This window comes from Marinobacter sp., from assembly GCF_033722195.1.
Lineage (GTDB): Bacteria > Pseudomonadota > Gammaproteobacteria > Pseudomonadales > Oleiphilaceae > Marinobacter.
This window is the reverse complement of the sequence record NZ_JAWVZL010000001.1, coordinates 1-99678: the sequence shown is the minus strand read 5'-3', so window position 1 is coordinate 99678 and position 99678 is coordinate 1. Positions and strand designations below refer to the sequence as shown.

100 protein-coding genes, 3 tRNA genes and 1 pseudogene are annotated in these 99678 nt (G+C 63.9%); 45 read left to right on the top strand and 59 right to left on the bottom strand.

The window, feature by feature from the left end:
- From R3280_RS00520 to R3280_RS00505, 4 genes and pseudogenes are all read right to left on the bottom strand, one after another.
- A pseudogene (locus tag R3280_RS00520) lies at positions 1-205 on the bottom strand (lysylphosphatidylglycerol synthase domain-containing protein); the annotation flags it as partial.
- Positions 202-2121: a glycosyltransferase gene (locus R3280_RS00515; protein WP_318996604.1), complete on the bottom strand. Its 1920-nt coding sequence runs from the start codon at positions 2119-2121 to the stop codon at positions 202-204. The pseudogene R3280_RS00520 and the gene R3280_RS00515, both read right to left, overlap by 4 nt.
- Positions 2108-2506: a 6-carboxytetrahydropterin synthase gene (locus tag R3280_RS00510; protein ID WP_318996603.1), complete on the bottom strand. Its 399-nt coding sequence runs from the start codon at positions 2504-2506 to the stop codon at positions 2108-2110. Before R3280_RS00510 ends, R3280_RS00515 begins: the two co-directional genes overlap by 14 nt.
- 31 nt (positions 2507-2537) lie before the next feature.
- Positions 2538-3575 (bottom strand): zinc-binding alcohol dehydrogenase, encoded by a 1038-nt coding sequence (locus tag R3280_RS00505; RefSeq protein WP_318996602.1) that lies wholly within the window; start codon positions 3573-3575, stop codon positions 2538-2540.
- Positions 3576-3721: 146 nt separating this feature from the next.
- Here R3280_RS00505 and R3280_RS00500 point away from each other — a divergent pair, with 146 nt between their 5' ends.
- The 6 genes from R3280_RS00500 to R3280_RS00475 all read left to right on the top strand — a co-directional run bounded on the left by R3280_RS00500 (position 3722) and on the right by R3280_RS00475 (position 8824).
- Positions 3722-4507: a CDP-alcohol phosphatidyltransferase family protein gene (locus tag R3280_RS00500; RefSeq protein ID WP_318996601.1), complete on the top strand. Its 786-nt coding sequence runs from the start codon at positions 3722-3724 to the stop codon at positions 4505-4507.
- A gap of 20 nt (positions 4508-4527) precedes the next feature.
- A complete protein-coding gene (locus tag R3280_RS00495) occupies positions 4528-5169 on the top strand; it encodes a YceI family protein (protein ID WP_318996600.1) in 642 nt (213 codons plus the stop codon).
- A 157-nt stretch (positions 5170-5326) separates the two neighbouring features.
- Entirely contained in the window at positions 5327-6388 is a 1062-nt protein-coding gene (locus R3280_RS00490) for a hypothetical protein (protein ID WP_318996599.1), read from the top strand.
- A 75-nt stretch (positions 6389-6463) separates the two neighbouring features.
- On the top strand, positions 6464-7537 hold the full coding sequence (locus tag R3280_RS00485) for a hypothetical protein (RefSeq protein WP_318996598.1): 1074 nt from the start codon (positions 6464-6466) through the stop codon (positions 7535-7537).
- Between the two features lie 193 nt (positions 7538-7730).
- The gene (locus R3280_RS00480) at positions 7731-8675 is read left to right on the top strand and encodes a DMT family transporter (RefSeq protein ID WP_318996613.1); all 945 of its coding nucleotides are present in this window, start codon (positions 7731-7733) and stop codon (positions 8673-8675) included.
- Positions 8676-8747: 72 nt separating this feature from the next.
- A tRNA-Val gene (locus R3280_RS00475) sits at positions 8748-8824 on the top strand.
- An 83-nt stretch (positions 8825-8907) separates the two neighbouring features.
- Here the strand turns inward: R3280_RS00475 and ggt are convergent.
- Positions 8908-10527, bottom strand: coding sequence for a gamma-glutamyltransferase (ggt, locus tag R3280_RS00470; protein ID WP_318996597.1), 1620 nt, complete (start codon positions 10525-10527; stop codon positions 8908-8910).
- 308 nt (positions 10528-10835) lie between these two features.
- On the opposite strand from ggt, the gene R3280_RS00465 reads away from it, so the two are divergent.
- The 3 genes from R3280_RS00465 (at position 10836) to R3280_RS00455 (ending at position 12656) form a co-directional block, all read left to right on the top strand.
- Positions 10836-10997, top strand: coding sequence for a PEP-CTERM sorting domain-containing protein (locus R3280_RS00465; protein ID WP_318996596.1), 162 nt, complete (start codon positions 10836-10838; stop codon positions 10995-10997).
- A gap of 61 nt (positions 10998-11058) precedes the next feature.
- Positions 11059-11796, top strand: coding sequence for a sterol desaturase family protein (locus R3280_RS00460; protein ID WP_318996595.1), 738 nt, complete (start codon positions 11059-11061; stop codon positions 11794-11796).
- Positions 11797-11933: 137 nt separating this feature from the next.
- Positions 11934-12656 (top strand): FAD-dependent oxidoreductase, encoded by a 723-nt coding sequence (locus R3280_RS00455; protein ID WP_318996594.1) that lies wholly within the window; start codon positions 11934-11936, stop codon positions 12654-12656.
- A gap of 50 nt (positions 12657-12706) precedes the next feature.
- Here the strand turns inward: R3280_RS00455 and R3280_RS00450 are convergent, their stop codons facing one another.
- The 5 genes from R3280_RS00450 to dapA form a co-directional block, all read right to left on the bottom strand.
- Complete coding sequence (locus tag R3280_RS00450; RefSeq protein ID WP_318996593.1) at positions 12707-13714, bottom strand: NAD-dependent epimerase; 1008 nt, start codon at positions 13712-13714, stop codon at positions 12707-12709.
- A 176-nt stretch (positions 13715-13890) separates the two neighbouring features.
- Complete coding sequence (locus R3280_RS00445) at positions 13891-14637, bottom strand: TIGR04219 family outer membrane beta-barrel protein (RefSeq protein ID WP_413468721.1); 747 nt, start codon at positions 14635-14637, stop codon at positions 13891-13893.
- A gap of 32 nt (positions 14638-14669) precedes the next feature.
- A complete protein-coding gene (purC, locus tag R3280_RS00440; protein ID WP_318996592.1) occupies positions 14670-15383 on the bottom strand; it encodes a phosphoribosylaminoimidazolesuccinocarboxamide synthase in 714 nt (237 codons plus the stop codon).
- A gap of 13 nt (positions 15384-15396) precedes the next feature.
- On the bottom strand, positions 15397-16458 hold the full coding sequence (gene bamC, locus R3280_RS00435) for an outer membrane protein assembly factor BamC (protein ID WP_318996591.1): 1062 nt from the start codon (positions 16456-16458) through the stop codon (positions 15397-15399).
- A 41-nt stretch (positions 16459-16499) separates the two neighbouring features.
- Entirely contained in the window at positions 16500-17375 is an 876-nt protein-coding gene (gene dapA, locus R3280_RS00430) for a 4-hydroxy-tetrahydrodipicolinate synthase (RefSeq protein WP_318996590.1), read from the bottom strand.
- Between the two features lie 118 nt (positions 17376-17493).
- Between dapA and R3280_RS00425 the strand changes: the two genes are divergently transcribed.
- Positions 17494-17964: a peroxiredoxin gene (locus R3280_RS00425; RefSeq protein ID WP_318996589.1), complete on the top strand. Its 471-nt coding sequence runs from the start codon at positions 17494-17496 to the stop codon at positions 17962-17964.
- A 22-nt stretch (positions 17965-17986) separates the two neighbouring features.
- On the opposite strand, the gene R3280_RS00420 is transcribed toward R3280_RS00425, so the two are convergent.
- Both R3280_RS00420 and R3280_RS00415 read right to left on the bottom strand, forming a co-directional pair.
- Positions 17987-19063, bottom strand: a complete 1077-nt coding sequence (locus R3280_RS00420) for an AI-2E family transporter (protein WP_318996588.1) — start codon at positions 19061-19063, stop codon at positions 17987-17989.
- Positions 19064-19093: 30 nt separating this feature from the next.
- Complete coding sequence (locus tag R3280_RS00415) at positions 19094-19321, bottom strand: sulfurtransferase TusA family protein (protein ID WP_318996587.1); 228 nt, start codon at positions 19319-19321, stop codon at positions 19094-19096.
- Positions 19322-19467: 146 nt separating this feature from the next.
- Between R3280_RS00415 and R3280_RS00410 the strand changes: the two genes are divergently transcribed.
- Positions 19468-20949, top strand: a complete 1482-nt coding sequence (locus R3280_RS00410; RefSeq protein ID WP_318996586.1) for a M48 family metalloprotease — start codon at positions 19468-19470, stop codon at positions 20947-20949.
- Between the two features lie 57 nt (positions 20950-21006).
- Here the strand turns inward: R3280_RS00410 and nadA are convergent, their stop codons facing one another.
- The 16 genes from nadA to R3280_RS00330 all read right to left on the bottom strand — a co-directional run bounded on the left by nadA (position 21007) and on the right by R3280_RS00330 (position 33391).
- Positions 21007-22068: a quinolinate synthase NadA gene (gene nadA / locus R3280_RS00405; protein ID WP_318996585.1), complete on the bottom strand. Its 1062-nt coding sequence runs from the start codon at positions 22066-22068 to the stop codon at positions 21007-21009.
- A 227-nt stretch (positions 22069-22295) separates the two neighbouring features.
- Positions 22296-22371 (bottom strand) — tRNA-Lys (locus R3280_RS00400).
- Positions 22372-22441: 70 nt separating this feature from the next.
- Positions 22442-22517 (bottom strand) — tRNA-Lys (locus R3280_RS00395).
- An 83-nt stretch (positions 22518-22600) separates the two neighbouring features.
- Positions 22601-23332, bottom strand: a complete 732-nt coding sequence (gene ybgF / locus R3280_RS00390) for a tol-pal system protein YbgF (RefSeq protein WP_413468720.1) — start codon at positions 23330-23332, stop codon at positions 22601-22603.
- 45 nt (positions 23333-23377) lie between these two features.
- Positions 23378-23947, bottom strand: coding sequence for a peptidoglycan-associated lipoprotein Pal (pal, locus tag R3280_RS00385; protein WP_318996583.1), 570 nt, complete (start codon positions 23945-23947; stop codon positions 23378-23380).
- Positions 23948-24004: 57 nt separating this feature from the next.
- A complete protein-coding gene (gene tolB, locus R3280_RS00380) occupies positions 24005-25270 on the bottom strand; it encodes a Tol-Pal system beta propeller repeat protein TolB (protein WP_318996582.1) in 1266 nt (421 codons plus the stop codon).
- Positions 25271-25383: 113 nt separating this feature from the next.
- Complete coding sequence (gene tolA, locus R3280_RS00375; RefSeq protein WP_318996581.1) at positions 25384-26409, bottom strand: cell envelope integrity protein TolA; 1026 nt, start codon at positions 26407-26409, stop codon at positions 25384-25386.
- 13 nt (positions 26410-26422) lie between these two features.
- A complete protein-coding gene (tolR, locus tag R3280_RS00370) occupies positions 26423-26860 on the bottom strand; it encodes a protein TolR (protein ID WP_318996580.1) in 438 nt (145 codons plus the stop codon).
- Positions 26861-26911: 51 nt separating this feature from the next.
- Positions 26912-27607: a protein TolQ gene (gene tolQ / locus R3280_RS00365; protein WP_318996579.1), complete on the bottom strand. Its 696-nt coding sequence runs from the start codon at positions 27605-27607 to the stop codon at positions 26912-26914.
- A 34-nt stretch (positions 27608-27641) separates the two neighbouring features.
- Positions 27642-28070: a tol-pal system-associated acyl-CoA thioesterase gene (gene ybgC / locus R3280_RS00360; RefSeq protein WP_318996578.1), complete on the bottom strand. Its 429-nt coding sequence runs from the start codon at positions 28068-28070 to the stop codon at positions 27642-27644.
- Positions 28060-29091, bottom strand: a complete 1032-nt coding sequence (gene ruvB / locus R3280_RS00355) for a Holliday junction branch migration DNA helicase RuvB (RefSeq protein ID WP_318996577.1) — start codon at positions 29089-29091, stop codon at positions 28060-28062. The genes ybgC and ruvB overlap by 11 nt, the downstream gene beginning before the upstream one ends.
- A 172-nt stretch (positions 29092-29263) precedes the next feature.
- Positions 29264-29884, bottom strand: a complete 621-nt coding sequence (gene ruvA, locus R3280_RS00350) for a Holliday junction branch migration protein RuvA (protein ID WP_318996576.1) — start codon at positions 29882-29884, stop codon at positions 29264-29266.
- Positions 29885-29952: 68 nt separating this feature from the next.
- Complete coding sequence (gene ruvC / locus R3280_RS00345; protein WP_318996575.1) at positions 29953-30477, bottom strand: crossover junction endodeoxyribonuclease RuvC; 525 nt, start codon at positions 30475-30477, stop codon at positions 29953-29955.
- 30 nt (positions 30478-30507) lie between these two features.
- The gene (locus tag R3280_RS00340) at positions 30508-31242 is read right to left on the bottom strand and encodes a YebC/PmpR family DNA-binding transcriptional regulator (RefSeq protein ID WP_318996574.1); all 735 of its coding nucleotides are present in this window, start codon (positions 31240-31242) and stop codon (positions 30508-30510) included.
- A 35-nt stretch (positions 31243-31277) separates the two neighbouring features.
- Positions 31278-33107: an aspartate--tRNA ligase gene (gene aspS, locus R3280_RS00335; protein ID WP_318996573.1), complete on the bottom strand. Its 1830-nt coding sequence runs from the start codon at positions 33105-33107 to the stop codon at positions 31278-31280.
- A 38-nt stretch (positions 33108-33145) separates the two neighbouring features.
- A complete protein-coding gene (locus R3280_RS00330) occupies positions 33146-33391 on the bottom strand; it encodes a zinc ribbon domain-containing protein (protein ID WP_318996572.1) in 246 nt (81 codons plus the stop codon).
- A 205-nt stretch (positions 33392-33596) separates the two neighbouring features.
- Here R3280_RS00330 and fabR point away from each other — a divergent pair, with 205 nt between their 5' ends.
- Entirely contained in the window at positions 33597-34241 is a 645-nt protein-coding gene (fabR, locus tag R3280_RS00325) for an HTH-type transcriptional repressor FabR (protein WP_318996571.1), read from the top strand.
- Here the strand turns inward: fabR and R3280_RS00320 are convergent.
- From R3280_RS00320 to guaB, 6 genes are all read right to left on the bottom strand, one after another.
- Entirely contained in the window at positions 34225-34650 is a 426-nt protein-coding gene (locus tag R3280_RS00320) for an HIT family protein (RefSeq protein WP_318996570.1), read from the bottom strand. The two genes, fabR and R3280_RS00320, sit on opposite strands and share 17 nt — an antisense overlap.
- Positions 34647-35993, bottom strand: a complete 1347-nt coding sequence (locus R3280_RS00315; protein WP_318996569.1) for a UDP-glucose/GDP-mannose dehydrogenase family protein — start codon at positions 35991-35993, stop codon at positions 34647-34649. The genes R3280_RS00320 and R3280_RS00315 overlap by 4 nt, the downstream gene beginning before the upstream one ends.
- Before the next feature lie 48 nt (positions 35994-36041).
- Positions 36042-37037: a UDP-glucose 4-epimerase GalE gene (gene galE / locus R3280_RS00310; RefSeq protein WP_318996568.1), complete on the bottom strand. Its 996-nt coding sequence runs from the start codon at positions 37035-37037 to the stop codon at positions 36042-36044.
- A 9-nt stretch (positions 37038-37046) separates the two neighbouring features.
- Positions 37047-37544 carry a tRNA adenosine(34) deaminase TadA gene (gene tadA, locus R3280_RS00305; protein ID WP_318996567.1) on the bottom strand — a complete coding sequence of 166 codons (498 nt, stop codon included), beginning with the start codon at positions 37542-37544 and terminating at the stop codon, positions 37047-37049.
- Positions 37545-37567: 23 nt separating this feature from the next.
- A complete protein-coding gene (guaA, locus tag R3280_RS00300; RefSeq protein ID WP_318996566.1) occupies positions 37568-39145 on the bottom strand; it encodes a glutamine-hydrolyzing GMP synthase in 1578 nt (525 codons plus the stop codon).
- A 73-nt stretch (positions 39146-39218) separates the two neighbouring features.
- Positions 39219-40682 (bottom strand): IMP dehydrogenase, encoded by a 1464-nt coding sequence (guaB, locus tag R3280_RS00295; protein ID WP_318996565.1) that lies wholly within the window; start codon positions 40680-40682, stop codon positions 39219-39221.
- A gap of 180 nt (positions 40683-40862) precedes the next feature.
- Between guaB and xseA the strand changes: the two genes are divergently transcribed.
- From xseA to R3280_RS00280, 3 genes are all read left to right on the top strand, one after another.
- The gene (xseA, locus tag R3280_RS00290) at positions 40863-42248 is read left to right on the top strand and encodes an exodeoxyribonuclease VII large subunit (RefSeq protein ID WP_318996564.1); all 1386 of its coding nucleotides are present in this window, start codon (positions 40863-40865) and stop codon (positions 42246-42248) included.
- A 161-nt stretch (positions 42249-42409) separates the two neighbouring features.
- Positions 42410-44284 (top strand): propionyl-CoA synthetase, encoded by a 1875-nt coding sequence (locus R3280_RS00285; protein ID WP_318996563.1) that lies wholly within the window; start codon positions 42410-42412, stop codon positions 44282-44284.
- 301 nt (positions 44285-44585) lie between these two features.
- Positions 44586-44795 carry a cold-shock protein gene (locus tag R3280_RS00280; RefSeq protein WP_091853604.1) on the top strand — a complete coding sequence of 70 codons (210 nt, stop codon included), beginning with the start codon at positions 44586-44588 and terminating at the stop codon, positions 44793-44795.
- Between the two features lie 156 nt (positions 44796-44951).
- On the opposite strand, the gene leuA is transcribed toward R3280_RS00280, so the two are convergent.
- A complete protein-coding gene (gene leuA / locus R3280_RS00275; RefSeq protein WP_318996562.1) occupies positions 44952-46652 on the bottom strand; it encodes a 2-isopropylmalate synthase in 1701 nt (566 codons plus the stop codon).
- Positions 46653-46790: 138 nt separating this feature from the next.
- Between leuA and R3280_RS00270 the strand changes: the two genes are divergently transcribed.
- Complete coding sequence (locus R3280_RS00270) at positions 46791-47288, top strand: Lrp/AsnC family transcriptional regulator (RefSeq protein WP_318996561.1); 498 nt, start codon at positions 46791-46793, stop codon at positions 47286-47288.
- Positions 47289-47294: 6 nt separating this feature from the next.
- On the opposite strand, the gene R3280_RS00265 is transcribed toward R3280_RS00270, so the two are convergent.
- Positions 47295-47711: a PaaI family thioesterase gene (locus R3280_RS00265; protein ID WP_318996611.1), complete on the bottom strand. Its 417-nt coding sequence runs from the start codon at positions 47709-47711 to the stop codon at positions 47295-47297.
- Between the two features lie 139 nt (positions 47712-47850).
- On the opposite strand from R3280_RS00265, the gene R3280_RS00260 reads away from it, so the two are divergent.
- Positions 47851-49584 carry a proline--tRNA ligase gene (locus R3280_RS00260; RefSeq protein ID WP_318996560.1) on the top strand — a complete coding sequence of 578 codons (1734 nt, stop codon included), beginning with the start codon at positions 47851-47853 and terminating at the stop codon, positions 49582-49584.
- A gap of 58 nt (positions 49585-49642) precedes the next feature.
- Here the strand turns inward: R3280_RS00260 and murB are convergent, their stop codons facing one another.
- The 9 genes from murB to R3280_RS00215 form a co-directional block, all read right to left on the bottom strand.
- Positions 49643-50677, bottom strand: coding sequence for a UDP-N-acetylmuramate dehydrogenase (gene murB, locus R3280_RS00255; RefSeq protein ID WP_413468719.1), 1035 nt, complete (start codon positions 50675-50677; stop codon positions 49643-49645).
- The gene (locus R3280_RS00250; protein ID WP_318996559.1) at positions 50674-51162 is read right to left on the bottom strand and encodes a low molecular weight protein-tyrosine-phosphatase; all 489 of its coding nucleotides are present in this window, start codon (positions 51160-51162) and stop codon (positions 50674-50676) included. Before R3280_RS00250 ends, murB begins: the two co-directional genes overlap by 4 nt.
- A gap of 60 nt (positions 51163-51222) precedes the next feature.
- Complete coding sequence (gene kdsB / locus R3280_RS00245) at positions 51223-51990, bottom strand: 3-deoxy-manno-octulosonate cytidylyltransferase (protein WP_318996558.1); 768 nt, start codon at positions 51988-51990, stop codon at positions 51223-51225.
- 35 nt (positions 51991-52025) lie between these two features.
- Entirely contained in the window at positions 52026-52217 is a 192-nt protein-coding gene (locus R3280_RS00240) for a Trm112 family protein (protein WP_318996557.1), read from the bottom strand.
- Between the two features lie 37 nt (positions 52218-52254).
- Entirely contained in the window at positions 52255-53259 is a 1005-nt protein-coding gene (lpxK, locus tag R3280_RS00235; protein ID WP_318996556.1) for a tetraacyldisaccharide 4'-kinase, read from the bottom strand.
- Positions 53256-55031 carry a lipid A export permease/ATP-binding protein MsbA gene (msbA, locus tag R3280_RS00230; RefSeq protein WP_318996555.1) on the bottom strand — a complete coding sequence of 592 codons (1776 nt, stop codon included), beginning with the start codon at positions 55029-55031 and terminating at the stop codon, positions 53256-53258. Before msbA ends, lpxK begins: the two co-directional genes overlap by 4 nt.
- On the bottom strand, positions 55021-55443 hold the full coding sequence (locus tag R3280_RS00225) for a biopolymer transporter ExbD (protein ID WP_318996554.1): 423 nt from the start codon (positions 55441-55443) through the stop codon (positions 55021-55023). The genes msbA and R3280_RS00225 overlap by 11 nt, the downstream gene beginning before the upstream one ends.
- Before the next feature lie 5 nt (positions 55444-55448).
- Positions 55449-56075 carry a MotA/TolQ/ExbB proton channel family protein gene (locus tag R3280_RS00220; RefSeq protein ID WP_318996553.1) on the bottom strand — a complete coding sequence of 209 codons (627 nt, stop codon included), beginning with the start codon at positions 56073-56075 and terminating at the stop codon, positions 55449-55451.
- 125 nt (positions 56076-56200) lie between these two features.
- Complete coding sequence (locus R3280_RS00215; protein WP_318996609.1) at positions 56201-58495, bottom strand: DNA internalization-related competence protein ComEC/Rec2; 2295 nt, start codon at positions 58493-58495, stop codon at positions 56201-56203.
- A gap of 178 nt (positions 58496-58673) precedes the next feature.
- Here R3280_RS00215 and R3280_RS00210 point away from each other — a divergent pair, with 178 nt between their 5' ends.
- A complete protein-coding gene (locus tag R3280_RS00210; protein ID WP_318996552.1) occupies positions 58674-59192 on the top strand; it encodes a DUF2062 domain-containing protein in 519 nt (172 codons plus the stop codon).
- 3 nt (positions 59193-59195) lie between these two features.
- Here the strand turns inward: R3280_RS00210 and R3280_RS00205 are convergent, their stop codons facing one another.
- Both R3280_RS00205 and R3280_RS00200 read right to left on the bottom strand, forming a co-directional pair.
- Positions 59196-59909, bottom strand: coding sequence for an ABC transporter ATP-binding protein (locus R3280_RS00205; RefSeq protein ID WP_318996551.1), 714 nt, complete (start codon positions 59907-59909; stop codon positions 59196-59198).
- Positions 59902-61143 (bottom strand): lipoprotein-releasing ABC transporter permease subunit, encoded by a 1242-nt coding sequence (locus R3280_RS00200; RefSeq protein ID WP_318996550.1) that lies wholly within the window; start codon positions 61141-61143, stop codon positions 59902-59904. Before R3280_RS00200 ends, R3280_RS00205 begins: the two co-directional genes overlap by 8 nt.
- Positions 61144-61279: 136 nt before the next feature.
- On the opposite strand from R3280_RS00200, the gene R3280_RS00195 reads away from it, so the two are divergent.
- From R3280_RS00195 to infA, 9 genes are all read left to right on the top strand, one after another.
- Positions 61280-61858 carry a PilZ domain-containing protein gene (locus tag R3280_RS00195; RefSeq protein WP_318996549.1) on the top strand — a complete coding sequence of 193 codons (579 nt, stop codon included), beginning with the start codon at positions 61280-61282 and terminating at the stop codon, positions 61856-61858.
- A 108-nt stretch (positions 61859-61966) separates the two neighbouring features.
- Entirely contained in the window at positions 61967-62308 is a 342-nt protein-coding gene (locus tag R3280_RS00190; RefSeq protein ID WP_318996548.1) for a hypothetical protein, read from the top strand.
- A gap of 169 nt (positions 62309-62477) precedes the next feature.
- The gene (locus R3280_RS00185) at positions 62478-63512 is read left to right on the top strand and encodes an agmatine deiminase family protein (protein WP_318996608.1); all 1035 of its coding nucleotides are present in this window, start codon (positions 62478-62480) and stop codon (positions 63510-63512) included.
- Positions 63509-64435: a carbon-nitrogen hydrolase gene (locus R3280_RS00180; RefSeq protein ID WP_318996547.1), complete on the top strand. Its 927-nt coding sequence runs from the start codon at positions 63509-63511 to the stop codon at positions 64433-64435. Before R3280_RS00185 ends, R3280_RS00180 begins: the two co-directional genes overlap by 4 nt.
- A 7-nt stretch (positions 64436-64442) precedes the next feature.
- Positions 64443-65354: an AAA family ATPase gene (locus tag R3280_RS00175; protein ID WP_318996546.1), complete on the top strand. Its 912-nt coding sequence runs from the start codon at positions 64443-64445 to the stop codon at positions 65352-65354.
- A 154-nt stretch (positions 65355-65508) separates the two neighbouring features.
- The gene (gene trxB / locus R3280_RS00170) at positions 65509-66459 is read left to right on the top strand and encodes a thioredoxin-disulfide reductase (protein ID WP_318996545.1); all 951 of its coding nucleotides are present in this window, start codon (positions 65509-65511) and stop codon (positions 66457-66459) included.
- 39 nt (positions 66460-66498) lie between these two features.
- A complete protein-coding gene (gene aat, locus R3280_RS00165; RefSeq protein ID WP_318996544.1) occupies positions 66499-67227 on the top strand; it encodes a leucyl/phenylalanyl-tRNA--protein transferase in 729 nt (242 codons plus the stop codon).
- Positions 67228-67248: 21 nt separating this feature from the next.
- Positions 67249-67965: an arginyltransferase gene (locus tag R3280_RS00160; RefSeq protein WP_318996543.1), complete on the top strand. Its 717-nt coding sequence runs from the start codon at positions 67249-67251 to the stop codon at positions 67963-67965.
- Positions 67966-68155: 190 nt separating this feature from the next.
- On the top strand, positions 68156-68374 hold the full coding sequence (gene infA, locus R3280_RS00155) for a translation initiation factor IF-1 (protein WP_044386042.1): 219 nt from the start codon (positions 68156-68158) through the stop codon (positions 68372-68374).
- Positions 68375-68464: 90 nt separating this feature from the next.
- Here infA and clpA read toward each other — a convergent pair whose 3' ends face one another.
- Together clpA and clpS are read right to left on the bottom strand one after the other, a co-directional pair.
- A complete protein-coding gene (clpA, locus tag R3280_RS00150; protein ID WP_318996542.1) occupies positions 68465-70732 on the bottom strand; it encodes an ATP-dependent Clp protease ATP-binding subunit ClpA in 2268 nt (755 codons plus the stop codon).
- Positions 70733-70750: 18 nt separating this feature from the next.
- The gene (gene clpS, locus R3280_RS00145) at positions 70751-71110 is read right to left on the bottom strand and encodes an ATP-dependent Clp protease adapter ClpS (RefSeq protein ID WP_318996607.1); all 360 of its coding nucleotides are present in this window, start codon (positions 71108-71110) and stop codon (positions 70751-70753) included.
- Positions 71111-71468: 358 nt separating this feature from the next.
- Between clpS and cspD the strand changes: the two genes are divergently transcribed.
- On the top strand, positions 71469-71762 hold the full coding sequence (gene cspD / locus R3280_RS00140) for a cold shock domain-containing protein CspD (protein ID WP_318996541.1): 294 nt from the start codon (positions 71469-71471) through the stop codon (positions 71760-71762).
- A 218-nt stretch (positions 71763-71980) separates the two neighbouring features.
- Here cspD and icd read toward each other — a convergent pair whose 3' ends face one another.
- Entirely contained in the window at positions 71981-73243 is a 1263-nt protein-coding gene (gene icd, locus R3280_RS00135; protein WP_318996540.1) for an NADP-dependent isocitrate dehydrogenase, read from the bottom strand.
- Between the two features lie 160 nt (positions 73244-73403).
- Here icd and R3280_RS00130 point away from each other — a divergent pair, with 160 nt between their 5' ends.
- The 7 genes from R3280_RS00130 to R3280_RS00100 all read left to right on the top strand — a co-directional run bounded on the left by R3280_RS00130 (position 73404) and on the right by R3280_RS00100 (position 80005).
- Positions 73404-74027, top strand: a complete 624-nt coding sequence (locus R3280_RS00130; RefSeq protein WP_318996539.1) for a pseudouridine synthase — start codon at positions 73404-73406, stop codon at positions 74025-74027.
- Positions 74024-74473, top strand: a complete 450-nt coding sequence (locus R3280_RS00125) for an NUDIX hydrolase (RefSeq protein WP_318996538.1) — start codon at positions 74024-74026, stop codon at positions 74471-74473. Before R3280_RS00130 ends, R3280_RS00125 begins: the two co-directional genes overlap by 4 nt.
- 92 nt (positions 74474-74565) lie before the next feature.
- Positions 74566-75726 (top strand): tRNA 2-thiouridine(34) synthase MnmA, encoded by a 1161-nt coding sequence (gene mnmA, locus R3280_RS00120; protein ID WP_318996537.1) that lies wholly within the window; start codon positions 74566-74568, stop codon positions 75724-75726.
- Entirely contained in the window at positions 75723-76364 is a 642-nt protein-coding gene (gene hflD / locus R3280_RS00115) for a high frequency lysogenization protein HflD (RefSeq protein ID WP_318996536.1), read from the top strand. Before mnmA ends, hflD begins: the two co-directional genes overlap by 4 nt.
- Positions 76365-76520: 156 nt before the next feature.
- Entirely contained in the window at positions 76521-77888 is a 1368-nt protein-coding gene (purB, locus tag R3280_RS00110) for an adenylosuccinate lyase (RefSeq protein WP_318996535.1), read from the top strand.
- A 3-nt stretch (positions 77889-77891) separates the two neighbouring features.
- Positions 77892-79043 carry a cupin domain-containing protein gene (locus tag R3280_RS00105; RefSeq protein WP_318996534.1) on the top strand — a complete coding sequence of 384 codons (1152 nt, stop codon included), beginning with the start codon at positions 77892-77894 and terminating at the stop codon, positions 79041-79043.
- The gene (locus R3280_RS00100; protein WP_318996533.1) at positions 79040-80005 is read left to right on the top strand and encodes a GNAT family N-acetyltransferase; all 966 of its coding nucleotides are present in this window, start codon (positions 79040-79042) and stop codon (positions 80003-80005) included. The genes R3280_RS00105 and R3280_RS00100 overlap by 4 nt, the downstream gene beginning before the upstream one ends.
- 16 nt (positions 80006-80021) lie before the next feature.
- On the opposite strand, the gene R3280_RS00095 is transcribed toward R3280_RS00100, so the two are convergent.
- The gene (locus tag R3280_RS00095) at positions 80022-81035 is read right to left on the bottom strand and encodes a LysR family transcriptional regulator (protein WP_318996532.1); all 1014 of its coding nucleotides are present in this window, start codon (positions 81033-81035) and stop codon (positions 80022-80024) included.
- 243 nt (positions 81036-81278) lie between these two features.
- On the opposite strand from R3280_RS00095, the gene R3280_RS00090 reads away from it, so the two are divergent.
- Together R3280_RS00090 and R3280_RS00085 are read left to right on the top strand one after the other, a co-directional pair.
- On the top strand, positions 81279-82052 hold the full coding sequence (locus tag R3280_RS00090) for a hypothetical protein (RefSeq protein WP_318996531.1): 774 nt from the start codon (positions 81279-81281) through the stop codon (positions 82050-82052).
- A gap of 53 nt (positions 82053-82105) precedes the next feature.
- Positions 82106-84448, top strand: a complete 2343-nt coding sequence (locus R3280_RS00085; protein ID WP_318996530.1) for an ATP-binding protein — start codon at positions 82106-82108, stop codon at positions 84446-84448.
- On the opposite strand, the gene R3280_RS00080 is transcribed toward R3280_RS00085, so the two are convergent.
- Together R3280_RS00080 and R3280_RS00075 are read right to left on the bottom strand one after the other, a co-directional pair.
- Complete coding sequence (locus tag R3280_RS00080) at positions 84408-84875, bottom strand: MarR family transcriptional regulator (protein WP_318996529.1); 468 nt, start codon at positions 84873-84875, stop codon at positions 84408-84410. The two genes, R3280_RS00085 and R3280_RS00080, sit on opposite strands and share 41 nt — an antisense overlap.
- 3 nt (positions 84876-84878) lie before the next feature.
- Positions 84879-85364 (bottom strand): glutathione peroxidase, encoded by a 486-nt coding sequence (locus tag R3280_RS00075; protein ID WP_318996528.1) that lies wholly within the window; start codon positions 85362-85364, stop codon positions 84879-84881.
- A 218-nt stretch (positions 85365-85582) separates the two neighbouring features.
- Here R3280_RS00075 and R3280_RS00070 point away from each other — a divergent pair, with 218 nt between their 5' ends.
- The 4 genes from R3280_RS00070 to R3280_RS00055 all read left to right on the top strand — a co-directional run bounded on the left by R3280_RS00070 (position 85583) and on the right by R3280_RS00055 (position 88667).
- Positions 85583-86797 (top strand): pyridoxal phosphate-dependent aminotransferase, encoded by a 1215-nt coding sequence (locus R3280_RS00070; RefSeq protein WP_318996527.1) that lies wholly within the window; start codon positions 85583-85585, stop codon positions 86795-86797.
- 9 nt (positions 86798-86806) lie between these two features.
- On the top strand, positions 86807-87274 hold the full coding sequence (locus R3280_RS00065) for a hypothetical protein (protein ID WP_318996526.1): 468 nt from the start codon (positions 86807-86809) through the stop codon (positions 87272-87274).
- A 108-nt stretch (positions 87275-87382) separates the two neighbouring features.
- A complete protein-coding gene (gene htpX / locus R3280_RS00060) occupies positions 87383-88267 on the top strand; it encodes a protease HtpX (protein WP_318996525.1) in 885 nt (294 codons plus the stop codon).
- Between the two features lie 238 nt (positions 88268-88505).
- Positions 88506-88667 carry a PA1571 family protein gene (locus tag R3280_RS00055; protein WP_318996524.1) on the top strand — a complete coding sequence of 54 codons (162 nt, stop codon included), beginning with the start codon at positions 88506-88508 and terminating at the stop codon, positions 88665-88667.
- Positions 88668-88679: 12 nt separating this feature from the next.
- Here the strand turns inward: R3280_RS00055 and pdxB are convergent, their stop codons facing one another.
- From pdxB to R3280_RS00040, 3 genes are read right to left on the bottom strand one after another with little or no spacing between them, the layout of a single operon-like run.
- Complete coding sequence (gene pdxB / locus R3280_RS00050; RefSeq protein ID WP_318996523.1) at positions 88680-89831, bottom strand: 4-phosphoerythronate dehydrogenase PdxB; 1152 nt, start codon at positions 89829-89831, stop codon at positions 88680-88682.
- Positions 89832-89849: 18 nt separating this feature from the next.
- Positions 89850-91385, bottom strand: coding sequence for a DEAD/DEAH box helicase (locus tag R3280_RS00045; RefSeq protein WP_318996522.1), 1536 nt, complete (start codon positions 91383-91385; stop codon positions 89850-89852).
- Positions 91386-91396: 11 nt separating this feature from the next.
- Positions 91397-92161, bottom strand: coding sequence for an elongation factor P hydroxylase (locus R3280_RS00040; RefSeq protein WP_413468718.1), 765 nt, complete (start codon positions 92159-92161; stop codon positions 91397-91399).
- On the opposite strand from R3280_RS00040, the gene dsbD reads away from it, so the two are divergent.
- Positions 92138-94018 (top strand): protein-disulfide reductase DsbD, encoded by a 1881-nt coding sequence (gene dsbD / locus R3280_RS00035; RefSeq protein ID WP_318996521.1) that lies wholly within the window; start codon positions 92138-92140, stop codon positions 94016-94018. The two genes, R3280_RS00040 and dsbD, sit on opposite strands and share 24 nt — an antisense overlap.
- 22 nt (positions 94019-94040) lie before the next feature.
- Here dsbD and tusA read toward each other — a convergent pair whose 3' ends face one another.
- Positions 94041-94280 carry a sulfurtransferase TusA gene (gene tusA / locus R3280_RS00030; protein ID WP_318996520.1) on the bottom strand — a complete coding sequence of 80 codons (240 nt, stop codon included), beginning with the start codon at positions 94278-94280 and terminating at the stop codon, positions 94041-94043.
- Positions 94281-94424: 144 nt separating this feature from the next.
- On the opposite strand from tusA, the gene R3280_RS00025 reads away from it, so the two are divergent.
- The gene (locus R3280_RS00025) at positions 94425-94709 is read left to right on the top strand and encodes an antibiotic biosynthesis monooxygenase family protein (protein WP_318996519.1); all 285 of its coding nucleotides are present in this window, start codon (positions 94425-94427) and stop codon (positions 94707-94709) included.
- On the opposite strand, the gene rlmM is transcribed toward R3280_RS00025, so the two are convergent.
- Positions 94710-95783, bottom strand: a complete 1074-nt coding sequence (gene rlmM, locus R3280_RS00020; RefSeq protein WP_318996518.1) for a 23S rRNA (cytidine(2498)-2'-O)-methyltransferase RlmM — start codon at positions 95781-95783, stop codon at positions 94710-94712.
- A gap of 91 nt (positions 95784-95874) precedes the next feature.
- On the opposite strand from rlmM, the gene R3280_RS00015 reads away from it, so the two are divergent.
- Positions 95875-97719, top strand: a complete 1845-nt coding sequence (locus R3280_RS00015) for a diguanylate cyclase (protein ID WP_318996517.1) — start codon at positions 95875-95877, stop codon at positions 97717-97719.
- Between the two features lie 5 nt (positions 97720-97724).
- Here R3280_RS00015 and R3280_RS00010 read toward each other — a convergent pair whose 3' ends face one another.
- On the bottom strand, positions 97725-98366 hold the full coding sequence (locus tag R3280_RS00010; RefSeq protein WP_318996516.1) for an alpha/beta family hydrolase: 642 nt from the start codon (positions 98364-98366) through the stop codon (positions 97725-97727).
- 223 nt (positions 98367-98589) lie between these two features.
- Between R3280_RS00010 and ccoN the strand changes: the two genes are divergently transcribed.
- The coding region (ccoN, locus tag R3280_RS00005) for a cytochrome-c oxidase, cbb3-type subunit I (protein WP_318996515.1) at positions 98590-99678 on the top strand (1089 nt) is incomplete at its 3' end.

The window sequence follows — 99678 nt, the reverse complement described above, 5'->3', positions numbered from 1 at the left end:
GCCGTGCGCTGGTGTAGCGCCAGCGCCAGGCCGAGAGCACCACCTGCGCCACCGTGATCACCAGCGCCAGCGCCACCCAGGCCGGGCTGACCGAACGCAGCAGCGGCCACAGGGCTTCCGGGTCGATCCACCACCACACCAGGGCCAGCAGACCGGCACTCAGGCTCCAGCGCAGCATCGTCTGGCCAAGCCCTGCGGATTTCATGGGGCCCCTGCGGTGGCTGGCAGCGCCAGCAGGTCCGCGTGGCTGACGGTGATCACTGACTGGCCCCGATCAATGAGCGCCTGGCGGCGGCCGGCCCAGGCCCGGACCCGCTCACCCTGATCCGGGGCCTGCTCCAGTGCCGCCTCCCGCCAGCCGGCCAGCAGGGCCGTTTGCAGGGCTTGGTCCGTGGGCGCCAGACGCCAGGGGCTCTCCGCCAGCCGGACCCGATAGCCCCGCTCCCGCAGCAGGGCCGCCAGCTGGTCGTTGGCAGCCGGACCCAGAGCGGCACCCTCGCCCTTGTCACCCTGCTGGTGGGCGTTGATGAGATCCCGGATCCAGGCGTCGTCCGGATCGGCGGGCTCGAAACCGAACTCCCCGGCATAGGTCAGTACCATCAGCGCAGCGGCACGGGCGCCGGTGAGATAACTCGCCAGTGCCGCCAGCCAGGGTTTGGTGACCAGATCCAGCAGTGCCGAGGCGGTCACCAGGGCCGGTTCCGGCGGCAGTGCCCTGGCCAGGGTGTTGGCGGTCAGCCGGCACTGCAGGAAGTCAACGTTGGTGCCCGGCGGCAGGGATTCCCGGGCACGGGCCAGCAGTGCGGCGTCCTGATCCACCAGCAGCCAGTGGACGTCAACCGGGAGCACCTTTGCCAGATAGCGCAGGTTGGAGCCGCTACCGCAGCCCAGGTCTACCACTTGGGGCGGCCTTTCGGCGCGCTGCGCCAACCAGTGAGCCGCGTCCCGCGCCAGGCCGGGGTCGCGGGCGGCGTGATCCGCCGGCTCCCGCAGGCTCAGCCAGTCACCCTCGAACTGGCTGGAACGGCTGGGCTTTTGCGCCAGCAGTTCAGCAACCGCGCTGCGGAAAGCCGAGGCGGCCTCGGACCAGGACGTCAGCCGGGCGGCTGATTGGCGGGCGTCGCGAGCCAATTGCCGGCGCAGGCCAGGGTCGGCCATGAAATCCGCCAGCAGTCGGCGCAGCTCGCTCACCTGTCCCGCTGGGTACTGCCGGATACCGGGGCGTCGGCCAGTTTCCGCCAGGGCCCCGCCGTCCGTGGTGATGACCGGCAGGCCCCGGCTCAGGGCCTCGTCGATCACCATGCCATAGCCCTCGTACAGGGACGGCAGCACCATCAGATCGGCCCATTGCCAGTACTCGGCCAGGGCCGCTTCGCCCAGCTCGCCGGTCAGGACCACCCGACCGTTCAGGCCGGCCCGGGCGATGCGTTCCCACAGCCGCTTGCTGTATTCCGGCTGACGCTGGTCGGAACCCGCCAGCACGCATTGCCAGGAATGGTGGGCCAGCTCGGCCAGGGCAGCCACCAGGTGGTGCTGGGCCTTGCGCTCGGACAGGGTGGCCACACAGAGAATCCGTACCGGCTCGCCGGCCGGGATGTCCCGCACCGGGGTCATGTGGGCCCGGTGTACCCCCGGCGGCACCACGCGAATGGCCTGGTCAGGGACATGGTATCGGCCAAGGCCCGCGGCAGTGGTGGCGCTGGTGGTGATAACGCCCGCCACCTGTGCCAGGGCATCGGCTTCCAGACGGAACAGCCGGACCTGCTGCGCAGGCTCCAGGCCGGCCTCGTCCGCCAGCGGATGGTGCACCAGTGCCATCAGATCCAGGCGCTGGCGGTGCCTGGCCAGGGTGGCGGGCTGACCACCCATGGCCAGCCCATCCAGCACCACCAGGCTACCGAGCGGAAGCTCCGAGAGGGCCTGGTCCATGGCCGCCAGGGCGGTCTCATCGGGCTCCGGGAAACGGCCCGCCAGACCCTGCAATCGAACCGGCTGGCCAAGCTGTTCCAGCCTGCTCACGATCTCCCGGACATAGCCATAGCCGCCGGTGCGCTGGCCCGGATCGCCGGGCACCAGGAACACCCAGGGCGATCGGTCTTCGGGTCCGTCAGAGCTTGCCACGGTAACTGGCCCAGGCAATGTGGGATTCGCTCAGGGTGACCTTGATCGCACACAGGCCCTGGCCGGTCTTGCCCAGGTCGCCCTTGCCGATGGCCTCGGCCAGTCGGTCGAAGATGACCCGGGCCATGAATTCGGTGGTGGTGTTGCGGCCCTTGAACTCGGGCAGATCGTCCAGGTTCTTCATATTGAGGGGTGCCAGGGTCCGCTTGAGCACCTCGCTGGCCAGGCCGATATCGACGATCAGGTCGTCCTGATCCAGCTCCTCACGCTCGAAGCTCACATCCACCACATAGGTGGCGCCATGGAGGCCCTGGGCCGGGCCGAAGATCTCGCCACGGAAGCTGTGGGCGATCATGAAGTGGTCGCGGACGGTGAGGCTGTACATTCAGTTTCCCTTCTCTAGTTGTATGGTGGGTTCAGTTGGATTCCGGGCCAGTGGCGCCGGTGGCGGCCGGATAGATGATTCGGTGACAAAGCTCGCCGCTGCCGGCCTGGCTCAGCCGCGCCATCGCCCGGGGCAGGTCATCGAAAGGACTCTCGCCGCTGATCAGGCCGTCCAGCGCAGGGTCCGCCAGCAGTGACAACGCCAGCTGGAGGCGCCGGCCATAATCCCAGCGGGGGGCCTGGGCCGGGCTCACGGTGCCCACCTGGCTGGAGCAGAGTTTGAGCCGGCGGGCGTGAAAAGCACCGCCCAGCGGCAGGGTCACTTCCTGGTCGCCGTACCAGCTCATCTCGACGATGCGCGCTTCCCGCCCTGCCAGATCCATGGCGGTGCGCAGACCGTCAGGGTGACCGGAGACGTGGATCACCAGATCGAAATCCTTGTCGTGACACCGGGTGACAAAACGCACGCCCAGACTGTCCAGCAGCGGCAGACGGCCAGCGTCGGTGTCGATGGCGGTGACCTGCGTGCCGGGTATGCGGCTGGCCAGGTAGGCCACCAGGGTGCCAACCACCCCGCAGCCGATGACGGCAATCCGGTCACCGACCCGGGGGGAGGCATCCCAGAGGCCGTTGACGGCGGTCTCCATATTGGCGGCCAGCACAGCACGGCCGGCGGTGACACCAGCCGGTAAGGGATGCACAGCGCCGGCCGGAACCCGGAACCGGGTCTGGTGGGGAAACAGGGTAAACACCTCCCGCCCACACAGATGCTCAGGGCCGCGAATCACCCTTCCGACGTTGGCATAGCCGTAGCAGACCGGAAACGGAAACTCCCCCATCTGGAAAGGCGCCCGCATGCGCTGGTATTCACTGGCCGGAATCTTGCCCAGGTAGACCAGGCTTTCGGTGCCCCGGCTGACACCTGTGTAGAGGGTTTCCACCTCCACCCATGGCTGATCGTCGCCGGGCTCGGCCAGTTCCGCCGGACGAATCTCTCCGGTCGCTGGCGCGGTCACCCAGAAGGCCCGGGGAACCTCTGCCGAATCGCGCTGGTCAAATCGCTGGGTCAAAAGAAGCCTCCTGGTCATTCCGTTTCGGGGTGTCCTGACTCGGGGTGAAGCCATCCAGGGCCGCCGCCCCGGCGTATCATTCAGTCGATGGGCCGCACCAGAGCCTGGGGATATACTGACACAACCAAATACGTTCCGGTGCCCTTATGGATTCCAGCCATGCCGATGGCAGCTCAAGAAACAACCCCTTTGGGGCCCTGGCCGCCGCCCTGGCGGTTCTGCTTGGCCTGGTGCTGGCCACCCGGCTGGTAGCCCCACTGCCATCACTGGCGCTCTTGTTGGCACTGGCGCTCTTTGCCGGGCTGGCGGGCCTGCTGCTCTGGGGCTGGCGAATGACACCCGCGCTGTCACAGTTTGGCGCAGCCAATACCATAACCCTCATGCGCTCGGTGCTGGTGTTATGGATGGCCAGCCTGCTGCCGTTTCCCGATGCCCTGGCCGAGCTGGTCTGGCCCTTTGCCCTGGCCGCGCTGGCCGTGCTGCTGCTGGACGGCGTGGACGGCGCCGTGGCAAGGCGCACCGGCACCAGTACCGCCTTTGGCGCCCGGTTCGACATGGAGCTGGATGCCTTCTACCTGCTGGTGCTGTGTGGCGCGGTCATGGCCCTGGATAAAGCCGGCGCCTGGGTGGTGGCCCTGGGCCTGATGCGATATGGGTTTATCCTCGCCGGCCTGGCCTGGCCATTCTTGCAGGCGCCGCTGCCGGATAGCTTCCGCCGCAAAACCGTGTGTGTCTGGCAAGGTGTGACACTGCTGGTGGCGGTGCTGCCGGTGACCGGCGCCGCCTTTGCCACCTGGACGCTGGCTCTGGCCCTGGTGCTTTTGACCTGGTCCTTTGCCGTCGATACGCTCTGGTTGCTACGGCAACACCGGCCCCGGTTGCCAATGGGTGACGCCGGCGCCTCATTCGAATCCGGGCCGCCCCGGTCCTGATTGCTTACAAGGAGACCGCCATGAAAATCTTCCCGATGCCGTCCGCAAACCCCCGTCTCGGCGTGGCCCTGGCAGGCGTGGTCAGCCTGCTGCTGGCGCTGGCCCTGCCGGCGCAGGCGGAGGTACGCAAGTACACCATCGACCCTGACCACTTCAGCCTGATGTTCGAGGTCAACCACCTCGGTTACGCCAGCGTGATCGGCCTGTTTCTGGAATCGGAAGGCTCGTTCGAGTACGACGCCGAGGCAGGCACCGTGCCCTCCGGCAAAGTGACCGTGCAGAGCGACAGCGTGTTCACCAATCACGAGAAGCGTGACGAGCACCTGCGCAAATCCGACTTCCTGCACACCAGCGAGTACGAAACCGTGGTGTTCGAAGTCACCGGCTTCGAGAAAACCGGCGACAACACCGGCAAGCTGACCGGCGACCTCACCCTGCTGGGCAAGACCCGGCCGGTCACCCTGGACGTCACCCTCAACAAGGCCGCGGAGTATCCCATCACCCACGAGGAATACACCCTTGGCCTGTCTGCCGAAACCATCATCAAACGCAGCGAATGGGGCATGACCTACGCCCTGGACCCGCTGCTGGTGGGTGACGAGGTCCGGCTGCGCTTCGAGTTCGAGGCCATTCGCGAGTCCGAAGGCTTCTTTGGGTCCTGACACCGCCAGCACTGTGACCTGCATCACAGGCTGGTAACAAATCGATACAAACGGGGCAAAGCCGTTGCCCCTCCCGTTGTCGGCCATGTATGTTTTTTAGACAAGAACAATACTGAGTCATTGTCAGACAATGGCCGGACCGACAACGGGAATGACCATGGCTTTTCGAGGTGCTTTGATCGTCACCGCACTGGTCGGCAGTGCGGCTGGCCTGGGATACCTGATCGCCGCCGACAACCCGCCCTGGCAGGCCGTGAGCCTGCCACCGGGGCCGGCACCGATGGTGGCGACGGCTTCATCCTCTGCACCGGCGACACCCCAGGCTGCGACTCCCGAAAAACAGCCACCGCCGGATGACCCCGTGGTCTACCTGCTGGCCCAGGTGGCGGATCAGTATCAGCAGACCACCCGCTACCCACCCTATTCCACACCCCTCACAAAAGCCCAGGCCGAGGCCTATCGGGGCAACGTCTACCATCCGGTCAAACTGCCGCTGGCCGGCGGTGGCCAGTTCAGCGTGACCCTGGAGAAATTCCGCTTCACCCGCGGCGAGGACATCCTGGTGATGGCCAGCCTGAGTGGCCCGGAGGTGGTCGCCCGCACCATGGACGTCATCCTGGAAGCCACCTCCGACCGCACACAGGTAGCCGCAACCACCCTGGAACGGCAGGACGATGGCTTCTACCAGGGCAGTCTCGACAGCGACGTGACGCCCGGTGAATACCGCCTGGTGGTGGAAGCCTCGGTGGACAGCCAGCCGCTGCGGCATGTGTCCACCCTTACCGTAGAGCCGGACCTTGGCAAATTCGAAGGCATCGGTGATCCCCGGGTGAGCAACAACGACCTGGTGATACCGGTGGCTTTCGATGCCCGGGAATTCGGCTTCTACAGCCTCAGCGCCCAGCTCTATGCCGACGGCCAGCCGGTGGCGCAGCTCACCGGCGAACAGGCCCTGGACGGCACCGGCGACGAGATTGAATTGCGGGCCCACGGCTCTGTGCTGGCACCCAGCGCCGGCGCCGATACCCTCACCATTAAGGGCCTCCAGATCCGGCGATTGCCGGCCAGGCCCGGTGACCGCACCGACCATGCCTACGGCCCGGAGGACGGGTTCAGCTTCACCCCACCGGACCTGGACGCCCTTGAGGATGTGCCGGCCCGGGACCCCGAATCGGAACAGCGCGCCGCCCTGCTCAGGCAGATGACGGCCGGGTTCTGATGGCGACGGTTAGCGTCGCCGATGCAACGTAGCAGTACGCCATAACAACAATCCAAGTACGGAGACGAAGCAACGATGAAGCCCATAACGAAAGTCGCCCTGTCCGCCGGTCTCGCCGCCGGGCTGCTCGCGACCGGCGCCAGCGCCCAGCTGGCCGGTCACAATGTGATCCTTGTGCACGGTTTCCAGCAGGAGGACCTGTCCAACCCACCGGCCAACCTGCAGGAGGTCAAGGCCGCCGGTGCCGATTACTGGCGCACCTTCTGGCTGTCCCGGTCCGAAGCCCGCATCGACTGGCCCAGCAATGGCCGCATCGAAGGCAGCATTGCCCAGCAGGCCTACAATCAGATCCGCAGCATCAGCCAGCAGGGTCTTTGCAACAATTTCTGCGTGCTGGTGTCCCACTCTACCGGCGACCTGGTGACCCGCTACATCCTCGAGAACCAGGCCCGCTGGCTGCGCGCGGATGGCCTGCAGCCGCTGAAGATACTGACCGCCCTGGACTTCTCCGGAGCCGGCGGCGGCACCGAACTGGCCGACCTGGCGGTGAGCGTGGCCTATAACGACAGCTGGTACCTTGCGCCAGTCAAGGCCGCAGTGGAGCTGTTCACCGGCATCGACCCGGAGCCGGGCAAGCTGGGCGTGGTCAATGATTTGCAGACCAACGCCGCCCGCAACCTGGCGGTCAGCCCCAACAGCATCCCCCGCATCCGTCTGGTGGCCGGGGGCTCTTCCTACGGCGGTGTGACCAAGCCGTTTATCGCCGGCACCGATGATGGCGTTGTGCCCACCCATTCCGCCTGCGGTGCCACCACTGCCGAGGGTGTGGACTCCTGCATCTCCAATCTCAGTCTGGCGGGCAAGTACAGCAGCCAGGACGGCCCCGACGGCCTCTACTACAACCACTACCCGGTGCTGATGAACGAAGGCGTGTCCCACAGCGGCGTGCTGGGCTCGGAAACCGGCAATATTTCAGTGCCCGTGGTCAACAACACCACCCTGAATGGATTCCGGGTGGACTTTGCCAGCCGCACCTACAATCGGCGGGCCTGGTGGCAGTGGTGGGGTTCCGGTGACCGCTACATCGAAGTGCCGGGCTCCGATCAGACCGACATGTCCAGCCTGGTGTACAACACCCTCAACAACTGAGGATGACTCAAAGGGCCCATGGATGGGCCCGGCTTTGGCCTTTACGCACCCCGCGCTTCTGCGCTCTCCCTCGGTACTAGTACGCTCTTAATTCGCTTGCTACCCATGTTAGAATCCGATTCCGTTTTGCGGAATTGCCGATTTGCTTTGGTATTCCGATAGCAGCCGATTCAGGAATAGCCGCCCAATGCCCCTGTCCAATGCCCACAAATCCGACCTGTTGCTGGTGGTGGTGACGCTGCTGGCGGCCATCAGCTGGATGTTCTCCAAAGAGGCGGTGCTGCTGATGCCGCCACTGCTGTTCATGGCGCTGCGATTCCTGCTGGCGGGCGGTATCCTGGCACTTGCCGCCCATCGCTACTTGCAACGGCTGACCCGGGACCACCTCAAGCGCAGTGTGCAGGTGGGGCTGGTGTTTGGCGTGGCCATGAGCTGCTGGATCATGGGTCTGTTCCATGCCTCCCACGTGGGCGAAGGCGCCTTTCTCACCAGCCTGGGGGTAGTGATTGTGCCGGTGATTGCCCGCATCGGCTTTGGCGAGCCCCAACCCGCCAGCACCTGGCTGGCCATTCCGGTGGCCGTCGCCGGTCTGGCGCTGCTGTCACTCCAGCATGGATTTCGCATGGAGGCCGGCAAGCTGTACTTTGTGGCGGCGGCCTGTATCTTCGCGCTCTTCTTCATCCTCAACACCCGCGCCGCCAATACGCGGATTGAAACCGGCGCCGGCGGCCAGACCGTCCACCGCGAGCGTGTGCCCGCGCTGGTGCTGACCGCCATCACCCTGATCACCGTGGGCCTGTTTGCCAGCGTGCTGTCACTGCTGCTGGAGCCGGCCTGGTCGGTCACCTTCAGCGATTTCCCGGCCATCCTGGCCTGGTGGGTGCTGGCCAGTGCCCTGATCGGCACCGCCGCCCGCTTTTTCGTGCAGACCTATGCCCAGAGCCTGTCTGCCCACAGCCATGGCGTGGTGATCATGGTGCTGGAACCGGTCTGGGTCGCGCTTTTCGCTGCCGGCTGGTTCGGCGAAACCATGAGCGCCTCCCAGCTTGGTGGCTGCGCGCTGATCTTCGCAGCGCTCCTGATCAACCGCTGGGCCGCCCTCAGCCGGGCCGTCCGGGGCTGGCTGAGAAGCCGCTGAAAATGTCCTCGAAAAGCCACAAAGAGGTTGACCAACCGGACCGGTATCCGTATATTTCCTCCCCGTCGAGATAGGACCATAGCTCAGTTGGTTAGAGCGCTGCCTTGACATGGCAGAGGTCGGCGGTTCAAATCCGCCTGGTCCTACCAATAAAAAGAGCTCCCATCGGGAGCTTTTTTTATGGGTCAAAAGACAGTGATTTGAACCGCGCCGGTCCAACTCGAGCCCTTCATTAATCCCCCAATGCTATGCCATCCATCCTGGGATCAGCCCCACCCTGCCATCCCGCGCGTGTGCGCTGGATACCGTGGAGCCCGCTCTCAAGAGTGATCACGTCCACCTCGTGACCCATGGCCCTGAGCCGGCCAGCTTGTTCTGCCGCCGGGGTTCCGGCCTCCAGCTCCAGGCTATAGCCCTTACCCCGGTGCAGGAAGTTGGGCTGGCTTATGGCCTGCTGTACCGTCATGTTCCAGTCAAGCACCCCCACCAGCGCTTTCACCACGTAGCCGATAATGCGGCTGCCGCCCCGGGACCCGAGTATGAGCTGAACCTCCCCGTCGGCATCCATCACGATGAGGGGCGACATGGAACTGCGCGGTCGCTTACCCGGCGCCACCGCATTGGCCACCCGTTCGCCGTCATACCGCGGCTTAAAGGTAAAGTCGGTCAGCTGGTTGTTCAGCAGGAAGCCTCTGACCATGATTCTGCTGCCGAATGGGGATTCGATGGAGCTTGTCATAGCGACGATATTGCCCTGCTGATCGACAATATTGAAATGGGAGGTGCCGGTGGTTTCCTTTTCGACCGGCACCGGTTCGTCCTCCAGGAAAACCGGACCACCCGGCTCCCCGGGATGCACCTCTGCCATGGCGCGGGTGGGGTCTATCAGCGCGCCCCGGGCGGCCAGGTAGGGCTCCGAAACCAGGGGTTGTGAAGGCACATCCACGAATGCCGGGTCGCCGACATACTGAAAACGGTCGGCGAATGCCAGGCGGCTGGCTTCCGCTATCAGGTGAATCGCCTCGGCACTGCCCGGCGTCAGGGCGGCCAGATCGTGTTGCTCCAGCATGCCGAGAATCTGCAGGACGGCGATACCACCCGAGGAAGGCGGCGAGGCGCCGCACAGGGTCCATTCCCGATAACGGCCACACACCGGTTCCCGCCGCTGCGGGCTGTATTCCCGCAGGTCGGCCATGGTGATGTCGCTGCCCAGCAGCCAACGGCCGCGAGCGGCCTCGACAACGGATTCGCCGATGTCACCTTTGTAGAACGCATCCGGCCCCTGTTCCGCCACCTGGCCCAACACTCGTGCCAGCTCCGGATTCTGCAGGCGCGGAGGCTCCTCCCGCCACTGCCTGACAAAGTAATCGTCGGTGTCGCTGAGAAGGCGCAGCGAAAAATCATCGTCAATCTGGCGCTGGAGGCGATCGGGCATGGCGATGCCGTCCCGTGCCAACTCGATGGCGGGCTCGAACAGCTCCGCCCAGGGCCTGGTACCGTGCTCCTGGTGGGCGTCATGCAGCATGGCGACCAGGCCCGGCACACCCACGGAGAGACCGGAAGGTACGGCCAGGTACAGTGGCATCCGCCAGTGCCAGAGCATGAAGCGGTCCGGTTTTGCCGCTGCAGGTGCCACCTCCCGACCGTCGTAAAGTGTTATCCGGCCACTCGCTGCATCCCTGTAAAGCAGGAAGCCACCACCGCCGATGCCCGTTTCCGGCGGTTCGACGAAAGTCAGTGCCATCTGCACCGCCACCGCCGCATCCATGGCATTGCCGCCATTTCTGAGCACCCCAACCCCGGCCTCGACGGCGTGGGGGTTTGCGGCAGTGACCATGAAACGCTCGGCCATCTGCTCCTCCGGCCTCTGACTGGGGGCAGGAACACCTGCGGCGTCCGGGGTACCGCTACAGGCCACCAGGGTCGCCATGGCGATCAGCAAGCAGAGGTTTTTGAAAGCCTTCTGGCCTGGCACACGGATATGAAAGGTGGATCGGCGTTGCGCTCTCAGGAAATTGGAGAACAGGAACCTGCATGTGACAGCTTTTTTTACACCTTGATCCAGGCGCCTCGTCCCAGTGGCCTGATTCGGCGTCATAAAATACTCCTGGCTCGAATTATGCTGATTTCCCGGGGAATCCATCGTCTGGAGGATCCACCATGAAACATCTGATCACAGGGTTTATGGTATCAATTATCTCTACCGGTGCATTTGCCGGCACCATTGCTCAGCCGCCGGTATCCGTCCCTGAACCGGGCATGCTTGGTCTGTTCGCCGCCGGCCTGACTGCTCTGTTTCTCGCCAAAAAGTTCCGGAAGTAAGCCGATTCAGGAAGGCTGACAGCAGGGACGCTGACTTTCCGGGTTCGCTGGACCTAGCACCATGACCGCCCAGTCGCTCTATCTGATCTGTATTCCGCTGATCATTGCCGCCGAATACTGCTTTGCCAGAAACCAGCTCGGCGAAAGCCGCCAAGACCGCTGGCTGACCAATGTCAGCCTCGGTTTCATCAATGAGGCGGTGGTGCTGGCTTCTCCGGTCTGGATCGCGCTCCTTCTTCCTACCCCCGAGGCCGCCCTGCTGCCCGGCCTATGGGGGGCCCTGCTGGCCTTTGTGCTTATGGACCTATTTCTCTACTGGTTGCACCGAGGCTACCATGCCTTCGGCCTGATGTGGCGTCTCCACCGTGTTCACCACTGTGATCTGGACCTGGACTTCACCACCAGCTTTCGCCACCACCCCGGCGAAGTGGTGGCCAACCTGGTGATCATCTATGCCCTGATGGCCGGTTTCGGTTTCAGCCCCCTGCAGGTGGCACCCTATCTGGTGTTTGCCCGACTGGTGCAGCTGGTGGCCCACGCCAACATCCGGCTGGAAAGCCGCACAAGCCGCCTCCTCCAGGCGTTGCTGGTCACCCCGGATGTCCACGAGATCCACCATTCCCCACACCAGCCCCTGACCGATTCCAACTACGGCGAGGTTCTGACCATCTGGGACCGGCTGTTCGGCACCTTTACCGCGCCCCGACCTCTCACCGGCCCCGTGAATATTGGCCTGGCCGAATTTCGTGCGGTAGACGATCAGCGTCTTGGCGCCCTGCTCAGGCAACCCCTCCGCTGATTGGACCAGATCCCTGATAGCCGCTGACTTTCACCGCTATCAAAAACCCGTACGGGTTTAAGGTTTGGATCCGACCCCGGCGGCCCCACTGATTATTAAGTGACCACATTCACCCAAGAAAACAGGTGAGGTACCTAATGGCAGAACACAGAATCAAGCTGCAAAGCAAAGAGGAAGTGGCTGTAGACACCATGGCGTTCCACTTCGAGAAACCGGAGGGCTTTCAGTTCAAGGCCGGACAGACCGCGGAATGGAAACTGATCGATCCGCCGGAAACGGATTCGGAGGGCAACTCCCGCACCTTCACCATCGCCTCCGCACCCTATGAGAACACACTGATGTGTGGCACCCGCATGCGGGACAGCGCCTACAAGCGCTCGCTGGAGAAGCTGAAGCCGGGGGATGAGATTCTGCTGGACGGCCCCGGTGGCTCATTCAAACTGCACAACGACGAGAGCACCCCGGCCGTGTTTCTCACCGGCGGTATCGGAGTGACGGCGGTCCGCAGCATTCTGTTGCAGGCCCTGAAAGACAAAGTGGGTCACAAGCTGGTGGTGTTCTACTCCAACCACCGACCCGAAGATGCCGCCTTCCTGGAGGAGCTGGATCAGTCACGGGACAACAACCCGGATTACACCTTCGTTCCCACCATGACCCAGATGGACAAGTCCGACCAGTCCTGGCACGGCGAAACCGGCCATGTCGACAAGGCCATGCTGGAGAAGTATCTGGACGACCTCACCAAGCCCATCTACTACCTGGACGGACCGCCGGACATGGTGGAAGGCCTGTTCAAGGTGCTGACCGACGCAGGCGTGGATGAGGACAACATCCGGACGGAGGAATTCCCCGGCTACTGACCCGTCTCAGCGGCTCCGGTCCCCGGAGCCGCACACTTTCTCGCCTCCCCTCAGACTTTGTAGAAGTCCCGGTACCAGTCCACGAAATTGGCGATGCCCTGCTCCACCGGTGTGTTTGGCTTGTAGCCCACGTCCTCGATCAGGGCGTCCACATTGGCGTAGGTGGCGGGTACGTCACCGGGCTGCAGCGGCAACAGGTTCTTCCGGGCCTTGCGTCCCACCCGCTCCTCGATGATCTCGATGAACCGGGACAGCTCCACCGGGTTGTTGCTGCCGATGTTGTAGAGCCGGTAAGGCGCCTTGCTGGTGCCCGGGTCAGGTTGCATGCCGGACCACTGATCGTTGCCGGTGGCGACGTGATCCAGGGTGCGCACCACACCCTCCACAATGTCGTCGATGTAGGTGAAGTCCCGCCGATGGTGACCGTGGTTGAACACATCGATGGGCTCACCGGCCAGAATCTTTTTGGTGAAGATAAACAGCGCCATGTCCGGCCGGCCCCAGGGGCCGTAGACGGTGAAGAACCTCAGGCCGGTGGTGGGCAGGTTGTACAGGTGGCTGTAGGTGTGGGCCATGAGCTCGTTGGCCTTCTTGGAGGCCGCGTAGAGACTCAGGGGGTGGTCGACGTTGTCGTGCACCGAAAAGGGCATGGCCTCGTTGGCGCCGTACACCGAGCTGCTGGAGGCGTAGACCAAGTGCCTGACATCGTTGTGGCGGCACCCCTCCAGAATGTTCATGAAGCCCACCATGTTGGCGTCCACGTAGGCGTGGGGATTCTCCAGGGAATACCGCACGCCGGCCTGGGCCGCCAGGTGCACCACCCGCTCGGGCCGGTGCTCACGGAACACAGCCTCCATGGCCTCCCTGTCCGCCACGTCCTGGCGAACTTCGGTGAAACCGGCCTTGGGGGTCAGGCGGGCCAGCCGCGCTTCCTTCAGTGAAACGTCGTAGTAATCGTTGACGTTGTCGACGCCGATGACCTGGTCGCCCCGATCCAGCAGGCGATGGGCAAGGTGGGAACCGATAAAGCCGGCGGTGCCGGTGACCAGAATTTTCAAGACACTCTCCCTGAGCTGCGACAGCATGGCAAAAAAGACGCCCTAGTTTACCCAAAGCCCGGTGTCGGGCGCACCCTCTCTGACGCGGCATCGAGACAATCGGCGGCCCGGGCCACGGCACCAGGGCAAAAAAAAGAGCGCCACCAGGGCGCTCTTTTGACAGACATCGGCTTTGATCAGAAGGTCACGCCGGCACTGATGAACGGGCCGCCGATTTCCACGTCCAGCTTGTCGTTGCCGTCTTCGTAATCGATCGACATTTCCCGGTAGCCGGCACGCAGTGTGACCACGGTAACCTCGAACTGGCCATAGGCGTTAAGGTCGTAGATGGAGTCGCCGTCGTAGCTGATGGCGTTGCCTTCGGCACCCACGGAGACGCCGGTCAGGGGCAGGTCGAACCGCGCCGCCAGGTAGCCCATGGGCACGATGGCGTCGATCTCGGTGCGGCTGGCGGCGGTTCCGCCGACTTCCTGCACCAGCAGCTCGCCATCCAGGTCGCGGGCGGTGATACCGGCGTCCAGGTTGACCCAGTTATCCAGCAACTCGTAGTAGAGGGTAATATCCAGCTGGTCCAGATCCAGGTCCGACTGCACTTCCACGTTGCCGGGAATGAAATCGAAGCCGTCCAGACCCAGCTCACCCCGGCCGCTTTGCTCGATCTTGGTGTAGTTCAACCGAACGTTGGGCAGCAACGGTACCGGGTGCTCAATGTAGGCATTCAGGTTGGCATTGCTGTCGCTGTCCAGGTTCAGGTCGTTCTCCACGTCCACCGTGCTGCCGTTGGTGGCGGCGGTACCGCTGAGATCAGAATCCCAGTAGCTGACGCTGGCTCCCAGGCCCACCACATCGGCGGCGGCCTGACCGGCCAGGAAAGGGCTTACGAGGGCTGCGGTCATCGCCGTGACCAGTGTTTTTCTGTTCATGAATCACCTTCAGATGGTTGGTGGATCCGCGCTCAGTCGAACTCGATACCGAGACGCTTACCGACTTCCTCATAGGCCTCGATGACTTCGCCGAGGCCCTGCCTGAAACGGTCCTTGTCCATCTTCTTGCGGGTTGCCTTGTCCCAGATGCGGCAACCGTCCGGGCTGAACTCGTCGCCCAGTACTATGCCGCCATTGGCGCGGCCAAACTCCAGTTTATAGTCCACCAGCAGCATGCCGGCGTCCTCAAACAGTGACTTGAGCACCTCATTGACACGGTAGGTCAGGGCCTTCATCTGCGCCAGCTCGTCCTCGCTGGCCCAGCCAAAGCTGATTGCCAGGGATTCGTTGACCATCGGGTCGTGCAGGGCGTCGTTCTTGAGGAACAGCTCAAAGGTCGGCGGTGTCAGGGCTCTGCCCTCTTCCACACCCAGGCGCCGGCACAGACTGCCGGCGGCAATGTTTCGTATCACGCATTCAACCGGAATCATATCCAGCTTCTTGACCAGTGACTCCACCGGCGACAGCAGCCCCTCGAAATGCGTCGGAACGCCGGCGGCCTCCAGCTTCTCCATGATGAAAGCGTTGAAACGGTTGTTCACCATGCCCTTGCGGTTGAGCTGCTCTTTCTTCTCGCCATCGAAGGCCGAGGTGTCGTCCCGGAACAGGAGCACGAACCGCTCCGGATCATCGGTACGGTAGACAGATTTGGCTTTGCCGGCGTAAAGCTGATCGCGTTTTTCCATTCGGGGTCACCCGTCAGTAAAGGTATTCAAAGAGTTCGGAAAGCAACCGCTGAGAGCGGTCCGCGCCCTGGTAATCCGGAGCCTTGCCGGTGGTCACGAAGACACCCTCGTTGGTCTCCTCCAGCCGGACGTGGAAGCTGTAGATGGGCTCGGGGGCGTCGGTGAACCAGCTGAACCAGCCGGGCTCACGCTCGTCCTCGGTGCGGAAGTCCACATAGAAACGGCCTTCGCTGCGGTCCAGGTCCACCACCGGAATGCGGGCCTCATCCAGTGCCCGGCGCACTTCGGCCCAGGCCCGGTCGTAGGGCACGGTCATTTCGATGCCGGCGGCCTGTTCGCCACCGGACTGCAGGCGCACCTTGGGCGCATTACTCATGCGCAGGGCGGCTCTGGAGTAGGACTTGTTGTCCTCCCGCTCCTTGAGGAACACCGCCAGGGATTCCAGCAGCTTGCGCTCCAGTTCCGGCGCATCCGACTGGCTGGGCCAGGTCAGCAACTGATCCGGCGCCTGATCGAGACGGCGGACGCGAAACTGCACCTCGGTGGTCTTGCGCCGTATTCCGGGCGCCACCCGGGCCTGCACCACGGTGCTGGCCTCGGCCTCGCCGGACTCCGGCATCTCGAGCAATTGCCGGGCCCGCTGGCTGTAGTTGGCCACCTCGCTCTGGAGGATGCCCAACTGGGTACTCTCGTAAGCGACACCCAGGCCCCGCTCGTTCATGAACGCCGATACCGACGGCCAGACCCGGCCGGGCACTTCGTTCACCAGCACCCAGGTCTGGTCGCCCAGGTTTTCCACCAGGTAGTTTTCCTCCAGGATCTCGGAGGTCATGTCCGGCGGGCGCGGTATATCGGAGGGCATCAGGCCACCGGAGGTGGCGCCATCCAGGTTTCGGATCGGGTAGGCTTCACGGGCCCGCGGCAGGGGCTCGCCGTCCGGCGTCTTGAGGGGATCGCCGGCGGGGGCGTTGACGTAGTTCTCGGTGCGGTCATCAATCAGGCTGCAGCCACTGGCGGCCAGCAGCCAGACACAACTGACGACGCCCGCAAGGAGCTTCCTGTAAAGCAGATCCATCCGGTTACTCCGCGGAGACAGATTCAATGAGTTGAGATAATTCAGAGCACACCCGCGGCTTTGAGGGCGTCTTCCACTTCGCCATGGAACTTCTCATGGAGCGGCGTGAGCGGCAGGCGGATGCCCTCGGTGATCATGCCCATGCGCTGCAGGGCCCATTTCACCGGGATCGGGTTGGCCTCCAGGAACAGCTTGCGGTGCAGCGGCATCAGACGCTCGTTGATGCGCTCTACCTCGTCACGATTGCCGGCAATGGCGGCCTCGCAGAGGGCGGCCATGCCTTTGGGCGCAACATTGGCGGTGACCGAGACATTGCCCTTGCCACCGGCCAGGATCAGGTCAGCGGCGGTGGCGTCGTCACCGGAGTACACCAGCAGGCGGCCCTCGACGGCACGGATCAACTCGGTGCCACGGGGAATGTTGCCGGTGGCGTCCTTGATCCCGATAATATTCGGGATGTCCGCCAGGCGTTCGACGGTCTCGTTGAGCATGTCACAGGCGGTTCGCCCCGGCACGTTGTAGAGAATCTGGTCCACCGGCACCGCCTCGGCGATGGTCTTGAAGTGGCGGTACAGGCCTTCCTGGGTGGGCTTGTTGTAATAGGGCACCACCAGCAGGCAGGCATCGGCCCCGCGCTTGTGGGCCTCGGAGGTCAGTTCGATGGCCTCCCGGGTGGAGTTGCCGCCGGTACCGGCGATCACCGGAATGCGGCCGTTTACGCGCTTTATGATATGGCCCACCACGTCCAGGTGCTCGTCCGGGTCCAGAGTGGAAGACTCACCGGTGGTTCCCACTGCCACGATACCGTGGGTGCCGTTATCAAGATGGAAGTCCACCAGCGCGTCCAGATGTTCCCAATGGACTTCGCCATCCGGATGCATGGGCGTCACCAGTGCGACGAGGCTACCAGTAATCATAGAGACTCCGCGCAAATAAAAGGCCAATGGTAATGTTGGCTGTGAACTGACACAAGGGAGACCCCGAATAATTAACCCGGGCCTGCCCGCCTCTTTCCTCACCACCACGGAGAACACCATGGCAGTTGTTGAACTGAACCAGCCGGTCGCGGACTTCAGCGCCCAGGCCACCGGCGACCAGACCCTGTCGCTGGCCGACTTCAAGGGCCGCAAGCACCTTGTCCTCTATTTCTATCCCAAGGACAACACCCCAGGCTGCACCACCGAGGGCCAGGACTTCCGCGACCGCTACCAGGCCTTCGACGCCCTTGATACGGTCATCCTCGGCGTTTCCCGGGACGGTCTCAAGGCCCACGAGAATTTCCGCAGCAAGTACGACTTCCCGTTTCACCTGATCTCGGACAAGGACGAAGCCCTGTGCCGCCAGTTTGATGTGATCAAGCTGAAGAAACTCTACGGCAAGGAATACATGGGAGTGGACCGCAGTACCTTCCTGATCGACCGGGACGGCGTGCTGCGCCGGGAATGGCGCGGCGTCAAGGTAAAGGGCCACGCCGACGAGGTACTGGAGGCCGTGCGGGCGCTCTAGGGCCAGCGTCCGGCAGCCGGCCCTATTGCTCCTCCAGGGGCTCCATGGCCTGGCCCTTCACCGGCCAGGCCGAGAACACCGCCTTGAGCATGGTGGCCAGGGGGATGGCGAAGAACACGCCCCACAGCCCCCAGATACCGCCGAAGAATAGCACCGCGATAATGATCACCACCGGATGCAGGTTGTTGACCTCGGAAAACAGGATGGGCACCAGTACGTTGCCATCCAGGGCCTGGATAATGCCGTAGACAACCATCACCCAGATAAAGTGACTGCCCCAGCCAAAGGCAAACAGCGAGATCATGGCCACCGGCACGGTGACCACGGCGGCGCCGATGTAGGGAATCACCACGCTCAGCCCCACCAGCAGGGACAGCAGGGCCGCATAGGGCACGCCCAGCAGCTTGAAGGAAATGTAGGTGGCGCCCCCCACGATCAGGATTTCCACCGCCTTGCCCCGGACGTAGTTGGCACACTGCTGGTTCACTTCGTGCCAGATCCGCAGCATCATCGGCCGCTGGCTCGGCAGCATTCGCGACAGGGAACCGAGCAGGACTTCCCGGTCCTTGAGGAAGAAGAACACCAGGATCGGCAGCAACACCATGTAGATCAGCAGCGCCATCAGATCCGGAATGCTGGCCAGCGAGAAGGACACGATCCACTGGGTCAGGTGGGCCGCCTCGGAAGTAATCTGCTGGAACAGCAGGTTGATCTGCTCGATGGACACCAGATTTGGATACTGTTCTGGCAGGAGCTCCAGGTAGGTCTGGGTTTCCTTGAAGATGCGGGGAGTTTCTCCCGCCAGCGCAGCCACCTGGCCCCAGATCAGCGGCAGCAGGCCGAACAGGAATCCGATCAGGGTGCCGAGGAACACCAGGAACACCCCCATGATGGAGACCATCTCCGGTATTCCCAGTTGATTGAGCTTGGTCACCAGGCCCTGCAGGATGAACGCGATGATCACAGAGGCGATCACCGGCGCCAGCATCTGCCCGAAGAAGACAATCCCCAGGGTGCCCAGCACCAGCAGCAGAAACAGGATGACGGCTTCGTCATCGGAAAAGTATTTGTAGGCCAGGCCCCGTAAAATTCGAACCATTTATCTCTCCGGTGGATCAGGAACCTTCCGTCACTGTCCGCGTCTTATGAGAAACCGGTAGCAGCCGTCTGCTTCCGACGTGCTTACCAGTTCGTGAGATGTTAGCTTTATGAACGACGGAATATCCCTTGCCGAGCCGGGATCGGTGGCGATCACCTCCAGTTCCTGGCCGGGCTCCATGGCGTTCAGTTCCAGCTTGGTTTTGAGCAGGGGCATGGGACAACGCAGCCCCGAGGTATCCAGGGTAATATCTGGCATAATGGCGCCCGGCAACCTTCAGCAGTGGTGAGTAAGCACCGCATTATGCCGATCCGCGGGGACCGTGTAAAAACGTAATGAGCATACCCTTGAACACCGTCCCGGCCAGTACCTCAGCGACTCTTGGCAAGTATATCAGGCAACCTATGACTCTCGTTCGTGCATTTCGCGATCTTCACCGCCCCGGCCTGCTGGCGCCAAGACTGGCACTCCTTGCCACCCTCACCCTGCCCCTCCCGGCCCTTGCCCAGGACACCGAACTGCCCACCTTCGGCGGCGTCGGCGGTGGTCTGATCTCGGTGCAGATGGAACAGCAGATCGGCCAGCAGGTGATGCAGTCGCTGCGCCGCTCCGCGGACCAGGTGGAAGACCCGCTGGTCAACGAGTACCTGGAGAACATTGTTTACCGGCTGATACCCGCGGCACCGATGCAGGACCGCCAGGTAACCACCGTGGTGATCGACAGTCCCGCCATCAACGCCTTCGCGGTGCCGGGCAACATCATTGGGGTCAACGGCGGGCTGTTCCTGAACGCAGAAACCGAACAGCAGTTCGCCTCGGTAATTGCCCACGAACTGGCCCACCTCAGCCAGCGCCATTTCGCCCGCCGCATGGAACAGCAGGAAGCCAGCGCGCCCCTGACCATCGCCGGCATGATCGCCGGCATCATCCTGTCGGCGGTGACCAAGTCGGATGTGGGTATTGCCACCATCGCCGGCACCCAGGCCATGGCGGTCCAGAACATGCTGCAATACAGCCGTTCCAACGAACAGGAAGCGGACAGGGTGGGCCTCGAGATCCTGGCGGAGTCGGGCATGGACCCCAGGGGCATGCCCGAGATGTTCGAGATCATGATGCGGCAGAACCGGCTGCAGGGAAATCAGGTGCCGGAGTACCTGTCCACCCACCCGCTGACCCAGAGCCGGGTCTCAGACTCCCGCAGCCGCGCCGAACAGTACCCGGAAGCCGACTACAACGACGCCCTGGAGTACCACCTGGTGCGCGCCCGGCTGCAGGTCCACTACGCCCGTACCCCGGCCGATGCGGTAAGCGCCTTCGAGGACTACCGTGAGTCCAGCGAGGCGGCTGCGCGGGTGGATGCCGCCAAGTATGGCCTGGCAGTGGCCTATCTGGCGGACGACCAGGCCGCCCGGGCGGAGCAGCTACTGCGGGAACTGCTCGCCGGCCAGGGGCGCCGGATCACCTACCAGGTCACCCTGGCGGAGAGCCTGATTGCACAGGATCAGGCCCAGGCGGCGGTGGATCTGCTCCGCGAGGCGCTGTCCCGCAACCCTGGCAACCGGCCCATCAGCTCCATGCTGGCCAGGGCCGAGCTGGAAGTCGGCAATGCTCCACGGGCGGCGGACCTGCTGCGGGGGCTGGCCCGGGAATACCCGAACCGTGAGGATTACTGGCTGCGGCTGGCCGAGGCCGAGGGCCAGGCCCGAAACATCGTCGGCGTGCATCGGGCCCGGGCCGAGTACGACATTCTGATGGGAGACCTGGAGGCGGCAGAGCGCCAGCTGCGGCAGGCCCAGGAACGGGTGGCGCCGGATGCGCCGGTGCGGCAGATTATCACCGAACGCCTGTCGCAGGTTTCCGAGGCCATTGCGCAGAGTCGGCGCTGAACCGGTGAACATGGGGTCAGATGAAGGCGTTCATCTGACCCCAGCCAGGCGCCCCGATCAGGCGTTGCCCGCGGCCTTGAGGTTCATGTTGGCGGTGAAGTCCAGCATGCGGCGAAGGGGCTTGAGGGCACGCTCCCGCAGACCTGGATCAATATGGATTTCCTGGCTGCCCTGCTCCAGTACCTGCAGAAGATTTTCCAGACCGTTCATCGCCATCCACGGACAGTGGGCACAGCTGCGGCAGGTAGCGCCATTGCCGGCGGTGGGCGCCTCGATCAGGGTCTTGTTGGGAGCCAGCTGCTGCATCTTGTAGAAGATGCCGTTGTCCGTTGCCACGATGAACTGCTCGTTGGGCATCGACTGCACGGCGTGGATCAGCTGGGAGGTGGAACCCACCACATCCGCCATCTGCACCACCGCCTCCGGTGATTCCGGGTGCACCAGGATGGCGGCGTCCGGATAGAGCGCCTTCAGGTCTTCCAGACCACGGGACTTGAACTCCTCGTGGACGATGCAGGAGCCATCCCACAGCAGCATGTCGGCACCGGTGGACTTCTGTATGTAGCTGCCCAGGTGCTTGTCCGGTGCCCACAGGATCTTCTCACCGCGGGAATCCAGGGACTCCACGATGGCCGAGGCGCAGGAAGAGGTCACCACCCAGTCAGCACGGGCCTTCACCGCGGCGGACGTGTTGGCGTAGACCACCACGGTGCGGTCCGGATGCTGGTCACAGAAGGCGGCGAATTCGTCCGCCGGGCAGCCGATGTCCAGCGAGCAGGTGGCCTCCAGGGTGGGCATGAGCACCCGCTTCTCTGGATTCAGGATCTTGGCGGTTTCCCCCATGAACTTGACCCCGGCCACCACCACCGTGGAGGCCTGGTGCTGGTTTCCGAACCTGGCCATCTCCAGGGAGTCCGCCACACAGCCACCGGTCTCCTCCGCCAGACGCTGGATGTCCGGGTCGGTGTAGTAATGCGCCACCAGAACCGCGTCCTGATCTTTCAGGGCCTTACGGATACGACGCTCCAGGTCGGCCTTGCGCTCGGGGCTCAGCGGCTTGGGTTCGGCTGCATGGGCAAGATGCTCCTGCACCAGAATACGGTCTTCTGCTCGGGTCATTCAGTCTGTTCTCACGGTTGCCGGTGACGGCGCTCCGGTTTCCGGGAAACCGAAGTCACATCTGACGACGACATTATATCATTGCTGGGGCCACTACATTGTTCTGTCACGGAAGTGTGATAGATCAGCCTGTTCCTAATGTAGGGGGTCATGGCCAAAAAAAAAGAGCCCGAAGGCTCTTTTGGGGGCGGCAGGCATCGGGACTTACCGTAACCTGCCACCCGATTTGGTGGGTCGTGATGGATTCGAACCATCGACCAATTGGTTAAAAGCCAACTGCTCTACCAACTGAGCTAACGACCCTTAAACGGGTTTCGCATCCTGCGGGCCCGATGCACTCTGTCACTGGACAGCTTGTGCGCGCGGGCAAATTTGGTGGGTCGTGATGGATTCGAACCATCGACCAATTGGTTAAAAGCCAACTGCTCTACCAACTGAGCTAACGACCCAAACGAGGCGCACATAATACGGATTTTTGGGCGCCGTTCAACCCTTTCCGATGGATTATTTAACCACTCCGGTCAGACCGGCATCAGGACGCCAGATAGGCCTGGGCCAGTTCCGCTGCCTTGGTACCGGCGTAATCCTCCACCACCGAACGCATCTGTTGCCGGGCCTTGTCCTTGTCGTTGAGACGATCGTAGGTGATGCCCAGCTTGTAGGCGGCATCCGCGGCTTTGCGGTGGTCCGGGTAACGGGTGGCAACAATGGTGAACGCCTGCTTGGCCTGCTCAAGCTGCGGCTTGACCAGGTAGACCTCACCGAGCCAGTAATAGGCGTTCACTGTCAGGTCCCCTTCAGGATACTCTGAAATGAATTCGTAGAGGGCGTCAATAGCGGCGTCGTAATTCTTGTCTTCATGGATCAGCTTCTGGATCGCCTGGTAGGCCTGGCGCTCCTGCTCGGACGGCTCACGGTATTGCTTGGGCTCCGGTTTGGCGGCGGCCTCTGCCGCGGCGGTCTGGGCCGGTTCCGGCTCGGGCTGTGATTCCACCTGCTTGCGCACATCGAGGAGCCGCTGGTCCAGGTCGATGTAGCGCTCCTTGGACTGCTCGGCCAGACGATTGAGCTGGTACCGCTGTTCCTCCACCTCGCCCTGGAGACGGCGGACCTCACCCTGCAACTGCTCAATCATAAAGAACAGCTCGGCGTTGGCCTGGCTTCCCGACGCTTTGCGCTGGGCCTCGGACTGGTTGGTCTGGAACGCGGGGGTCGATTGCTGCGCCAGCGCACTACCGCAGAGCGATAGTGCGACTGCCGCCATGAGGCATTTTCTCATGGGGATTCCTGTTGGCTGGAGATCCGCCTGTTAGCGGAAGATCATTTCCACCCGACGGTTCTGGGCCCAGACGCTTTCGCCGGAACCCATGACGGCAGGCTTCTCTTCGCCATAGCTTACCGTTTCGATCTGGTCACGAGAAGCGCCATTGACCACCAGGAAGCGGGCCACGGCATTGGCGCGACGCTCGCCCAGGGCCAGGTTGTATTCCTTGGTACCACGCTCGTCGGCGTGACCTTCCAGGCGTACTTCCTGGGACGGGTTGGCGGCCAGATAACGGGCGTGGGCTACCAGTACGTCGCGGGACTCGGACTTGATCTCGGCGGTGTCGAAGTCGAAGTAGAAGGTGGTGATGTCACGCAGCGCGGCCTGCTCGGCTTGCTGCTGGGCAGCCATGCGTTCCTCGTCGGTCAGGCCCTGGCCGGAAACGCCACCATTCTGGCCACCACCATACACAGTGCTGCCGCCTTCCTGATCAACGGCGGAGACATCGGAGCCGTAGCCGTCTTCGGACATGGTGTCACCGGTGGAGCTACAGCCGGCAACCAGACCCAGGGTCAGCACCAGGGCAAATGCTTTGTTCTGCATGGAAACCATCATCAAAAACTTCCTTCTCGATCAATGTGGGTTGTTAACTTCCGTTCTGCGCCATGTCTGTCAGCGCACGAATGGTGACCAGGCCGGATCCCTGACGTCACCACTTGCCGCCGGCAGGGTGTAGTTGGCGCCACCGTCGGCTGAAATAACCGTCAGCACGCTTTGACCACCCTGCTGAGTCGCATAGATCAGCATGCGCCCGTTGGGGGCGACACTGGGCGACTCATCCAGTTTCGTACGGGTGAGGACCGTTTCCTCACCGTTATCAAGATTCATCCGCGCAATGTGCCACGAGCTATCCCTCTGGTGTACGTAGTACATGTACTTGGCATCCGGGCCGAATCGGGGCCGGGCGTTGTAGCGGCTGCCAAAGGTCAGGCGCCGGGCCTCGCCGCCGTCCGCCTCCATGCGGTAGATCTGCGGGCCGCCGGAGCGATCGGAGGTGAACAGGAAGCCTTTGCCATCCGGATGCCAGTTGGGCTCGGTGTCGATGGACCAGTGGTTGGTCATGCGCTTGAGGGCACGCGTTGCGATGTCCATGCGGTAGATTTCGGCGTTGCCGTCCTTGGACAGGGTCATCAGCATGGAGCGGCCATCCGGCGACCAGGCCGGAGCCGAATTCAGGCCCGGAAAGGCCGCCAGCCGGCTGCGCTGGCCGGTGGCCAGCTCATGGGTATAGATGGCGGGCCGGCCGGTCTCGAAGGACACATAGGCAAGGCTCCGGGCGTCCGGCGACCAGGCTGGCGACAGGATGGGCTCGCGGCTCTCCAGCCGGACGCTGGCGCGCTTGCCATCCACGTCACTGACCTGGAGCTTGTACAGCGGCGAGCCGCCGGCGTTCTCCATGGTGACGTACGCCAGACGGGTAGAAAACGCACCGCGGATGCCGGTAATGGCCTCGTAGACCTTGTCGCTGATGTAGTGGCCCAGGGCGCGCGGGTTGCTGACCGGGGCGTTGGCCGTCTCCCCCAGGATGCGCTGCTGGCGATTGACGTCGAACAGCTCGAACCGGGTGGTCAGGTTGTCACCCTGGCGGCTGGTCTCGCCCACCAGCAGGTAACGCTGGCCCAGCATGTTCCAGTCCCGGTAGAACACGTTTTCACCCCGGGATGGCAGGCTCAGCATGCGTTCCGGCGGCAGGGTCTTGAACTCGCCACTCATGGCCAGGTCGTCACGGACAATCTGGCTGATGTCGTCCTCCCCCGGCACGGTACCGGACTTGGCGAAGGGCACCACCGCTATGGGAATGGCCGAATCCGCACCCTCGGTAATGCGGATCAGCAGTTCGGATTGCGCCGGCAGCGCCAGCGCGAGCAGCGCCAGCATCGCTGTCAACCGGCAGCCACGGGCTTTTATTGCCGCTCCGGACCGGCGGCAGGCAAAGGTTACTGTCTCTGCGAACTGTGCAAACGCCGTCTGTATCATTGGCCTGCTCACTGTTATTTGTTCATGCTCTGCGGATTGAATTCGGTGGTGAACTGCCGGAAATACTTCTCGAAGGTGTCCCGGCTGTCCGGCACCGGGAACCGGCCGACACTGCGCACCGCGCTCAGCGCCGAATTGTCAAAGGCGGTGTTGCCACTACTGCTGACCAGCTGCACGGATGCCAGTTCCCCGGTGGGCAGCAGTGTGATCTGCAGCCGGGCGGTCATCTGTTCGGTGGCCGATGGCGGCGGATACCAGGCCTGGGACAGGCGGTCCCGGATCAGACCCAGGTACTTCTCCCGTTCGGTCAGCATTTCCGCTTCCCGGGCCTTGGCGGCGGCCGCCTGGGCCTGACGCTGGGTTTCGGCCTGCTGTTCCTGCCGGGCCTGCTGCGCCAGGGCCTGGAGCTGCTGCTCCTTGAGCCGGCGCTCGGCTTCCTTACGCTTCTGCTCCGCTTCCCGGCGGGCCTGTTCCTGGCGCTCACGCTCCCGGCGGGCCTCTTCCTCGCGACGGCGCTGCTCCTCGGCGGCCTTGCGCTCTGCCGCCAGGCGCTCCTGTTCCTCGGCCTTTGCCTTCGCCCGGGCCTTGGCTTCCGCCTCGGCCTTCTTGCGGGCCTCTTCCGCCGCCCGCTGTTTGGCGGCCTCGGCCTGGCGCTGCTTTTCAGCCTCTGCCTCGCGGCGTTTCTGCTCTTCTTGCTTGCGCTGTTTTTCCAGCTCAGCCTGACGGGCCTTTTCCTCGGCAGCCTTGCGTTCGGCTTCCTGCTGGCGCCGCTCCTTCTCCGGGTCCGGCTTCGGCTTTGGCTCCGGTTGCGGCGGAGCCGGCTGCGGCTCAGGCTCGGGTTCCGGTGCCGGCGGCTGGGGCCGGTCGTTGACCAGCGTGGCAGTGATGCTTGGCGGCACCACATGCTCCTCCGGGGAGCTCCAGCTTACACCCACCACCGCCATCACCACGATCAGCGCGTGTAGCAGCACCGACAGCGCCATGGGCGATTTCCACGCTGGCACTCCGGTACTGATGATTTCGCGCTCCTGGTCTTTCACTGAGTCTCTACCTTCACCGGGCATCCGGCGGACTGGTATCTTCGGTAATCAGGCCCACCGAGGTGGCGCCGGCACTCTGCAGGGTCGACATGAGCCGAACCACAACCCCGTAATCCACGTACTCATCGCCACGAACCAGCACTTCGCCATCCGGACGGCCGGCCAGGACCTTCGCCACCTGGTCACGGATCTCCGGCAGCGACATGGGGTCACTGCCCTTGTCCCCCACTTCCAGGAAATAGGCGCCGTTGGTGTCCACCGACACGATCACCGGTGCCACCTCTTTCTGGGTCTGGATCGGATCGGCCGTGGTGTCCGGCAGGTCCACCTTCACGCCCTGGGTCAGCATGGGCGCCGTGACCATGAAAATCACCAGCAGCACCAGCATGACGTCGATGTAGGGCACCACATTGATTTCCGACATCGGCTTGCGCCGGGTCGCGGGCATCATTCCCATTCCTTTCACGGGTCAACTCCCCATCGTTCGGTGGTGCCAGCCGCCTCAGGCTGACGTGGTGGCTTTTTCACTGTGATACACCCGCCGGTGCAGAATGCTGGAGAACTCCTCGGCGAAGGTCTCGTAGCTCTTCAGCAGGGCATCGGAGGTGGTGGAAAAACGGTTGTAGGCGATGACCGCGGGAATGGCGGCAAACAGGCCCATGGCGGTGGCGATCAGCGCCTCGGAAATACCGGGAGCCACGGTGGCCAGGGTGGCCTGCTGGGTCTGGGCCAGGCCACGGAACGAGTTCATGATGCCCCACACGGTACCGAACAGACCCACATAGGGACTGGTGGAACCGACCGTGGCCAGGAACGGCAGGTGCTGCTCCAGCCGCTCCTGTTCCCGGGAAAACGCCACCCGCATGGCCCGCTGGGCACCGTCCATCACCGCGTCGGCGTCACGGCTCTGCTGGCGCAGCCGGGAGAACTCCTTGAAGCCGGCGCGGAACACCGCCTCCATACCGGAGAAAGGCGTCGGGTTGGCATTCACGTCCCGGTAGAGCTGGCCCAGGTCCATGCCGGACCAGAACCGCTCCTCGAACGCGAGCTGGGCCTGCTTGGCCTTGCGGAACACCTGGTAGCGCTGGAAGATCAGGGCCCAGGACATGACCGACGCGCCTACCAGCAGCAGCATCACAAGCTGTACCAGCAGACCGGCATTGGCGATGAGGTACCATACTGAAAGTTCTGAATCCACCTTTCACTCCTGACTGTTTTAGGGGTTCCCCGGGTTATTGGTCCTGGTCCACCAGGCTGCGGATACTGTCGGGTATTCGTCGTGGCCGGCCGCTATCCAGCGCCACGCAGGCCACCTTTACCCGCGCCTCGGCCAGCATTACGCCGTCCTCTGCCCGGGTCACCTTCTGGTCGAACTCCATCCAGACCCGGCCGCAGGCCACCAGCTCGGCGCTGACCGACAGGCGGTCGTCCAGCCGGGCGGCGGCGGCATAGTGGATGGACAGCCGCTGCACCACGTAACTGATGTTGTCAGCCAGGCCGGCCCGCAAGGCAATGCCATGGTGGCGAACGTACTCGGTACGGGCCCGCTCCATGTAATGCAGGTACTTGGCATGAAAGACGATGCCGCCGGCGTCGGTGTCCTCGATGTAGACCCGGATCGGCAGCTCGAAGCGGCTGCCGGCTGCCTGGTTATCCGTCAAGCATATCCTCCTGTTTACCCCCTGGCGGCGTGACACCAAAATGCAGGTAGGCATGGGAGGTCACCATACGCCCCCGCGGTGTCCGGACCATATAGCCCTGCTGGATCAGGAAGGGCTCCAGCACATCCTCGATGGTGCCACGTTCTTCGCTGATGGCGGCCGCCAGGCTTTCCACGCCCACCGGCCCGCCGTCGAATTTCTCGATCATGGCCAGCAGCAGGCGGCGGTCCATGTGGTCAAAACCCTGGCCATCCACCTTCAGCATGTTGAGGGCCTGGTCGGCAATGGACTCGCTGATCACGCCGTCGGCCCGCACTTCGGCAAAATCCCTCACCCGCCGCAACAGGCGGTTGGCAATACGGGGCGTGCCGCGGGAGCGGCGGGCGATCTCGAAGGCGCCAGCCTCCTCGATGGACACGCCGGACAGCTTTGCCGAACGCAGGATGATATGTGTCAGATCCTGGGTATTGTAGAACTCCAGACGCTGGACGATGCCGAAGCGGTCCCGCAGCGGCGAGGTCAGCAGCCCGGCGCGGGTGGTGGCGCCCACCAGGGTAAACGGCGGCAGGTCCAGCTTGATGGAGCGTGCGGCCGGCCCCTCGCCGATCATGATATCGAGCTGGTAGTCCTCCATCGCCGGATAGAGCACTTCTTCCACAGCAGCGCTGAGGCGGTGGATCTCGTCGATGAAGAGCACATCGCCGGACTCCAGGTTGGTGAGCATGGCGGCCAGGTCACCGGCCTTCTCCAGCACCGGCCCGGAGGTGGTCTTGATGGCCACGCCCATCTCGTTGGCAATGATGTTGGCCAGGGTGGTCTTGCCCAGGCCCGGCGGGCCAAAGATCAAGGTATGGTCGAGCGCTTCCTCACGGCCCCGGGCGGCGGAGATGAAGATGTCCATCTGTTCGCGCACCGCCGGCTGGCCGACGTATTCCGCCAGCAGCGTGGGGCGTATGGCCCGGTCCTGGACCTCTTCGTAGTGGCCGGGCTGGGCCGAGATCAGGCGATCGGATTCAATCATGGAAGTGCTCGTTGCAGGCGTACCGCATAAAACGTCGCAAAGTGGGTTCTGGACCAACAACTGTTTACTAAAACGCCGCACATTGTACAAGGCGCCATTTGACTGTCACGTTACGCTCCAGACAGGTTCGGTCGGCGCCGGGCCCCGGAAACCGGGGCCTGCGGGGAATTGGTCAGGCGGTGGGAATCATGTTCTTCAGGGCCAGGCGGATCAGCTCTTCCCGGCTCATGCCCTCTTCCGCCACCCGGTTGACCGCCCGGGTGGCTTCCTGGGGCTTGTAGCCCAGGGCGATCAGGGCCGCCTCGGCTTCGTCCACCGGCCGGTGGGTTGCCGGTGCGGCGGCCTCGATCCGGGTGCCGCCCGTGGCACTCGGGACAAACTCCCCTTCCAGCTGGCCGATGCGGTCCGCCATCTCGATCAGCAGGCGCTCGGCGGTCTTCTTGCCGACTCCAGGCAGCTTCACCAGGGCGTTGGCATCCCGGGCTTCGACACAGCGGAAGAACTGCTGTGCATCCAGGCCGGAGAGAATGCCCAGCGCCAGCTTGGGGCCGACCCCATTGACCTTGATCAGCAGCCGGAACAGGTCCCGGTCCAGCCGGGCATGGAAGCCATAGAGGTGATGGGCGTCCTCCCGGATGGAAAGATGGGTATGGAGCAGCACTTCCTGGCCGATGTCGGGCAAATGAAAGAAGGTGGTGTAGGGAATATCAACTTCGTAACCCAGGCCGGCGCTCTCCACCAGGGTCCGGCCCGGGGCCTTTTCGATCAGGGTGCCGCAAATTCGTCCAATCAAGGGGCTCTCTCCTTTCTATATAGCCCGTGAAGCCTATGTGGCCTGGCCGGTGGCGCCCGGCACCGCGATTACTGGGCCCGGACCCGGCCGCCGCGAACCTTGCCGCCGGCGGACAGGCGCTCAATGCTCTGGCTCATGTGGGCATGGCAGAGCGCGATGGCGAGGGCATCGGCGGCGTCCTCCTGTGGCTTGCGTGAAAGCTTCAGGATCGCCTGCACCATGTGCTGGACCTGGGCCTTGTCGGCGCCCCCCTTGCCCACCACTGCCTGCTTGACCTGTCGGGCCGAGTATTCGTGCACCGCCAGGCCGCTATTAGCCGCACTGACAATGGCCGCTCCCCGGGCCTGGCCGAGCTTGAGGGCGGAATCCGGATTGCGTGCCATGAAGACCTGCTCGATGGCGAAATGATCAGGGCGGTATTCGCCGATCAGGGTGGCCAGGCTATGAAAGATGGTCTGCAGACGCTCCGCCATGGCCTTCTCCCCCACCCGGATGCAGCCGCTGTCCAGGTATTCGGTGTGGCGGCCTTCGCAGCGGATGATGCCGTAGCCGGTAATGCGGGAACCGGGGTCGACCCCCAGGATTATGGCCACGAGGCCTCCTTGACACGCGCGGGCACCGGCCTAATCGTCAGTGCGGGCAATATCGGCGTTGGACCAGACGTTCTGGACGTCGTCCAGATCCTCCAGCATATCCAGCAGCCTGGTCACCTGTTCAGCCATCTCGCCCTCCACGCGGGCATAGGTGGACGGCACCATGGTGACCTCGGCATTGTCCGGCGTCAGCCCGGACTGCACCAGCGACTCCTTGACGTCCAGGAACTGCTCAGGCGTGGTGACAATCTCGTAGGAGCCATCCTCCTGCTCTGCGACATCCTCGGCGCCGGCTTCCAGGGCCGCCTCCATGAGGGCATCCTCGTCCACATCCGGGCTGTAGGACAGCACGCCCTGCTTGCTGAACAGGTAGGCCACCGAGCCGTCGGTGCCCAGATTGCCGCCCTGCTTGTTGAAGGCATGGCGGATGTCGGCCACGGTGCGGTTGCGGTTGTCGGTCATGGCCTCGACATAGATGGCGACACCGCCCGGACCGTAACCCTCGTAGGTCAGCTCCTCGTAAGTGGTGTCGTCACCGCCACCGGCGCCCCGCTCGATGGCGCGCTCGATGGTGTCCTTCTTCATGTTCGCAGTGAGCGCCTTGTCCATGGCGGTGCGCAGGCGCGGGTTGTCGGCGGGGTTACCACCACCCTGGCGCGCCGCCACCGTCAGCTCGCGAATCATCTTGGTGAAGATCTTGCCTTTCTTGGCATCCTGGGCCGCTTTGCGGTGCTTGATATTGGCCCATTTGCTGTGTCCGGCCATAACGACTGGATTACCTCGCAATCAGTTCGGGCGACTCAGCTCTGGTCGCCCTGATCCACTTTCATGGTGCCATCAGAGGTGATGTTGCCACCAGCGGTGGGGTGCGGCTGCTTGCGCAGACGGATGTGCAGCTCCCGCAGCTGCTTCTCGTCCACCGTACCCGGCGCCTGGGTCATCAGACAGGTGGCGCTCTGGGTTTTCGGGAAGGCAATCACGTCCCGGATGGAGGTGGCACCGGTCATCAGCATGATCAGCCGGTCCAGGCCAAAGGCCAGGCCGCCATGTGGCGGGGCACCGAACTTGAGGGCATCCAGCAGGAAGCCGAACTTGGCGCGGGCCTCCTCCTCATCGATGCCCAACACCCGGAACACGGTCTGCTGCATGGACTCGTCGTGGATACGGATGGAGCCGCCACCCAGCTCGGTGCCATTGAGGACCATGTCATAGGCCCGGGACAGCGCGGTATCCGGCGACGCCAACAGCTCCTCCGGCGTGCAGGACGGCGCGGTGAACGGATGGTGGATGGCGTGCAGGCTGCCGTCGCCGACTTCCTCGAACATGGGGAAGTCCACCACCCACATGGGCGCCCACTCTGTGGTGAGCATGTCCAGGTCGTGGCCCACCTTGATGCGCAGGGCGCCCAGGGCCTCGTTGACCACGGAGGTCTTGTCGGCGCCGAAGAACACCAGGTCGCCGTCTTCGGCGGCAACACGCTCGATGATGGCCAGGGCCACCTCGTCACCCAGGAACTTGATGATGGGGGACTGCAGGCCTTCCACGCCCTTGCTCAGGTCATTGACCTTGATGTAGGCCAGGCCCTTGGCGCCGTAGATGCCCACGAACTTGGTGTAGTCGTCGATCTGCTTGCGGGTCAGTTCACCGCCCTTGGGAACACGCAGCGCCGCTACGCGGCCCTTGGGGTCCTTGGCCGGGCCCGCGAAGACCTTGAAGTCCACCGCTTCCACCAGGTCCGCCACGTCGATCAGCTCCAGCGGAATGCGCAGATCGGGCTTGTCGCTGCCGTAGCGGCGCATGGCCTCGGAATACGGCATGCGCGGGAACTCCGGCAGCGCCACCTTGAGCACGTCGCGGAACAGCTCCCGCACCATGGTCTCGGTGAGCTCCATCAGGGTGTTCTCGTCCACGAACGAGGCCTCGATGTCCACCTGGGTGAACTCTGGCTGGCGGTCGGCCCGCAGGTCCTCGTCCCGGAAGCACTTGGCGATCTGGTAATAGCGGTCCACCCCAGACACCATCAGCAGCTGTTTGAAAAGCTGGGGCGACTGGGGCAGCGCGAAAAAGGAGCCTTCGTGGGTGCGGCTCGGCACCAGGTAATCCCGCGCGCCTTCCGGGGTGGCGCGGGTCAGGATGGGGGTTTCCACATCCATGAACTCGTTGCGGTCCAGGAAGTTGCGGACATAGCTGGTGACCCGGGAGCGGAACCGCAGACGGTTCAGCATTTCCGGGCGGCGCAGGTCCACGAAGCGGTAGCGCAGGCGCACGTCCTCGCCCACGTCGACATGCTCGTCCAGCGGGAATGGCGGTGTGGCGGCGGCGTTGAGGATGGTCAGCGCGGTGCCCAGCACTTCCACCTGGCCGGTGGCCATGTTGGCGTTCTCGGTGCCGGCGGGCCGGCGGCGGACCCGGCCGGTGACCTGGATCACGTACTCGCTGCGGACCTTCTCCGCGAGCTGGAAGCTCTCCGGGGTGTCCGGGTCGAACACCACCTGGGACATGCCGTCCCGGTCGCGCAGGTCGAGGAAGATCACACCACCATGATCCCGGCGGCGATGGACCCAGCCGCAGAGTGTGACGTCCTGGTCGATGTGAGACTCGTTGATTCCACCGCAATAGTGACTGCGCATACCCATTCCCGTTGTTTCTGTGTGCGTAAAAGTGTGTGTCAGCTGGCCGCTGATTCCGACGGCGTCTTTGAGCCGCCCTTGTCCACCAGGTTTTTCTTGGTGCCGGTCTTGAAGTCGGTCTCGTACCAGCCGGTGCCCGCCAGCCTGAAACCGGCCGCCGAAATGCGCTTCCTGAAGGAAGCTTGCTGACAGGAGGGACAGTCCTTCAGAGGCACGTCGCTCATGCTCTGGATCACGTCCTTCTCAAAACCACAGGCGTCACAAACGTATTCATAAATCGGCATTCTGGATACCCCACAACATAACCAACACCGGCTGCTACCAGCCCTGCTCATATCATCGGATACCACCGGTAACGGGGCCCGCTGAAAAGCGCACCATTATAAACACAATCCACCGCAAAATCAGGGTCTCTGCTATATTCGTGACGGTCCGGCGCCAGAAGGTTAGAATGGCCGCCCCAACCCGTCCCTCCGCCGGAGAAGTGCCTTGTCAGCCCGAGCCGAGCAGAAACTGAAAACCCGTCGCGCCCTGATGGACGCCGCCCTGGCCCAGCTCAGTGCCGACCGGGGTTTCAGCAGCCTGAGCCTGCGGGAAGTAGCACGGGAAGCCGGCATCGCCCCCACCTCCTTCTACCGGCATTTTGCCGAGCTGGACGAACTGGGCCTTGCCCTGGTGGACGAAGGCGGCGTGGCCCTGCGCCAGCTCATGCGCCAGGCCCGCAAGCGCATTGCCCGCAACGGCAGCGCCATCAACACCTCCGTGGAAACCTTCATGGAGTACCTGGGTAACAACGCCAACCTGTTCCGGCTGCTGCTGCGGGAGCGGACCGGCGTCTCGAAGATGTTCCGCAATGCCATCCAGGCGGAAATCGACCACTTTGTGACCGAACTGGCGGATGACCTCAAGCGTTTTGCGGTGGAACAGGACAAGCCGCTGTACGACGCCCGGCTGGTGGCCGAAGCCATGGTGACCCTGGTGTTCAACCACGGCGCCGAGGCCCTGGATGCCACCCCGCGGGAGCGGGAAGTGCTCAAGACCAAACTCAAGCTGGAACTGCGGATGATTCTGGTGGGCTCCCAGACCCTGGCGGCCCAGAGCGATAGCCCGGACCGGGTCAGCCCACCGCTTTGACCGCCTCAAGCACTGGCGCCAGGCGCTCGACGCGCTCCGCCAGCTCGGCATCGCCGTAGGCCACCGGCGGCTGCCTGCCCCACACAGGCCCCGGCCAGGCCGGGTCCCCCTCGAACCGGACAATGTGGTGGAGATGCAGTTGCGGCACCATGTTGCCCAGCGCCGCCACATTCAGCTTGTCGCCCCTGAAGGTCTCCATCAGCCCCTGCCCCAGCGCCGAGGACTCCCGCAGCAACTGCAGCTGGTCGGCTTCGGAGAGCTGGTAGATTTCCCGGACGCCGTTCCGGCGGGGCACCAGCAGCACCCAGGGCCAGGTGCTGTCGTTCATCAGCCTAACCTCACACAGCGCCGAGCTGCCCAGGCTGACGGTGTCCGCCGCCAGCTTGGGGTGCAGGGTGAAGGGGCTCACACCGCCGCCTGGAACTGGTTGCGGCCGCGGCCAATGGCGTAATAGACCAGACCGTAGCGGGCCAGGATTGACGGCTCGTAAAGGTTACGGCCATCAAAGATCACCGGCTCGCTGAGCGCCGTCTTGATGGCGTTGAAGTCCGGTGACCGGAACTCCTTCCACTCGGTGCAGATCACCAGGGCATCCGCCCCCTTGAGAGCCTGCTCCTTGGTGCCGCACAGCTGCAGTTTGTCCTCATCAGGGTAGATGCGCTGGGTCTCCTCCATGGCCTCCGGGTCAAAAGCCTGTACCCGGGCGCCGGCTTTCCAGAGGTCTTCCATCAGGGTGCGGGACGAGGCCTCCCGCATGTCGTCGGTATTGGGTTTGAAGGCCAGGCCCCAGAGGGCCACGGTCTTGCCGGCCAGGTCGCCCTGGAAGTAGTGGCTGAGCTTGTCGAACAGCACATGCTTTTGGGCGGCGTTGACCGCTTCCACCGCGTTCAGCAGGCGGGACTCGTAGTCACAGTCCCGCGCGGTCCGAGACAGCGCGGTGACGTCCTTGGGAAAACAGGAGCCGCCGTAGCCACAGCCGGGGTAGATGAAGTGGTAGCCGATGCGGGGGTCCGACCCTATGCCCCGGCGCACTGCCTCCACATCCGCCCCCAGCCGTTCCGCCAGGTTGGCGATCTCGTTCATGAAGCTGATCTTGGTGGCCAACATGGCGTTGGCGGCGTATTTGGTGAGCTCCGCCGAGCGCCGGTCCATGAAGATCATGCGGTCATGGTTGCGGTTGAAGGGGTAGTAGACTTCCCGCAGCAGCTCCTTGGGGCGCTCGCTTTCCGCGCCCACCACGATGCGATCCGGCTTCATGAAGTCGTCGACAGCGGCGCCTTCCTTCAGGAACTCGGGGTTGGACACCACGTCGAAGTCCAGCTCCAGCCCGCGGGCGTCCAGGGCAGCCCGGGCCGCGGCCTGGACCAGATCACCAGTGCCCACCGGCACCGTGGACTTGTCCACGATCACCTTGTACTCGTTCATGTACTGGCCAATGGCGCGGGCCACGGCGGTGACGTACTGAAGATCCGCGGAGCCGTCCTCATCCGGCGGTGTGCCGACGGCAATGAACTGGAGCACACCGTGCTGGACCGCAGCCTCCGTGTCGGTGCTGAAACGCAGCCGGCCGGCCTCGACATTGTGGCTGACGATGGCTTCCAGGCCCGGCTCGTAGATGGGGATCTGGCCGTTCTCGAGCCGTTCAATCTTGTTTCGGTCCACGTCCATGCAGAGTACATCGTGGCCCACATCCGCCAGACACGCGCCGGTGACCAGGCCGACGTAGCCGGTGCCAAAAATGCTGATTTTCATCCGTTGATTCCCAATCTCATGTTAAAAAACTTTCCTGTGCGCTTGCCGTCAGGAGACGCCGTCGGCTTGGCGCTGCTGCCAGCTCTTTTCCCAGTTCAGCGCGGTGGCGACGATGGTATCCAGGTTGTCGTAGTCCGGCTGCCAGCCCAGTACCCGGGTGATGCGGCTGTTGTCTGCCATCAGCGCCTCCGGGTCGCCCGCCCGGCGGGCGGTTTCGGTGACCGGGAAATCCACGCCGGACAGGCGCTTGACCACCTCGATCACCTCCCGAACCGTGAACCCGCGGCCGTAACCGCAGTTCAGCACCCGGGACTCGCCGCCGTTGGCCATGTAATCCAGCGCCATCACATGGGCCTTGGCCAGGTCTTCCACGTGAATGTAGTCCCGCACACAGGTGCCGTCGCGGGTGCCATAGTCGGTGCCAAACACGCTCATCCCTTCCCTGACCCCGGTGGCGCACTCACAGGCCACCTTGATCAGGTGGGTGGCTTCCGGCGTGGCCTGACCCAGCAGACCTTCAGGGTTGGCTCCGGCCACGTTGAAATAGCGCAGGATCACATAATTGAGGGCCGAGGTGGCCGCCAGGTCCATGATCATGCGTTCGCTCATCATCTTGGACGCGCCGTAGGGGTTGATGGGCGCCAGCGCCATGTCCTCGGTGAGCACGGTTTCATCGGGCATGCCGTAGACCGCGGCGGTGGAGGAGAACACCAGGTAGGGCACATCGTAGCGACTGACTGCAGCCAGAAGATTCAGTGTGTTGCGGGTGTTATTTCCGTAATACTTGAGGGGATTGACCACTGATTCCGGCACCACGATGTTGGCGGCGAAATGCAGCACCGCGTCAAACTGGTGCTTGCTGAACACTGCCTCGATGGCGGCCTCGTCGGCCAGGTCCCCCACCACCAGCTCGCCGCAGGTGACCGCCCATCGATAACCGGTGGACAGGTTGTCGAACACCACGATGTCGTGGCCCGCGGCCCCGAGCTGGCGCACCACGTGACTGCCGATATAGCCGGCACCGCCGGTGACGAGTACTTTCATGCTGGATCCTCAATCCTTCCCTGACGAAGACCGGCGGTGGGCCTTGATCTGGGCCCGCCGACGAACAAAGAACTCTGATAGAAGCTCACTGCAGGATGATGACAGTACCCCCTGCGTCACCGCAACCCGCCAGTTGAGGGCGCTGTCCTCCAGCGTGCGGCGGGTGGAGACCACCGCCCCGGCCTTGGGTTCGGTGGCACCGAACACCAGTCGCGACACCCGGCTGTGCACCAGCGCGCCGACACACATGGTGCAGGGCTCAAGGGTGACATAGAGGGTGGCACCCGGCAGGCGGTAGTTGCCGACACGGCGCGCGGCGTCCCGCAGAGCCCGGATCTCGGCATGGGCGGTGGGGTCGCACTGGCTGATGGGGGCGTTGAACCCTGCCCCCACCTCGCGGCCATCCAGCACCACCACGGCACCCACCGGCACCTCGTCAGCCGCCGCCGCCGAACGGGCCAGCGTCAGCGCCCGCTGCATCCAGAACTCGTCGTCCGCCTCCTGCATGGGCCGTCAGCTCCCGTGGCCGATCACTCCCACTCGATGGTGGCGGGCGGCTTGGAGGAGATGTCGTAGGTGACCCGGGAAACGCCGGTGATCTCGTTGATAATCCGGTTGGAGACGGTTTCCAGCAGCTCGTAGGGCAGGCGTGCCCAGCGCGCGGTCATGAAATCGATGGTTTCCACGGCGCGGATGGCAATGACGTACTCGTAGCGGCGGGCATCCCCCACCACACCCACGGATTTGACCGGCAGGAAGACGGCAAACGCCTGGCTGGTCTTGTGGTAAAGATCGGCCCGGTGCAACTCTTCCAGGAAGATGGCGTCAGCCCGGCGCAGGATCTCGGCGTACTCCTTCCTGACCTCACCGAGGATACGGACACCCAGGCCAGGACCCGGGAAGGGGTGGCGGTAGACCATGTCGTAGGGCAGCCCCAGTTCCAGGCCGATGCGGCGGACCTCGTCCTTGAACAGTTCCCGCAGTGGCTCCACCAGCTTCAGCTTCATGGTTTCCGGCAGGCCGCCCACGTTGTGGTGGGACTTAATGACATGGGCCTTGCCGGTCTTGGAGGCAGCGGATTCGATCACATCCGGATAGATGGTGCCCTGGGCGAGCCAGTTCACGTCGGTGATGCGGGCAGCTTCTTCATCGAATACCTCGATAAAGGTATTGCCGATGATCTTGCGCTTCTGCTCCGGGTCACTGACGCCCTTCAGGCGGGACAGGAACAGCTCCTCGGAGTCGGCGCGAATGACCTTCACGCCCATGTTGCGGGCAAACATGTCCATGACCTGGTCGCCCTCGTTCAGGCGCAGCAGGCCGTTGTCCACGAACACACACGTGAGCTGGTCACCAATGGCCTTGTGCAGAAGCGCCGCAGTGACCGAGGAGTCGACACCGCCAGACAGGCCCAGCAGGACCTTGTCCTTGCCCACCTGCTCGCGAATCTGGCGGACGGCATCGTCGACGATCTTGGCGGGGGTCCAGAGCGCCTCGCACTGGCAGATGTCCAGCACGAAATGCTCCAGCATGCGCTGGCCCTGGAGGGTATGGGTCACCTCCGGGTGGAACTGCACACCGTAGAGATTGCGGCTGACGTCCTGCATGGCGGCCACCGGGGCGGACTCGGTGGACGCCAGCAGCTCGAAACCGGGGGGCATGGCCACCACTTTGTCGCCGTGGCTCATCCAGACGTCCAACAGGGACTCACCCTGGGCAGTCAGGTGGTCCTTGATGTCACGCAGCAGGGGTCCGTCCGCCCTCACCTTGACCTGGGCGTAGCCGAACTCCCGCTTCTCGGAGCCGGCGACCTTGCCGCCAAGCTGCTCGGCCATGGTCTGCATGCCGTAGCAGATGCCCAGTATCGGAATGCTGCGCTCAAACAGGCCGTCCGGGGCACGGGGGCCACCGAGCTGGGTGACGGACTCAGGCCCGCCGGCCAGTATGATGCCCTTGGGTTTGAACTCTTCCAGCTCCTGATCGGTGATATCGAAGGCCTTGATCTCACAGTAGACACCGAGCTCCCGAACCCTGCGGGCGATCAACTGGGTGTACTGGGAGCCGAAATCGAGAATCAGGATACGGTGGTCATGGATGTTCTGAACCATGGAGTCCTCAGGCAAGAGTCAGGAAGCGCAGCCGGTTGTCCGGCTGCGCAGGGGCGCAATCTGTCTGCCGGCCTCAGCCGACGCGGTAGTTGGGTGCTTCCTTGGTGATGGTGACGTCGTGAACATGACTTTCACGCATACCGGCGTTGGTGATGCGGGCGAACTGGGGCTTGGTGCGCATCTCCTCCATGGTGGCGCAGCCGGTATAGCCCATGGAGGCCCGCAGGCCCCCCATCAGCTGGTGCACAATGTTGCGCATCGGGCCCTTGCAGGCAACACGGCCCTCGATGCCTTCCGGCACCAGCTTGTCGACGCCCTTGCTGGCGTCCTGGAAATAACGGTCGCTGGAGCCCTGACCCATGGCGCCGAGGGAGCCCATGCCGCGGTAGGCCTTATAGCTGCGGCCCTGGAACAGCTCCACTTCGCCGGGGGCTTCGTCGGTGCCGGCCAGCAGGCCGCCCACCATGACGCAGTAAGCGCCCGCGGCAATGGCCTTGGAGATGTCACCGGAGAAGCGCACACCACCGTCGGCGATCAGCGGCACGCCGCGATCCTTGAGCGCAGCGGCGACGTTGGATACCGCGGTGATCTGGGGCACACCGATACCGGCCACAATGCGGGTGGTACAGATGGAGCCCGGGCCGATGCCCACCTTGACCGCGTCAGCGCCGGCATCCGCCAGGGCGATGGCGGCGTCGGCGGTGGCAATGTTGCCACCGATCACCTGGACATCGGGGTAGTTCTTCTTGACCCAGCGGACCCGCTCGATGACGCCGCGGGAATGGCCGTGGGCGGTATCAATCACGATCACGTCCACACCGGCTTCCACCAGTGCCACCACACGGGCCTCGGTGTCGCCGCCGGTGCCCACTGCGGCACCCACCCGGAGACGGCCTTGGTCGTCCTTGCAGGCCAGCGGGTAATCCTTGGCTTTCTGGATGTCCTTGACGGTGATCAGGCCCTTGAGCTCGAAGTTGTCGTTGACCACCAGCACCTTCTCGATACGGTGCTTGTGCAGAAGGTTCTTGACCTCTTCCAGGTCGGCGCCTTCCGGAGCCGTCACCAGCTTGTCCTTGGGGGTCATGATGTCGGAGACCCGGGTGTCGAGGCGGCTTTCAAAGCGGATGTCGCGACCGGTCACGATGCCCACCAGGTCGCGGCCATCCACCACCGGCAGGCCGGAAATGTTGTTGGCGCTGGTGATGTCCAGCAGTTCACGGACCGTGTTGTGGGGCGACACGGTGATCGGATCCTTGACCACGCCGCTTTCGAATTTCTTGACCTTGCGGACCGCCGCCGCCTGTTGCTCAGCGCTCATGTTCTTGTGCATGATGCCAATACCGCCTTCCTGGGCCATGGCGATGGCCAAGTCCGCCTCGGTCACCGTGTCCATGGCCGCCGACACCAGCGGGATGTTCAGCGTGATACCCTTGGTGAGCTGGGTCTTCAGGCTGACCTGGTGAGGCAGGACTTCGGAGTATCCCGGGATCAGCAGGACATCATCAAATGTGAGGGCTTCTTCGGCAATTCGCAGCATTGGGACCCGCCTTTTGAACAAACTGAGTTGAGGATCTTCCGACCGCATTGACGAGCGAGATCCTTAATCGATCTATTATAAAACCGCCGCCGGTCACAGTAAACCAGGGTTAGTTCGTATCCTGGTTGCATGTTTTTGAATTTTCGCTATTTTTGGCAGAACTTTTTTCGGAAACTCCTTATGGATCCGCGTAACATGCCGGCCATTCCCGGCCAGCCCCGGGCACTGAGCGTCAGCGAACTCAACCACCAGGTGCGCCATTTGCTGGAAACCAGCTTCATGCAGGCCTGGGTGGAGGGCGAGCTTTCCAGCTTTTCCCGGCCCGCCTCCGGGCACTGGTACTTCACCCTGAAAGACGCCAAGTGCCAGGTCCGCTGCGCCATGTTCAAGGGTTTCAACCAGCGCATCCGGCCACTGCCGAAGGAAGGCGACCAGGTCCGGATCCGCGGCAAGGTCAGCCTCTACGAAAGCCGCGGTGACTTCCAGCTCATCGCCGAGCATATGGAACCGGCCGGCGCCGGCGCCCTGCAACAGGCCTTCGAAGCGCTCAAGTACAAGCTCCAGCAGGAGGGCCTGTTCGAGCCGGCCCGCAAGAAGCCGATCCCGGCCCTGCCCCGACACATCGGCGTGGTGACCTCCCCCACCGGCGCCGCCATCCATGACATCCTGACGGTGCTGGCGAGACGGTTTCCGGCCATTGGTGTGACCCTGTACCCCACGCTGGTGCAGGGCCAGAGTGCCGCCGCCGACATTGTCCGGGCCATCCAGGCCGCCGAGCGGCACAACCGGGCTGACGTCCTGATCATCGGCCGCGGCGGCGGGTCGCTTGAGGACTTATGGTGCTTCAACGACGAGGCCGTGGCCCGCGCCATTGCCGCCTGCCCGCTGCCCACTGTCAGCGCGGTCGGTCATGAAGTGGACTTCACCATCGCCGATTTCGTCGCCGACCTGCGGGCGCCGACGCCCTCGGCGGCGGCCGAGAAACTGTCGCCGGACCAGCGGGACTGGCTGCGTCTGCTGGACAGCCAGCAAGCCCGATTACTGACCGCCTTCCATACCCAGCAGCGCCGGCTGGCCACCCGTCTGGAGCACCTCGCCGCGCGCTTGCGGGACCCCCGCCGGGAACTGCAGGACAAAGCCCAGCGCCTGGACGAACTGGACCTGCGACTGCAGGCCGCCATGGCCCGCCGCCTGGAACGACTGCAGACACGGCTGGCCAATGCCGATGGCCGGCTGCAGAGCCAATCTCCCGCCCGCCACCTGGTGATCGCACAACAGCAGGTCGGGCAGTTGGCGCAACGGCTGCAACGGGCCACACAACAGACCCTGGCCCACAAACGCGAGCGGCTGGCCCATGCCGGCCAGGCCCTGCATCTGGTCAGTCCGCTGTCCACCCTCTCCCGCGGCTACGCCATCGTCTCAACACCGGAACAGCCGGTGGTGAGAAAGGCCACCGAGCTGGCGCCGGGCGACGCCATCTCGGCCCGTCTTGGTGCCGGCCGGGTAGACGCCACCGTGTTGCGTATCCATTCAGACGACCCGGCCTCCGGCGACTCCGTGCTCTGACCGCCAAACCGCCAGAACCCGGATCTGTGCCAGCGACCCGACCGGGGGCATAGTTTGGCCTCCGGAGCGTTAGCCTATGGTCTAGTAGCCGTGAAAGCCGCTCTCCCGGCAGTCTGAATGCAATTTCATAACAACAACGATTGCCCAGGGAGAGACGGCTCATGAGTTATCACACGGAGTTCCAGCGCTCGATCGAGCAGCCGGCGAGTTTCTGGCGAGATCAGGCGGAGAACATTGCCTGGATGCAGAAGCCGGCCACGGTCTGGAAGGCCCGCGCCAACGGCCACGGCGACTGGTTCCCCGACGGTACCCTCAACACCTGCGACATTGCCCTGGACGCCAATATCCGCGCCGGCCGCGGTGACCAGCCCGCACTGATTTACGACTCTCCGGTAACCCGCCAGAGTCAGAGCTTCACCTACAGCCAGCTCACCGAGCGGGTGGCCCGCTTCGCCGGCGCCCTGGCAGACCAGGGCATCGGCAAGGGCGACCGGGTCATCATCTATATGCCGATGATCCCCCAGGCGGTGATCGCCATGCTGGCCTGCGCCCGCATCGGCGCTATCCACAGCGTGGTATTCGGCGGCTTTGCCGCCCACGAGCTGGCGGTGCGCATCGACGACGCCACTCCCCGGGCCATCATCACCGCCTCCTGCGGCATCGAGGTCAAGAAAGTCATCCCCTACAAACCGCTGGTGGACCAAGCCATCGAACAGGCCAGCCACAAGCCGGAGTGCTGCATCGTGTTCCAGCGCCGGGAAGTAACGGCGGACCTGAAGCAGGGCCGCGACCTGGACTGGGACGAGATCACCGAGGCTGCCCAGGGGGTGGACCCGGTGCCGTTGAAATCCAGCGATCCGCTCTACATCCTCTACACCTCCGGCACCACCGGCAAACCCAAAGGGGTGGTCCGGGACAACGGCGGTCATGCGGTGGCGCTGCGTTACAGCATGTCGCTGGTGTACGGGGCCCAGCCTGGGGATGTGTACTGGGCGGCCTCCGACGTGGGCTGGGTCGTGGGCCACAGCTACATTGTCTACGGCCCGCTGTTTGCCGGCTGCACCACCATTCTCTACGAGGGCAAGCCGGTCAAAACCCCAGACGCCGGTGCCTTCTGGCGGGTGATCCAGGATCACAAGGTCAACCTGCTGTTCACTGCGCCCACGGCCTTCCGGGCCGTCCGCAAGGAAGACCCCGAAGCGGACGAGCTGCGGCGCTACAACATCAGCTCCCTGCGCCGGCTGTTCCTGGCCGGGGAACGGCTGGATCCGCCCACCTATGAGTGGCTCCGGGAGCAGACCGGTCTGCCGGTGCTGGACCACTGGTGGCAGACCGAAACCGGCTGGGCGATCTGCTGCAACCCGGTGGGCATCGAAGCCATGCCCACCAAACCCGGTTCGGCCACGGTGCCCTCCCCCGGCTACAACGTCCAGATTGTGGACCCGGCCGGCAAGCGGGTCAGCCAGGGCGAACAGGGCCAGGTGGTGGTCAAGCTGCCGCTGCCGCCGGGCTGCCTGACCACCGTCTGGGGAGACGACGAGCGGTTCGTGAACACCTATCTCAAACCGGTGCCGGGCTATTATTTCTCCGGCGACGGTGGCTACATCGACGAGGACGGCTATGTCTTCATCATGGGCCGTACCGACGACGTCATCAACGTTGCCGGCCACCGGCTCTCCACCGGCGAAATGGAGGAGGTAATCGCAGCTCATCCGGCGGTGGCCGAATGCTGTGTGATCGGCGCTCGTGACGAACTCAAGGGCCAGATTCCCATCGGCCTGGTGCTGGTCAAGGACGGCGCCACCATCACGCCGGACGAGCTGGAAGAGGAACTGGTGGAAATGGTCCGCGAGCGCATCGGCGCCATCGCCTGCCTGCGACAGGCCATGGTGGTGGACCGCCTGCCCAAGACCCGCTCCGGCAAGATCCTGCGCCGGGTTATCCGACAGATTGCCGACAGAGAGGAGTACACGGTGCCCTCCACCATTGACGACCCCGCGATTCTGGAGGAAATCAGTGAGCGCTTCCGACCCTGAACATGCATTCACGGGTGTCAAGCCAAAATGACAGGAGAATGACAGGGCTTAGGAAAAAATGACTTAAAAACGGGACCTTAGATACCCAAAAAAACCGTTGACGGGTCCCGCACACGGTCTATACTGAAATTGCTGTGAAAATACAGCGGTATTCGATGAAAGCGTTACAACGGCCTGCGTCAGCTCTTCGTTGCTCCTTCCTTGGTACTACTATTTTCTCAGCACAGGTTGTCCGGTTGGTGACATCCGGATGATTGAATGTCCCGTGAGGGCAAAAATCTCGGAAATACAGGAAAGATCAATGTCTGACACTAAAACAGGCCACGTAAAGTGGTTCAACGAGTCCAAAGGCTTTGGCTTTATTGCTCAGGACGGTGGTAGTGACGTGTTCGTACACTACAGTGCGATCAACGCAAGCGGTTTCCGTACCCTGGCTGAAGGCCAGCAGGTCCAGTTTACCGTCACCCAGGGACCGAAAGGCCCGCAGGCGGAGAACGTCACCCCGGTATGAGGTGATGCTTTCCGGCCATTGCCCCTCACGGGCATTGGACATGAAAAAGCCGGCACTTGTGCCGGCTTTTTTTGTGCTTCACCCTCTCTCGGGCAGATATCGGGGTCAGATGAAAACGGGGTCAGTCCCCGTTTTCATCTGACCCCAACTTCACCGTCAGGCATCAACGGACACGGAAATCTCCTCCGACATGGTCTCGTGCCAGGGGTCGGTCACCCGCTGGCTGACCGCTGACAGCAGGGCCTGCAGCGTGGCGGAGGTGGTGTCTTCGGCCAGCGCGGCGGCGCTGCAGGGCTCACCATCCACCTGCAGGCGGATGCAGGCCAGGGCGTTGGCGTTGGTGCCCTCACCCAGCGCGAATTCGTCGTAGGCTTCCACTGCGATGCGCACACCCCGGGTGTCCTCCAGGGCAGCCACCACCGCTTCCACGGCGCCGAGACCACGGCCTTCCAGGTTCACCAGAGCCGAATCCTGGCCGAAGCTGACCCTGGCATGGACACCGGCTTCGTCCCGGTGCAGGTCATAGGATTTCAGTGCCCAGGCCGGATTGACCTGGAGATAACGCTCCTCGAACAGGCGGTGAATGGTGTGGGAGTCGATCTCGCCACCACCGGTTTCCGCTTCCCGCTGCACCACCTTGCTGAATTCGATCTGCAGCCAGCGCGGCAGGCTGATGTTGTAGTCCCGCTCCAGCACATAGGCCACTCCGCCCTTGCCGGACTGGCTGTTAATCCGCACCACCTCCTCGTAGCGACGGCCCAGGTCCCGCGGGTCGATGGGCAGATAGGCCACCTGCCACTTGTCGCCGTCCTTACGGCGGGCCAGGCACTTGCGGATGGCGTCCTGGTGGCTGCCGGAGAAGGCGGTGAAGACCAGCTCGCCGGCGTAGGGATGACGCGGATGGGTGGCAATCTCCGTGCAGGCTTCCACCACGTCGGTGATCTCGGCCATGCCGGACAGGTCCAGCATCGGGTCCACGCCCTGGCTGTAGAGGTTCATGGCCATGGTGACCAGGTCCATGTTGCCGGTACGCTCGCCGTTACCCATCAGGGTGCCTTCCACCCGGTCGGCACCGGCCATGACGGCAAGCTCCGCGGCGGCCACTGCGCAACCGCGATCGTTGTGGGTATGGACGCTGATGCTGATGTGCTCCCGGTACCTGACCCGGTCGCAGATCCACTCGATCTGGTCGGCGAAGACATTGGGGGTGGCCATCTCCACCGTCGCCGGCAGGTTGATGATCACCGGCTGGCCCTGGTCCGGACGCCAGACATCATTGACCGCATCAATCACCTCGGCGGCGAAGTCCAGCTCGGTGCCGGTGAAGGACTCGGGACTGTACTGGAAAGTCCACTCGGTATCCGGCCGTTCGTCAGCGTGGGCCTTCACCACCTCTGCGCCCTTGACAGCGATGTCGCGGATGCCGGCCCGGTCCAGGCCGAACACCTGCTGCCGCTGCACCGTGGAGGTGGAATTGTAGACGTGGACAATGGCCCGCTTGGCGCCTTCCAGTGCCTCGTAGGTACGGGCGATGAGCTCCGGCCGGGCCTGGGTCAGCACCTGGATCTGGACATCATCCGGAATGCGATCCTCTTCGATGAGCTTGCGGCAGAAATCGAAGTCGGGCTGGCTGGCAGCCGGGAAACCGATCTCGATCTGCTTGAAGCCGAGCTTCACCAGCAATTCGAACAGGCGCTGCTTCTGGGCCACCGTCATGGGTTTGACCAGCGCCTGGTTGCCATCCCGCAGGTCAACCGCGCACCACTGGGGAGCACGCTGAATGACTTGGTCGGGCCAGCGCCGATCGGTCTTGCGCACTGGTTCGAAGGCAATGTATTTGCGATGGTCAAACGCCATGGTGAGGGTTCCTCTGATCCTGTGGAGTTGTACTGACTACAGGTTAGTTGAAAAGGACGGACGAAAGATTGCTAATTGCGGGTATTTTTCCGATATTTTAGCACAGACAACTTATTTTTCACATTGGTGCGCAACAAAATGCCAAACAATACCGAAAGCCTACACAAACTGGATCGTATCGACCGCCATATCCTTGAGGCGCTGCAGCAGGATGGCGAACTGACCAACCAGGAGCTGGCCGACCGGGTGGGCCTCTCGCCCTCGCCCTGCCTGCGGCGTGTGCGGGCCCTGCAGGACGCCGGCATCATCCTGCGGCGGGTCACGGTACTGGACCACAAGAAACTGGGGCTGTCCCTCACCGCCATTATCCTGATCGGCATGGACCGCCATACGCCGGAGCGGTTCGCGGCCTTCGAGTCCCAGGTGGCGGAATACCCGGAAGTGCAGGAGTGTTATCTGATCACCGGCCAGGACGCCGACTACATGCTGAAGGTGGTGGTGCCGGACATGGACCAGTACCACCACTTCCTGCTCAACCGCATCACACGGATCCAGGGGGTCAGCGGTGTCCATTCCAGTTTCGTGCTGCGCCGGGTGATCGACAGCACGGCGCTGCCCCTGGGCTACCTGTCCTGAGCGGCCTCAGGCCTTGGTTGGCAGCGCGTAGCTGCCGGTGACGTGGGCCACCAGCACTTCCCCGTCCTCCGTGGGTGACAGCAGGCGTACCTCGCACACCGCCAGGCGCCGGCCCATCCGCAATACTGTGGCTTCGCCAATCAGGTCGGCGGCGGCCGGCTTCTGGAGGAAGTTGATGGACAGGTTGCTGGTCATGGCCATCTCCGCCTTGTCCAGGCTGGCCAGGATAGCGGCGTACATGGCCGCATCCGCCAGTGCCATCTGCAGCGGACCGGACAGGGTGCCACCGGGGCGGATGTTACGGTCACTGTGGGGCACACGGGTGCGGGCAAAGCCGGGCCGCACCCTCTCCACCGTGAATCCGATCTCATCGGCCATGGGCAGGCCGTCGCTGATCAGGGCCTGGACTTGGGTCGCCGTCAAACTCATGAATTGCTTCCTCCTGTAAGCCGGCCCGGCCGCCAGCGGCGGCCTGAAAGCCTGTCTGTACCTTGCTGGGCAGGCTCCGTACAATAGCGTCGGATCCAACACAAATAAACTTCCAACCGCCACGGAACCCACGATGCGAGCGAGCCGTTACCTGATTGCCACCCAGAAAGAGACGCCTTCCGACGCCGAGATCATCAGCCATCAGCTCATGCTGCGGGCCGGCATGATCCGCAAACTCGCGGCCGGCCTTTACACCTGGCTGCCCATGGGCCTGCGGGTGCTGCGCAAGGTGGAGCGCATCGTGCGGGAGGAGATGGACAAGAGCGGTGCCCAGGAGGTGCTGATGCCCGCCGTCCAGCCCGCCGAGCTGTGGCAAGAGTCCGGGCGCTGGGAGCTCTATGGTGGCGAGCTGCTGCGGCTGAACGACCGTCACGGCCGTGACTTCTGCTTTGGCCCCACCCACGAGGAAGTCATCACCGATCTGATCCGCAACGAGCTCAAGAGCTACAAGGAGCTGCCGGCCAACTTCTACCAGATCCAGACCAAATTCCGGGACGAGCGCCGTCCCCGCTTTGGCGTCATGCGGGCGCGAGAGTTCATCATGAAGGACGCCTATTCCTTCCATCTGAATAGCGAGTCCCTGAACGAGACCTACCAGGTCATGCACCGCACCTACTGCAACATCTTCGACCGGATTGGCCTGGACTACCGGCCGGTGCAGGCGGATTCCGGCGCCATCGGTGGCAGTGCCTCCCATGAGTTCCACGTGCTGGCCTCCTCCGGCGAGGACGCCATTGTGTTCAGCACCGAGAGCGACTACGCCGCCAATATCGAGAAGGCCGAAGCCGTAGCCCCGGCCGGCGAGCGCCCTGCCCCCAAGGAAACCATGGCGGAAGTCGCGACACCAGGTCAGACCACCATCGATGCCGTGTCCCAATTCCTCGACGTGGACCCCAACCGCACCGTCAAGACCCTGCTGGTGCACGGTGAAGCCGACGAACACGGCAAGCGCGGCCTGGTAGCGCTGATCCTGCGGGGCGACCACAGCCTCAACGAGATCAAGGCAGAAAAGCTGGCAGGTGTTGCCGAGCCGCTGACCATGGCCACCGACGAGGAGATAGAGGCGGCGATTGGCTGCAAGGCCGGCTCCATCGGCCCGGTCAATCTCCCGGTTCCGGTGATCGTGGATCGCAGCGCGGCGCACATCAACGATTTCGTCTGCGGCGCCAACCGCGATGGCTACCACCTGACCGGCGTGAACTGGGAGCGGGACGTCGCCCTGGGCCGTGTCGAGGACCTGCGCAACGTGGTGGAGGGTGATCCCAGCCCGGACGGCAAGGGTGTGCTGGAAATCCGCCGGGGCATCGAGGTGGGGCATATCTTTAAGCTGGGCAACAAGTACAGCAAGGCCATGAACGCCACTGTGCTGGACGAGAACGGCAAGGCCTCGATCCTGGAGATGGGCTGCTACGGTATCGGGGTGTCCCGCATCGTCGCCGCCGCCATCGAGCAGAACTACGATGACCGGGGCATCCTCTGGCCGGCGGCCATCGCGCCTTTCGAGGTGGCCATCGTGACCCTCAATGCCCACAAGTCGCCGGAAGTCATGGCCGCGGCCGAGAAGCTGTACGAGCAGCTCAAGCTGGCCGGCTACGATGTGCTGCTGGACGACCGCAACGAGCGGCCCGGTGTGAAGTTCGCCGATATGGAGCTGGTGGGCATCCCCCACCGCCTGGTGATTTCGGACCGGGGTCTGGCCGCCGGCACCCTGGAATACAAGGGCCGCCAGGACGCGGACAAGCAGGATGTACCGGTGGAAGAGGCCTTCTCCTTCCTGGTCAACGCCGCGCCCCGCGCCGGACTCTGACGCAAACCCTGCGGGCCGGTGCCGGCAAACCGGTCGCCGGCCCGCGGATTCCCTGCCCTCAGCCCCCCACCACCCGGGGCTCCATCTCCAACTCGACGCCGAAAGTGGTCAGGACGTCCTCCCGGATGCGGGCCGCCAGCGCAAGCACGTCGTCGCCGGTACCACCGGAATGGTTGATCAGTACCAGCGCCTGACGGTTGTGAACGCCGACGGTCCGATTGCGATAGCCCTTCCAGCCACAGCGATCGATCAGCCAGCCGGCCGCCAGCTTGACCTCACCGTCGGCGGGATAGGCCACGATATCCGGATAGGCTTCAACCAGGCTCCGCCACTTGGTCTCTGGTACCACCGGGTTCTTGAAGAAACTGCCCACGTTGGGCATCTGCTCCGGATCCGGCAGCTTGCGCCGGCGCACCGCCATGACCGCCTCGGCCACCTCCAGAGGGGTCAGTGTGTTCGGGTGGGGATGGTTGGAGAAATAGCTCACCAGATCGCCGTAGCCCAGCGCCAGGGGCTTTTTGCGGGATAACCGCAGGCGTACCTCGACGATGACGTAGCGGCCGGGCATCTGCTTGAACAGGCTGTCGCGGTAGGCGAACCGGCAGTCGGCATTGGCGAGGATCACCCGCTCGCCGGTCTGCCAGTCCAGGGCGGTCACGGTGACCAGGGTGTCCTTGAGTTCGACCCCGTAGGCGCCGATGTTCTGCACCGGGGCGGCACCGGTGGTGCCGGGGATCAGCGCCAGGTTCTCGATGCCCCGGTAACCGGAAGCGGCGGCATAGAGCACCGCCGAGTGCCAGTTCTCGCCGGCACCCAGCACCAACACGGCGCTGTCCTGCGTCACCTGGTCCCAGGAGCGTCCGGCAATCGCCATGTGAATCACCAGGCCGTCCACATCGCCCTGCAACACCAGGTTGCTGCCGCCACCCACCAGCAGGGTATCCACGCCCTTCTCTCGGGCCCAGGCACGGGCCCCTTGCAACTCCGCCAGGCTGGTCACCCGAACAAAATAACGGGCCCGGCCGGGCACTTTGAGCGTGGTGAGTTCCTGCAGCTGGACATCGCCGCGTATGCGCTCGGCCAGGGTGTTCAAAGCTGATGTTTCCGGATGTGGCGAAGCAGCCCTTCGCTGGCGGCCTGCACCAGGTCGAAGACCCGCTCGAAGCCCTGCTCACCACCGTGGTAGGGATCCGGCACCTCGTCGGTATCGGCATCGCCCTGATCGGCATAGGACAGGAACAGTTCCGGCTGGGCGCCGCCGTTCTGATGCCAGAGCTCCCGCACGTTGGCCAGATTCTGCCGGTCCATCACCAGCACGTAATCGAAGCGCTTGAGGTCCTCGGGGCTCAGCTGGCGGGCCCGCAGCTCGCTCAGGTCGATGCCCCGGCTACGCGCGGCGGCCTGAGAGCGGCGATCCGGTGGCTCACCGACATGAAAATCGGCCGTGCCGCAGGAGTCCACATGGATCCTGTCCGCCAGACCGGCCTGCGTCACCACATGCCGAAAAACACCTTCCGCCGTCGGCGACCGGCAGATATTGCCGAGGCAGACAAACAGTACCCTGACTGGCTTGGTCAAATTCGTACTCCTCTTATTCACTGCTACAGCGGCTGCGCCGATACGGGTCGGCGCCCGCCTTCAGGCATGGCCCAGCTGGGCCCGGACCCGATCCAGGTCCTGCGGCGTATCCACACCGGCCGGCGGGGTCTGGCAGGCCAGGTCAACGTGAATCCGGGCGCCATGATGCAGGGCCCGCAGTTGCTCCAGGGACTCCGCCAGCTCCAGCGGTGCCGGCCGCCAGGCCACGAAACTGCGGAGCAGGCCGACCCGGTAGCCATAGATGCCGATATGGCGATGATAGGCCACATTGGCGGGCAGGCCGCGCTCGCCGCTGGCCTCCGCCCAGGCCTCACGGGCCCAGGGTATGGGTGCCCGGCTGAAATACAGCGCCATGCCGCGCTGATCGAACACCACCTTCACCACGTTGGGATTGAAAATGGCATCCACCTCGGCAATGGGCTCGCACAGGGTGGCGATGGCGGCATCGCCGTAGGCTTCCAGGTTATAGGCCACCTGATTGATCAGTGCCGGCGGAATCTGGGGTTCGTCCCCCTGGACGTTCACCACGCAGGCATCGGTGGCCAGGTCCAGCTTGCGGGTCACCTCTTCCAGCCGGTCCGTGCCGCTGACGTGACTGTCCGCGGTCATCACCACCTCGGCACCAAAGCCCGCGCAGGCATCCCGGACGCGGCTATCGTCGGTGGCGATCACCACCCGGTCGGCGTGGCTGTCGCACGCCCGCTCGTAGACGTGCTGGATCATGGGCTTGCCGGCTATATCCGCCAACGGCTTGCCGGGCAGCCGGGTGGAGGCATAACGCGCGGGGATCACGACGGTGAAGGGCATGACAGTATCCTATGGTGTCCGGCGGCAGGCGTTGATCATGAGCGCTTTTCCAGCCGCTCGTCGGTGGTGAGGGTGCGCGCCTCCGTCGCCAGCATGACGGGAATGCCCTCACGAATGGGAAACGCCATGGCGTCGTTGCGACACACCAGCTCCTGGTGTTCGCGGTCCAGTATCAGGTCGCCCTTGCAGACGGGGCAGGCCAGCATGGCCACCAGTTTCTTGTCCATAATCTCATCTCGTCAGGGGATGCCGACGGGCAAACCGTCAGGCCTGGTTCAAGTGTATCCGGTTCAGTCGGTGCAGCAATGCCTGCCGGAAGCTCTCCGGCAGACGGGCAGTCACCTCCAGCACCCAGCAGTGCTCGTGGGCCAGGCCCTGGCATTTGACCGCATCCTTTGCCGTCATCACCAGGATCTCACCGGGCCCGACGGCGAGGTCGCGCCGGCTGAAGCGATGATGGTCCGGCAGGGCCAGGGGCCGTACACTGGCCCCCAGACCATTCAGGGTCTCGAAGAACCGGGCCGGGTTGCCGATGCCGGCGACCGCCCGGACCGGTTTACCCATCAGCCAGTCTACCGGACGGGTCTCGCCGGAGCGCAGGTGCCGCAACTGCGTCGGGCTCAATTGCATCACATGGGTGCGGGGATGTTCCAGCCCCGGTGGCACCCGGCCGTTGCAGACCACGAAATCAACCGAATCCAGGCGCTCCGGACCCTCCCGCAGGGGGCCCACGGGTATGGGGGCGCCGTTACCCAGCCCGCGCTGGCCGTCAAACACCGCGATCTCCAGATGCCGCGCCAGGGCGTAGTGCTGGAGGCCGTCGTCGCAGACAAGGACATTGCCCAGGTCCTGCTCCAGCGCCCAACGGGCCGCCCGGGCCCGGCGCGGATCCACCACCACGGGGCAGCCGCACTGCCGGGCCAGCATGACCGGCTCATCACCCGCCTCGGCCGGATCTGTCCCTTCCGTCACCCTCAGCGGGTAATGGCGGGCCTTGCCGCCATAACCGCGGGTAATGATAACCGGCCGCCAGCCCTGCTCCGCCAGACGGCTCACCAGCCAGGCGGTCAGGGGGGATTTGCCGGTGCCGCCGGCGGTGATATTGCCCACCACGATCACCGGGGCCGTCAAGGGAGGTTGTTCTGCAAGGTCCGCCAGGGCCTTCTGCCGGCGCCGCCTGGCGATGGCCCGGTAGAGCGACGCCAGGGGCCAGAGAAACCAGAGCGGCCGCTGGCGGCCATACCAGAGCCGATCCAGCCAGCCGCTCATGCCTGCTCGCTGAACTGCATCTGGTGGAGCTGGGCGTAGGCGCCGCCGAGGGTGAGCAATTCTTCATGGCGGCCGGATTCCACAATTCGGCCCGCCTCCATCACCAGGATCCGGTCCGCCTTCTCGATGGTGGACAGGCGATGAGCGATCACCAGGGTGGTCCTGCCCTTCATGACGGTTTCCAGGGCGGCCTGGATGTAGCGCTCGGACTCGGTATCCAATGCCGAAGTGGCCTCGTCCAGGATCAGGATGGGGGCGTCCTTGAGCAGGGCCCGTGCGATCGCCAGGCGCTGGCGCTGGCCGCCGGACAGCATCACGCCGTTGTCGCCAATCATGGTGTCCAGGCCGTCCGGCATGCGGTCGATGAACTCCAGGGCGTGGGCTTTCTGGGCCGCCTCCCGAATCGCTTCGCGGCTGGCGTCGCGGAGATCGCCATAGGCGATGTTGTTGGCGATGGTGTCGTTGAACAGCACCACGTTCTGGGTCACCAGGGCGATCTGCGCCCGCAGCGCATCAAGCCGGAATTCGGTGACGGCGTGACCATCGATCCGGATCTCGCCCTGGTTGTACTCGTAGAACCTGGGCAACAGGCTGACCAGGGTGGACTTGCCGCTGCCGGACCGACCCACCAGCGCCACACTCTGTCCCGCCGGGATGGTCAGGTTGATATCCTTCAGGACGTAGTCCAGCTGGTCCTTGTAGCTGAAGGCCACCTGGTCGAACTCGATCTCGCCCTCCACCCGGTCGGGGGCGTAGGTGCCGTGATCCGGTTCCGGCTCCTCATCGATGGTGCCGAACACATCCTGGGCGGCGGCAATCCCCTTCTGGATGCGGGCATGGACGGAGGTCACCTGGCGGATGGGCTTGGCCATGGTGGTGGCGGCGGTGATGAAGGCCACCAATTCGCCGGTGGTCATGGTGCCGCGGATTTCCGGCGCCAGCATGGTCCAGACCAGGGCGGCGATGGCGATGGCCACCAGGACCTGGATTACCGGCACGCTGATGGCCTGGGCGGAGGCCAGCTTGAGGCTCTGCTTGAGGTTGCGTTGGCTGACGTCGTTGAACCGCTCCCGCTCATAGCCCTCGCCGCCGAAGGTGCGCACCACCCGGTAACCGGAAATGGACTCCGAGGCCACGTGGGTGATGTCCCCCATGGAGTTCTGGATCCGGCGGCTGATCTTGCGGAAGCGCTTGCTGGCGTAACTGACCACCAGCCCGATCAGCGGCCCCACTGCCAGGAACACCAGGGTCAGCTTCCAGTTGGTGTAGATCATGAAGCCCAACAGGCCGAGGATGGTGAGGCCTTCCCGCAGGGTAATGGTCACCGCGTTGGTGGTGGCGTCCGCCACCTGCTCCACGTTGAAGGTGAGCTTGGACACCAGCCGGCCGGAGGCATTCTCGTCGAAGAAACGGGACGGCAGCGCGATCAGCCGGTCGAAGACCTGGGTCCGCAGGGCGTTGACCACCTGCCGGCCGACGTAGCTGATGAAGTACTGGCCCATGAAGGTTCCCACGCCCCGCAGGGCGAAGATCCCCACGATCAGGCTGGTCAACAGGATGCGGTTCTCTTCGGTGGGGTTTTCCAGGGCGGTGATGACCATCTCCATCGCCGCCGCCATGCCGGTGGAGGCGCCGGCATAGATGACGTTGCCCACAACCGCCAGGGCAAAGGCCACCCAGAATGGCTTGACGTAAGCCAACAGGCGGCGATAGGTATCCCAGTTCGAGTCTTTGTCCGGCGTGGGGCGCACAGCCGTCGGGTCACTGTTCATCCGGATTCCGCTGGGTCGTGATACTGAGTTTGGCAAAGCCGAGGCGACCGGCCACGTCCATGGCCCGCACCACATACTCGTGGGGCGTGCTGGCGTCGGCGGTGATGATGAACGGCAGGCTGGTGTTGCCCTCCGCCAGCTCCCGCACCGCCCGTTCCAGGGTCTCGCGCTTGTTGTTCACCAGCGGCTGGTCGTTGACGTAGTACTGGCCTTCCGCATTGATCACCACATCCACCTGGCGCACGTCGGTTTCCGTCGGCTGGCCGCTGGCCTCCGGCAGATCCACCTGCAGGTGGCTCTCGCGGGTAAAGGTGGTGGACACCATGAAGAAAATCAGCAGCAGGAACACCACATCGATCAGTGGCGTCAGGTCAACCCCGACTTCCTGGCTTCTCTGGCGCTTGAACTTCACAGCCGTCAGGCTCCTTCAACGTCGATTTCGCGGTCACCATGGACCACTTCCACCAGCTTGATGGCTTCCTGCTCCATGCTGACCACCAGCTCGTCGACACGACGGATAAAGTAGCGATGGCAGATCAGCGCGGGTATGGCCACGCTCAGGCCGGCCGCGGTGGTCATCAGGGCCTCGGAAATACCGCCGGCCAGGTTGCCGGCGTCGCCGACCCCGGCCAGCTGGATCTCGGCGAACACCTTGATCATGCCGATGACGGTACCCAGTAGACCCAGCAGTGGCGTGATGGTGGCCACGGTGCCCAGCGGATTCAGGAAGCGCTCCAGCTCGTGGATGACCTGGCTGGCCTCGTGCTCGATGCTTTCCTTCATGATTTCCCGGCCATGCTTGGCGTTCATCAGCCCCGCCGCCAGGATCCGGCCCAGGGGTGACGAGGCCTGCAGCGCCTTCAGCTTGCGGCCGTTGAGCTCCTTCTTCTTGATCCAGCGCCAGAGTTCGTTGATGGTGGACTGGGGCGCGACCCGGGACACCCTGAGGGTCCAGAAACGCTCTAGGATGATGGCAAGGGCCAGAATGGAACAGGCGACAATCGGCACCATGATGATGCCACCCGCTTTCAGAAGCTCGAACACGCTTGGTCTCCCTGATTAATGACAAGCCGCGCTACTTTAGCATAGCCGCCCCGCCAGGCCACACCCCGCTTGCACGGCCACCCTGCGGCTTGACGACCCGGTCACGATAGCGCCCGGCCGGCGGCTCACTGCACGGGGGCTGCAGGGCGTATCCAGAACGGCGCAGCGTCCCGCCAGCGGGTCAGTTCCGGCCCTTCCGGCAGCAGCCGCCAGCGCAGCGCGCCGGAGGTGGCGGTATTGAGGCCGCGGGCTCCCGCCGCCTCGAATCGGGCCACCACATCCTGATGGGGATGACCGTAACGGTGCCGGTAGCCGGCGGTGTAGACCACCCACTCCGGCGCCATGGCGGTTACCCAGCCCGGGCCGGATGAGGTCTTGCTGCCATGGTGGGCCGCCACCAGGATGCGGCGGACCGCGCGGTTCCTGAATCCTCCCTCGAGAAAGAGCCGTTCCACGGTTGTGGAGATATCCCCCGGGACCACCAGCTCGATCTCGCCAAAGTTGACGGTCATCACGCAGGAGGCGTCATTGCTGTTCTGTTGCCCGGACTCGTGTCCCGGCGCCCGCCAGAAGGTCACCTGCAGGTCGCCCACAGCGCGGGATTGCGCCGGCCCGCAGGTCTCCACGGCCCTGGCTTGCGTCAGCATCGCCGCCGTCCGCTCCGGCTCCCCCGCCAGCAGGGCATCCACGGGGCGGGCGGCCAGCAACTGGGCCAGGCCGCCGGCGTGATCCCGGTCGCCATGGCTGATCACCAGAGTCTGCAGCCGATGCACGCCCAGGCTGGCCAGGGTGGGCAGCAGGATACTGTCCACCGCCGAATAGCCGGACGGGGTTTCCGGGCCGGTGTCGTAGACAAGCACCTGGTCCCGGTGCCTGAGCAGCACCGACAGACCCTGCCCCACATCCAGCACCCAGATTTCCGGCACCGCCACCGGCCGGTTGCCGGGGCTGGCCTGATCCAGCACATGGCCGCTACCGCTGGCCAGCACGACAGCCATGGCGAGGCAACGGGCCCGGGGGATGGGAACCACCAGCAGCAGCATGACGGCCAGTGCCGTCAGCGCAATGGCGGGCATCGCCAGCCGCAGCTCCGGCGCCGGCCAGCCTGCCACTGTCTCAAGCCACCACCAGAGGCCACCAAGGACTGCGTCAAAAGCCTGGCCCGCCCAGGGCGCGAAAGCCGGCACCAGTGCCGTGAACAGCGCCGCCAGCATCAGTACCGGCATGACCACCAGGGACAGCACGGGAATAGCCACCAGATTGGCCAACCAGCCCAGCGCCGCCGGTGTCTGATCCATGACCGCCAGCGCCGGCCAGAGGCCGACGAACACCGCGCACTGGGCCAGCAGCAGGGCTGGGACGGGTGAAGGCGCAGCCAGCCTGCCGGAGAAAATCAGCAGCAACACCGCCACCGCGCCGAAGGAAAGCCAGAAGCCCCGGTCCAGCGGCGCGTACGGATCCATCAGCAGCACCAGCGCCAGGGCCAGGAGCCAGCCGCTACCGGAGGCCACTCGCCCGGCCCGGAACACCAGCCAGGCCGCCATCATCACCATCAGCCAGGCCCGGCGGGTCGGTACGGTAAAGCCGGCCGCGAGGGCATAAAGCAGGCTACTCCCGGCCACCAATGCGAAAACCAGAAGCCGTCGCTGACGGGGCGCGAGCCAGTGTTGCGGCAGCCGCGCCAGGGCCAGGCGGGCGATCAGCCCCACTCCCAGCGCCACCAGGCCAATGTGCAGGCCCGAGATCGCCACCAGATGGATGGTGCCGGTGGCCGCCAGTACCTGCCAGTGCGCCGGTGTCATTCGGCCCCGCTCCCCGATCAGCAGGGCTTCGGTGAGCGCCAGGTGGTCGGTGCCCTGCCAGTGACTCAGCAACCAACCCGCTACCCCCTGCCGCAACTGATGGAAACGGCATGGCAGACCGCAGGTCCCTTGCGGCCAGGGCGACAGCTCGCGGACCGTGCCGGTGGCCCGGAAGCCATGACGGAAGAGCCAGCTCTCGTATCGGAAGCCGGCCGGATTGACCGCACCGTGGGGACGTTTCAGGCGGACCTTGGCGCGGATACGCTCGGGCAGATCGAGGCGGGCATCGTCCCCGTACCAGGCCAGCCGAAGACGCGCGGGCATGGGGCCGGGTTGGTCCAGCTCCGGCCAATGGCTGACGCAGAGACTGAAACTCACGCTGTCGAAAATGCCCGGGCGGGGAACGCTGCAGAGGGTGCCCTCCACCACCAGGGTTTCACCCTCCAGCGCCGGCGGCAGTCGGTCTGCCAGCCGTTCGAAGGCATGCCAGCCGGCCCAGGCCAGACCCAGCATCAGCCAGAACAGTGCCATGCGGTAGCGGGCCAGCCCGGGCAACCGCAACTGTGATGGCGGTATCACCGCCAGGATGACTGCGGTGGCGGCCATGCCGGCGAGCACCGGCAACGGTAGCAGAAAGCCGCCGCTATACAGTAAGATGGCTCCGCACGAAAACAACGCAATCCCTGCGCGCACATGAACTCCCGGGCGTTCCCTGCCCTCTTTATGCCGTGGCAATTTTCAGCGGGGTTTGTGTCACTTACCCAGCTTGACAGATCCTGAACAGGCAGCGGTCGACATGCCAAAGAAGTTCATGAAACGTTACCTGCCGACTCCGGAGAAAGTCAGGGCCATCCGTTCCCTGCACTTTCTGGGTGACATACTTCACGAACCCAACCTCTGGCACATCAACCGCCACGGTGTCTCCCGCGCGTTCCTGATCGGCATCTTCTGGTGCTTTATCCCGATGCCTTTCCAGATGGTGGCGGCTGCCCTGTTCGCGCTCTGGATGAACGCCAACCTGCCGCTGTCGGTGGCACTGGTATGGATCAGCAATCCGCTGACCATGCCGCCGATGTTCTATTTCAACTACAAGGTTGGCGCCTGGCTGCTGGGCCGACCGGTAATGGACTTCGAGTTCGAGCTGTCAGTGAGCTGGATCAGCGGCCGCCTCATGGACATCGGCATTCCACTCTACCTGGGCTCCCTGGTGACGGCCGTGGTGGCTGCCTGCGTCAGCTACCTGGTGCTCCAGTTTCTCTGGCGCCGCAAGGTACGGGCCGACTGGCAGCGGCGCCTGGCCCGACGGACCCGCTAGCCCTCAGGGCTGTTCGGGCACCAGCTGGCCCTGCTCCAGACGAAGTACCCGCCCCAGGCTCCTGGCCATACCCATATCGTGGGTCACCACCACGAACGCAATACCCAGCTGATCCCGCAACCGCTCAATCAGGCGCCGCACCCCTTCACCGGTGTTCTCGTCCAGGTTGCCTGTGGGTTCGTCCATCAGCACGCACTGGGGCTCATTCACCAGGGCACGGGCAATGGCCACCCGCTGACGCTCGCCACCGGACAGCTCACCGGGCTTGTGGGCCAACCGCGCCTCCAGCCCCACTTCCGCCAGCATGGCGTCGGCGCGACGGCCGGCTGACCGGGTGGACGCGCCGCCCAGCACCATCGGCATCATCACGTTTTCCCGGGCGGTGAACTCCGGCAGCAGGTGATGAAACTGGTACACAAAGCCAAGCTGCCGGTTGCGGAACCTAGCCCGGGCCGCCTCGCTGAGACGATGGATGGCCTCGCCGCAGATGCTGATTTCGCCGGAGGTGGGCTTGTCCAGCCCGCCCAGCAGGTTGAGCAGGGTGGTTTTGCCGGCGCCGCTGCTGCCCACAATGGCCACGGTCTCACCAGCGGCCACACGCAGGGAGATGTCGGAAAAGATCGTGAGCCGGCCCGGGCCTTCGTTGTAGCTGCGAGTGATCTTGTGGCACTCGATCACGGCCGGGGCGGACACGGATTCGCGGGCGGTATCATTCATAACGCAGGGCCTCGGCAGGGTCGACCCGGGACGCACGCCAGGCCGGATAGATGGTGGCCAGCAGGCTGAGGGCAAGGCCGGCACCGGTGATGATGAGCACATCCGGCCACTGCAGCTGGGACGGCAAATAGCTGATGAAATACACGTCGGCGCTGAGGAACTGGTGGCCCAGCATCGCCTCCAGCCAGGCAATAAAACCGCTGATGTTGTTGGCGCCGAGGATGCCCAGGGTCATGCCCACCAGGGTGCCCACCACCCCGATCACGGCGCCCTGGATGATGAAGATCCGCATGATTCGGCCCGGAGTAGCGCCCATGGTCCGCAGAATGGCGATGTCCGCTTTCTTGTCCGTAACCACCATCACCAGGGTGGAGACGATGTTGAAGGCCGCCACCGCGACGATGAACATCAGCAGCAGTCCGATCATGGTTTTTTCCATGCGGATGGCGGCAAACAGGTTGCCGTGGGTGCGGGTCCAGTCAGACACGTAGAAGCGGCCGTTCATGTCCCGCGCCACTTCCCGGGCGATGTCCGGTGCCTGGAACAGGTCATCCACCAGCAGCCGCACGCCCTGGGCCTTGCCGTCCGTGCGCATGAGCTTGGCAGCGTCGTCCATGTGCACCAGGGTGTAGTTGCCGTCGAGTTCGGCACCAACGCTGAACACCCCCTTGACGGTGAACCGCTTCAGCCGGGGCAACACCCCGGCCGGCGTCACCGAGGCCTCGGGCATCACCACAGTGACCTGGTCGCCGACCTGAAGCCTGAGGCTGGCGGCCATCAGCTTGCCGATGATGATACCGAACTCGCCAGGGCGCAGGTTGCCGAGTTCGCCCTCGATCATATGGTCCTCGATGATGGACACCTGGCGCTCCTCCTCCGGCAGGATACCGTTCAGCATGACGCCTCGGACGTTGCCGCCACCGGTGACCATGCCCTGGCCCTGCACGAACGGCGCCGCCGCAATGACCGAGGGGTGTTCACTGGCGATCCGGTCCACCCGCTGCCAGTCCTCCAGCACCTCGTCGCCACGGATCACCGCGTGCGGCACCATGCCGAGAATGCGCTGCTTGAGCTCACGGTCGAAGCCGTTCATCACCGACAACACGATGATCAGCACCGCCACACCGAGCATCAAGCCGATCATGGAGGTCAGGGATATAAAGGAGATGAAATGATTGCGCCGTTTGGCGGCGGTATACCGCAAACCAACATACAACGATAAAGGCTTAAACATGGTCTGGGACCTACCACCTGCCGGGAATGCGTCTGGACCTTCCGGAACGCGGCGGGCACACAGCGCCACCGGAAGCTGTTAAACTGGCGTTACACAACATAAAACCTTGCCACCATCAGCGCGACTGCGAGGGCCGATGCCAGCCAATCCCCCAACCGACCAGCGGGCCTATTTCCGGATCCAGGACAGGATCGGGCTTGAGTTCAGGAAACTGGCGCCGGACGCCGACGGCCTGAGCGATCCCTTTCAGGACAGCCAGGGCGACGGACTGCGGGCCGAGCTGCGACGGCTGGACCTGGACGTCCGCAGCCAGCTGGCAAGCCTGGCCGAGCGCGACCGTCTGCTGGCGAACCTGCTGAAGACCCTCAACGGCAAGGTGGACACGTTGGCGCGCATTATGGCCTTTGAGCAAAATCCCTTGCAACCGGAGGACTGGCGACCGGTCACCCTGAGCGAGGGCGGCGTGGCCTTTCCGGCCAGCGTCAGCGACATCGACATTGGCGATCTTCTCGCCATCCGCATGACCCTGCCACCGGAGCTTTTCCGTCCCGAGGCGATCGCCCAGGTGGTGGAGGTCACCCGTGAGAACACCGATGAGCCCTGGCTCCACACCGAATTCACCCGCCTCCACGACAGCGACCGTCAGCAGATTGCCAAGCACATCATGCGCTGGCAGATCCGCCACCGGCAACAAAACGAAACCGGCGAGCCGTGATGCAATCGTGGTGGCCGGCTGTCAGATTCTTTAAGATTACGCTTTATCCACCCTTCCGGTTCGAGCCGGAATTGGGTCCATCGCCCGGCACATTGGCCGCGGCAGTCGATGAGTGAGCAACTCTGGAGTGACGTGCTGATGAAGAACAACATAACAACAGGCCTCAAGGCCGCGGCCCTTACCCTGGTTCTGGCGGTGGCGCCGGCGACTTCCATCCAGGCCGACCAGACCCGCATTCCGCTGATGTCCCAGGGTGGAGAGCGCGCCGCCATGGAGCTGCCCCGCCATGGCCAGACCACCGAGGCAGTCCGGGCACGGTTCGGCGAGCCCCAGGGCGTCCAGGGACCGGTGGGTGACCCGCCCATTCTGCAGTGGTTCTACCCAGAGTTTGTGGTCTATTTCGAGAAGGACCGCGTCATCCACACCGTGATCAGGCACAACGGCCAGTGAGTTCGGCACATAGCGGATTTCACGGTGCTGACGTCCGCCCCGACGACCGTTAGAATCGCGCCTTTAGCGGGCCTTTCGGCCCGCCGTTGACCGACTCCAACCCCTGGCGCCGCCCCTGGCCGGCGACATTCCTGACAAGGTGGCTTTTGAATTGAGCATGACCCGCGTGATGCCCGCCGAGTGGGCACCCCAAAGTGCCGTAATGCTGACCTGGCCCCATCGGGGCACCGACTGGCTGGAGGTCCTGGCCGAGGTTGAGCCGGTATTCCAAACCATCGCCCGCGCCACCCTGCGGTTCCAGCATCTGGTGATCAGCTGCGAGGACGCCGAGCGCGCGGCGGGCCTGCGTCAAGAGCTGAATGATTACGCCGAGGCCGAAGGACTGCCCGGGCGCGCCCTGGTGGTGACCGCCCCCGCCGATGACACCTGGGCCAGGGACCACGGACCCATCGCCGTCCAGGGGCCGGAGGGCCTGGCGCTGGTGGATTTCCGTTTCAACGCCTGGGGCGGCAAGTTCCCCTACGCCAAGGACAACGCCCTCAACAGCGTCCTGGCCGAGCGCGGCTGCTTTGGCGAGACCCCGCTGATCCCGGTGGATTTCATTCTTGAAGGCGGCGCCCTGGAGTCCGACGGTGCCGGCACCCTGCTGACCACCAGCGAGTGCCTGCTGACGCCGACCCGCAACCCCAGTTTCGATCGCACCGACATTGAACAGAAGCTCGCCGAGACCCTGGGCATCGAACGGGTGCTCTGGCTCAACCATGGCTACCTGGCCGGTGACGACACCGACAGCCACATCGATACCCTGGCCCGCTTCTGCGCCCCCGACCACATCGCCTATGTACGTTGCGACCAGCCCGAAGATGAGCACTTTGCCGCGCTTCAGGCCATGAAGGAGGAGCTGCAGCAGTTCCGCCAGGCCGACGGCTCGCCCTATGCCCTGACCGCACTGCCCTGGCCGGATCCGGTCTATGGCGAAGACGGCGAGCGCCTGCCGGCCACCTACGCCAATTTCCTGATCATCAACGGCGCGGTGCTGCTGCCGGTGTACGATGTGCCCCAGGACTCCGAGGCGATCCGCATCATGCGCGCCCTCTTCCCGGACCGGGAAATCGTCCCCATCCAGTGCCGGCCGCTGGTGGCCCAGCACGGCAGCCTGCACTGCGTCACCATGCAACTGCCCGCAGGAGTCGTCCAGCCATGAAACCAACCGCCACCCTGCCCGACAAGCTGACCCTGGCCGCCATCCAGCAGGCCTGCAGCAGTGACAAGCAGATCAGCCTGGCCACCACCGAGCGCCTGGTTCGCGAGGCCGCGGCCCAGGGCGCCGAGCTGGTGCTGCTGCAGGAACTGCATGCCACACTGTATTTCTGCCAGACCGAGGATGTCTCGGTGTTCGAGCTGGCCGAGCCCATTCCCGGTCCCACCACCGACCGGCTCGGCAAACTGGCGGGCGAACTCGGCATTGTCATCGTGGGCTCGGTGTTCGAGCGCCGTATGAATGGCGTCTACCACAACACCGCCGTGGTGCTGGAGCGGGACGGCAGCCTGGCGGGCATCTACCGCAAGATGCACATCCCTGACGACCCCGGCTTCTACGAGAAGTTCTACTTCACGCCGGGCGATGCCACCTGCAACGACGGCCGTAGTGGTTTTACCCCCATCGACACCTCCGTGGGCCGGCTCGGCGTGCTGGTGTGCTGGGACCAGTGGTACCCGGAAGCGGCCCGGCTGATGGCCCTGGCCGGCGCCGAGCTGCTGATCTATCCCACCGCCATCGGCTGGGATGTGACCGACGACCTGGACGAACGCAACCGCCAGCTGGAAGCCTGGGTCACCGTGCAGCGGGGCCATGCCGTGGCCAACAACCTGCCGGTCATTGCGCCAAACCGGATTGGCGGAGAGCCTGATCCATCCGGCCAGGGGAACGGTATTCTGTTCTGGGGCAACAGTTTCGTCTGTGGCCCGCAGGGCGAATTCCTGGCCCGCGCCGATGACAGCAGCGAGACCGTACTGATGGCCACCATCGACCGCCGCCGCAGCGAAACCATCCGCCGCATCTGGCCGCATTTCCGGGACCGCCGTATCGACGCTTTCGGCGACATCCTGCGCCGGGTCCGGGATTGAGGAACGCATGAAGAAACTGACCGACGACACGGTAGCCCTGCTCAACAGCATCCTGCTGGGCAAGGACCGCCAGGTGCGACTGGCACTCTGCACCCTGCTGGCCCGGGGCCACCTGTTGATCGAGGACATCCCTGGCATGGGCAAGACCACCCTGTCCCATGCCCTGGCCCGCGCCCTGGGGCTGAGCTATCAGCGCATCCAGTTCACCAACGACCTGCTGCCGGCGGATGTGCTGGGCTTCTCCATCTACGACAAGCAGGCCGGCAGCCTGGTGTTCCACCCGGGGCCGATTTTCGCCCAGGTGGTGCTGGCGGACGAGATCAACCGTGCCTCGCCGAGAACCCAGAGCGCCCTGCTGGAGGCCATGGAGGAGCGGCAGGTGTCCATTGAGGGTGAGACCCGGCCTCTGCCCCGACCCTTCTTTGTGATTGCCACCCAGAACCCGCTGGAACAGGGCGGCACCTATCCCCTGCCGGAGTCCCAGCTGGACCGTTTCCTGATGCGCCTGCGGCTGGGATATCCGGACCCGCAGGCGGAACGGGCACTGCTGGAGGGCGAGGACCGGCGCAGTCTCACCGACAAGGTGCAGCCACGACTCAGCGAAGCCGATCTGGCCACCCTGCAGGCGGCTGTGGACCGGGTCACCACCAGCCCGGCGTTACTGGACTATGTCCAGCGCCTGCTGGAGGAGAGCCGGCGCATGCCGGGACTGGTGTACGGCCTGTCGCCCCGGGCCGGGCTTGGCCTGGTGCGCGCCGCCAGGGCCTGGGCCCTGATGGACGGCCGTCATCACGTGCTTCCGGATGACATCCAGGCGGTGTTTCCTGCCGTGGCGGAGCACCGGCTGGAACAGGGAGAATCCGGCAAGAGCGCCGATCGCGTGCGCCAGCTGCTGAGCAAGGTCTCGGTGATCGCCTGAGGCACGCTGGCGTATAGTGTCTTTTAATCAGTAAAATTGGCCCAATCAAATGGCATTGGGCCGGCGGCATGTTAGTCTGCCGTGCTATTTTCCGAGCGTCTGCCCCAGGGCGTTCCGCACACCGGTCATTGAATCTGTAATCGAGAGAATCAACATGACACAGAGCAAGCATTCCCGCCTCATCATCCTGGGCTCCGGCCCCGCCGGCTACAGCGCTGCGGTCTATGCCGCCCGCGCCAACCTGAAGCCGACCCTGATCACCGGTATCGAGGTGGGCGGTCAGCTCACCACCACCACCGACGTGGACAACTGGCCGGGAGACAACGAAGGGGTGCAGGGCCCGGAACTGATGCAGCGCATGCTCAAGCACGCGGAGCGCTTCGAGACCAACATCGTCTACGACACCATCAATGAAGCCGACCTCAACGATCGCCCCTACCGCCTCAAGGGTGACAGCGGCGAGTACACCTGTGACGCCCTCATCATTGCCACCGGTGCCTCGGCCATGTACCTGGGCCTGGAGTCGGAAGAGAAGTTCAGGGGCCAGGGCGTGTCCGCCTGTGCCACCTGTGACGGCTTCTTCTACAAGAAACAGAAAGTCGCAGTCATCGGCGGTGGCAACACCGCGGTGGAAGAGGCGCTCTATCTGTCCAACATCGCCGCCGAAGTGACCCTGGTACATCGGCGGGATTCCCTGCGGGCCGAGAAGATCCTGCAGGACAAACTGTTCGAGAAGGCCGAGCACGGCAATGTCCGCATCGTCTGGGATCACACCCTGGACGAGGTTCTCGGCGACAACACCGGCGTCACCGGGATTCGGATTCGCAGCACCAAGGACGGCGCCACCGAGGAGATCGACCTGGCGGGGGTCTTCATCGCCATCGGCCATCGCCCCAACACCGACCTGTTCCAGGGCCAGCTGGACATGGAGAACGGTTATATCCGCATCCGTTCCGGGCTGGAGGGCATGGCCACCCAGACCAGCGTGCCCGGCGTGTTTGCCGCCGGCGACGTGGCCGACCATGTCTACCGCCAGGCGATCACCTCCGCCGGCTTTGGCTGCATGGCCGCGCTGGACGCCGAGAAATTCCTGGACCAGCACTGAGCATCCGGTGATGACATCGCCCTGCCACGGCGGGCAATCATGACCTCCCTGCCGTGGCTCGATCCGGACCAGCTCTGGTTTCCCCCCGCCGATCAGGCCCTGGATGATCCGGACGGCCTGCTGGCGGTGGGGGGCGATCTCTCCACCGAGCGCCTGCGGCTGGCCTATCGCAACGGCATCTTTCCCTGGTTCACCGATGAGCAGCCCATCCTCTGGTGGTCACCGGACCCCCGCTGTGTGCTGTTCCCGGACGAGATCCATATCTCCCGCAGCCTGAAGCGAACCCTGAACAGCGGCGCTTTCCAGATCACTGTCGACCAAAACTTCACCGGTGTGATCCGCCATTGCGCCCATCTGCGTAGCGAAGGCACCTGGATCACCAACGATATGATGGCGTCCTACACCCGACTGCATTCCCAGGGGGCCGCCCATTCCGTGGAAGCCTGGAACCGTGACGGCAAGCTGGTGGGCGGCCTCTACGGCGTAGCCCTGGGGCAATGTTTCTTTGGCGAATCCATGTTCTCCCTGGAGACCAACGCCTCCAAGGTGGTCATGGTGCACCTGGCCCGTAACCTGGAGCTCTGGGGCTACCGCATCATGGACTGCCAGGTGGAAAGTGATCATCTGCTCAGAATGGGCGCCCGCACCATTCCACGGCGGGAGTTTTTATCTATACTCAGGGCAGGAGTGGACGCACCGCCCGAGCAGGACGCCTGGCGGCTCAAATGGCGCTGGCCGGGCGCCGATCCGGCCACGACGAACGAATAGCACGGCGCTGAGGACCCCCGTATGAGCAGCCTGAAAACGCTCGTATTCTTTGCCACCCCGCCCCACGAGTGCAGTTACCTCGACGACCGGGAAGCCACCACCATGTTCGTGGACCCCCGAGCCCGCGTCGACAAGCGCCTGTACAGCCAGCTCACCGCCCTGGGCTTCCGCCGCAGCGGGTCCCACTACTACCGGCCCCACTGCGAGCACTGCAATGCCTGTATCCCGGTTCGCCTCAATGCCGGAGAATTCCGCCCCGACCGTTCCCAGCGCCGGGTATGGCGCCGCAACCAGGACCTGGAATTCCGCCTGGTGCCGGCGCAGTTCTCCGAGCGGCATTACGAGCTCTACGCCCGCTATATCGAGCAGCGCCACTTCGACGGCGACATGTACCCGCCGTCCCGGGAGCAGTTCGCCTCCTTCCTGGTGGAGGGGGCCACCGAAAGCTACTTCCTGGAAATGCTCAAGGACGACCAGCTCATTGGCTTGGCGGTAATCGACACCCTGGATGACGGCCTCTCGGCCATCTACACCGTGTTCGAACCGGACGAGGAGGGGCGCAGCCTGGGCACCCTGGCGGTGCTCTGGCAGGTGGAGGAGGCGGTCCGTCGCGACCTGCCCCACGTCTACCTGGGCTACTGGATCCGGGAATGCCGCAAGATGAGCTACAAGACCCGTTTCCGCCCCATCGAAGCCCTGATCGACGGCCACTGGCAAGCCTTGCCTTCCCAATCCTGAAACCGCCGCCCTGGGCGCCGGCAGAGCCACCGCTTTTGCCAAAGGGTTGCAATTCAGGCAGAATTGCCGCATTTACAGAAAAGCACCGGCGAAACGCTCGCCTTTTTTACGAAAGTCACGCTTTGTCGCCAGCATCCGGACCGTCACCCAGCTACCGGCAGCGCGACAGACACACGAGGATCTTTACTGAATGGCGAAATCAGATGTCATCGAAATGGAAGGGGTTATTCTCGACACCCTGCCAAACACCATGTTCCGTGTTGAACTGAGCAACGGCCACGTGGTGACTGCACACATTTCCGGCAAGATGCGTAAAAACTACATCCGCATCCTCACCGGCGACAAGGTCAAGGTGGAGCTGACCCCCTACGACCTGTCCAAGGGCCGCATCGTCTACCGCGCCCGCTAGGAGCCCAGGTCACTTTCACGACCCGTCTCCCATAAAAAAACCACGGCCCGAAAGCCGTGGTTTTTTGTTGCCTGAGGGACAGGGAGGCGATCAGACCGCCTCTGCTGCCTCGCTCTCGTACTCGAACACCAGCTCGTCGCTCTCCAGCCGGACGTGGACGTCGCCGCCGTTCTCGGAGAGGGCCCCGAACAGGATCTGTTCGGCCAGCGGCCGCTTGATCTTGTCCTGGATCAGGCGCGCCATCGGCCGGGCGCCCATGGTAACGTCGTAGCCCTTCTCCGCCAGCCAGCGCTTGGCGTCCTCGTCCACATGCAGCACCACGCGCTTCTCGTCCAGCTGCGCCTGCAGCTCGGTGAGGAACTTGTCCACCACATGGGTGATGGTGTGCTGCTGCAGGTCGGCGAACTGGATGATGCCGTCCAGGCGATTCCGGAATTCCGGCGTGAAGGTCTTGCTGATGATTTCCATGCCGTCGGTGCTGTGGTCCTGCTGGCTGAAGCCGATGGAACGGCGAGCCATGCTCTCGGCACCGGCGTTGGTGGTCATCACCAGGATTACATGGCGGAAATCCGCCTTGCGGCCATTGTTGTCGGTCAGGGTACCATGGTCCATCACCTGCAGCAGCAGGTTGAAGACTTCCGGGTGGGCCTTCTCGATCTCATCCAGCAGCAGCACACAGTGCGGGTGCTTGTTGACCGATTCGGTGAGCAGGCCGCCCTGGTCGAAACCGACGTAGCCCGGAGGCGCACCGATCAGACGGGATACGGTGTGACGCTCCATGTATTCCGACATGTCAAAGCGCACCAGTTCGATGCCCAGCACCTTGGCCAGCTGCCGGGTGACCTCGGTCTTGCCCACCCCGGTGGGACCGGCGAACAGGAAAGCGCCCTCCGGCTTCTCCGGGGCCTTGAGGCCGGCACGGGCCAGCTTGATGGCGGTGGACAGGGACTCGATGGCCTTGTCCTGGCCGAATACCACCATCTTGAGGTCCCGCTCCAGGTTGCGCAGCAGGTCCTTGTCGCTGGTGGACACGCTCTTCGGCGGGATCCGCGCGATGGTGGCCACCACATCCTCAATGGCGGAGACACCCACCACTTTCTTGCGCGTGGCGGCGGGCATCAGGCGCTGACGCGCTCCCGCCTCATCGATCACGTCAATCGCCTTGTCCGGCAGATGGCGGTCGGTGATGTACCGGTCCGCCAGCTCGGCGGCCACCCGCAGGGCCTTGTCGGTGTACTTGAGATCATGGTGCTTCTCGAAGTGCGGCTTCAGGCCCTTGAGGATCTGGTAGGTGTCCTCGACGCTGGGCTCGTTGACATCGATTTTCTGGAAGCGACGGGCCAGGGCCGCGTCTTTCTCGAAGATGCCCCGGAACTCGGAGAAGGTTGTGGATCCGATGCAGCGGATCTCGCCGGAGCTGAGCATGGGCTTGAGCAGGTTGGAGGCATCCATCACCCCACCCGACGCGGAGCCGGCACCAATGATGGTGTGGATCTCGTCGATGAATAGGATGGCATGCCTCTCTTTCTTCAGCTCAGCCAGCAGGCCCTTAAGGCGCTTCTCGAAATCGCCCCGGTACTTGGTTCCGGCCAGAAGTGCGCCCAGATCCAGGGAGTAGACCACCGCGTCAGCGATGATCTCCGGAACCTGACCGTCCACGATCCGGCGGGCCAGACCCTCGGCAATGGCGGTCTTGCCGACACCGGCCTCACCCACCAGCAGCGGGTTGTTCTTGCGCCGGCGCACCAGGATCTGTACCACACGCTCGACTTCATGCTCGCGGCCGATCAGCGGGTCGATACGGCCCTGACGGGCCTGTTCGTTCAGATTGGAGGCGTAGCTCTCCAGCGGCTTGGCGGCACCATTCTCCTCACCGGGCTCGTCGTGGGAGGCCTGGTCCGGACCTTCCTGCTCTTCACCCTGAACCCTGGAAATGCCGTGAGAGACAAAGTTCACCACATCGATACGGGCGATGTTCTGCTTCTTGAGAACGTAGACAGCCTGGCTTTCCTGTTCACTGAAGATGGCCACCAGCACATTGGCACCGGTAACTTCCTTCTTGCCGGAGGACTGGACATGGAATACGGCTCGCTGCAGCACGCGCTGAAAGCCGAGGGTTGGCTGGGTTTCCCGCTCACTGTCGCTGCTCGGGATCAGCGGGGTGGTGGAGTCGACGAATTCGATCAGTTCGTCCTGCAGGCGCTGGAGGTCGGCGCCACAGGCTTTCAGGACCCCGAGGGCTGACTCGTTGTCCAGCAGTGCCAATAAAAGATGCTCGACGGTCATGAACTCATGACGCTTGTCGCGGGCATTTTTAAAGGCGGTATTCAGGGTAATTTCAAGGTCTTTGCTCAGCATGTGCCACCCCAAGATTGATCAGTCCGCACGTTCTATCTCGCAAAGCAGCGGGTGCTCGCATTCAGAGGAATACTGATTCACCTGGGCCGCCTTGGTCTCCGCGATGTCTCGGGTATAAACCCCACATACAGCTTTTCCCTGCGTATGGACGAGCAGCATCACCTGCGTCGCCTTCTCTTCATTCATCCCGAAGAACTTCATCAGCACCTCCACGACGAAATCCATCGGTGTGTAGTCATCGTTTAACAGCATGACTCTGAAACGCGCGGGCCGCTTCAAAGCTGGTTTCTCGGGCGCTACCGACAAATCGTCCTGGCGTCCCGGTTCCTCGCTGTCCCCCTGATTTAATACTAGTAGAGAATTCTTGATAGTCCGCATCACAGTAGCCGAAAATTCGTGTCCTGACCCAAAGATGGATGTCAGCATATCCGATTTCAAGGAACGCCTCCTGATTTGATCATAACCCCCGCCATTACTTGCGGCCAGAGCTTTGGATCCATCATTTTTTTGCCCTTGACACTGTATGAAAAGTGGTCAAAAGTAGTAAACGTAATGTGAAAAATTGTAACTTGGTTACAGAAAGGAAAGCAGGGTTGGAGTTAGGATTGTTATATGACTCCAGTCGGTCAATTTTCAAGCACCTGCGTTAACTTCCTGTTAAAAGAAGCATTTTTCATATGTATATCAATTGATAACAACAAGAAGAATGAAACAATACCTGAACAAGGAGTTCGATATGCCTACTGGCAAGGTAAAATGGTTCAACAACGCAAAGGGCTATGGCTTCATCATTGAGGACGGATGCAGTGACGACTTGTTCGCCCACTTCTCCTCCATCCAGATGGATGGCTACAAAACCCTGAAAGCGGGGCAGGCTGTCAGCTTCGACAAGAAGCCCAGTGACAAGGGGGTTCATGCCGTCAACATCGTGCCGGCTGAACAGACCGGCAAGCAGCCCGCCCAGGCCACCGATCGGGATAAAGCCGAGAAGGTGGATTACACCCTGCACCGGCGTGTCGCGAACGGTTGAGGTCCGCTCTGGTCGAAAATCGCAAAATGCAGTCGAAGCGCCCACAAGGCGATGAGGAAGTAAAATCCGTTGACCAGCCCTGAGGTCCGAATGGCCCTCTCCGCACTAGCGGTATAGCCTTCCAGAGGCGGCGTCCGGGAGTTCCCCGGCGCCGATCTCCAATGCAATCCCCTTTTCCTCCTTTGCCCTTTTCCTGCAAGCGATTTGCCCTCGCCGCCTCAGCTTTCCATTCTGGCGATCACCGCGTCACCGAATTCCGAACACTTCAGCAGCTTTGCATCCGGCATCAGCCGCTCGAAATCGTAGGTCACGGTCTTTGCCGCAATGGCGCCCTCCATACCCCGAATAACCAGATCCGCAGCTTCGCTCCAGCCCAGGTGCCTGAGCATCATCTCGGCGGACAATATCAGCGAGCCCGGGTTGACCTTGTCCTGGCCGGCGTACTTCGGCGCGGTGCCGTGGGTGGCCTCGAAGTTGGCCACAGAGCCGCCCATGTTGGCGCCGGGCGCAATACCGATGCCGCCCACTTCCGCCGCCAGGGCGTCGGAAATGTAGTCGCCATTGAGGTTGAGGGTGGCAATCACGCTGTACTCGTCCGGTCGCATCAGTATCTGTTGCAGAAAGGCATCGGCAATCACGTCCTTGATCACAATGTCCCGGCCGGTATTGGGATTCTTCATCACGTGCCAGGGTCCGCCGTCCAGCGGCTCGGCCCCGAAACGCTCCTTCACCAGTTCATAACCCCAGGTCTTGAAGGCGCCTTCGGTGAACTTCATGATGTTGCCCTTGTGCACCAGGGTCACCGACGGCTTGTCGTTGTCGATGGCGTACTGGATCGCCTTGCGCACCAGGCGCTGGGTGCCTTCCTTCGACACCGGCTTGATGCCGATGCCACAGCCCTCCGGGAAGCGGATGTTGGTCACCCCCATTTCCTCTCGCAGGAACCGTATCAGTTTGGTCGCTTCCGCCGAATCCGCCTTCCATTCAATGCCGGCATAGATGTCCTCCGAGTTTTCCCGGAAGATCACCATGTCGGTGAGCTCGGGATGACTGACGGGGCTGGGCACGCCCTTGAAGTACCGCACCGGGCGGATACAGGCGTAGAGATCCAGTTCCTGGCGCAGGGTCACGTTAAGGGACCGGTAGCCCTCACCCACGGGCGTGGTGAGAGGGCCCTTGATGCTGACCGGGAATTCCCGCAGGGCCTCGAAGGTTTCCTCCGGCATCCAGGTGTCCGGCCCGTAGACCCGGGTCGCCTTCTCGCCACAGTAAACCTCCATCCAGGAAATGGAGCGTTTGGAGCTGTAGGCCTTGAGCACTGCCGCGTCCACGACTTTCTTCATGACCGGGGTGATGTCGGCGCCGATACCGTCACCCTCGATAAACGGGATGATGGGGTGGTTGGGAACATTCAGGGACAGATCCGCGTTGACCGTGATCCGGCCGCCGTCGGCGGGCACCACAATTTTCTCAAAGGCCATATTGATCTCCCTTCCGCGACGGCTCCGGCACAGCCATGGGCCGCAGGGCAACGGTCGCTGTAATTCGGCAGGACCTGTCGGGTAGTATAGTGAACACCCCGGCTTTGTGTAGCGCCGAGCCGCCCTGAAACTCCCTGTTAGCGCTGGAATCCGCCGCCCCATGGCCACCCTGGTATTGCTGAACAAACCCTTCAATGTGCTCTGCCAGTTCACCGATGGCCAGGGCCGCGGCACGCTGGCGGATTTTGTCGATGTGTCGGGCGTCTACCCGGCCGGGCGGCTGGACTACGACTCCGAAGGCCTGGTGCTGCTGACGGACGATGGCCAGCTCCAGCACCGCATCGCCTCGCCCCGGCACAAGCTGGCCAAGACCTACTGGGTCCAGGTGGAGGGTGAGATCAGCGAGGATGCCCTGCAGGCGCTTCGGCAGGGGGTCGACCTGAAGGATGGGCCGACACTGCCGGCCCAGGCCAGCGCCATGCCGGCGCCGGCTGTCTGGCCCCGCCATCCGCCGGTGCGGGAGCGCCAGGCCATTCCCACCAGCTGGCTGCAACTGACGCTGACCGAAGGCCGCAATCGCCAGGTCCGGCGCATGACCGCGGCGGTGGGCTACCCCACCCTGCGGCTGATTCGCTATGGTATCGGTGACTGGACCATCGATGGCCTGCCACCCGGGGAGACCCGCAGCCAGGTCATTCACTTACCGCGGGCAGAGCCACCGGCGCCGGCCCGGCATAAAAAACAGGCACGGCCACGGCGCCCTGCCAGACGGAGAACATCATGACCTGGACACCCCACGTCACCGCCGCCGTTGTGGTTGAGGACAGCCATGGCCGCTTTCTGCTGGTGGAGGAAGTCAGCGGCGGGCGAACCGTGATCAACCAGCCCGCCGGCCATATTGAAGAAGGCGAAACCATTGTCGCCGCGGCCTGCCGGGAAGCCCTGGAGGAAACCGGCTGGCGGGTGGAGCCCACCCACTTCCTGGGGCTCTACACCTATCGCGCGCCTGCCAACGGCGTCACCTACTACCGCTTCTGCCTCATTGCCCGCGCGGCAGAGAAGCTCAGCGACCAGCTGGACAGCGACATCATCACCACCCACTGGCTGGACCTGGAGCAAATCCGCCAGCGCCGGGAGCAGCTGCGCAGCCCCCTGGTGCTGCAGTGCATAGAAGATTACCGCAATGGCCGGCAGTTCCCGCTGGATGTACTGGTGGAAACGCAGACGTGAGCCGCTGCGAATGCTAGACTCTGCCCTCCCCGAAAACCGCTGGCGCCAAGGGTGTCGGCCTGAATGAGCTGATTCGAGCAACTGGCATAACCATGACCCAACCCCTGTCCCAGACCCGCGTTATTGTCGGCATGTCCGGCGGCGTCGACTCCTCGGTGGCGGCCTGGCTGCTGAAGGACCAGGGCTACGCCGTGGAAGGCCTGTTCATGAAGAACTGGGACGAGGACGACGGCACCGAATACTGCACCGCCATGACCGACCTGGCGGATGCCCAGGCGGTGGCCGACCGCATCGGCATCAAGCTGCACACCGCCAGCTTCGCTGCCGAGTACTGGGACCGGGTGTTCGAGCATTTCCTGTCGGAATACAGTGCCGGCCGCACCCCCAACCCGGACATCCTCTGCAACAAGGAGGTGAAGTTTCGGGCATTCCTGGACTACGCCGTCACCCTTGGCGCCGACTACATCGCCACCGGCCACTACGCCCGCCAGCGTCCCCTGGGGGACGGCAGTGGCCGGGCGGAACTGCTCAAGGGCCTGGACCCAAACAAGGACCAGAGTTACTTCCTGCACGCGGTGTCCGGTGAACGCATCGCCCGCACCCTGTTTCCGGTGGGCGAGATCGAGAAGCCCGAGGTGCGCCGCATTGCCGCTGAGCAGGGCTTTGTCACCCACGACAAGAAAGACTCCACCGGCATCTGCTTCATCGGCGAGCGCAAGTTCCGGGATTTCCTCAAGCAGTACCTGCCGGCCCAGCCCGGCAACATCGAGACTCCCGACGGCGTGGTCATCGGCCGTCACCAGGGCCTGATGTACCACACCATCGGCCAGCGCCAGGGCCTGGGCATCGGCGGCCTGAGCCAGTACGGCGATGACCCCTGGTACGTGGCCGAGAAGGACCTGGCCAGGAATGTGCTCATTGCCGTCCAGGGCAAGAACCACCCACTGCTGTTCTCCCGCGGGCTCACCACCGGGGCGGTGGACTGGGTGGCGGGCGAGCCACCGGCGGGCGAGTTTCGGTGCCTGGCCAAGACCCGCTACCGCCAGCCCGACCAGCCCTGCCGGGTGGAAGTCACCGGCGCCGGTGTCCGGGTGGTGTTCGACGACCCCCAGCGGGCCGTCACCCCCGGCCAGTCCGCTGTCTTCTACCTCGGCGAGGTCTGCCTCGGCGGCGGCGTCATTGAACAGACCTGGCGTGACGGGGAGGCCGAGCCAGCGGGCACCGCCACCAGCATAGCGAGCGCCCAGTTTTGAGCCGATCCCTCGACGACCAGATCCTGGCCCTGGCGGGCATTTTCCAGGCCGCCACCCTGGTCCAGCAGGTCGCCCACCAGGGCCAGTGCGCCGAATCCTCGCTACAGGCCAGTGTGCGCTCCCTGTTCGCCACCGATCCGGATTCCACCCTGGCGGTCTATGGCGAACTCAAGGACCTGCGGGAGGGCCTGGCCACACTGGTGAGCGTGCTCAGCGAACAGAATCGGCGCCAGGACGTGGACATCCTGCGTTACGGCCTCAACCTGATTCACCTGGAAGCCCGGCTCAAGCGCAACCCGGACATGCTGGACGTGATTGCCAGCCGCATCGAGCAGGCCCGTCACACCGCCCGCCATTTCGGCTATGGCCATGGCAACCTGCTGCGTAACCTGGGCTCCATCTACACCGACACCATCAGCACCTTCAAGCTTCGCATCCAGGTCACCGGCGACCCCAGGCACCTGCAGAACCCGGACAACGCCGCCCGTGTCAGGGCGCTGCTGCTGGCGGGCATACGATCGGCGGTGCTCTGGCGCCAGAGCGGCGGCCGGCGCTGGCACCTGGTGTTCTTCCGGCGCCGGATCATTGCCCGGGCCCGGGAGCTGGCGGAACAGGCGAACCGCTCGGTCTACGACTGAAACCCGCTGCCGGCTGGTGTATCATAGCCGCCCTGACGCAATGCCCATGCGCCGGCCGGCCAAAGCGTCTCCCGGAGCCCTGCCGCAAGGGCGCCGCGGAGTCGGGCCAAGGCGCCCAAACCGATTCCTATCCGCATTGAATTGAGAGGTTTTTCGATGGAACTCACCGCCCTGACCGCCATCTCCCCGGTCGACGGCCGCTACGGCGACAAGGTCCGCGTTTTTCGCGAGATTTTCAGTGAATACGGCCTGATCAGGAACCGTGTGACCGTCGAAATCCGCTGGCTGCAGAAGCTGGCCGCCCATCCCGGCATCCCCGAGGTACCGGCGTTTTCCCCGGAGGCGAGCCGCGCCCTGGACGGCATCGTCAGCGACTTCAGCCTGGCGGACGCCGAGGCCATCAAGACCATCGAAAGAACCACCAATCACGACGTCAAGGCGGTGGAGTATTTCATCAAGGACAAGATTGCCAGTATCCCGGAGCTACACGCGGTCACGGAATTTGTCCATTTCGCCTGTACGTCCGAGGACATCAACAACCTGTCCCATGGCCTGATGCTGCACGAGGGTCTGCATCACGGCCTGCTGCCGGCCATGGACCGGATCATGGACGAGCTGGGTGGGCTGGCCCACCAGTTCGCGGACCAGCCCATGCTGTCCCGCACCCATGGCCAGACCGCCTCCCCCACCACCGTGGGCAAGGAGTTCGCCAACGTCGCCTACCGCCTGCGGCGCCAGGCCCGCAAGATTGCCCGGGTCGAGCTGCTGGGCAAGATCAATGGCGCGGTGGGCAACTACAACGCCCATCTGGTGGCCTACCCCGACGTGGACTGGGAGACCAATGCCAAGGAGTTCGTGGAAAGCCTGGGCCTGGTGTGGAACCCCTACACCACCCAGATCGAGCCCCACGACTGCATTGCCGAGCTCCACGACAACATCGCCCGCTTCAACACCATCCTGATCGACCTGAACCGGGACATCTGGGGCTACATCTCCCTGGGTTATTTCAAGCAGCGCACCGTGGCCGGCGAAGTGGGCTCCTCCACCATGCCCCATAAGGTCAACCCGATCGATTTCGAGAACTCCGAGGGCAACCTGGGCATTGCCAACGCCATTCTTGGGCACCTGTCCGCCAAGCTGCCCATTTCCCGCTGGCAGCGTGACCTCACCGACTCCACCGTGCTGCGCAATCTGGGGGTGGGCTTTGCCCACAGCCTGATCGCCTACGAGGCCACCCTCAAGGGCCTGGGCAAGCTGGAGCTCAACGCCGCCCGGCTGGACGAGGATCTCGACCACGCCTGGGAGGTGCTGGCGGAGCCCATCCAGACCGTCATGCGCCGCTACAACATCGAGAAGCCCTACGAGAAGCTCAAGGAGCTGACCCGGGGCAAGGCCATGACGCCGGAACTGATCCACAGCTTCGTGTCGTCCCTGGAGATTCCGGAAGCCGCCAAGGAAGAACTGCTGGCACTGACCCCTGGCACTTACACCGGCAACGCCGATCAACAGGCCCGGGCGATCTAGGCCATGGACCTTCCCGGCGGCATCCCGGCAGAGCGGTTCCTGCGGGAATACTGGCAGAAAAAGCCCCTGGTGATTCGCCAGGCCTTCCCAGGTCTTGAGAGTCCGGTCAGCGCCGACGAGCTGGCAGGCCTGGCCTGTGAGGAGGCGGTGGAATCCCGCATCGTGGTGGAGAACGATGCCGGCAAGCCCTGGCAACTGCACAACGGGCCCTTTGATCCGGAGCGCTTCGAGCAGCTCCCGGCCAGCCACTGGACCCTGCTGGTACAAGGGCTGGACCACTGGGTGCCCGAGGCCGCCGACCTGCTGGAGGCGTTCCGCTTCATCCCCAACTGGCGACTGGACGACATCATGGCCAGCTACGCGCCGGCCGGCGGCAGTGTCGGACCCCACTATGACCAGTACGATGTCTTCCTGCTGCAGGCCCAGGGCCACCGGCGCTGGGAATTCGGCGGCCGGTGCGACGAAACCTCGCCCCGGGTGGAGGGCACACCGCTGAGGATCCTCAAGCAATGGCAGGGAGAGCAGACCGTCACCCTGGGCCCCGGCGACATGCTCTACCTGCCGCCGGGCATCGGTCACCACGGGGTTGCCGAGGATGACTGCATTACACTGTCCGTGGGTTTCCGGGCGCCCACGGTGGACGATGTGCTAACCGGCTTCTCGGACTTCCTCTGCAGCCAGCCCGGCGCCGGCGACCACCTGGCGGACCCGGACCTGGCCCGGCCGGAAAATCCGGGCGCCATCTCGAATGCCGCCATTGAACGGCTGTACGGGGTGATCGCCGAGCGCCTGCAGGACCGGCGCCAGCTCGCGCTCTGGTTCGGCCAGTTCGCCACCGCTCCCAAGAATGCCGACATCATCCAGCCGGCGGATGAGCCGGTCGACCGTGACGACATCCGGCAGCTGCTCGCCGAAGGCGCCCTGCTGCGTTGGAATGAGGGCTCCCGTTTCGCCTATCATGACTTTGAGGAAGACACCGCGCTTTTCGTCGACGGTGAGCGCTTCATGCTCCGGGGCGAGGCCCGGGCCCTGGCGCCGCTGCTGTGCCGCAGCAACCAGCCGGCGGTGGCTGAGCTCAGGCCGCTGCTGGCAGACGATGCACTGGCGGGCCTGATCACCCACTTGTTCAATCAGGGGCACCTGTATCTCGAATGACACTCCGGTTTCGCAAATACAGCTGGCAACTGGCCCCGCAGGCGGTCAGGGACATCCGTCACCAGGTCTTTATTGAGGAGCAGAAGGTCCCGGAAGACCTGGAATGGGACGATACCGACGCCATTGCGGACCATTATGTGGCGGTGGACCAGGACAACACCGCCGTCGCGGTGGCCAGGCTCTACCCGTCAGTGACAGACACAGCCCGCATCGGCCGCATGGCGGTGCTGCCGTCCCATCGCGGCCGCGGTGTCGGCGAGGCCCTGCTGCGCCATCTGGTGACGGAAGCGGCCGGGGATTTCAACGACATTGCCCTGTCGGCCCAGGAGCGCGCCATCCCCTTCTACCAGCGCTCCGGCTTTCACGTCTGCTCGGATCCCTACGACGATGCCGGCATTCCCCACGTCGACATGCGCTGCCTCGCACCATCACTGGTGGCCAGCCAGTGGCAGCAACGTGACCAACCGATGATCCTCGGCCAGGATCGGGACGCCTGGCTGTTCGACAGCGACAGCGACCTGCGGGATCTGATGGACTCAGTCTGCGGCCAGGCCCGGCAAAGGCTCTGGCTCTACGACCGGTTGCTGGAGCACGGCCACTACGATCGTTTCCGGCTGCGGGAGATCATTTCCGGCCTGGCGCGGCGTCACCGCCTCAGCGAGGTAAGACTGCTGATTCACGACGACAAACCCCTGGTCCAGCGCCGCCACCAGCTGGTGGAGCTGATGCGCCGGCTGCCCAGCAAGATCGAGCTGCGGCTGGTGAATCCGGATTATCCCAATCAGGAGCAGCCCTTCCTGCTGGCGGACCGGGACGCCCTGGTGATGCGGCACCGGTTCGAATCACCGGCCGGCGTGGCCCGCTTCGCCGAGCCGGGCCACGTCAAACGCATGGCGGAAGACTTCCAGCGCATGTGGGACACCGCCTCACCTTCCCTGGAGCTACGGGAACTGCCGCTCTGACGATTGCCTGTCGGGATCAGCGCTCCGAACCCTGAATCAGCGGGCGGCCTTCCGGAGCCTCGAACTGGGTGCCGAATTCGGCGAACTCCGCGTCCACTTCCTCCGCCACCTCGACAATCAGCCGCCGCAACCACTGGTGATCGGCGTTGTGCTGTAGCAGCGGACTCCAGGCCATCTTGAGTTCGAAGGGCGGTATGTCGAACGGCGGCACCTTGACCACCAGGCCCGGGTTGTCCCTCTGCAGCCAGGCCGCCCGGCTGGGCAGGGTGGCGATCAGGTCGTGCTGCTCCGCCAGCAGCATGGCCACCTGGTAGTGGCGGGTGAACACCGAGATCTGGCGCTTGCGGCCCATACGGGAGAGGGCCTCGTCCACCCAGCCCAGTCGCTGCACATCCTTGGGATTGACCCCCACCCCGACCCCGAAGCCGGTCTTGCTGACCCAGATATGGCTGGCATCCAGGTAGGTATCGAGGGTAAAGGGTTCCCGCAGGATGGGGTTGCGAGCGTTCATCAGGCAGGCGAAGTACTCGGTCCACAGGGTCTTCTGGTGAAAGGACTGGGGAATCTTGTCGAAGCGGTTGATGGCCATGTCCAGGCGGCCCTGCTCCACATCCAGGAAGCTGACGTCGCTGGGGGTCAGCACGTCGAGCGTCACATGGGGCGCCTCCTGGCGAATCCGACGCAGTACCCGCGGCATCAGGCAGGATTCGGCGTAGTCACTGGCCATGATGCGGAACACCCGCTGGCTCTCGGTGGCGGCGAACGGGGTCTTTTCCTGCACTGCCTGCTCGATGTCGGACAGGATGCTGCGTACCAGCGGCTGCAGTTCGGTGGCCCGCTCGGTCGCGGTCATACCCTCACTGGTGCGCACCAGCAGTGGATCGGCGAACAGATCCCGCAGGCGCCGCAGGCCGTTGCTCATGGCTGGCTGGGTGATGCCCAGGTGGGTGGCCGCCTTGGTCACGTTCTTTTCCCGCAGCAGCACATCCAGGTAGACCAGCAGATTCAGGTCGACCCGCGAGATATCCATACCGACTCCATCAGGCAATATTCAGTGAAATAATGCCCATAATAATAACAATAAACGGTACTTATATGAAGCCGTGGAGCTGCCTGCAAAGGCCGTCCGCGAGCAACGCCCGGTTGCAATCCCTTACACGTAAAAACCGGATAAACCGGCATTTTTCTGCTAATCTTCCGGTAACTTGCCGGCCGCCGCGCACTTTTGTACCGGCACTGCCTCTCACCTGTAGACGAGGTTCCCTGAGACTGCATGGATACCACAACGATCGTCATATTCTTTGCTGTCATCGTCTTTGTGTCGATCGGCATCATTGTCCTCAGCCAGATGCGGGAAAAAGCCCGCATCGAACGCGCACGCAAGGTGACGGCACTGGAGGACAGTTACAATCGCGCCAACCGTCTGCTTACAGAGATCCCCGGCCAGTACCTCACCCGGGAACTCAAACTGCTGCTGATCAACCGGATCGAGGAAATCTGTCGCGAACTGGAGGGACTCAGGGCCGATCTGCCGGTGCGGCAATGGCGATCGGACGTCCAGACCCTGAAGCAGCAGATCGTGGACGGCAACGACGAGCGCACGCCCACGAAAATCGATTCGCCGGAGAAGTCCGCCTACGTCAAGGAACTGCTGCAGAGCCTGTTCAAGATGATCGAGTCCCTGCACAAGAGCGGCAGGATCGACAGCGCCACTGCCAAGAAGAATCTCAAGCACGTGCTTTTCCTGGTTCACAAGACCCACGCCGACATGCATGTGTTCCAGGCCAGGGACTACATCCGCCAGAACGAGATTCGCAAGGCGATCCACGCCTACCATCTGGCCAGCACCGAAATGGGCAAATCCCGGGACAACCCGCTGGCATTGAAAGCCGTGAAGAGTTTCCGCACCCGCATCAAGGAACTGGAAGCGTCACTGAATGGCGGCGGCACCACCGAGCCCCAGGAAAAGCAGCATCGCCTCGACAAGGAATGGGACAACTTCCTGCATGAGGACGAGTGGAAGAAAAAGGCCGACTACGACGACTGACACCGGATGGCGGGCATGATGGTGCAAGTTCGACAACAGGGGCGCAGGCCAGCGTGAGCTCTCCCTTCCGCAAGCGGCTGTCGTTCCGGCTGACCCGCAACACGGTTTTGCTGGCCATGGCCCTTGGTCTGGTGCTGAACCTGATCCAGGTCACCCAGGAGTTCTTCCAGGCCCGGGAAGCCATGGACAAGGATATCCAGGCGCTGCTGGAAATCAGCCACAGCCCGGCCTCGCAGATTGCCTACAACATCGATGCCCGCCTTGCCGAAGAACTGCTTACCGGGCTGCTGAAACACCCGGCGATCATTGACGCCCGCATCGTCGACCCGGAAAACCGGACCCTGGCGGCCGTCAGCGAAGCCAGTGACCCTTCCAGCTACCGCTGGCTCAGCGACCTGCTGTTCGGCCCGATCCGGTTCTACTCCAGCAATCTCCGGGTACCCCAGCTGGAGGACATTCCCCTCGGGGAGCTGGCGGTCACCATCGACACCTATTACTACGGCACCAACTTCCTGAGCCGCGCCGGCTACACCATCGCCAGTGGCTTCATCAAGAGCCTGGCACTGTCGGTGATGCTGCTGTTCGTGTTCTATTTCATGCTCACCAAACCCATGCTTCAGGTCATCGCCGGCCTGCGGGAGGTCTCCCCGAAAACCCCCGAGAAAGCCCGCCTGCCGGTGCCAGCCAGCCACGAGGAAGATGAGATCGGGCTGATGGTGAGCATCATCAACCGCCACCTCGACACCATTGACGCCAGCCTGGACAGACTGCGACTGGCGGAGGGGGAGATCAAGAACTATTCCTTCAAGCTGGAGCGGGAGGTCGAGGACCGCACCCGGGAGATCTCCGACAAGAACCTGGCCCTGCAGCGGGGCAACCGGGCGCTGATCCGTGCCAAGGAGGACGCCGTGCGCCGGGCCCGCTCCCGGGCCAACTTCCTGGCCAGCATGAGCCACGAGATCCGCACCCCCCTCAACGGCATGCTGGGAATGCTGAGCCTGACCCTGGAGGCGGACCTGGAGCCGGCCCAGCGAACCCGCCTGGAAATCGCCCTCAATGCCGGCCAGAGCCTGCTGGGGCTGCTCAACGACATTCTCGACATTTCCAAGGTGGAAGCGGGCAAGCTGGACCTGGAGTCCATTGCCTTCGACCTGCGGGCCCTGATCGAGGAAAGCGCCACCCTGCATGCCCAACAGGCCCACCGCGAAAGCATCGAAGTGGTAACGGAGGTGGATCCGGCCCTGCCCCGGTCGTTTCTGGGAGACCCCACCCGGACCCGCCAGATCATCAACAACCTGCTGGGCAATGCCATCAAGTTCACCGATGCCGGCGAGGTGCGTATCCAGGCCCGGTATGAAGACAACCAGGTGCGTATGGACGTGATCGACACCGGTATCGGCATGTCACCGGAGAGCCTGAACCGTATCTTCTCGCCCTTCTCCCAGGCCGAGGTCAACACCGCCCGACGCTACGGTGGTACCGGCCTGGGTCTGGCCCTCTGCCGCCAGCTGGTGGAGCGCATGCACGGCCAGATCAATGTGGAATCGGAAGAGCACCGCGGCACCCATTTCTCCGTGCTCCTGCCGCTTCCGGTCAATCCGGAGGGCCCCACCCGTGCCGAGGCGATGCCGGCCGATCTGCAGCGCCGTGGCGTCTGTCTGGCCCTGCCCAGGAACCACCGCCATCGGCAGGCCATGGAGCGGCAACTGGTCTACTGGGGCCTGCCGGTCAGGGGCTGGCCGGAGCGGGAGGAAGCGCCTGCCGACAAACAGCCGGTGCTGGTGATCGACGCCAACGACCCGGAAGCCCTGGCGCTGGCCCTGAAATGGCCATCCGGTTCGGTACTGGTGGTGGCCAGCGACGACTGGCAGGATTTTGGCCACGGTTGGCAAAGACTGGCCCTGCCGCTGCGCCAGACTGAGCTGCGTCGCTGCCTGCTGGCGATGAGTGCCGGCCGGGGTGGTGAGCCCCGGGCGCCGGAGCCTGCGGCCCTGCCTGCACCCTCGTCAGAGCCGCCCCTGCGACTGCTGCTGGTGGAGGACAACCGGGTCAACCAGATGGTGGCCAGCGGCATGCTGAAGAAACTGGGCTACGAAGTGGACCTGGCGGAGAACGGCGAACAGGCGCTGGCGGCGCTCGAGCGCGAACATTACGAGGCGGTGCTGATGGACTGCCAGATGCCGGTGATGGACGGCTACGAAGCCACCCGCCGCATCCGCCAGAACCCGGACTGGCAGGCCCTGCCGGTGATCGCCGTCACCGCCAACGTGATGCATGGGGACCGGGAGGAATGCCTGAACGCCGGCATGAACGACTACATCACCAAGCCCTTCGACCGCCAGAGCTTGAAAACCGCTATCGAGCGCTGGACGAAGCGCCGCCCTCCAGCTCATTGAGCAGGGCCCGTAACTCATCCCGCAGGGCCGCCGCCCGATCCGGCGCCACGCCGCTGTCGCAGAGCAGCCGTGCCGGCAGGGTTTCGGCCCGCGCCCGCAGGGACCGGCCCTGCTCGGTGAGGTCCAGCAGCACCACCCGCTGATCCGCCGCTTCCCGGCGCCGGCGAACCAGGCCCTGCTCTTCCAGCCGTTTCAGCAGTGGCGTGAGGGTGCCGGAATCCAGCCGCAGGCGTTTGCCCAGATCCGAGACCCGGACCCGTTCGTCGCCTTGGGTGGTTTCCCACAACACCAGCATCACCAGGTATTGGGGATAGGTCAGCCCCAGCGCCGACAGCAGCGGCCGATACCGGGCGGTAACCGCCCGGTTGGCAGCGTAGAGGGCAAAGCAGATCTGGTTGTCCAGCGCCAGATGGTTGCTGTCGGTCATGGTTCAGAGCAGTTTTTCGATGTCGCCGCGAATCTGTTCCGGCTTGGCGGTGGGCGGATACCGACGCACCACTTCCCCATCACGATTGACCAGGAACTTGGTGAAGTTCCACTTGACCTTCTCCGAGCCCATCAGCCCCTTGGCTTCGGACTTCAGCTTGCGGTACAGCGGGTGGGTGTTGGGGCCGTTGACTTCGATCTTGGCGAACATGGGGAAATCCACGCCGTAGTTCAGGCTGCAGAACTGGCTGATCTTGTCGTTGTCCGCCGGGTCCTGGTTGAGGAACTGGTTGCAGGGAAAGCCCAGCACCGCCAGACCGCGATCCCCCAACTCCGCATGCAGCGCCTGCAGACCTTCGAACTGTGGCGTGAAACCGCATTTGCTGGCGGTGTTGACGATCAGCATGACCTTGCCCTTGTAATCCGCCAGGGTCTGCTCCTTGCCGTCGATGGTAGTCACCGGTACGTCGTAAAGGGATTCACTCGCCATGCTCACCTCCTGATCTGAATTGTGCAAAATTATATTGTGCACAATACAGTATCCCGGGCAGTCCGCAACACCCGATTTTGCCGTCGCCCTGCCCACAGTCATTAAATAGCGGTCAGCAGTGCCTTTTTTGATCACAATTCATCATGAATGGGCTGTTGTAGGGGGCTTTGGCTCCGCTAGAATACGGCTTTGCTCATTTCACCGGGAACCCGCAGTTTATGCAGAACTACAAGAAGTCCGCCAAGCTCGATAACGTCTGTTATGAAATTCGGGGCGTGGTTCTGCGGGAGGCGCGCCGACTGGAAGAGGAAGGCCACCGGGTGCTGAAGCTCAATATCGGCAACCCCGCCGCCTTCGAGCTAGATGTGCCCGAGGAGATCCAGCAGGATGTGATCTACAACCTGCCCGCGGCCCAGGGCTATGTCGAGTCCAAGGGCCTGTTCTCGGCCCGCAAGGCGGTCATGCACTACTGCCAGCAGCGTGGCATCGACAAGGTGGACATCGACGACATCTACCTGGGCAACGGCGTCAGCGAGCTGATTGTGATGTCCATGCAGGCGCTGCTGAACACCGGCGATGAGGTGCTGATCCCGGCCCCGGACTACCCGCTCTGGACCGCTGCCGTCACCCTCTCCAGCGGCAAGCCGGTGCACTACCGCTGCGACGAGCAGCAGGAGTGGTTCCCCGACCTGGACGACATCAAGGCCAAGATCACCAGCCGGACCCGGGCCATCGTACTGATCAACCCCAACAACCCGACGGGCGCAGTCTATCCGCCGGAGTTACTGGAGCAGGTCATCGAACTGGCCCGCCAGCATAACCTGATCATTCTATCGGACGAGATCTACGACAAGATCCTCTACGACGGCGTCGAGCACGTGTCCACCGCCTCACTGGCGGACGATGTGCTCTTCTTTACCTACAACGGCCTGTCAAAGAACTACCGGGCCGCCGGTTACCGCTCCGGCTGGATGATCATCAGTGGCGCCAAGCACAAGGCCCGGGACCTGATCGAGGGCATCGACATGCTGGCCTCCATGCGCCTGTGCGCCAACGTTCCGGCCCAGCTGGCGATCCAGACCGCGCTGGGTGGCTATCAGTCCATCAATGACCTGGTGGCGCCGGGCGGGCGGCTCTACGAGCAGCGGGAAACCGCCTGGTCCCTGCTCAACGACATTCCCGGCGTCAGTTGCGTCAAGCCCAAGGGAGCGCTCTACCTGTTCCCGCACCTGGATCCCAAGCGCTTCCCTATCGAGAACGATGAGCGTCTGGTCCTGGACCTGCTTCTGCAGGAGCGCATCCTGCTGGTGCAGGGTTCGGCGTTCAATATCGACGACCGCCAGCACCTGCGGGTGGTCTTCCTGCCCCGGGAGGACACCCTGGAGGACGCCATCAAGCGGCTGGCCTACTTCCTGTCCCACTACCAGCAGTAGGAGCGCGCCATGGCGGACATTCACATCGAGGAGTTCTACAAGGACGTGGCCATCGCCCTGGTACAGCTCTACGGTGCCTTTCCCCGCCGGGTGAACCTGTTCGTCGAGGACATCGCCGGCCCGGACGAACCGGACGAATTCGGCCTCCACAGCCGCCGACACATGGCCTGTTTCGGCGCCCTGCTCTGGCTGGCGGAGGAGGGCCTGCTGCGCTACGTCGACACCATCCGCCAGGAAGCCCTGGACCAGGCGGTGCTGACCCAGGCGGCCTTTATCCGCCTCAGCACACCGGCACCGGAAACCCTGGTCAGTGAGGTGGCACCCCAGGCCCTGGCGTCTGCCGCCAAGGCCCCACCGTCGGTGCGGGCGGACTACTCCAGCCACATCCACCTGTTCCGGGAGGCCCTGCGCAGCGGCAGCTCGGATCGCATTACCCAGGTGGTCCAGACCACTTTCTTCGTCCCGCCAGAGGCCTGAAAGCGCTGCATTAAATCGGCGTTAACCGCTTGAACTGACGCGCACCAGGCCCAATTATTCCGGTCAAAGGCCCCGCTGGGGTCGCTGTAACCGGAGGAATCAAGATCCATGCGCATACTGCTGTTTCTGGCGACCAACCTCGCCGTCATCCTGGTGGCCGGCGTCACGCTGCAACTGCTCGGCGTCGACAGCTACCTGGCCCAGGGCGGCATCCAGTATCAGTCCCTGCTGATCTTCGCCGCCGTGTTCGGCTTCGCCGGCTCCCTGGTGTCCCTGCTTATCTCCAAACCCATGGCCAAATGGAGCACCCGGGCCAAGGTGATCGAGAACCCGCGCACCGCCACCGAGCGCTGGCTGGTGGACACCGTCCGTGAACTGGCCCGCAAGGCCAACATCGGCATGCCGGATGTGGCGATCTTCCCCGCCACACAGGCCAACGCCTTTGCCACCGGCTGGAATCGCAACCAGTCACTGGTGGCGGTCAGTGAGGGCATGCTGGAGCGCTTCAGCCAGGAAGAGATTCGCGCGGTGCTGGGCCACGAGATCGGTCACGTGGCCAACGGTGACATGGTCACCCTGGCGCTGATTCAGGGGGTGGTGAACACCTTCGTGATCTTCGCCTCCCGCATCATCGGGTCGGTGGTGGACCGGGCGGTGTTCAAGAGCGAAAGCGGGCACGGGCCGGGCTTTTTCATCGTCAGCATCGTGGCTCAGATCGTGTTGGGCATCCTGGCCAGCACCATCGTGTTCTGGTTCTCCCGCCGGCGGGAGTTCCGCGCCGACATCGCCGGCGCCCAGCTGGCGGACCGTGGCTCCATGATCCGTGCGCTGAAGCGCCTGAAGGCGGAAAGCGGCATCCCGGACCAGATGCCGGACAACCTGGAAGCCTTCGCCATCAACCAGGGCGCGCGGGCAGGCATCCGGGCCATGTTCATGACCCACCCACCCATCGAGCGCCGCATCGCCGCGCTGGAATCCGCAACCCTGGCCTGATCGGCTGGGGCTCCCCCCAGACGTTTCTCGTGCCAAGGTCGGATAGCCGGCCTTGGCCGCTTTTTCTATAGTGGGACTGAACACACGGTGTGGCATTCACACATCAGACATAATGTCCCGGTAGCCTTGTTGCAAATCAGACGTCAGGTATTTCGGTTGGTTCATTCGCTGACCGGGAAACTGAATGGAGGCAGCCGCCGAACGGCGCTGAGAGACACCCATGACAAAGGATGAGAGCATGCTACACAAAAGGCAGAATCCCGAGCCCGAGATGAACGGCGCCGCGATCGTGCTGTCCGATGGCCGCGAGGTACCCATCACCGACACCATGGTCAAGCAGGCGCTGGACAACCTTGCCCAGGCCGGCAGCACCGACACCACAGACAAGTGCGCCTCCTGAGGCGCCCCAGCCCTAGAGCTTCAGCTTGAAGCCGAGCATCCGGAACTGGTCCTGGAGCGAGCGGCTGGTGCCCTTCAACTGGATTTTCACGCTCGAGAACTCCCGGCGCACCGGATAGTCCCGCCGCAGCCGGTCAAACACCCTGCCCCGCTGTTCCGACTCCACCGTCAGGCCGCGACGCAGCCGGGCGTCGTCCCGGCGCGGGTCGTAACAGGCCCGGATGGCCACATCGGCGGCTTCCCGCGCCTGTACGGCACGGGTGAAAGCGAGTTTGCTGAGGGGTGGTTCCGGCAGGAACTGACCCGCCTGCTTGCGGGACGGCAGCCCCAGGAAGCGGCACAGAGCCTGGTAGATCATCTCGGTACCCTGGACCTTGCCCTCGAGGCTGTAGCCGGCAATATGGGGCGTGGCCAGCCAGACCCGGTCCACCAGGGCCTGGTTGATGGCCGGCTCCCGATCCCAGACATCCAGCACCACGGTGGGCGCATCGGCGGCATCCAGGCGCGCCAGCAGGGCTTCCTCGTCGATCACTTCGCCCCGGCTGCTGTTGATCAGGAGCTGGTGGGACCGGAGCTCTTGCAGCCGTGCGGCGTCGATCAGGTGGTAGGTGGGATGCTCGCCACCCCGGGTCAGTGGTGTATGCAGGGTCACCACGTCGCAGGCCAGAACCTCCTCCAGCGAGTGGAAACTCTCCTCCTCGTCGTCTTTGGCTTCCCGCAACGGATCGCTGACCCTGACGTCCAGGCCCAGCCGGTCCAGCACCCGCCAGAGCGCGCCGCCGACGTTGCCCGCCCCGACGATGCCGACGGTGAGCTCCGACCAGTCCTTCAGATCCAGACGCTCGGCATGGAGCGACAGCACACTGAGAATGTATTCCACCACGCTGTTGGCGTTGCAGCCCGGGGCGCTGGCGAAGGTGATCCCGTTGTCCGCCAGCCAGGCCATGTCGACATGGTCGGTGCCGATGGTGGCGGTACCCACGAACTTGACCCGGCTGCCTTCCAGCAGGCCTGCGTTGACGGGGGTGACGGAGCGGACCAGCAGGATATCGGCGTCCGCCACGTCCGTCGGACTCATGTGGCGCCCTGACACCCGGCGGATATCGCCAATGTCGTCGAAGAAGGAATCCAGCAACGGGATATTTTCATCGGCTACGATCAACATCGGACTCTCTCCCTACCGTCAGGCGCGGCGCTGGCGCTGGGGCCGGCCCTGGGCCGGGCGGCGGTTACCACCCCGGCGCCGGCTGATCAGCGGCTTTTCCAGCGGCTTCATCAGTTCCTCGTCCGGCACCGTCGAGGTGATCTTCTGGCCGATGTAGGACTCGATGGCCGGCAGCGAGAAGGCGTCGTCCTCACTGGCAAAGCTTACCGAGATACCGTGCTTGCCGGCCCGGCCGGTACGACCAATGCGGTGGACGTAATCCTCCGCATTCTCCGGCAGGTTGTAGTTGAAGACGTGGGTCACGCCCTCCACATGGATGCCGCGGCCGGCCACGTCGGTGGCCACCAGCACCTGGATATCGCCACGCTTGAACTGGTCCAGGGTCTTCAGCCGCTTGTTCTGGGGAATCTCGCCGGACATCAGGGCCACTTTGATACCCTGGTTGCGCAGATCCTCGTCCAGATCCCGGCATTGGTCGCGCCGGTTGGCAAACACGATGGCCTTGTCCACGTCGCGATTCTGCAGGTAGTTCACCAGCACCGTGAGCTTCTCGTCGCCACCCACCAGGTAAACGGTCTGCTGGACCCGTTCGGCGGTTTTCTGCTCCGGCTCGATCTCGACGAACTCGGCGCTGCGGGTCCACATGGACGCCAGGTTCAGCACGTCCTGGTTGAACGTGGCGCTGAACAGCAGGGTCTGGCGCTCGTCCTTCGGGGTGCACTTGCGGATGATGCGCTTGACGTCCGGAATAAAGCCCATATCCAGCATGCGGTCGGCCTCATCCAGGATCAGCAGGTCCAGCTGGTCCAGGAATACGTCCTGGGAGCCCAGGAAATCGATCAGCCGGCCGGGGGTGGCCACCAGGATGTCCACCACTTCGTTCTGCAACTGGTCCCGTTGTTTGTCGTAGTTCATGCCACCCACCACCGTGACCACATTGTGGCCGGTGTAGCCGCACAGCTGTTCGGCGTCCTTGGCGATCTGCATGGCCAGCTCCCGGGTCGGCGCCAGCGCCAGTACGCGGGGCTCGGAGGCAAAGCGGTCGGAAGCGGGGATGGGCTGCTCCAGCATGCGCTGGATGGCGTTGATCAGGAAGGCCGCGGTCTTGCCGGTGCCGGTCTGGGCCTGGCCGATCAGGTCGCGGCCCGCCAGGGTGTAAGGCAGGGTCTCGGCCTGGATGGGGGTGCAGTAGTCAAAGCCGATGTCGGCGATGGCGTTCTTCAGGCGGTCGTCCAGGTCCAGGTCGATGAACCGGGTCTTGCCCTCCACCACCGGCGGTTCCGGCCGTTTGGCGGGCCGGGCCTTGGCGGCTACCGGCTCCGGCCGGGCCGGCTCGGGCGTGGCCGGGGCGTCACTGTCGTTGGTGGCCTTGCGCGATTCCACTGGCGCGGCTGCGGGCGTGGCGGCAGCGGGCTCGGCGACAGGACGGGATTCCGCCTTGTGCACCGGCGCCGGTTCCGGGGCGGGGCTGGCCGGCGGGTTGGTTGCGGTGACACCGGAACGGATGCCAAGAACCTCGAGGAACCAGTGCCAAATCTTGACGAGCGCGGTCATATACAGTCTGCTTACCTTGTTGATTCGGACGTCGTCAGGCCCTGATCCTGCCATGCCTGTGCGAACAGGGTCTGCCGTCCATAGAATGTCAAAAGTGTCTGGTGGAACCGGGCCGCCCGTGCCGGCAATCCGTCACGGAGGTAATGGTCAGCCATGGCCCGGACCCGGGCGCGGAAACCGGCCTCGTCCGCCGCACCCTGGCCGCTGAGATTGTCGACGCTGATATGAAAGCGCGAGCCGGCGGCCACAGAGAACAGCCACTCCAGTGCCTGGGGCCTGACTTCCACCGATTCAAAAGCCTGCTGCTGGGCAGCCGTGCGACCGTCCGGACAGTACCAGTAACCGTAGTCGTGCAGGCCGCGACGCCTGGCGCCGGCAATGCACCAGTGACTGATTTCATGCAGGGCACTGGCGTAAAAGCCGTGAGCGAACACGATCCGGGCCGGTTGATCGGGCCCTGCGGCAGGAATGTATTCCGGTTCGTCGCCGCCTTTGACCAGAACCGTCTGATGCGAGCGCCGGAACAGGTCATTGAACAGCATGATAAGATCGTCTGGGTGGTGTTTCATGCGACCGCTATTGTGCGACTTTCGCGCTGCCAATACCAGTGGGAACTTAATTTCTGCGGGCCGGTCGATAAGCTGTGCCGCGGCGACTGGCAAAGCGCCCGAAAGCCGGCATAATGCCCCATCATCACAGGCTTTTCCGGTCAGCCCGAGACCGTCTCTTCGATGAAGGATCCAGACCAGACAATGCGCTTTTTCTGCCAGCCTCAACCCGTATTTCTGGCGGCATCCGCAACAGCCCGCTGGCTGGCGGCCGGCATCCTGCTGCTGACCCTGCTCCTGCCCGGCCCTACCCTCGCCCAGTCGTCCCTGTTTGGGGGCGGCCAATCCGTCTTTCTGCCCGTGGACCAGGCGCTCCCGTTCAGCTACACCACCGGGGACGACGGCGTGGTGCTGCGCTGGGACATCGAACCCGGTCATTACCTGTACCGCGAGCGTATCAGCGTGACCGCGGCATCAGAGCAGGTCGACGTCGGTGAACCGGTGTTCTCCAGCCCCGGTGTGGCCATCACGGATGAATACTTCGGCGACGTCACCGTGTTCTTCGACCCGGTTGAAGCCCGGGTAGCCGTCACCCTGCCCCCGGGCATCAAGGAGGCGCAACTGAGCGTCACCTACCAGGGCTGCGCCAAGGCCGGGCTCTGCTACCCGCCCCAGACCCGGGAAGTGCTTTATTACGGCGGCGGTACCGGCGCCACTGCGGTGGCCGCCAGTGCCGCAGCATCGCCGGTGCCGCCGGCGGATACCAGCTCCGCCACCGGGCTGGCCAGCTTCCTGTCCCAGCAGTCGCTCTGGGTGGTGGCCCTGGTATTCCTCGCACTTGGCCTGGGGCTGACCTTTACCCCCTGCGTACTGCCGATGGTCCCGATCATTTCGGCTTTGGTGTCCAGCCGCAATACCCGCACCACCGGTCACGCCCTGCTGCTGGCCGTCAGCTATGTGCTGGGTATGGCGCTGACCTATGCCGCCGCCGGGGTCGTCACGGGCCTGCTCGGGGCCAGCTTCAATCTCCAGGCCCACCTGCAGTCGCCCTGGGTGCTGGGCAGCTTCGCGGTGCTGTTCGTGCTGTTCGCGCTGGCCATGTTCAATGTCTACGACCTGCAACTGCCGGCCGGCATCCGCAACCGGCTCAACGATGCCAGCCAGAACCTGACCGGTGGCCGCGTACTGAGCGTGTTCGTGATCGGCGCCGTGTCGGCCCTGGTGGTGTCCCCCTGTGTGTCGGCGCCCCTGGCCGGCAGCCTGCTGTACATCAGCACCACCCAGGACGCCGTTGCCGGCGGTATCTCCCTGTTCGCCCTGGGCCTGGGCATGGGTATTCCGCTGATTCTGGTGGCGGTGGGCGGGCGACGGCTGCTGCCCGCCACCGGGCCCTGGATGAACGTGGTTAAGGCGTTCTACGGTGTGATGCTGTTGGCGGTGGCCATCTGGCTGGTGGAGCGCCTGGTGCCGGCCTGGCTCTCGCTGACACTCTGGGGGTTGCTGGTAGCCATTGTCGGGGTCCAGTTGGGCGCGTTCGATCAGGCCCGGCAGGGCTGGCCCAGAACCTGGAAGGGCCTGGGGCTGGTGGCCTTCGCCTACGGCCTGGCGCTGCTGGCCGGTGCCATGGGCGGCGCCACCGACCCGCTGCGGCCCCTGAGTCCTTACGCCGCGGGCCCTGCGGTGGGCTCCGCTGACGTCGCGGCCAGCCACGCCGATTTCCTGCGCCTGGAGGAGCCCGGCGCCATACGCCGCGCGCTGGCAGCCGCCGCCGACCGGGGCCAGCCGGTGATGCTGGATTTTTACGCCGACTGGTGCATCAGTTGCAAAGTCATGGAGCGGCAGGTGTTCAGTGACCCGGCGGTGATCGACGCGCTGGCGCCGATGACGCTGCTGCAGCTCGACATGACCGACAACACACCGGAACAACAGGCGCTCCTCAATGAACTGGGGCTGTTCGGGCCGCCGGCCATCCTGTTCTATCGGCCCAATGGCGACGAAGTCCGCTCCCGACGGGTGCTTGGCGAAATGGACCGTGACCAGTTCCTTGCCCACCTGGCCGGCACCTCCGCTGCCCTGGCGCTCTAGACGCCGGTATCCCGCCCAGACCTCAGCTGCCGCGACGGATCCGGAACAGGTACTCCTTGTCGGTCTGCTCCTCGCTCACCAGCTCATGCCCGAGGAACTGGCAGAATCTCGGCACATCCCGTGTGGTGGAGGGGTCCGTGGCCACCACCCGCAGAATCCCGCCCACCGGCACCTCGGTGATGCGGTTGTGCAGCATCATCACCGGCTCCGGGCAAAACAGGCCGCGGGCGTCCAATTCCAGATCGTAGTCACTCTGACTCACAACGCACTCCCCTGATCCCATGGTCGGGCTCCGAATCCGGCCAGGCCGTCGCCTGTCCGTACCCGTAAAGCCATGCTAAATTATTGTTTATAGATATCAATCATACCGCGCCCTCGGCGCCACCAACCCTCAACGAGGTGATTGATGATTCGAGTCCTTATTGAGCGCCATATTGCCGAGAGTCTGGAGACCGCTTACGAGGAGCGCTCCCGCCACCTCCTTCGCCAGGCTATTGACGCCCCGGGGTTTGTCTCCGGTGAGACCCTGGTGGACGCCAATGACCCCAATCACCGCCTGACACTCTGCAACTGGCGGAGCATTGCGGACTGGGACCGCTGGTACCACTCCCGGGGCCGGACCGAGCTGATGGCCGAACTCATACCCATGATGGACCAGGAGGAAAAAATCACCGTGCTGCAGCACAGCTGATCAGTCCAGCCGCTCCAGGAAACAGGTGATCTCCTCCCGGTCATGGTAGAGCTGACGGGCCCGTAGCCGGAAACGGATGCCCGCTGCCTGGAGTCGGCTCTCGATCAGCTCGCGGCAGCTTGACCATTCCTCATAGCGCTTTTTCATCGGCAGCTTGAGGTTGAAGATACTGTAGCGGCAAAGCCGCTCCTCGAACCAGGCGGCGGCCAGGTCGGCGGTCTTGCGGGGCTGGTCGACAATATCACACACCATCCAGTCCACCGCCCGCTGGGGGCGCCAGCGGAAGCCGTCGGCCCGGACATGCTCGACCTGGCCGCTGGCCATCAGGTCCGGGTCCATGGGCCCGTTGTCGATGGCGCTGACCAGCATGCCCTGGCGCACCAGCTGGTAGGTCCAGCCTCCCGGCGCGGCACCCAGATCCACCGCTTTTCGGCCGCCGGCCAGAACATCCTCGGCCCGCTCCGGGGTCAGAAACACCTTCCAGGCCTCCTCCAGTTTCAGCGCCGAGCGGCTGGGGGCATCGGCCGGCAGCCGCAGACGGGGGATGCCGGCGCTGAAAGGCGAGCGGTTGCGGGCATCGCTGACCCCCAGCAGCGCGGTCTGGAAGTCCGGCAGCATGACTTCCAGGCGGTAACGGGAAGGCTCCGCCCCCTCCACCAGCAGCCCGGCGTCCCGCAGCGCCCGGGCCAGGGGCGCCACCCACTTGCGGGCGAAGTTCCCCAGATCCCGGTCGGTATTGGCCTCAGGAATCCTCACCTCCACCCGCTGACAGGCCGGCAACGCCTGCCGGTGCTGCCGAAGCGCCGCCAGCACGGCGCCGACCCGGTCCGTGTCGGGCAGCGGCACGTCCGCCAGCCATTGGCACCAGTCCCGCGCGAACACCAGGTCAGCCAGCGGCACCCGGGCCATCAGGTCGGCCGGTGTTTCCGGCCCCGGCAGGCTGAAGCGCAGGTAGCCGTCACCGGGGCGGGCGTGGAAAAAGCCGAAGACACCCTGCCAGGCGGCCACATCCGTGAGCTCCCGCCCGCATTCGTTTTCAAATCCTGGACGGCAGAACACCAGGAGCTGGTTCATGGATCACCTGTTCAGATTTAAAACTGTTTAACAGCCAGGACCGTCCTGCTGGGCTACACTCGGAGTCAATTCGAATCTGGAACGGTCGTTCATGGCGTGGTCCTCACCCGGCAGCTGGCTGCTGCTCTTCCTGTGCCTGGCGGCAGCGTCTGTTGCCACCGCCGATAATCGCTGTGATTCCACCGGCGCGGGGCCGGCCCTGGACGTTACCGATGCCCGTGCCAACCTCCTGGACTACGTCTGCTACCGGGTGGTCACCGAGGATGCCGGCGACAGCCCGGCTGCGGTGGCCCCGGGCGAAGACAGCTGGCAGAGCGCGGACGGCAGGGAACTGGTGTTCAGTAACTCGCCGGCCACCTTCTGGTTCTCGCTGACCCTGACCAATCCGGGACCCGGCGCTGGTGTCTGGTTCGTGAAGCTGAGTTATGCACCCCTGGACCAGGTGGACATCTGGCGGGGCGACACCGGCCAGGACCCTGCGATCAGCACCGGTGATCAGGAGCCCTTCGACTCGCGGGCGGTAGACTACCGTTATTTTCTGGTTCCCGTCACCCTGGAAGCCGGCGAAACCACCTCCATTACCCTGCGGGTGAAAAGCTCCGGCGCCATCAATGTGCCGCTGTCACTGCAGCGGGCGGAAACCCTGGTGGCACAAAGCAATCAGCTTACCCTCATTCACGGGCTGTTCTACGGCGCCCTGCTGATCTTCGCCCTGTTCAACCTGGTACTTTTCGCCAGTTCCTGGCGCGCCTACTACTTCTACAACAGTTTTTACATGATCTCCATGGGCCTGTTCCTGGCCGCCATGGGCGGTTTTGCCTTCCAGTATTTCTGGCCCCAGAGTCCCTGGTTCGCCAATGCCTCCATTCCCCTCTTCGAGGCCCTCGGCACCCTGGCGATGGTACTGTTCGGCCGCTCTTTCCTGGAAATCGGCAGCGACCAGCCGCGACTCTCCCGGCTGCTCACCCTGCTGGCCTGGATCTCCGTCGTTTTGCTGGTACTGGTGTTTGTGCTGCCTTACAGCCGCAGCATCGTCTACAACACCCTGTTCGGCATTGGCGTCATCGGCTGTCTGTTCGTGGCGGGCCTGTTCCGCTGGCGTCAGGGCTACGCTCCCGCCAAGTGGTACATCATATCCTGGTCACTGATGGTGGCCGGTGCCGGCATTTACGCCCTGGCCGCCTTCGGCTACCTGGGCAACTTCATCGCCCGGGAAATTCTGATGCAGGCGGCCATCGGCGGTCAGGTCTTGCTGCTCAATTACGCCATCGTGATGCGTTGGCGGTTGTTGAACGAGCGGCTGCTGGCGGTGGAGCACAGCGCCAAGCACGAACTGGAGCAGCGGGTCGGCGAGCGCACCGCCCAGCTTCGGGAAACCATGCGGGCGCTGGAGCGGGCCAATCGGCAGCTCGCGGAAATGAGCACCCGGGACAGCCTGACCGGTCTGCACAACCGCCGCCACCTGGACAACCTGCTGCCTGAGCTCTGTGCCGAGTCACGCCGCAACGGCCAGCCGCTGACGATGGTGCTGATGGACGCGGATCATTTCAAACAGCTTAACGATACCTGGGGCCACGGCTTCGGCGATGACTGCCTGCGCAGGATCGCCGAAGTCCTGAATCGTCATGTCCGCCGGCCACGGGACGTGATCGCCCGCTTTGGCGGCGAGGAATTTGCCGTGATGCTGCCCAATACCGACCTGGAAGGCGCCCGCCACCTGGCAAACCAGATACTGGCGGACATGGCGACAACACCGCTGCTGGCTCCGGACAACGCCACCACCCACATCACCCTCAGTGCCGGAGCGGCCGAGCTGGCACCCGGCGAGGACGAAGGCTCGCTGTTCGCACGTGCCGACGATGCCCTCTATCGCGCCAAGGCCCTGGGCAGGAACCGCACCGAAATGGCCGCCACCCCCTCCGAACCGGCCATCTGAGGCCGTCAGACCGCCATGGCCCCGGCCGCCAGCGCGGCGGCCTGCCGGATCAGCGCCTGCTGGCTGGCGCCCTGGCGCTTGGGGGTACGGTAATCGTGGTCACCCCCTTCCAGCCAGTGGACTTTGACCTCCGGACCGAAGGGCTCCAGGGCCGATACCTCGTCCAGCTTGCCAAAAGGGTCCCGGGTGCCCTGCAGGATGGTCACCGGTACCACGGCCTCTGAGAGGTGCTCGGTGCGCCAGCGGTCCAGACGGCCAGGCGGATGAAACGGATAGCCGAAGCAGACTGCGCCGCGACACCAGGCCGCGGCGTCGGGCTCGGCGCAGAGCATGCTGGCCAGGCGCCCGCCCATGGACTTGCCCCCAATGAACAGCGGACGATCGCGGCCGATTTGCCGGCGCACCTGCTCAAGCTGGCCCGCAAACGCCTCCATCAGACGGGCCTGGCTGCCGGGCGGCCGTTTACGCCCATCCTCCCGCCGTGCGCGCATGTAGGGAAACTCAAAGCGCAGCACCGTCAGCCCTTCATCGGCAAGGGCGCCCGCAAGCTGGTTCATGAAGGGCGAATCGGCCGGCGCGCCGGCACCGTGAGCCAGCATGACGATCGGTTCACCATCGCCGTCGACGAACATTTCCGGAAAATTCACACAGCCTCCGTTAGCCACTATGCTTATAGGGTTGCCGGTCTCCCCGCCTGCACCGGGAAGACCGTTTTCAATTGCAACATATCACCACCGAAAGGCCGGTCAGACGCGCCCATGTTGCTGATTTGAGCGGTATCATCACTTGACCTGCGTCATTGCAAACGACCCATGGATTCTCCATACTTGCGGCCTCAAAATTCCCCACTCTAAATCCATTGGTAAGGCTATGAGCACAGCAACGACGGATATTACATACAACTACAAGGTGGTGAAGCAATTCGCCATCATGACAGTGGTATGGGGTATTGTTGGCATGGCACTGGGGGTGCTGATTGCAGCACAACTGGTCTGGCCTGCGGTCAATCTTGACCTGCCCTTCACCCACTTCGGGCGACTCCGCCCGCTGCATACCAACGCGGTTATCTTCGGTTTCGGCGGCAGCGCCCTGTTTGCCTCGTCCTACTATATTGTGCAACGCACCTGTCAGGCACGGCTGGTGTCCGACGGCCTGGCCGCGGCCACCTTCTGGGGCTGGCAGCTGGTGCTGGTTGCCGCTGTGATCACCCTGCCCCAGGGCCTGACCTCCACCAAGGAATACGCCGAACTGGAGTGGCCGATCGACATCCTGATCACCGTGGTCTGGGTGCTCTACGCGGTGGTCTTCTTCGGCACCATCATGAAGCGCAAGACGCCCCATATCTATGTGGCCAACTGGTTCCTTGGCGCCTTCATCGTAACCGTCGCCGTGCTCCATATCGGCAATAACCTGGCGATTCCGGTCTCTGCCTTCAAGTCCTACTCCATCTACAGCGGTGTCACCGACGCCATGATGCAGTGGTGGTGGGGCCACAACGCGGTTGGCTTCTTCCTGACCGCCGGTTTCCTGGGCATGATGTACTATTTCGTGCCGAAACAGGCCGGTCGCCCGGTCTACTCCTACCGTCTGTCCATTGTCCACTTCTGGGCCCTGATCGCCACCTACGTCTGGGCCGGCGGCCACCACCTGCACTACAGTGCCCTGCCCGACTGGGCGCAGACCGCAGGCATGATCATGTCCCTGATCCTGCTGGCTCCCAGCTGGGGCGGCATGATCAACGGCATGATGACCCTGTCCGGCGCCTGGCACCGCCTGCGTACCGACCCGATCCTGCGCTTCCTGGTTGTATCCCTGTCGTTCTACGGCATGTCCACCTTTGAAGGCCCGATGATGTCCATCAAGACCGTGAACGCCCTGTCCCACAATACCGACTGGACCATCGGTCACGTTCACTCCGGTGCCCTGGGCTGGGTTGCCATGATCAGTATCGGTGCCGTC

Bases quoted from the DNA above. Each gene is read 5' to 3' on its own strand.
- R3280_RS00510 (WP_318996603.1), bottom strand. From the start codon at position 2,506: ATGTACAGCCTCACCGTCCGCGACCACTTCATGATCGCCCACAGCTTC.
- R3280_RS00500 (WP_318996601.1), top strand. From the start codon at position 3,722: ATGGATTCCAGCCATGCCGATGGCAGCTCAAGAAACAACCCCTTTGGG.
- R3280_RS00495 (WP_318996600.1), top strand. From the start codon at position 4,528: ATGAAAATCTTCCCGATGCCGTCCGCAAACCCCCGTCTCGGCGTGGCC.
- R3280_RS00490 (WP_318996599.1), top strand. From the start codon at position 5,327: ATGGCTTTTCGAGGTGCTTTGATCGTCACCGCACTGGTCGGCAGTGCG.
- R3280_RS00485 (WP_318996598.1), top strand. From the start codon at position 6,464: ATGAAGCCCATAACGAAAGTCGCCCTGTCCGCCGGTCTCGCCGCCGGG.
- ggt (WP_318996597.1), bottom strand. From the start codon at position 10,527: ATGGCCGAGCGTTTCATGGTCACTGCCGCAAACCCCCACGCCGTCGAG.
- R3280_RS00465 (WP_318996596.1), top strand. From the start codon at position 10,836: ATGAAACATCTGATCACAGGGTTTATGGTATCAATTATCTCTACCGGT.
- R3280_RS00460 (WP_318996595.1), top strand. From the start codon at position 11,059: ATGACCGCCCAGTCGCTCTATCTGATCTGTATTCCGCTGATCATTGCC.
- R3280_RS00455 (WP_318996594.1), top strand. From the start codon at position 11,934: ATGGCAGAACACAGAATCAAGCTGCAAAGCAAAGAGGAAGTGGCTGTA.
- R3280_RS00445 (WP_413468721.1), bottom strand. From the start codon at position 14,637: ATGAACAGAAAAACACTGGTCACGGCGATGACCGCAGCCCTCGTAAGC.
- purC (WP_318996592.1), bottom strand. From the start codon at position 15,383: ATGGAAAAACGCGATCAGCTTTACGCCGGCAAAGCCAAATCTGTCTAC.
- bamC (WP_318996591.1), bottom strand. From the start codon at position 16,458: ATGGATCTGCTTTACAGGAAGCTCCTTGCGGGCGTCGTCAGTTGTGTC.
- dapA (WP_318996590.1), bottom strand. From the start codon at position 17,375: ATGATTACTGGTAGCCTCGTCGCACTGGTGACGCCCATGCATCCGGAT.
- R3280_RS00425 (WP_318996589.1), top strand. From the start codon at position 17,494: ATGGCAGTTGTTGAACTGAACCAGCCGGTCGCGGACTTCAGCGCCCAG.
- R3280_RS00420 (WP_318996588.1), bottom strand. From the start codon at position 19,063: ATGGTTCGAATTTTACGGGGCCTGGCCTACAAATACTTTTCCGATGAC.
- R3280_RS00415 (WP_318996587.1), bottom strand. From the start codon at position 19,321: ATGCCAGATATTACCCTGGATACCTCGGGGCTGCGTTGTCCCATGCCC.
- R3280_RS00410 (WP_318996586.1), top strand. From the start codon at position 19,468: ATGACTCTCGTTCGTGCATTTCGCGATCTTCACCGCCCCGGCCTGCTG.
- nadA (WP_318996585.1), bottom strand. From the start codon at position 22,068: ATGACCCGAGCAGAAGACCGTATTCTGGTGCAGGAGCATCTTGCCCAT.
- ybgF (WP_413468720.1), bottom strand. From the start codon at position 23,332: ATGGCGGCAGTCGCACTATCGCTCTGCGGTAGTGCGCTGGCGCAGCAA.
- pal (WP_318996583.1), bottom strand. From the start codon at position 23,947: ATGATGGTTTCCATGCAGAACAAAGCATTTGCCCTGGTGCTGACCCTG.
- tolB (WP_318996582.1), bottom strand. From the start codon at position 25,270: ATGCTGGCGCTGCTCGCGCTGGCGCTGCCGGCGCAATCCGAACTGCTG.
- tolR (WP_318996580.1), bottom strand. From the start codon at position 26,860: ATGATGCCCGCGACCCGGCGCAAGCCGATGTCGGAAATCAATGTGGTG.
- ruvB (WP_318996577.1), bottom strand. From the start codon at position 29,091: ATGATTGAATCCGATCGCCTGATCTCGGCCCAGCCCGGCCACTACGAA.
- R3280_RS00340 (WP_318996574.1), bottom strand. From the start codon at position 31,242: ATGGCCGGACACAGCAAATGGGCCAATATCAAGCACCGCAAAGCGGCC.
- aspS (WP_318996573.1), bottom strand. From the start codon at position 33,107: ATGCGCAGTCACTATTGCGGTGGAATCAACGAGTCTCACATCGACCAG.
- R3280_RS00330 (WP_318996572.1), bottom strand. From the start codon at position 33,391: ATGCCGATTTATGAATACGTTTGTGACGCCTGTGGTTTTGAGAAGGAC.
- R3280_RS00315 (WP_318996569.1), bottom strand. From the start codon at position 35,993: ATGAAAATCAGCATTTTTGGCACCGGCTACGTCGGCCTGGTCACCGGC.
- galE (WP_318996568.1), bottom strand. From the start codon at position 37,037: ATGAAAGTACTCGTCACCGGCGGTGCCGGCTATATCGGCAGTCACGTG.
- tadA (WP_318996567.1), bottom strand. From the start codon at position 37,544: ATGCAGGAGGCGGACGACGAGTTCTGGATGCAGCGGGCGCTGACGCTG.
- guaA (WP_318996566.1), bottom strand. From the start codon at position 39,145: ATGGTTCAGAACATCCATGACCACCGTATCCTGATTCTCGATTTCGGC.
- guaB (WP_318996565.1), bottom strand. From the start codon at position 40,682: ATGCTGCGAATTGCCGAAGAAGCCCTCACATTTGATGATGTCCTGCTG.
- xseA (WP_318996564.1), top strand. From the start codon at position 40,863: ATGGATCCGCGTAACATGCCGGCCATTCCCGGCCAGCCCCGGGCACTG.
- R3280_RS00285 (WP_318996563.1), top strand. From the start codon at position 42,410: ATGAGTTATCACACGGAGTTCCAGCGCTCGATCGAGCAGCCGGCGAGT.
- R3280_RS00280 (WP_091853604.1), top strand. From the start codon at position 44,586: ATGTCTGACACTAAAACAGGCCACGTAAAGTGGTTCAACGAGTCCAAA.
- leuA (WP_318996562.1), bottom strand. From the start codon at position 46,652: ATGGCGTTTGACCATCGCAAATACATTGCCTTCGAACCAGTGCGCAAG.
- R3280_RS00270 (WP_318996561.1), top strand. From the start codon at position 46,791: ATGCCAAACAATACCGAAAGCCTACACAAACTGGATCGTATCGACCGC.
- R3280_RS00260 (WP_318996560.1), top strand. From the start codon at position 47,851: ATGCGAGCGAGCCGTTACCTGATTGCCACCCAGAAAGAGACGCCTTCC.
- kdsB (WP_318996558.1), bottom strand. From the start codon at position 51,990: ATGCCCTTCACCGTCGTGATCCCCGCGCGTTATGCCTCCACCCGGCTG.
- R3280_RS00240 (WP_318996557.1), bottom strand. From the start codon at position 52,217: ATGGACAAGAAACTGGTGGCCATGCTGGCCTGCCCCGTCTGCAAGGGC.
- lpxK (WP_318996556.1), bottom strand. From the start codon at position 53,259: ATGAGCGGCTGGCTGGATCGGCTCTGGTATGGCCGCCAGCGGCCGCTC.
- msbA (WP_318996555.1), bottom strand. From the start codon at position 55,031: ATGAACAGTGACCCGACGGCTGTGCGCCCCACGCCGGACAAAGACTCG.
- R3280_RS00210 (WP_318996552.1), top strand. From the start codon at position 58,674: ATGCCAAAGAAGTTCATGAAACGTTACCTGCCGACTCCGGAGAAAGTC.
- R3280_RS00205 (WP_318996551.1), bottom strand. From the start codon at position 59,909: ATGAATGATACCGCCCGCGAATCCGTGTCCGCCCCGGCCGTGATCGAG.
- R3280_RS00200 (WP_318996550.1), bottom strand. From the start codon at position 61,143: ATGTTTAAGCCTTTATCGTTGTATGTTGGTTTGCGGTATACCGCCGCC.
- R3280_RS00195 (WP_318996549.1), top strand. From the start codon at position 61,280: ATGCCAGCCAATCCCCCAACCGACCAGCGGGCCTATTTCCGGATCCAG.
- R3280_RS00190 (WP_318996548.1), top strand. From the start codon at position 61,967: ATGAGTGAGCAACTCTGGAGTGACGTGCTGATGAAGAACAACATAACA.
- R3280_RS00185 (WP_318996608.1), top strand. From the start codon at position 62,478: ATGCCCGCCGAGTGGGCACCCCAAAGTGCCGTAATGCTGACCTGGCCC.
- R3280_RS00180 (WP_318996547.1), top strand. From the start codon at position 63,509: ATGAAACCAACCGCCACCCTGCCCGACAAGCTGACCCTGGCCGCCATC.
- R3280_RS00175 (WP_318996546.1), top strand. From the start codon at position 64,443: ATGAAGAAACTGACCGACGACACGGTAGCCCTGCTCAACAGCATCCTG.
- trxB (WP_318996545.1), top strand. From the start codon at position 65,509: ATGACACAGAGCAAGCATTCCCGCCTCATCATCCTGGGCTCCGGCCCC.
- aat (WP_318996544.1), top strand. From the start codon at position 66,499: ATGACCTCCCTGCCGTGGCTCGATCCGGACCAGCTCTGGTTTCCCCCC.
- R3280_RS00160 (WP_318996543.1), top strand. From the start codon at position 67,249: ATGAGCAGCCTGAAAACGCTCGTATTCTTTGCCACCCCGCCCCACGAG.
- infA (WP_044386042.1), top strand. From the start codon at position 68,156: ATGGCGAAATCAGATGTCATCGAAATGGAAGGGGTTATTCTCGACACC.
- clpA (WP_318996542.1), bottom strand. From the start codon at position 70,732: ATGCTGAGCAAAGACCTTGAAATTACCCTGAATACCGCCTTTAAAAAT.
- clpS (WP_318996607.1), bottom strand. From the start codon at position 71,110: ATGCGGACTATCAAGAATTCTCTACTAGTATTAAATCAGGGGGACAGC.
- cspD (WP_318996541.1), top strand. From the start codon at position 71,469: ATGCCTACTGGCAAGGTAAAATGGTTCAACAACGCAAAGGGCTATGGC.
- icd (WP_318996540.1), bottom strand. From the start codon at position 73,243: ATGGCCTTTGAGAAAATTGTGGTGCCCGCCGACGGCGGCCGGATCACG.
- R3280_RS00130 (WP_318996539.1), top strand. From the start codon at position 73,404: ATGGCCACCCTGGTATTGCTGAACAAACCCTTCAATGTGCTCTGCCAG.
- R3280_RS00125 (WP_318996538.1), top strand. From the start codon at position 74,024: ATGACCTGGACACCCCACGTCACCGCCGCCGTTGTGGTTGAGGACAGC.
- mnmA (WP_318996537.1), top strand. From the start codon at position 74,566: ATGACCCAACCCCTGTCCCAGACCCGCGTTATTGTCGGCATGTCCGGC.
- purB (WP_318996535.1), top strand. From the start codon at position 76,521: ATGGAACTCACCGCCCTGACCGCCATCTCCCCGGTCGACGGCCGCTAC.
- R3280_RS00105 (WP_318996534.1), top strand. From the start codon at position 77,892: ATGGACCTTCCCGGCGGCATCCCGGCAGAGCGGTTCCTGCGGGAATAC.
- R3280_RS00100 (WP_318996533.1), top strand. From the start codon at position 79,040: ATGACACTCCGGTTTCGCAAATACAGCTGGCAACTGGCCCCGCAGGCG.
- R3280_RS00095 (WP_318996532.1), bottom strand. From the start codon at position 81,035: ATGGATATCTCGCGGGTCGACCTGAATCTGCTGGTCTACCTGGATGTG.
- R3280_RS00090 (WP_318996531.1), top strand. From the start codon at position 81,279: ATGGATACCACAACGATCGTCATATTCTTTGCTGTCATCGTCTTTGTG.
- R3280_RS00080 (WP_318996529.1), bottom strand. From the start codon at position 84,875: ATGACCGACAGCAACCATCTGGCGCTGGACAACCAGATCTGCTTTGCC.
- R3280_RS00075 (WP_318996528.1), bottom strand. From the start codon at position 85,364: ATGGCGAGTGAATCCCTTTACGACGTACCGGTGACTACCATCGACGGC.
- R3280_RS00070 (WP_318996527.1), top strand. From the start codon at position 85,583: ATGCAGAACTACAAGAAGTCCGCCAAGCTCGATAACGTCTGTTATGAA.
- R3280_RS00065 (WP_318996526.1), top strand. From the start codon at position 86,807: ATGGCGGACATTCACATCGAGGAGTTCTACAAGGACGTGGCCATCGCC.
- htpX (WP_318996525.1), top strand. From the start codon at position 87,383: ATGCGCATACTGCTGTTTCTGGCGACCAACCTCGCCGTCATCCTGGTG.
- R3280_RS00055 (WP_318996524.1), top strand. From the start codon at position 88,506: ATGCTACACAAAAGGCAGAATCCCGAGCCCGAGATGAACGGCGCCGCG.
- pdxB (WP_318996523.1), bottom strand. From the start codon at position 89,831: ATGTTGATCGTAGCCGATGAAAATATCCCGTTGCTGGATTCCTTCTTC.
- R3280_RS00045 (WP_318996522.1), bottom strand. From the start codon at position 91,385: ATGACCGCGCTCGTCAAGATTTGGCACTGGTTCCTCGAGGTTCTTGGC.
- dsbD (WP_318996521.1), top strand. From the start codon at position 92,138: ATGCGCTTTTTCTGCCAGCCTCAACCCGTATTTCTGGCGGCATCCGCA.
- R3280_RS00025 (WP_318996519.1), top strand. From the start codon at position 94,425: ATGATTCGAGTCCTTATTGAGCGCCATATTGCCGAGAGTCTGGAGACC.
- rlmM (WP_318996518.1), bottom strand. From the start codon at position 95,783: ATGAACCAGCTCCTGGTGTTCTGCCGTCCAGGATTTGAAAACGAATGC.
- R3280_RS00015 (WP_318996517.1), top strand. From the start codon at position 95,875: ATGGCGTGGTCCTCACCCGGCAGCTGGCTGCTGCTCTTCCTGTGCCTG.